We start from the raw sequence: 115343 nt of genomic DNA, 5'->3' as shown, positions 1-115343 counted from the left end.
GGTAGGTTCAACATCTCTGACAAAATCATGTAAGTGCTTAATAAAGGATTTGTAGATTTTTTCTTTACGAGCATCATTTGTCTTTATCTGTGACAATACAGATTCGGTGAGATTCTTTTCAGTCAGTTTTTTCATGGGTTTATCGTATTTATGATTTCTCTTAAAACAAAAGCAAAATCAAATTGTTTGTATATACATATAATATTTATACATGAATTAATTTATAATTGTTTCATGAATTTATCCACCCAAAATTTACCTCAACAATGGAAAATATCCGATACCATACCGATGTGTTGATTGTAGGTAGTGGTCCAGCTGGTTCGACTACCTCTGCCCTACTCAGTTCATATGGAATCCAAAATATGGTCGTAACAAAATACAATTGGTTGGCCAATACTCCACGGGCCCATATCACCAATCAACGTGCCATGGAAGTTTTTAGAGATCTTGGCATAGAGGAAGAAGTGATAGAAAAAGCAGTTCCTCAAGAATTAATGGGTAATAATGTATTTTGCGAAAGTTTGGCAGGGGAAGAATTGGGAAGGCTGTATTCCTGGGGAAATCACCCTCAAAGAATGGCAGATTACACCATGGCCAGCCCTACCAAAATCTGTGACATTCCTCAAGACCTTTTGGAGCCAATTATCATGGCCGACGCTGCCAGGAAAGGCGCGCATTACAAATTCGACACAGAATATATCAGTTTAGAGCAGGATAAAGATGGCATAACTGCTACAGTACAAGATAGACTTTCGGGCGAAACCTACCAAATACGAGCGAAATACCTTATCGGTGCTGATGGCGGCAGAAGTAAGGTCGCAGAAGACATAGGTTTGCCATATGATGGTGAAATGGGCGTAGCAGGTAGTATGAATATTGTCTTCAAAATGGACCTCACCAAATATGTGGCGCACAGGCCATCGGTTCTTTATTGGGTACTTCAACCAGGATCCAATGTAGGAGGAATAGGCATGGGATTGGTGAGAATGGTGCGGCCTTGGAACAGGTGGCTGATTGTATGGGGATATGATATTTCCGAAGGAAAAAGAGAAGTAAGCGATCAAGAAGCCAAAGAAATTGTCCAAAAGCTGGTTGGTGACGACAGCATACCTATAGAAATAGAATCCACATCCACTTGGACAGTTAATAATTGTTGGGCAACAGAGATTTCCAAAGGGAGGGTTTTTTGTATGGGTGATGCCATACACAGACATCCACCTTCCAATGGATTAGGTTCCAACACTTCAGTCCAAGATGCATTTAATATCGCATGGAAACTGGCTATGGTGCTGAAAGGTCAAGCTGGTGAAAAATTACTGGAAAGCTACAGCGAAGAGCGTACACCCATTGCCAAACAAATTGTACAAAGAGCCAATAAGAGTATTGCTGAATTTGGGCCAATATTCGAGTCTTTGGGATTGACTGATACCAATGATCCTGTAGAAATGCTCAATAATATGGCTAAAAGGAAAGAAAACAACCTGACCGCCATCGAGCAAAGGGAAAAACTCCGTAAGGCAATCCAATTCAAATCATATGAATTCAACTGTCATGGTGTGGAGTTGAACCAGCGCTATCAATCCAAGGCTATCAGCAGTGATGGAACACCCGAACCTGAATACAGTCGCTGTAAAGAACTATATTACCAGGCTACCACTTGGCCTGGAGCCAGGCTTCCACATGTTTGGCTGGGAAAAGACGGACACAGAATATCAACTTTGGATATCTGTGGCAAGGGCAAATTCACCTTACTCACAGGAATAGGTGGGGAAAAATGGATTGATGTAGTCAATCAAATCAATGAAAACCTTGGGTTAAATATTGAAATCAAAACGATAGGAACAGGATTGGACTATGAAGACCTCTATGGAGAATGGGCTGATCAAAGGGAAATTTCAGAATCCGGCTGTCTCTTAATTCGGCCTGATTTCCATGTAGCATTCCGGGCCCATGATGCGCATTCAGATCAGTTGGATAAATTACCCAATGCTATCAAATCAATATTGAACTTATAACAAATATCCATTAAAAAAACCACCTCTATACAGGGTGGTTTTTTTAATCAAACAGTTCTATTTTCGGTTATCAGCCTTTATCAAATTTATTTTTACACCTGCAAATACTTAGGGAGAACGATCTCTTCCAATGGCTTCACAATCTCCTCTCTTCTGTGTTCAAATACAGGAGGTAGTAGCAATTGGTGTCCAAGCAAGTTCTCTTCTTCATCTATGGCAAATCCAATATCTGAAGTAGCAAACTCAAACAAAGCTCCGGAAGGAGTCCTATTGTAAATTGAGTGGAAATAATTTCTATCCTTAAGCTCAGTCACATCTGTATAGCCAAATCCCTCAATGTACGCTTTCAACTCAAGGTTGTGCTCGTCCTTGGCAGTAGCAAAGGCAATGTGATGTGGAATCCCAACAGCAAAAGTCCAAGATCCTTGCTCCATATCAGGCACATGGTGTAGTTCTATGGTTTTCTGAGCGCCTCCATCTTTGATGTGGTACCTATGGAAGTCTCCGTCCTGCCCTACTTTGCTGAAATTGAGTACTTTGGTTAGGTAAAAATCCATTTCTATGATATCTCGTGAGCGGATGGTCGCACCAAACAGCCCTCTAATGCCATTTTCTTTGGAAATCTCCTCAGTTTCCCATGCATTCCTATTGTCATTGTCACAACCTACCACAGCCATGCCAATCCCACATCGATCTTCGAAAGTGATCATTTTATCTCCGAATCTTTCGATGATACCAGAGTGAGGGACATTGTGCTTATTGAGGTGCTTTACCCAGAACTCTAGTGAAGCAGTGGGTACAGAGAAGGACGATGTCTCAATTTGGCCAGAACCTTTTCTACCGTAAACGCCGGCTTTTTTGAAAGGAAATGTAGTCCATACGGAGCCTACTTCTGCGTCTGCATTAGCATAGTAAAGGTGATAGATACTAGCTGCTCCGTCAAACAGTACCGTTTGCTTGATCATTCGCATGCCCAATACTTGGGTCACAAAGTCAATATCTTCTTGGGCAGAGCCTACACTCACAGTCAAGTGATGTAGCCCTGTGATGTAATCAGCAGGATTATTCATGGTTTTTTGGGTTTTGTTTTAATTGTAATACTTAAATGTCAAACCCTCCAAATTTTTTCAATGTTTCAAAATCCAGTTGATTTATTGAGTTTAATCGGTTTTTATTAATCTAGATTAATATTTCATTACTTACCTGATAGCTTTTTTCTGAGATTACTCAAAAATACTGGTGTAATTCCAAGATATGAGGCAATGTATTTTTGAGGCACAATCAACTCTAGTCTAGGATAATTTTTGAGAAAGGTGAGGTACTTTTGCTCAGCTGAAAAAGAAATATTTCTTATGATTCTTTTCTGATGGCTTATCAAGGAGTTTTGAAAAAGAATTCGAAAATATTTTTCAAAATTGGGACTAGATGCACAAAGAAGATCAAAATTCACCTTGTTCCAAGTCAATACTTCAACATCTGTCATTGCTTTGATGGAATATATGGATGGTACGTTATTCATAAAACTGTTCAAATCACCCGTCCACCAATTGTCTATTCCAAATTGGATCACATGTCTGAAGTCAACTTCATCAATATATGAAGTCATCAAACAGCCCTTTTTGATCAAAATAAAAGGGCTACTCTCCTTTCCTTTATGCACCAATGTTTGATTCTTTTTGTAAAAAGATGTTTCTCCTAGTTCAAAAAACTTATCTAACTCCTCTTCAGAAAAATCCACATACTTGGTCAAATTGTTGATAATTGAGGTATGCTGAATGCTGTCTTTATTAATCATAGTTTTGAAGATAGAGTATTTGTAGGACTAAAAAAATCGCTATTTTGTTTCTGGAATCACCCAAAGAAAGAGCTTATGGAGCTTCCCATCATCTCCCATTATTTCTACTAGCTCATCTGGCTTCCAGTCTCCCATATCATAATTGTGCGTTATGATTTTTGTGCCTGGAGAAAGTTTTTGAAGCCTTGGTCTCAATTTCAAATTGATATCAGGAAATAGGTAAATTACAAGAACAGTAGCTTCGTGTAGATCCAATTCAAATAGATCTCCTTGAATAAATGTAACCAAATGCGAGACACCTGCTTCTTTTGCAAGTGCTTTTGATTCTTCAACTAGCTCAGCATCTATCTCTACCCCTAGTCCTCTTGCACCAAATCTCCGAGCCGCTTCAATAGGAATCCTCCCATCTCCTGACCCTAAGTCAAAAACTACATCGTCCTGGCTTACATTACCCAATTTCATCATGGCATCAACCACATTTTTGGGAGTGGTCACATAAGGCACCAAATCAAAAAAATCACTTTTATGCTCTTGTCCAAATGTTGGATAAACCAAAAGCACTAGCATTGAATACAATATTATTTGTTTCATATGAATCTAGAAGATTTTACATAACTCCATTAAAATAGATTTTAATTTATACTTATTTGAATATTTTTGCCTAAACATTGATATTCAGATGACTAATTCCATTTTCGTTTACTTCTCTTTTCTACTGATCTCTATCTTCAGTTTTGAAGAAGTTCAAGCCCAAAATTCCAAAACAAAGGAACTCCAGAATATAATAACAAAATTAATAGATAATGGAAAAGCTAATAGTTTAGAGCTAGCCATCCAATATAGAGATTTAGGATTTGAATATTATCAAAATAACGAATACAGTGAAGCACTTTTTAATTATTTAAAAGCGATTGAAATTTTAAAAGATCAAGAAGAACCTAAAGCGCTTTCTGAATGCCTTCATAATGTTGGCAATTTGAGTTTTTTTCTAGGAGAATATTCATCTGCTATTGATTATTACACACAAGCTTTGGAAATCAGGAAAGCCCTGAACGATGAAAAAGGTATCGCATCAGGTTACAATAACATCGCTAATGTTTATAGCAAACTGGGTAATTATACGCAAGCCATTGATTATTATAATTATTCCATTGAAATCAAAGAGCGGTTCAATGATCAAAAAGGGATTACTTCAAGTTTGAAAAATATCGCTACCATCTATTATTTTCAGTCTAATTATATCAATGCTTTAGAGACAAATCTTAAAGCGCTAAAAATCTCGGAATCTATTCAAGATTCCTTGGGAATCGCTTTTGTTTATAACAATATGGCTTTGATCTACGAGAAGCAAGAGAAATATGCTGAAGCCCTTGCGTTTTATCAAAAGTCCCTTGGCATCAAAGAGGCTATGGATGACCTAAGAGGAATTGCAGTTACCCTCCATAACATTGGTAAAATCTATGAAATCAGATCCGCTTATGATTCAGCATTGTTGGTATTGGGTCGTTCATTGGATATATCAAAAAAAATTGAAGATAAGGAAGGTATATCATCCACAATGAATAGTTTGGGCATGATTTATCAAAGCATTGGTGATTCCAAAAATGCAGAAGAAAACTTCCTTGCTTCACTTAAGATTGACGAAGAACTCAACGATAAAAGAGGAATTCTAAGGAGTAAAAATAACCTAGGTCAATTTTATCTAGGCCAAGGAAATCTGCCTCTTGCAAGAAACATGAGTGAGGCAGCTATTATCCTTGGTAAAGAATTAGGAACCAAGGAGGATTTAAAGGATTCCTATTATACATTGAGTAAAATTGACGAGAGGGAAGGGAAGTATCTAAGTGCTCTACAAAACTATCAAGCTTTTACAGCATACCGTGACAGTTTGGATCTTCAAAATCTAGAGAGTAAAACTGCCCAATTACAAGCTGAATACGAGTATGACAAGCAACTTGCAATTATCAAGGCCGAACAAAAAGCTTTAGACTTAGAAAACGAAAAAGAACTTCAAGCTCAAAAATTTCAAAGAAATATTCTGATTGTTTACACACTGTTCATCCTTTTCGTAGCTTTTATTCTATACAAAAATTATCAAAAGGAGAAAAGAGAAAAGGAAAGATCAGAAAAAAGGTCTATTGAGCTAGAAAAAGCCAATCAAGTAAAGGCAAAAATTTTTAGTATCATCGGGCATGATTTGAGAGGCCCTATCAACAGTCTCCATCAATTACTTGAACTCTATCAAAATGACTTGATGGACGAGGAAGAGTTTAGAGAGGTGCTCCCCCAACTCTACAAGAATGTAGGAGGAATTATGCTTGTTTTAGATAATCTTTTGAAATGGTCTTTGGTAGAAATGAAAATGATGCAAACCAATCCAAAGAAAATTTCAATAGCTAAAAGTATCAAAACCCTACAGGATTTCTTTTCTACTTTGACAGATCAAAAAGGGATAATTATCAAAGCCGAAGTTGAAAATGATTCGGAGGTCTTGGCAGACAATGATCAAGTACAAGTCATACTAAGAAACCTAATAGGCAATGCGATTAAATATTCTAAGGAGGGTGGTGAGATTTTGATAAAGTCAAGTTCCTCTGATAAAGAGGTCATCATCAGTGTACAGGACTATGGCACTGGTATGAATCAAGATCTGGTGAAGAAATTATTCAAAAATACCCTGGTAGAAAGTAAAACTGGAACCACAGGAGAAAAAGGAACTGGTTTAGGGCTTAGCCTATGTAAATACTATACTGAGGTCAATGGGGGAAGAATATGGGTTGAAAGTCAGGAGGGTTTTGGGAGTACATTCTATTTTTCACTTCCTAAAGCTGAAGTTAAAGAAGCAATTTTAGAAAAATAAAATTGGTGCTATAAAGTATAAAATCTCATAAATTAGACTGACTTTGATCATGATTTTTTGTAATTGAAATTCCTAGCTTAGCTATAGTAAAAATCAATCACTAGGGAGATGAAAAAGAACGAGAAAATAGCCAACATCATGACTACTCATGTGTATACGATTCAGCAAGATGCTCATTTGGGAGAAGTCATCAATATGTTTAGAAAACATAAAATAAGGCACCTACCTGTATTGAATGAGAAGAAAGTAGTAGGAATGATCAGTAGAACTGATATCAACAGACTTACCTTTGGTGCATTGTTTGACAATCAAGATAATTCGGATGAAGCAATTTTGGAAATCCTCAGCATTCCGCAAGTCATGTCTTCCAACCTCAAATCAGTTACGGATGATATGTCTATCAAAGAAGTAGCTACCATATTTGCAGTCGAAGAATTTCATGCACTTCCAGTTATCAAAGGGGAAGAATTGGTAGGAATTGTCACCACGACAGACATTATCAAATACATGTTAGAACAATATTGAAAAAGAGCTAAACTGTTTACAGCTCTTTCTTGATTGCCGCGAGCGTGCTTTTACGTACTTGACAGCAAGACTTACATTTAATTGACTGAGGGTTCATGGTGAGTGCTTTCCTTAAAGCTTCATCACCATTGTTAAAAGGTCCTAAATAATCTCTATTCACAGGATCAGGAATATGCTCACACCCTCTTTCATGAATTTCGAAAAAACCGTCGTCATTACTTCTAGTACTGAGGTAAAAGAATTTCATTCGCTCAAGTTTAAATTACAGCTAAAATTATAGAGAACATTACTACAAAAAAATACCTACTAGTAGGTATTTTTTCATGTTTATTAAAAATATTTAAATAATTTATAAAAAAAGTTATACTTAATAACCATTAATTTTTCTTCCCTCTGACCTTCTCATAGGCATAGAATCAATGGTTTTAAAAATCAATGGCCAATCTAATCCATTATCTTTCCTAAGCTTTACTCCACCATCAAGTCCAATAAGGAGCCAACAATCATTCTTTGCTCCCATTTTATACCTTGTATGCAATTGTCGAATATAAGCTTCCGAGAAATCCGCTTCAACGTTAGCAACTACATGTTTACCATCAATCAGGAAATATGCAACTTTCCTTTCTTCAATGCTAGTTTGAAGCGAATCTGATACAATATCATTTGAAAGATCCTCATCTTGGAAAGCAAGAACAATTCTATACTTCCACTTTAGGTCTTCTAAAGATTGTATTGAGTCCTGTGAAAAATTCATAAGGATAGAAAAAGCAAGTACCAAAGTTATCATATAGATAAAACCAAGAAGCTTTGAAATTGGTTTCTCAAACTATTTTTTCCTCAATTCTATTACAGTAATTTCTGGCCATATCCCCACCCTACCTGAGAATGCATGAAAACCAAAACCTCTATTCACATACAAAAATTTATCTTCAAATGAAGTCAAACCTGCCCAATTGGGATATCGATACTGTACAGGACTCCATCTGATCAATGGTGTTTCTATTCCAAACTGCATTCCATGCGTATGACCTGAAAGTGTCAGATGGATTTTGTTTGAATGCTTTTTCACTTCTTGATCCCAATGCGATGGATCATGTGAAAGCAAAATCTTAAAATCCGAGGTACTGGTATTTTCCAAAGCTTTCTCCAAATCTCCTTTGGATTGGAAGCCCACTCCCCAGTTCTGCACACCCACGAGAGTGATGAATTGCCCCTCCTTTTCAATCTTGGTATGCTCATCGATGAGTAGCCTATAACCTAGGCGCTCGTGTTGGTTTTTGAATTTCTCAAAATTCTCCTGCTTGGCAGCAGCAGATTCCCAGCTCACATAATCTCCATAGTCATGGTTTCCAATGATTGAAAACTGCCCGTAAGGAGCCTTGATCTGAGCAAAAATTGGAATCATAGGTTCAATCTCTTCAGCATGATGATTGACCAAATCCCCTGTAAAAACAAATAAATCAGAACCTTGCGCCTTGGCTAGATCTACACCTTTCTGCACTGCTTCAAAGTCCTTGAAACTACCCGCATGAATATCTGAAAGCTGTGTGATCGTGAATCCATCAAAAGCCTCTGGCAAATCTTCAAAATAAATGACTTCACGATGAACAGTGAAATTATATTTGCCTTTAGCAATGCCATAAACAAAACTGCTGAAAGGTATCATCGAAACTGTCAATGCCAATACACTTAGCCATTTGACCCTAGTCGGAAACTCAGTGGCTGCTTTCCCATTGAAAACCAAAGAAATGCCTGCTTGGATATTTCTAATGATATCTTCTCCAAAAAGAAATGCTGTACAGACCAATTGAGTGACAGCTACGGTAAGAAATACGTTCAAGACCTGCTGATGGTCTGCGGAAATCTCTCCTGCTTGAAAAATCCGGACAAATGTGTAAATCACCCATAAAGTAATCCCTCCAAAAATCACCCAATAGCTTATAAAGCTTAGCTGTCTCACCTTCTCAGACTCCAAACCTATAAGTATGGTTTTGAATGCTTGGAAAACATACCAATTAAGAAAAGTAGAAAACAAGAAAACTGCTGTGAGAAAAATAATCCCTCCTAATTGATTCATATATTATAATATTTACCTTCTGTTATACTACAACAAGTCGGAAATAGTTCTCTCACTTCAAAAAAATGAAGCCCGACTTGGAGTCAGGCTTTATTTTTATAAACTATGGAATTCAATACGAGTTTCAATTTCGTTTAGTTTAGGATAACTTTTCCAAAGTTCAGATTTGTGAACAATGTTTGTATTTACTTTTAACCCAACTTTGGAAAAGTTTAAATTCAACTTGTAGTCTTATCTAAACGACATTAATACAAGTGTATTCAAATCATTAACTAATACTGCTTCCCTCTGTCGTAGGAGAACCCGGTAGAAGTAATCTTAGACTTCCGTCTCTATCTTCAGCCATCAAGATCATCCCTTCTGAATCTATACCCATCATTTTTCTTGGAGCTAGATTGATCAGCATGGTGACTTGCTTACCTATCAAATCCTCTGGCTTGAAATACTCCGCTACTCCACTAAGTACGGTTTTCTTACCAAGACCAGTATCAACAGTTAGTTTGAGTAGCTTCTTAGATTTGGGCATAGGCTCAGCTGTGAGAACTGTTACCACACGCATATCCAACTTAGCAAAATCATCATATGTAATGATCTCTTTCATAGGCGCTGCCACTGCATTGGCCAATTCGTTTTGCTTCTTAGCTTCTAGGAGTTTATTTACCTGTGCTTCTACTACTTGATCCTCAATTTTATCGAAAAGCAGGGCTGCCGAATTGATGGAATCTCCAGCCTTGAGTGTATTGATATCACCAGCATCTGACCATTTCAAACCTTTCAAATTGAACATATTGAAAATCTTCTCTGAGGTGAAAGGCAAAAAAGGCTCAGCCACCACTGCCAAGTTGGCCGCAATGTTCAAGGCAATATTCAAAATGGTACCTGTTCTAACTTTGTCCTCTTTGATCGTTTTCCACGGCTCTGTGTCCGCAAGGTATTTGTTACCTAATCGAGCAAAATCCATCACAAAAGAAAGTGCCTCTCTGAACCTATAGCGCTCTATGGATGCCGCTATTTTCTCGGGAAACTCCTTCAAGCCAGCCAATACTTCCTGATCATAAGCAGTCAATTCGCTCTTAGCTGGCACCACTCCATCAAAAAACTTGTGCGTAAGTACCACAGCACGATTTACGAAGTTGCCAAATACGGCAACCAATTCAGAGTTATTTCTAGATTGGAAATCCTTCCAAGTGAAGTCATTATCCTTCGTCTCAGGAGCATTGGCTGTCAAAACATAACGCAATACATCCTGCTTCCCGGGAAACTCTTCCAGATATTCATGCAACCATACCGCCCAATTCCTAGAAGTGGAAATCTTATCTCCTTCCAAGTTCAAAAATTCATTGGCAGGTACATTATCAGGTAACACATATCCCCCGTGTGTTTTAAGAATAGCTGGAAAAATGATGCAATGAAAGACAATATTATCTTTGCCAATAAAATGAACCAGTTTGGTGTCTTCGTCCTTCCAATATGGTTCCCAATCTTTTCCTTGCTCGGCTGCCCATTCCTTAGTAGAGGAAATATAACCAATAGGCGCATCAAACCAAACATAGAGCACTTTTCCTGTCGCTCCTTCCACAGGTACCGGTATTCCCCATTCCAGGTCTCTTGTCATAGACCTAGCCTGTAAGCCATCTCCAGCTTCTAACCATGACCTACACTGACCCAGCACATTATTTTTCCAATCTTCCTGATGCTCTTCTAGAATCCAATGCTTCAAAAATTCCGTGTACCTTGCCAAATCCAAAAACCAATGCTTGGTTTCTTTTAGTACAGGCGTATTCCCACTTAGTTTAGACTTGGGATTGATCAACTCAGTTGGGCTGAGGGAACTTCCGCATTTTTCACACTGATCTCCATAAGCACCATCATGACCACATTTTGGACAAGTACCTTCTATGTATCGGTCTGCCAAAAATTGTCCCGCTTCTTCGTCAAAATACTGCTTTGTAGACTGTTCTAAAAACTCTCCTTTTTCATAAAGGTCCTTGAAAAAGTCCGAGGCTGTTTCGTGATGAATTTTCGCAGATGTTCTTGAATAGTGGTCAAAACTAATACCGAATTCCTTAAAACTACTTTTCATCATTTCATGGTAGCGATCCACTACCTCTTGAGGACTGATTCCCTCCTTCTGCGCCTTGATGGTGATAGCTACGCCATGTTCGTCAGAACCACAGACATAAGCTACATCCCTATCTAGGGAACGTAAGTATCTGACATAGATATCTGAAGGAATATAGCAACCCGCCAAATGTCCAATATGTAAAGGGCCATTGGCATAAGGAAGTGCTGAAGTGACTGTATATCTTTTGAAATCTTTCTTGTTCATAGCGTGCAAAGATAGCATATTTGACGAGCAATAAGGGCTCTGAATGGTGTAATTAAACTTTTTGGAACTCTTCTCGTGCTTCATCTGTCAAGATACCCTGATAGATGATCTGAATGGCCTGATCAAAAAGTTCGGAAGTCTTCAGGTTCATATTTTCATGCATTTCTCTTGGAAACTGAGCTAAAAATTTGGGATCGATCAAGTTTTGGATTGCCGATGCATAGACCAATACAATCAGAGTTTTATTCATCCCTGATATCACAAATCCTTTATCAATTCCTTCTTGTATTAATTTCTGAAACCTGAGGTATGCTGAATCTCTAACATAATCTTGAAGCTCCCCCCAAATCTCAGGAGCGTGCTCTCTAAGATCCTCCAATAATTCAGGATTGATCGGTGCTAAATCATTGGCCACAACAGTGAGAAATGACTTTAATTTAGCAGTAAAAGGAATATATTGATTCTCTAACAGCGTTTCGACTTTTGTAGTCAATCTATTTTTCAACAGTTCAAAAGCAGCGGCAAGCAATTCTAACTTTCCCGGAAAATACTTGTAGAGTGTTTTTTTACTCATGCCCAATTCCTGAGCAATATCATCCATGGTGGTGTTTTTATAGCCTTGCTTCACAAAAAGCTTATAGGCTACATCCAAAATTTTGGCTTCTATTTCAGTTTTCTTACTCATTATCTCAGAATTGAGGACAAATATAGACATTCAAATCAAATTACTTATTCTTATCTAGGTTGTTCATCCATCACAAAAGCTTTGTGCTTTCATAGGCAAAGCTTAATTTTGGTTTTGAAGATCATCGCAGACCCAAAGTATTTGAAATATGACGCCAGAACAGGCTAAGGCTAGAATTGAATCCCTCTCCCAGCAGATCAATTACCACAATCACCTCTATTATCAAGAAGATAGAACCGAAATCTCTGATTTTGAATTTGATCAACTGTTGGAAGAGCTGATTCGACTAGAAACAGAATTCCCTCAATTTTTGAAAGAAGACAGTCCTTCTCAGCGTGTTGGCGGTACGATTACCAAGGAATTTGAAACAGCAGTCCACGAATCACGGATGTTGTCTTTGGGTAATACCTATTCAGAGGAAGAACTATTAGCATTTGACGAAAGAGTAGCCAAAGGACTTGGGCATAGAGATTTTGAGTATTTCTGCGAATTGAAGTTTGATGGTGTGGCGATCAGTTTGATATATGAAAAGGGAAAACTTATGCGAGCAGTCACTAGAGGAGATGGTACAAGAGGAGACGTAGTGACTGAGAATATCAAGACCATTAGAAATATTCCTATTGTGATCAAAGGTGATCAGATTCCTGAGAAGTTTGAAGTAAGGGGCGAAATATTTCTACCAAGAAAGGAATTTGATAAAATCAACGCAGAGCGTGAAGCACAAGGTGAAGCACTACTAGCCAATCCAAGGAATGCAGCTTCGGGTACTGTGAAAATGCAAGATAGCAGCATTGTCGCCAAGAGGAGATTGAATTGCTACTTCTACCAACTGATAGCAGACGAGGGGGATATCACACAGCATGATCAGGCCATGCGTTTACTTGAAAATTGGGGTTTCAATGTCTCCCCTACTTATCAAAAATGCAAGGGAATCAAGGAGGTCTTGACCTTTATTGAATCATGGAGAGAAAAAAGACACGAATTACCCTTGGATACTGATGGCGTGGTGCTCAAGGTCAATGACTATGACCAAAGAGAAGAATTAGGCTACACCGCAAAGATTCCAAGATGGGCCATCGCTTACAAATATCAAGCAGAAAGCGCAGAAAGCGAGCTACTTTCTATCACTTATCAAGTTGGGCGTACAGGAGCTATCACTCCAGTAGCCAACCTTTCTCCTGTTCAATTAGCTGGAACTACCGTCAAAAGAGCTTCTCTTCATAATGCGAACGAAATTGAAAGACTTGGACTGTATGAAGGGGATATTGTGCATGTGGAAAAAGGTGGCGAGATCATCCCAAAAATCACGGCTGTTTCAATCGAGAAAAGAAAACCCAATACGAAGCCTATTCAGTACATCACCCACTGTCCGGAATGCAGCACAGCATTGGTGAGAAAAGAGTCAGAGGCCAAGCACTATTGCCCTAATACACATAGCTGCCCTCCACAATTACTTGGGAGGATTGAACATTTTGTGCATAAGCGAGCCATGGACATAGATTCTATGGGAACAGAACGCATCCGAGCATTGATCGATCAAGGTTATATCGCAGACTTTGCAGATATCTATGATTTGGAGCAAAAGACAGAGGAGCTGCTAGGTCTGGAAATGAACCAAGATCAATACCAAAAGACAGATGAAGGAATGTTGTACATTTCATTGAACAAATCTCTATTTGCATTGACAGAGGGGATCTCCTTGAGTGCTATCAATCAATTTTTGGATGCTGAGACAGAAAACACCTTAGGACAAACCCTCAAAAATTTCCAGTACTTTATTCGTGAGAGCAAGAAAAAAGTAGCCCAAAATATAGGCACTATCCAAATGCTTGAAAGTCTACTTGAAGCCTATTCATTTCCTAAACTAGAAGACTTTTTGCCTGTACCCATCGTACTAAACTTGATTGTAGGCAAACAAGTAGGCATAAGTAGACTGAAGGAATTGGCAAGTAAAGAGAATACTATCCATGGAATCATCTTAAAAACTGGTATAACACTGAGCTCCGATCAAGACGATCGTATCAAAAAACTCAAAGCCAACACATTCCAAGAAGGCGTCATCAGCAATATGATGGAGGGTATCAAAGCGTCAAAAGCACAGCCATTTGAAAAGGTGCTTTTTGCACTAGGGATCAGAAATATTGGTGAAAATACAGCTCAGATTCTCGCAAGAGCTTTCAAAAGTCTCGATGCGCTACAAACTGCTAGCGTGGACGCCCTATTAGAAATCAACGGTGTAGGTGAAACTCTGGCCTTGAGTATCCAAGATTATTTCTCAGAAACACAAAATCTTGAAGTCATTGAACGTCTCAAAGCACAAGGGTTAAAATTTGAAATCGAAGAAGTAGAAAAAACCACGCTGGGCAATGCTTTGGCTGGCAAGAAAATACTCGCTTCTGGTAAATTGAACCATTTCAAGAGAGACGAGATTATAGACTTCATAGAAAGTCACGGAGGTCAATATGTCAAATCTGTATCTAAAACGCTAGATTTCATCATTGAAGGCGAAGACATGGGGCCTAGCAAAAAAGAAAAAGCAGAAAAGCTGGGAGTCAAGCTAATTTCAGAAGCTGATTTCCTCAAAATGGTAGAAAGTTAAAATGTAAATGAATTTTATAAAGAAATATTTTATCCAAAGGCAGAACAAAGCAAAACTGAGGGAGACAGTTACAGATAAGCCTTTTCCCAAAAATGTAGCTGCTATCGGAATCCTAGCACAAAATCTAAATGATGTAGAAATCATTGAAGAACAGATCAGAAATTTCTTTGGTAACCAAATTGAAATTTACAGTCTATTTTACAGCAAACTAGAAAACGAAAACGGAATATCTGAAAAGGATTTTGGCCTATTTGGTAAGCCAAATGACAAAATCAACGGATTTTTATCTAAAAATCTCGATTTTATTTTGACTCCCTCTTTAAACCTTGACCCTTATTTACTTTATTTGCTCCTTCATGCTACGGCCCAGTTCAAAATCGGCTTCTTTTCACCCGAAAATAAAGATTTATTGGATTTGATGCTGAGCAAAGACGAAAAGGACTTAAAAGTGAATAGTCAGAAATTACTAGAATACTTTATAAAAATTAAAGCAGCATGTTAAACCTAGTAGGTACAGGTGTGGCGTTGATTACGCCGATGAATGAAGATTATACCATCGACTTTGATGGGTTAGAAAAACTGATCAATCATGTGATCGAGGGTGGAGCAGATTACTTGGTAGTGCAAGGAACTACAGGGGAATCAGCCACCATGACAAAGGATGAAAAAAGAAAAATTCTTTCTGCATCCTTGAAAATCAATGCTGGAAGACTTCCTGTCGTATATGGATTGGGGGGCAACAATACTGCTGCTGTTTTAGAAGAAATCAAGACAACAGATTTCAAAGGTATAGATGCAATTTTATCCGTTTGCCCATATTATAACAAACCTTCACAAAGCGGTATCATAGCACATTATCAAGCGATAGCAGATGCATGTCCAGTACCAGTGATTCTCTATAATGTACCAGGAAGAACAGTAACCAATATGACGGCTGCTACGACTTTGGAATTGGCGAAGCATCCCAATATCATTGCTATGAAGGAAGCGAGTGGCAACTTAGAGCAATGCATGGCAATCGCATCATCAAAGCCAAGTGATTTCTTGTTGATTTCTGGAGATGATATGTTGACCTTGGCCATGCGATCCATTGGAGGATCTGGAGTAATTTCAGTTTTGGCAAATGCCTATCCGGCTACTTTTAAAAGCATTTGTCACGGAGATTTTGAGACTGCAAGAAAAGCTACTTTTAGCTTATTGGATATCAATCCATTGATGTATGAAGAAAGCAATCCTGTAGGTCTGAAATTTCTAATGAATGAACTTGGTATATGTGGAGACGCCGTCAGATTACCCTTGGTAAAGGCCTCAGCATCTCTTCAATCAAAGATAAAAGGGGCAATGATCGGAATTTAATCTTTAAAAGTAAAAGGCCAGGCTTATCTTAAATATTGAAGTTAAACTCCATTTCATTGATGGAGTTTTTCTTTTTTTAGCTAATTTTCCATCATGCAACAAGCCATATCACTTTTAGAACTTAATCAAATCATAAAGGGTACCTTAGAACAACAATTAGCACCCAACTACTGGATTGTGGCCGAAATAGGTGAGCTTAAAATGGCAGCACAAGGTCATGCCTATTTGGAACTGGTGGAGAAAAGTGGCAATCAAGTACGTGCAAAAGTAAGGGCTAATATTTGGCAATATTCCTTTAGAACAATTGCTGGCAGGTTCCAAGCAACCACTGGGCAAGCACTAAAAGTAGGTATGAAAATACTTGCTTTGGCCACTGTAACTTTCCACGAACTCTATGGATTAAGTCTCAACATCAAAGATATTGATCCTAACTTCACTTTAGGAGAGAGAGCCAGAATAAGGCAAGAGATCATCGACAGACTCACGCATCAAGGCATGATGGAAATGAATAAGCGCTTTGAACTGCCACTGGTCCCTCAAAAAGTAGCAGTCATAAGTAGCCAATCAGCTGCTGGTTATGGAGACTTTATTCAGCAGCTACAAACCAACAGGTATGGTTACAGCGTGCATCACCGACTCTTTCAGGCTACACTTCAAGGGGAAGGTGCAGCCAAGACAATCATTTATGCCTTGGATCAAATTGAAGAACTTAGTCAGGAGCTAGGCTTCAATTTGGTAGTGATCATACGTGGTGGAGGTGCGCAAATGGACTTAGATTGTTTTGATGATTACGATTTAGCCATGGCTATTGCCAAATTCCCCATACCAATCATTACAGGGATAGGACATGAAAGAGATGAAACCATCGCTGATTTGGTGGCACATACCAAAGTCAAGACCCCAACTGCAGCAGCTGAATTCATTCTTTCAGGATTCATGGATTTTGAAGAGCAGGTTCTTTCTTCAATGAAGCAAATAGAGCGATATACCAAACAAATCCTTCAGTGGGAAGATCGAAAACTCATTGACTCAGAGTCCAAATTGAAAAATATCAGTCGACAACAATTGCTCAGGGCTAGTGAAACGCTCTCAATGAAAATTGCTCAAATCAAAAGCATTGCATCCAATCAACTGAATTTCAATAGTTATCAAATAGAAAAACTAGCACTTAACCTCAAAAAGGAAAGCATAAGTGTCATCAATTCACAGCTAAAAAACATTGATAACCTTGAGCGAAGTATCAATAACTTAGATCCAGCATCCTTTTTCAAAAAAGGCTATACTCGCTCTGAAGTGCTTGGGAAGCCTATTCACCTACAAGAAATTCAAGCAGGTGATGAAATGATCACCTATACAAATAAGCAACAAATCAAAAGTACCATCAATCAAATATCATCACATGGAAAATAATCAAATCAGCTATGACAAAGCAGTCAAGCGCATCGAAGAAATTGTTGGCATTCTAGAATCAGGAGAAGAAGGCATTGACCAATTATCTGTACTTGTCAAAGAAGCTGCCGACTTAGTCAAGCAGTGTAAAAGCAAACTTAGAATGACTGAGGAAGAAATCAATAAAGCTTTTGAAGAATAATAAAGTCTCAAAATTGAACTAAATCACTTCCAAAAACTTCCTTGGAATATTTACGACTAAGTTTTGATTGATGCCGGGAACACGGATAATAAAATAATCTTTATTCCCCTTGTTGATGCATTCTCCAGACATGCCTTCGAGTGCTCCGCCGATGATTTTCACTTGTTCACCAGGCGCTATCTCAGAGTTATCCGTTTCTACGGCTACACCAGTTTCCAAAATACGCTTGATCATTTTGATCTCTTCTTCACGAACTGTGGCATGTTCTCCGTTGAAATGGACAAACTTTACAGCTCCGGGAGTTTGTAAACACTGCCAAAGATTGGGTTTGGAAGTTTTCACAAAAAGGTAACCATTAAAGAGTGCCTTTTGTACTTTCTTTTTGCGATCAGACCATTGTCTCAATTCCTCTACCATGGGCAAAAAAACCTCTAATCCCTTATCCTGTAATCTTTGCGCTACTTTCTTCTCAGCTCTTGAGGTCGTATAAAGTACAAACCAGTTTAAATCCATGTGCTTTTATTTAAAAATTTATAGAATACAAAATTAAAAACCCTTGAGATAATATCCCAAGGGTTTAATCATTTAAAACCACCAACCTTTATTAAATCATGCTATTTGAATCTACGAATCAACATGTTTAATTTATCTGCCAATAAATACATGACAGGTACGATGACTAACGTCAAAAAGGTAGCAAAGGTTAACCCAAAAATCACAGTCCAAGCCATCGGACCCCAAAAACTTGCATTATCACCACCAATGTAGAATTGCGGGTCAAATTGGGATAGCATAGTTGCAAAATTGATGTTCATACCTATAGCCAATGGAATCAATCCCAATACGGTAGTGATAGCAGTCAGCAATACTGGTCGTAATCTGGTTTTTCCTCCCTGAATGATGCTACTCAATAGTTCATCATATGGCAGAAACTCCCCATCTTCTAGTCCTAATTCCTCTCTCCTTCTAGATCTCACCAAGTTGGTATAATCAATCAAAACGATGGCATTATTCACAACTACCCCAGCAAGTGAGATAATCCCAATTCCGGTCATGATGACAACGAAATCCATATTAAAAATTACCAAACCCAAAAACACACCAATAGTACTCAAAATCACGGATGCCATGATGATAAATGGCGTAGTTACAGAATTGAATTGTGCAACAATAATGAAGAAAATCACTGACACAGCAATAAATAAAGCGCGCATCAAGAAAGCTTGAGACTTTGCTTGCTCTTCCTGCTCTCCTGTAAATTTTACTGTAATTCCCTCTGGTCTCGTATGACGTGATGCCAGATCTTTCAACTGATTATTGATTTCTGTAGGGTTAAATCCATCAGTTACATTAGAGAAAATGGAGATTACTTTCTCTAAATCCTTTCTCTTCACTGAACCATAAGTAGAGCCATATTCTAAGGTTGCTACCGCTGAGATTGGCACTTCTTTTTGATTACCGAACTTATCTCTAAAGTTGATTTTCTTATTGATCAATGAATTCAAATCATACCTGTATTCGTCTTTCAACCTCAATTGAATTGGATAGTCATCTTCTCCATCTTTGAACTTGGATACTTCTAGACCAAATAGCGCAGTTCTCAGTTCATTGGCTATAGTAGAGGTAGATAAGCCAAACCTTCTAGCTTTTTCTCTATCGATATTAAGAACTACTTCTGGGCTTCCCAACTCGAGGTCAGTTTTAAGCTCTTCTATACCTGCAATATTAGCAGACACCAGATACTCTCTAAACTCCCCAACATAAGCGATCAATTCTTCAAAATTCTCTCCAGCTACTTCTATATTGATTGCTTTCCCAACTGGTGGGCCATCTCTCTGTTTATCCACAGTAAATAAGACACCAGGGTATTTCTCAACCAAATCGCGAATTTCCTCCATTACCAGATTTGTATTCACACCTTTTCTAAATTGAGTTTCCACAAAGCTGATTGTGATTTTTGCTTTATGAGGCGTGTTAGCAATACTTGGTCCCTCAGACTGATCACCTGTACCCTCGCCAACTTGTGTGATCACTGATTCTATGATGTCTGAATAAGGTGCCAGTACTTCCATCAATTCGTCTTCCATAGAGAGTACAAAATTATTTGTAGCTTCTGTGTCAGTACCTATTGGCTTTTCAATAAAGACATTGACAAGAGCAGGTTCATTGTCAGGGAAAAACAAGACCTTTGGTGATCTCACAATGAGCAAGCCTACTGATAATATTAAGAGCAAATTGATCCCTGCAAAGAATACGTAAGGTTTCTTACCTTCAAGTGCAAAAAACAAGGTTGCTTCATAGATGTTCTCTAATTTCACCAAAAACACATTCTGAAACCACCTGATCGCTTTTCTAAGTAACAATACATTGAAAACAGTGAGCAATGCACCAATCATCGCAAGATTACCCATTGATATCCATCCAAAGATGTAGAAAACTATCCCAAAAATGGATAAAACCAAAGCAACTACCAATGGCTTTTTCTTTGGCTTAATCATGTCTACATCTTGTACTTTCATTAACAATGAAGTCAATACTGGATTCACAACTAGAGCAACAAATAATGAAGATGATAAAACTATGATCAGGGTAATCGGGAGGTATTTCATAAACTCTCCAATCAAATCATCCCAAAAAGCCAAAGGCAAGAACGCAGCCAATGTGGTGGCAGTGGATGTGATGATAGGCCAAGCCACTTCCCCTACCCCTTCTTTTGCAGCCTGAATAGCTGGTTTTCCTTCTTGCATCAAACGATAGATATTTTCTACCACTACGATGCCATTATCCACCAACATCCCCAAAGCAAGAATCAAGGCGAATAACACCATTAAGTTCAACGTAATCCCAAAAGCATTGAGAATGAGGAATGAAATAAACATGGAAAGTGGAATCGCTATGCCTACAAAAAGGGCATTTCTGAAACCTAGGAAAAACATCAAGACCAAAATCACCAAAATTACCCCAAAGATGATACTATTCTCTAGGTCATTGACCTGAGAACGTGTTTGCTTGGATTGATCATTGGTAATGCTGATTTCCAAATCATCTGGAAAGCGATTGGCCTGGGCTCGTTCAATGATTTCTTTAATCTTATCAGAAGCGTCCAGTAAGTTTTCGCCACTTCTTTTGATTACATTGACAGTCACTACTGGAAGCTTGTTGCTTCGAGCGTAAGAAGTTCTCTCTTTATAAGTATCACTTACCTCTGCTACATCACGGAGATAGACGATTCTATTATTTTCAGTCTTGACAATGATATCAAGCAATTCCATTGGATCTTGAAACTCACCAGCTATCCTCAATGCTCTTCTAAAATCACCTGCTAGCAAGTTACCGCCTGATATGGTTAGATTCTCTTGACCTACTGCTTCGGATATATCAGAAAAGGCAACACCTAGAGCTTCCATTTTGAAAATATCAGCATCAATTCGGATTTCTCTTTCTATGGTACCCCTTAATTCAGCTTTGGAAATTTCAGGAAGCTTTTCAATTTCATCTTCTAGATATTCTCCGAACTTCTTCAGCTCCTCCTCAGTATAATTTCCCGAAATATTCACATTCATAATCGGGAAATCTGAGGTATTTATCTCAATCACATCAGGATCTTGATCTAGGTCATTTGGTAGCTCACTTTTTGACTTGTCTACTGCATCCTTGACATCCTGTATCGCTTTGGAAATCTCTACACCTGGATTGAATTCAATGACAATTGATGAAAAATCCTGCACAGAGGTGGATTTGATGTCTTTGACATTATTCAATCCTTTCAATTCCTTTTCTATAGGTCTTGTGATCAGATTCTCCATATCCACAGGAGAATTGCCTGGATATGCAGTACCCACATAGACTGTAGGAATAACTATCTCTGGAAAACTCTCCTTGGGCATGGTCTTGTATGCCATGATACCCAGTACGGTAATGATAAATACCAATATGACCACAGAAGTCTGATTGTCCACAGAAAGTGAACTCAAACCAAACTGACGTATGACTCCTTTTTTCTTTTCTTCTTGATTAGACATGAGAAAAATTATTGAGTAATGTTTACACTAAAATTGTCTCCAACTTCTCTAAAACCTTTATCTACCAAAACTTCCGTTCCATTGAGTCCTTCTTTTATTTCGGTGATTTCCTTGTAGGTCATTCCTCTCGTGATGTATCTTTTCTTGGCAACCTCATTTTCTACTACAAATACATAATCTCCTTTGCTATCCTGGAGCACGAGGTAATTAGGAACCGTAATGGCACCTGCGCTTTCATAATCGTTGATTTTCACTACCGAAATCATGTTAGGCTTGACATTGTCCATTCTTGGTAGAAATACTTCTACTTTGAATGTCCTGTTGTTAGGATTGATAATTGCTCCTACTGCAGATACTTTGGTTTTCAAAGTTTGATTGATAGATGGAAAAGCAATCTCTACCGAATCACCCTTACCTACAATACCAACATATCTTTCAGAAATATCAGCTTCTATAAACAGATCACTTTCCCCTACAAACTGGAACATCGGTGTACCTGGTTGCACCAATTCACCCAATCTTACATTCACTGTTTCTACGGTTCCTTTGAATGGTGCCCTTACTTGTGATCTGTTCAATTGTGTTTTGAGCCCAGCTAAACTTTTCTCTAGTGATTCTTTCCTGTTTTTGGCTTCAAGAAACTGAATCTCAGTACCAATCTCTTGATTCCACAACCTCTCCTGCTTTTCAAAAACTACCGTAGCTAGCTCTAGCTGCTTTTCAAGCTCCTCCATATTTCTTACAATCGATTCAGAATCAATAATCGCAAGCACGTCTCCTTTGTTAACGCGCATACCTTCGATGGCTTTGACCTCTTGAATTCTGCCGGCTACCTCCCCAGAAATACTGACATTCTTTTTAGATAACACCGCTCCAGTGACCTCTATGAAGTGTTTGAATTCCTCTTTTGTAGGTCTGATGGTGGTGATCAGGACAGATTTTCTTAAAGTCTTCCCAAAGTCAGGGTCCAGTTTAGCGATCTCCTTTTCTAATTCTTCGATAGCGCTATTCAAAGCAGTGACTTCTTTTCTTTTTTTCTCTAAATCAGCCTTTTTGTTAGCCAATTCATCATTGCTTCCACAAGCCACTACAAGCATGGCTAAGGGCAGTATCAAAAATTTGTATGATAATTTCATGTGTATATATCTTGGTAGTTTTCCTTATAATTATAGTATTCCTAATGCTTTTTCAAGATCCACTTTAGCAATCAAAGCATCATAAAGAGCTGAATAATAATTGGTCTCAGCTTCTTTCAAAGCTGAATCGGCTTCTACAACTTCTAAGTTTGAGCCAACGCCTTCTTGGTACTTGATTTTAGTCATTTCAAAAACCTCCAAAGCAAGTTCCCTATTTTCTTGTTGTACACTAAGCGTTCTGATGGCATTTTTCAAAGTAGTTTTTGCTTGGTACCTCTCCAACTCAATATTCTCCTCAATAAAATATCTTTGATTTTCTAACTGCCTGATTTGAACCCTATTCTGTTGTACTTTATAACTTTTTCTGAGGCCATCAAAGATGGGAATAGACATCCTCAAACCTGCAAAAGAAGAAGAAAACCAACGATCAGAATCCAGTATAGTGTTGAATTGCTGCGCACCAGTTACTCGTTGGAATGTTCCAAAAGCTGAAAGATTTGGCATATATTGAACCTGATTGTTCTTCAAATCCAGCTTTGCCAATTCTAGGTTGGTGTTGATTTGGTCTATCTCTACTCTTCTATATCCATTGTTTGCAAGCAATGATTCTAGCTCTGTTAAAGTATGGATATCAGTAATTTTCTGATTAATTTCTATCGGAACATTAATTGGCATCCCAATTTGTACCTTAAGAAGTTGTTTGCTAATCTCCTCTGCTGCTTCAATTTTATCCAATTCGGTCTTCAAGTTGTTTAATTGAACTTTGACTCTACTGACATCTAATTTTTCTACAAATCCCTCTTGATAAAGTGCTTCTGTTTCTTTTAAAAGAGTCTCTATTCTGCTGAGATTTGCAGCAACTAATTCCTTTCTTTCAGCATTAATCAAAACAGTGAAATAAGCTTTTTTGGTAGACTCAATGATATCTGTTTCTGTCTTTTCTTTATCAAATTCTGTCAAGGACTTCAAGGTCTTTGCAGCTTTCAAGCCAACAAAATAAGACCCATTGAATACCATCTGCTCTACACTGAAAGTCAAAGAAGATTGATAGTTAACAGCAAAAGGAATAACGGTAATATCATCTGGACCTCCTCCAGCTCCAGGGTCTCCATCTCCACCTAGAAGACCACCTGCTTCAGCAGGTAAGATGATTAATGGTGGTTGCAAGTTTTTAGTCATTTCTAACGTCCCATTAACTTGGGGCAGTCCAGTTGCTCTATTCTCGCCAATAATACCTTTAGAAATCAATACCTCTAATTGCGCATTTTTAGCGTCCACATTGTTTTCCAAGGCAAACTTGATGCTTTCTTCCAAGGTGAGCGAAATCACTTGCTGCTGTGCTAGGCTCAGTGCTGGGCTGAAAAACATCAATGCCAAGGCATAAAATCCCAATTGGATTTTCTTAATCATCCTTTTCATTGCTGGTTGGTTTTCTTTTTTTGGTAAGTATCTTTTCCTTTTTCTGTAAAAATGCCATGGAGAAAATGCTCAAAGACTTCTAAGTGTAATTCTCCTAAATTAAATTTTGATGGTGGAAATTTGATTGGATCAAACAAACTCGACATCTGCTCTACCCTCATGGCTGCGATGATTTCAGAATTGATCTCTGATCGAAAATAACCCTCTTCTTTGCCCTTTTGTAGGACTTCCATGATTTCTTGATAGATATATTTCTGTTTGAACTCTTCAAATATCTGCCAACATTGTGGATAATACCTTTGCAATTCATTCATCACAAATGGATTCATCTCAGCAAATCTTTTTCTAACATAGATTGACAGACCCACCAAATGTTCTATGACTCCATTATTCAACTGAGGTAACTCTTTCATTTTACACTCATCCTGTTCTAATGCCTTCTGAAAGGTCTCTAATACCAGCTGATTTTTATCCGAAAATTCTTGATAAATAGTCTTTTTGGATACGCCTGCCAGTCTCGCGATGTCATCCATCGTCACCGCACGAATACCGAACTGCATAAACTGCTCAATTGCCGTGACGATTATTTTTTCTTTTGTGTCCAAATCATTTAAAATTTGATACAAAACTCTGGAAACTTTTACAAAGTTCAAAGTTTCCAACGTTTTTATTTGAAATTTTGTTTGGGGAAAATGATCAATCTAAATAGATCAAAGAATAATATTTTTAAGAAAATATATTTTACTATTTTTAGAGGGACTCTGAAGGAAAAAGAAAAAGGTTGTTTTGCTAGAAAAATCAAATTATGATTTATATATACATCCACTTTTTTAATTTAGAAACCAAATCGAACTATGCATTATGATTGAAAGAGTACTTGAAACTTCCTTTGGTAATCTAGCCTATGAAAAACATGGTGATGGATCAGAGGTCTATTTACTTTTCCATGGCTTTGGTCAAAACAGAAAAGCTTTCAAGGAGTTTTTAAGGGTTAAAAAAAATGAAAATACATTTTATTTGATAGATATATTTTACCATGGCCAAAGCAGTTGGGTGAGTAGCAAATACACCCTTTCCAAAGCCAAATGGTCCGACATCATGCATCAATTTTTAGATCAAGAAAAGATAACATCCTTCCATCTTGTCGGCTACAGTATGGGAGGCAAATTTTCTTTAGTGACCTACGAGCTGTTTCCTTCAAGGATCCTTTCCTTATTATTGATAGCACCTGATGGTATCAAAACTGGATTTTGGTACAGCATGACTACATTCCCTTCAATCCTCAACAAAGTTTTTAAGCACGTGGTCTTTCATCCCGAGCGCTTTTTTAAAACCATGAATATCTTAAATAAATTGGGCGTACTAGAAAAGAGCATCATGAAATTCGTTGAGTCACAAATGAATACCAGAACAAGGCGTGCTCAAGTATACTTTACTTGGATAGTATTCAAGCCAATCAAACCCAATTTAAGAACGATTATCAAAGTAATACGGAGCAAGGAGACGCCTATTACGCTAATCACTGGCACCTATGACATCATGGTCACCGCTGAGAATCTAAATCGCTTCAGATCAAAAATTCCTCACATCATTCAAATCGAACTCCCTTGTGGCCATAATTCCCTGATTGAAGAAACAAGTAAATATATTCTTGATAAAAGAAATGAATGAAAAAACCCTCTGAAATCACATTGAATTTCAGAGGGTATCTATATAAAAGTTTGTTGTTAATAGACTGGGAATTCTTTCCATAGCCCATGAAAATCATCAATCATATTCCATTGATCTTTTTGAGAGGCTGATGCAAGTCTAGCTCCTACATTCCCTGTTCTGATATATTCCAAAGCAGCTCTAAATCGAGCTTCATTAGGATCACCCCAATTTCTAGCCGGATCATCCTGAACTGTAAAATTAGCAGGGAATCCATCAAAATAATCCGCTCTACCATTGGCATTATCTATGGCAAATGTGATGGGTACTACCTCAACATTGTTTTCCACCAGCGTCCTGCTATCAAAAGAAAGTGGAAATGACCCAACAGGTTTACCGTAGGTATTATCACCAATCAAAACAACTTCCATATACGGATCTAAGCAATTGATCACCAATTCTGAAGCAGATGCAGATCCTCTAGAAGTAATAAAAATCACTCTAGAAAGCTCTAAATTCCCTGTCTTACTAAAATTTACCGATCTATTATTGTTAGATCTTGGTTGATTATGTCTATTGGTGTACATGACCCTTCCAGACCCAGCAGCTGGGACCAAATAATTCAATAATTGCGCCGTCACTGCCACAGAGCCTCCCCCATTGTACCTCAAGTCGATGATCAATTCATCTATACCTTGCTCCATAAAGTAATTAAAAGAGTCTTCTACCTCTTGGCTTCTCGTTGGATTTGAAAGGCCTGGTGTTTGACGGAAACTTTGATACACCCAGTATCCTACTTTTTTACCTTGATCTTCGATGACATTTCTATGCAAAACAGAATTGGATTGAAATGAAGCTTTTGTTATGGTTGTAGTCCTTTCAGATCCATCAGGGAGTCTATGCTTGAAAGTATTGTTGATACCAACTTCATTTGGGCCTAATTGAAAATTATAACCTGATGCAGTACGGTAATCAGCAATCGGCTTACCATTGATCTCAAGTACTTCCCATCCTCGCTGCCAACCATCTTGTCCCGCTGGAGCAGCATCATAGACAAACGATATATACATCCGATCATCAACAAGCGAAAAACCAAATCCATGTGCTCCAGTCACTGTTCCTTGAAAAGCAGCAGTGAAAGCCTCTTGCGTGGTGATATAGGACCATCTATCTAAATCTTTGTAAAGAAGGGCATTTAATAATTCCTGATTGGTGCTGTACCTACTCACATCTACATTTGCAGGTAGTCTGTCATTCCAGAAGTACCATCGGTTCATGGTCTCTACTATTGCATTTTTGACTGCGTTTTCTACTCTTGCAGGATCAGGATTTTCATCTTCGGGATTACATCCGAATCCAATGAAGATTACAAGAAGTAAGAATGAAACTTTCAAATATTGAGTCAATCTCATAAGGTGTTCATTTTAATGCTTTATATAAACGAGGTGATTACGTGATTTAGTTCACACGAAGAAGTCGTATATTTTGACATCAGTCCATTTGGCACTATGATCTTCTATGAAATGTAAATGAATGGGGTCTTTCTGATAGCTGTCATGAGCCTCAACCGAATCAAAAATCACCAAACAAGCAACCGAATAGCTATCGTCAATGACTGGTCTCTTTGTAGTATCTGCTGGTGTTCCTACTTTAAAATCTAAAACAGATTTACACCTGGCAAGCATTTTTGATGCTATTACAAACTCCTCAACATTTACTTCTGGCTTGAGCCAAAAAAAGACTTGATGATAAAGTTGTTGACTTTCAATTGACTGAGCTACCAAAGTCCCTGATAGCGTGGCAGTGGCGCTTGCGAAAGCTACCTTCCTGATAAAATTTCTTCTTGATTTCATTTCTGATCTTTTGAAAGTTCTAAATATAAAAATTTAAATTGCTCTTCTAAACGAACCTATTAAATAAAAATAGAAGAGATGAAATATAGAAAACTAGGTAAAACCAACTTTGAGATATCTGAAATCAGCTTAGGAACTTGGCAAGTCGGAGGTGGCTGGGGAGGTACTTTTGATCATGCTGCTGCAAGCCAAATTATTCATACTGCACTGGATCAGGGTATCAATTTCATTGATACAGCTGATGTCTATGACAATGGACTCAGCGAAGCAGCTGTAGGAAAAGCCATCAAAGAAAGAAGCGAACGGATCTACGTCGCCACCAAATGTGGCAAACACATCAATCCGCATATAAACGAAAACTACCATCCCGAAGCACTGCGGAAATACGTAGAGACTTCTTTGAAAAATATGGGGCTAGAGACCTTGGATTTGATTCAATTACATTGCCCACCAACTGAAGTCTACAGAAGAGACGAGATATTTGAATTGTTTGATCGACTCAAGGAAGAGGGGAAAATCCAAAACCTCGGCGTGAGTGTAGAACAAATTTCTGAGGCCATGGACGCGATGCAATATGAAAATGTCACCACTGTTCAAATGATTTTCAATATGTTTCGTTTCAAACCATCAGAGTCATTTTTTCAAGCAGCGGCTAAAAAAAATATAGGAATTATTGTAAGGGTACCCCTCGCCAGTGGACTACTAGCTGGCAAGCTCACGAAAAACTCAAGTTTCGATCCAGAAGACCACAGAACATTCAATAGAGATGGTGCAGCATTTGACAAGGGGGAAACCTTCTCAGGTGTTCCATTTGAGATAGGGTTGGAAGCTGTAGAATTATTGAAGGAAGTCTTTGATGGGTCTGAGAGTCTTGCAGCTTGGGCTTTAAGATGGATTTTGATGTTTCCAGAAGTTAGTACCATCATCCCAGGAGCATCCAAAGTCTCTCAGGTCCTCAGTAATGTAAGTGCATCGAGTCTGCCTGCAATTGCTCCAGAGAAAATGGAAGAGGTCAAAAGAATCTACGATCAATATATTAGACAATACGTCCACCATCAGTGGTAATCACTAAGAAGGTTTCCCATGTCCGACAAATCACCCAAAAGAGTATTGATCATCACTTACTATTGGCCGCCAAGTGCTGGTTCAGGAGTACAGCGCTGGTTGAAATTCGCTAAATACTTACCTGAATTTGGATGGGAACCTGTAATTTTTACTCCCGAAAATCCAGACTTTGAGCTGAAGGACGATGGCCTTCAAAAGGAAATCGACATTAATCTGGAAGTCATCAAGTTTCCCATCTGGGAACCTTATGATATATTTAGAAAACTCAAAAAGGAGTCTATAAAGGATACTTCCAAAGTTTTGGAGAAATCAAAAAAAACGCTATTTGACAAATTGGGAATTTGGATCAGAGCCAATCTGATCATTCCTGATCCAAGAGTTTATTGGGTAAAACCATCTGTTGAATACCTTGAAAGTTTCCTTCATCGCAATCAGATCGATGCCATCATCACTACAGGCCCACCGCATAGCCTTCATTTGATTGGCAAATCCTTGAAGGAAAAAACTGGTATTGCTTGGTTTGCAGATTTTAGAGATCCTTGGTCGCAATGGGAATTTCTAGATACCTTACCAATGACAGGTCTGGCCAAAAAGCGTCATCAACGTTTGGAACATGATGTACTGAGAGCAGCTGACGCGGTAGCTACTATCAGCCCTACATTTCAGAAGGATTTGGAAAAGTTAGCTGGCAGACCAATTCACCTATTGACCAATGGCTTTGATCCTGCTGACCTTCCTGAGTCATTCCAACAAGTGAGTGACGATCAGCATCACTTAGAAATACTTTACACAGGAGTAATAGATGCTATCAGAAACCCAATCCCATTCTTAAACGCATTCCAAGAAGCTTTTGAACATGATTCAAGGAAGGTAAGATTGAGATTTGTGGGCAAAGTCTCCGAAAATGTCGACACTTATATCAATTCAAATATTTGGCTGAAGGAACATGTCATTCTAGAAGGTTATGTTAACCATTCAATAGTATTTTCATTTTATGAAAAAGCGCATCTGCTTTTACTGATACTGACTGACACTAAAAATGCTCAAGGAAATATTCCTGGGAAGCTATTTGAATACATGGCAACTGGAAGAAAAATCATTGCTCTCGGAGATCCTAAGGGTGATTCTGCCCAAATCATCCAAAAGGCTCATGCCGGAAATGTATTTAAACATGAAGATCATGCAGGAATCATCACTTTCCTGGAAAACTTCAAAGTTGACTATAGCACTGATCAGACTAAGAATCTCAAAACCTACTCTCGAAAATCGCTCACCCAACAACTTGCACAAATCCTAGATGCCATCCAACATCCCCTTTCTTGATTTAGCCAGATTTCCTGAAGACCTCAAAAACTCACTTCTGAAAAAATTCTCAGAAATGCTGAATGCAGGTTTGTTTTCTGGAGGAAAAGAAGTTGCTGCTTTTGAGCATAAGCTTTCGCTATACCATGAATCTCCCTTTGCTGTAGCATGTGCCAATGGAACAGATGCGCTAGAGATTGCATTGAGAGCTTTAAAAATTGGACAAGGAGATGAAGTTATCGTACCTGCTATCAGTTGGGTCTCCACAGCAGAGGTTGTTTGTCTAGTCGGAGCGAAGCCAATTTTTATTGATGTAGATCAGACTGGGTTAATCGATACTTCAAAGTTAGATCAAGCCATATCTTCTCGAACAAAAGCCATCATTCCTGTTCACTTATATGGACAAATGGTGGATATGCCTCGTTTGATGAAATATGTAAGGGGTAAATCCATAAAAGTAATAGAAGATACCGCACAAGCTTTTGGCTGTCATCTACATGGAAGAATGGCTGGAACTTATGGAGATATAGGATGTTTGAGTTTCTACCCAAGCAAAAATCTTGGAGCCCTTGGAGAAGCCGGAGCCATTATAAGTCAGCAAGCTGAGTATGAAACTGAAATAAGATCTTTGATCAATCACGGCCAATTACTCAGAGACGAGCACCTAGCCATTGGTAAAAATGCCCGAATCGATACCCTACAAGCTGGTTTTTTAAACATCCTATTTGAAAGTTTTGAAGCTTGGCAGCAAAAGCGAAAGTATTTAGCCAACATATATTGGGAGAGTTTAAAAGATGCAGCATGGCTTACCTTACCACCCAAGGCAATAGATGGATCTTATAATTTCCATCTCTATACCATTCAAACCACTTTCCGAAATAAGCTCAAAGATTTTCTAAAAAATTCGGGAATTCAAACGGTCATCCACTACCCCACTCCCATTCCAAAGATGACGCCTTACAATGATGGTCAAACTTATCCAAATGCGGAAAGGATATGTAATGAAATACTTTCATTGCCACTGAACCCTTGGCTCTCTGAAAATGAAGTACTCTACATTTGTGAGTCCATCAAAAAATTTAACCCTAATTCAGATTTTTGACATTCACGCAACCAAACCCTAGGGAGTTTTGGGCACCAAAACCTGCGTAGTAACCAAACTCTTGAAGCAGAGGGGAAGCTTTGAGTTTGAAGTCATATTTAAACCCTTTGAGATGTACCAATTCTAATTGATACATATTAAATACTATCTCTTCTTCTTCTATTTTAGAAATTGGCTGAAACTCAAATTCAGGGCAGTAATGCTCCAAATTTTTCAGTTCCTTCAATTCAGGTATAACCTTTGAAAATCTTTTCAATAAATCAGCCTTAAACAATTCACAATAACGCCCATCCGAAGGCTCTATAAACTCCGAGCCTCCTGTACTTAGGTTGTCAATCAAAAAAACAGGCGTAATCGTACTGTAGGTCATCACCCCTTTAAAAGTGGGAGGAGGAACAACTTCAACACTTTCAATCCTATATTCAACTATTTGCTGGGCATATGTAAAATTGATACGCTGTCCAAGGATTAATTGCTGGAGATAATAGACATCTCCATGATCAACCAACAACCTCAAATCCAATTGAGCACTTTTACCTAAATGGAAAAATGAACAGCTTTCTTCTAGCGAATCGATTGAGTCAAATTGAATCTGCGAAAAAGTAAAAGGGATGTACCTTACGCCAAGGGATTCATCCCCTAGGAAATTATGAAGAATTGAAAAATCAGCTTGCTCAAAAATCCCTTCTAGGCCAGCGGAAAGCTCATATTGGTAATTGATGGCAAATTGATTTGCCTTACTCACCCTTTCTAATTTGATTAAAAATTGCATAAGTTTTTCTTTAAATAATACCGCAAGTTAGCCATATCAAATTCCTCATGAAATACCATGTTCAGGGTATTTTTAAGTAATAAACACCAATAGACAGTAGTTGTCTTGATTTTTTCATACTTCTTATTTTAATTCCTTTCCCTATATTTATCACCATGAAATTCAACCTCGCATTCACCCTAGCTTGTTGGATCATTTCGCTTTCTCTTTCGGCTCAGCAAAAAGAGCCCATTGGCCTGATCAAAACTTCAGAAGGAGAAATCTACATCCAACTTTTCAAAGAGACACCCAATCATCGCCAAAGCTTTATCAAATTGGCTGATGCCAATTATTGGGATGCCTTCACTTTCAATAGAGTCATCCCTAACTTTGTCGCGCAAGCAGGTTGCCCTGATACGGAAGAAGGTTTCAATGACCCAGAATACTTGCTGGATCCGGAATTTGTCAAGGGCATCACACATGTCTATGGGGCTGTAGGCGCGGGCAGAGATGATAATCCCGAAAAAAGATCAGCTACTTGTCAGTTCTATATCGTTCACAATCAATCTGGACTGCATAGACTGGACAACAATTACACAGTTTTTGGACAAGTGATCAAGGGTATGGACGTAGTAGATCGCATCGTATTCAAAAAACGAGACGAAAAAGACGAACCACTAGAACCTGTCACCATGGATGTAAGCATTGTTTATTTGACTAATTCTGAAATCAAAAAATTAATCGGAGGGTAAATTCGTTTATATTTTATAATTTCAAGGCATGATTTGGGCATATCCTGACGGAAAATTAATCTTTTGGCTGGCAATCATTTTCGCATTGCTTTATGCCATATACTTATACCGATTCTATCTGATCAATAAGAGACTGAAAGTCAAGAATACACGACTTTTTCTTAAAATGACACTTAGAGTCAGCTATTTTATTTTATTTCTAATTGCATTATCGGGTCCATCGGTCGGTACCTCTATGAAAGAGGTCAAAGAAGAAGGTAAGGATATATTTTTTGTAGTAGACCTAAGCCAATCTATGAATGCAACGGATATCGGTCCCACTAGGCTACAAAGGGTTAAGTTTGAGTTGAAAAACATGGCAAAGCAATTTGCAGGAGATCGATTGGGCTTGATCATATTCAGTTCAGAAGCATTTATGCAATGTCCATTGACTTTTGACCAAAATGTCTTCAACCTGCATATCGATGGACTCAATACAAGCCTTGTGCCCAATCAAGGAACTGATTTGCTTGCACCTCTACAACTCGCAAAAGACAAATTCACTTCAGACGAAAGACCAGAAATGAATAGTAAATCAATTGTCCTGATTTCTGATGGTGAGGATTTCGGAGATAATTTTAGAAGTATTATTGGCGAGCTCAATGACAAAGGCATCAAAATCTTTAGCCTTGGTGTAGGTACAACTCAAGGGAGCACTATCCCAAGAGGTAATAGCCTGATTATAGATCCTAAAACCAATCAGCCAGCAATTACCAGACTTGAGGCTTCAAACCTTAAATACCTAGCCGCACAAACAGAAGGCGGATATTTTGAAATCAGTGATGAAAATCAAGAAATCCCTGACCTTATTGCTGCTATTGAAAGACAAGAAGGAGCAATCACTGGAAGTAGGATGGTAGAAGCCTCTGCTAATAAATATTTCTACTTCTTACTCGCTGCTTTGGGATTGGCATTGCTCGATATGATTTTACCATTGCGAACTATTAATTTGTAAGCTGACGTTAAGATAACAATATGCTCACAACCATCAGAACCATATTTCTAATAATGCTTTTCATTCCAAGCTCTTGGTTGCTTATTTCTAAAAAGAACAAGGCAATCAAAGCTGCTGCGGAAAGTTATGCTACTGCTAATTATGAAAAGTCAGTGGCAGACCATTTACTCCTCACTTCAGATTTTGATATCAATGATCCAGGCTTGACCTATAATTTGGGATTGAGCTATCAATACAATGGTCAAAAGGAAGAAGCACAAAGAACCTTCATGTCCCTAATTACTTCATCAAACAAGCAATTGGCCTCATTTGCTTATAATCACAATGGTATCCTACTCGCACAAGATCAGGCTTACGAAGAAGCATTGAATGCATTCAAATATGCCTTGATCAATGATTCTAAAAACGAAGCGGCTAGATACAATTATGAACTCCTAGCTCGATGGATGGAAGAGAATCCCGATCAACAAGATCAAAACCAAGAAGGAGAAGACGATGAAAATAAGGATGATCAAAAAGATCAAGACCAAGAGCAGCAAGAACAAGATAAAAACGACGAAAATAAAAAGGATGGTGAGGGTGATGAAGAGACTGACGATGATGAAGCTTCCAAGTCTGAGCAAAAAGAAGATAAGGATGGACAGAAATCCCAAGAAGAGTCTGAAAACAAAGAAAGTGAATTAGAAAGTGACCTGAGTGATCGAGAAAAAGCGATGAAGCAACTCAAGGAAAGACTCAAAGAGATGAACCTGACTCCAGAGCAAGCCGCACAGATTCTTGACGCCATGAATGCAGCAGAGTTACGCTTTATTCAGCAAAACCGCAAAAAACCAACCAAAAGACCAGATAGAGGCTTACCTGATTGGTAGACTATTGAGTATTGAGACTGGAGATGTAAGATTTGAGACTGGAGGTTTAGGACAAAAGAAATATTTGGATTATCCCATCTAATGAAACTTCTTAAATACCTCAAAAACAAAATGTATTCACTTAATTTGACAACTATAAATTAAACTAAAATCCACACCCAAACCTTACAACTTTCCAACCTTAAACCTAAATTTTAAAATTTGCAATCTTCTAATTTTAAATCATAAAATATAAACCCAATGAAAGAAGTATATATCGTAGCAGCAGTGAGAACACCACTGGGGAGTTTTGGAGGGAAATTATCAGGACTGTCAGCAACGGAACTAGGCAGTATCGCAATCAAGGGTGCTTTGAATAAAGCTGGAGTAGATCCTAAGGAAGTTGAAGAGGTGATGATGGGCAATGTCCTATCAGCTAACTTAGGTCAAGCACCGGCCAGACAGGCAGCAATTGGAGCCGGTATAGGTTATAATGTACCTTGTACCACTATCAATAAAGTTTGTTCATCTGGTATGAAAGCAGTCATGTTTGCAGCACAGTCCATCATGACAGGACAAAATGATGTGGTCGTAGCAGGAGGAATGGAAAGCATGTCAAATGTACCTTACTATGTCCCTAAAGCAAGATTTGGGTATAAGTATGGAAATGCTGAATTTGTCGACGGTCTTGCCAAAGACGGACTTTTTGAAGTTTACTACAAATTCCCAATGGGCAACTGCGCGGACAATACCGCAAAAGAAATGAACATCAGCAGAGAGGATCAAGATAATTATGCCATTCAATCTTATACCCGATCGGCAGAAGCTTGGAAAAATGGTGCTTTCAAGGACGAGGTAATCCCTGTTGAGTTAACTGGTAGAAAAGGAGAGAAAATCATCATCGATGAAGATGAAGAATTCAAAAACGTCATGTTTGATAAAATTCCTTCTTTGAGACCTGTTTTTGATAAAGAAGGAACCGTCACAGCGGCCAATGCTTCTACCATGAATGATGGAGCATCCGCTCTAATTTTGATGTCCAAGGAAAAAGTACAGGAACTAGGTGTGACTCCAATCGCCAAAATTCGAGGATTCGCTGATGCAGCACAGGATCCAATTTGGTTCACTACTGCTCCTGCCCTAGCAATCCCTAAAGCGATCAAAAATGCAGGATTAACAGAAAATGATGTAGACTTCTATGAAATCAATGAAGCATTCTCAGCAGTTGCGATAGCCAATCAAAAGCAACTTAATTTAGATGCTGACAAGCTCAATGTATTCGGTGGTGCTGTGTCTCTTGGACACCCACTTGGAGCCTCTGGAGCTAGAATCATCGCTACCTTGAACTCAGTACTGGGTCAGAAAAAAGGTAAAATCGGCGTGGCAGGAATCTGTAATGGCGGCGGCGGCGCTTCTGCCATTGTGATTGAGAAACTCTGATTTTGAAAATTCAATCCAATAAAATCTAAAAAGACAAAGAGCCTAAATTTCAAACTCTTTGTCTTTTTTTATATTATTACAATTTATAGATCATAAGGAATAAAAATGCGCATTAAACTATTGATATCTACTCTTATTTTTACTTTAGGATATAGCTATTTATTTGCTCAAAATCAAGAAATTAAAACATATTACGACGAGCAAAAATTGAAGATTAAAGAAGTATATCAAAAGGCAAATGGGATTAAGAACGGAACTTACACCTTATACTATGAAAGTGGGAACCTAGCTACTCGGGGGCAATACAATAACGGCAAACGAGAAGGTGTCTTCATTGATTTTTATCCTGATTCGGGAGATACCTTAAGGATAACCACATTCAAAAATGATAAAAAAGAAGGGCTTTCAATTGCCTATTTTGAAAATGGGAATATTTCACAAAAGGTCAATTATGAAGCAGGTCAGATACAGGGAGAGTTGATCAGTTTTTTTGAATCGGGTGAAGTCCGACAGCGCGCTACATTCAATGCGAATAGACCCGAAGGTACTACATTGATTTTTGCAGAAACAGGACAGGTACTAGAAGAAAAGAACTACATCAAAGGAGTACTGGAAGGAGAACAATTAGCCTACTTTGAAGATGGAACTGTACGCGCAAAATCAAATTATAAAAAAGGACAAAATCACGGCGAGCAAATCAGCTATCATGAAGATGGAAGTATACGATCAAAAGCCAATTTCAAAAAAGGCTATCAGCATGGAGAATTTTTACAATTTCATCCTGATGGAAGCCTAGCAAAAAAAGGGAAGTATAAAAATGGAGATCCTGATGGGGAATTTAAAAGCTATCATCCAAACGGACAATTAGAAGAAGTTTCCAAATACAAAAAGGGAATTCCCAGTGGTACTTTTATCTCCTATTACGAAGATGGGGCTATAAGAGAGAAAACATTTCACGATCGTAACTATCAACTTGTACAAATCGTCAGCTATTACGAAACTGGTCAGGTAATGAAAGAAGTTAACTTTGAGGGTGGAAGACAGCATGGCATGACCATAGTTTATCATGCAAACGGAAAGGTAAGAGAAGAACTTCCCTATCGAAGAGGAAGAATTCATGGTATTCAAAAATTATATACAGAATCGGGAGAATTGGTAGCTGAAAGGTTTTTTGAAGATGGGAAATTGACTGGTCAAACAGATCGAAGCAAAAAGTAGCGATAGGTAAATGACCTTAAAACTTGCAATTAATTCTAAAAAACAAGTTTCAATCCCACTAGCTTTTTCTATTTTTGTTCAAAGATTTTCAAAATGACAGGCGCTATTAAAGAAACAAATTTTAATTTCCCAGGACAGGTTGGCTTTTACAAAGGAAAAGTTAGAGATGTCTATATGTTTGACAAAACAATTGCTGTAGTTGCTACAGATAGAATCTCTGCATTTGACGTAGTACTACCCAAACCAATCCCTTTCAAAGGGCAAGTTTTGAACCAAATAGCAGCCAAGTTTTTAAAAGCTACAGCCGATATCGTTCCAAACTGGGTTACTGCCAACCCAGACCCCAATGTGACGATTGGAAAGAAGTGTGAGCCATTCAAAGTGGAGATGGTGATCCGTGGTTACTTAGCAGGCCATGCCGCTAGAGAATATGCCGCCGGAAAGAGAATAATCTGTGGAGTTCCACTTCCTGATGGATTAAGAGAAAACGACAAATTACCACAACCCATCATTACTCCTACCACAAAAGCAGATGAAGGGCATGATGAAGATATTTCAAGAGAAGATATTTTAAGAAAAGGCATCGTTTCTGAAGCAGATTATCTGGTGTTGGAAAAATACACCCACGCACTCTTTGAAAGAGGTTCACAAATGGCAGCTGAAAAAGGACTAATTCTAGTAGATACCAAATACGAATTTGGAAAATACGAAGGGGAAATTTACCTGATCGACGAAATCCATACACCAGATTCCTCTAGATACTTCTATGCTGAAGGGTATGAAGCCAATCAAAAAGCAGGTTTGCCTCAAAAGCAACTATCAAAAGAATTTGTAAGGCAATGGTTGATCAGTCATGGATTTCAAGGAAAAGAGGGTCAAGAAGTCCCTGATATGCCTTTCTCGTTTGTAGAAGAGATATCGGATAGGTATATTGAACTTTACGAGAAAATCACCGGAGAAAAATTCATCAAAGCAAATACCCAAAACCTAGAACAAAGAATTGAAGAGGCAGTTTTAGAAGAATTGAAGGGATAGAGGGAAAGGATAAAGGAGGAGTTTAGAAGGAGGAAAGAGGAGAAAGGAAAAAGGGAAAAGAGGGCTCGTTAAGGGCAGCAGAGCTGCAAATGGCGCTAGGGGAAAGCATGAGGAGTGAAGGAGGAAGGAGGGAAAAGGTCAAAGGAAAAAGAAATAAGGAGCGTTTGATCATAATTTATAACCCCGTAGGGGTTAAACCTTAAGTAGCCCCGCATGAAATGCGGTGGTTGATAATTAAACAGTAATATCCAAACAACTCCGAAGGAGTTGAATTTATACATTTAACAAATCAAAACTCCTCCTCTTCAATAAGTAAAACAAATAAGATCCCATATTTCTTAAAATTGATATCCAATCCCTAATAACTATTAACCAATAACTTAATAACTAATCCCCAATAACCTAATAACTCAATAACTAATCCCTAATAACCGATAACTAAAAACCAGTAACTAATATTAAAATAGAAATATGAAATACTCAGTAGATAAAAAAGAACAATACGTAGTCTTCACACCACAAGAAGAAAAATTAGACTCAGCACTGTCGCCAAAATTGAAATCAGAATTGCTGACAGTACATGCAGAAGGTTATCACAACCTTATCCTAGACATGAGCCATGTGAAATACGCTGATTCAAGTGGATTAAGTGCGCTATTGGTAGGAAATAGAGAATTCAACAGAGAGGGAGGTATTTTTGTGATAGCTACTCCTCAAGAGCATGTGATGAAATTGATAAAAATCTCCATGCTAGATAAAGTTTTCAATATCGTGGATACACTTGAGGAGGCCGCAGAAGCAATATTCATGCACACCATCAAATCTGGCGATACAGAAGAAGAAGAAGAAGAAGGTTAATTTTGGAATTCAACGTTAGCATTTTAGGTTCCAACTCTGCGATTCCTGCTCATGGCAGAAATCAAACAGCGCAGCTGGTCAACATTGGACTTTCCTCCATTCTTTTGGACTGTGGGGAAGGTACACAGATTCAGCTGCGCAAATTTAAACTCAAATATGGTCGGATAGATTATATTTTTATCTCCCACCTTCATGGAGATCATTACTTTGGGCTGATGGGCATGATTGCTACTTTTCATCTTCAAAAAAGAACAAAAGTACTAACCATCTTTGGCCCTAATGGTCTAGACGAAATCATCACTACACAACTTAAATATTCCAATACAAGGTTAAATTTTCCTATCAGGTTTGTGAAAACCAATCCGGAAGAAAAGGAATTGATCTTGGAAGAAAAAAAATACAAAGTTTTTAGCTTTCCATTGAAACATAGGTTGCCTTGCACTGGTTTTTTGATTCAAGAAAAACAAGGCTTGCTCAACATGAATAAAGCCAAGCTCCTAGAACAAAAAATTAGTGTAGAAGCCATCAATACACTGAGAGCTGGAAAAGATTTTCTAAGTGTAGATGGGAAATTACTTAAAGTGGAAGATTTCACCTTACCTCCCAAACCATTGAGATCTTATGCATTCTGCTCGGATACGATTTACGATCCAGTAGATCTAGTCAATCACATCAGCAATGCCACAACAATCTACCATGAAGCTACCTTTGGGGATGATGAAGCACAAAGGGCTACTGAAACATTCCATTCTACAGCTCGTCAGGCTGGAGATATTGCCTCAAAAGTAGGAGCAAAAAAACTGCTGATTGGTCACTACTCTACCAGATACCTAGATACTACACCTCTACTAGAGCAGGCAAAACTCATATTTGAAAACACCTATGCTACCGAGGAAGGAGTAAATTACATCATTGATTAAGCTCCTATAAGCAAAGAAACATGGATATTTCTACAAAGGACAAAGCTTTTCAGTCTAAGAAGACCAACCTATTTATCATTCTCTCGGGCATATTTTTGACCAATGCGATCCTAGCAGAAATCATAGGTGTCAAAATTTTCTCTGGAGAACTCACCTTAGGTTTTGAACCAGTGGGCTGGACATTCTTTGGAGATTATGTGTTGGATTTCAATTTGACAGCAGGGGCTGTGATCTGGCCCATAGTCTTTATTACTACTGACATTATCAATGAATATTATGGCAAAAAAGGTGTTCGTAAAATCAGCTTCATCACCGCTTTTTTCATTGCCTACATTTTCATCATCATATCTATAGTAACCCAACTAGAACCTGCACCTTTTTGGCTAGATGTAAATACCCCTGACCCAGATGGTAACTCCTTCAATATTCACTATGCTTTCAACACCATATTCAGGCAAGGATTAGGAATTATCATAGGCTCTTTGATTGCATTTTTACTTGGTCAGTTGATAGACGTATTTGTTTTTCAGAAACTCAGAGCCATCACTGGAGCCAAAATGATCTGGCTCCGTGCTACTGGGTCTACATTGGTTTCTCAATTTATTGACTCTTTCGTAGTCCTCGGCATTGCTTTTTATATATTCGGAAATTGGAGCTGGGCACAGGTGGTATCCGTGGGAATCATCAATTATATCTATAAATTCTCAGTCGCCATCTTATTGACTCCCCTACTCTACCTTGGACATCACCTGATAGATAATTACCTAGGCAAAGAAGTCGCAGAAAGAATGACAGAAGAAGCCATGGAAGATACTTCCTTTTTGTGATACAGATAGACATACTTGATTATGTATTTTGATTTCTAAACTAACTTTTTATAAAAAAATACCGTAACCTTATACAACCTTTTAAACTGAAAACATGATGAAGAAAAGTCTCATATTAGTCCTCCTTTTTGTCTCGTACCTACAACCCTCTTTTGCACAACAATATAAAGAAGGTATAGTCAATAGAAGATTTGATCTCTTTCAAGTAGGCGATACAGTTAAAGTTGTTGGTGTAAAAACAAATGATGTTTCAGGAAGAATTCAATATGCAATCAAGGTTCCCTACCAGACTGTATTAGTAAATATGGATAGAGTAGATCTTTTACCTGACGATTTCAGCTATTGGGATAATTTATGGTTTGAAAATAGAGCCATAGATGTGGCTGATAAAGGTTGGGAAAGTAAAAACAGGGAACTCTTAAGTATTGAGGCTATGGAATATGCTGATGAAATCAAACAAAACAATTTGCTTTTCGAGGACGAACTTCTATATGATTACCTCTATCAGCTAATTTTTAAAATTCACCCAAATTATTTGATCAAAGACAAGAATAGGGTGTTTCATATAATCATAATCAAGTCGACTGAACCCACCTACTTTTCATTTGAAAATGGCATGATCGTCCTCACCACAGGAGCCATAGCCAGTGCCAATACGGAGCAAGAGCTTGTCAATATGCTTGCTGAATCAGTTGCTAACATCGTCCTCGATCACAACCTTATCAACCTAAACCATGCAATCAGAGCAGAAAATAGAGCTAGAACCTGGGGTAATATAGCAGCATTTGCATCAGCAGCAGTAATGGCCTACAATGGTGAACGCAATGGCGTCTATTACAGCTTTGATGATGCATTGAATATAGGACTGGCTGCTTCCTATTTGACCTATGAAAATCTTCAAAGAATAGGTGCTAATTACAATCAGAAGCAGCTCGAGCTTACACGACAAGCCAGCCAAATATTCTGGGAAAATAATAGTCACTATTTTATGAAGGACAGATCCCAATTCATTGCTTTGACCTCTAATGCAGTGAGCTATACTGCTTGGCAGGAGTTTCATAGTAAAAACTATGAATATGCATTAAAACTTGCAGAAAAATTAGAATCTATGGGCATGGCTATGGCTGAGGAGTACCTTCTTTTGAGCAAATTATATAGAAAATTAGGTAATGACTTAGATTCAAATCTTCAAGCATTGGAATATATCAAGAATGCCAAAACCATGGATGATGGCAGAATTATAGATTTAGACTTAGAAGAAGGACTGATCTATTTTAGGATGGAAGACTACAACAATGCCAGTAAAGCATTTCACCAATACAAAGAACAACTCTTGTCTCTAAATGACTCTGATCCGAGAGTTAAAACCGACTTGAAATTCATCAACCAACTGCTGCATCGCTTCCAAATGAATGATGATAGTACCATTGGATTAACCAAGGACTAAAATGTCCAATGTGTTTCTCTTTGGGGATTACTAATGATATATCTTAACTCTTGATTAAATTCAGTTGAAAGTTGAATTTAAACATTTCCAATGCTTGAAGAAATCTAACAACAAATACAATTGTCTTGTATCAACAATTATCCAACCCGCCTAGGTCGGACAAGTATCAATTAATAACTTGGCTGGGGCGGATCGAAAGTGAGATAAGTCGGAATTTTGTAATGTTATTGGCAAAGTTCAATGTATCCATATTAAACACTTATCTGTTTCAAAAATCAAAAGCCTGATCATTTTGAAGATCAGGCTTTTGATTTTTACACTTAAGCACCAGGAGGCATTGTCGGCCTCACTTCAATTTTACTAGGAAGTGTACGTGGATGCATTTGCATCAGATCTACCACCATCTGTCCTAGATCCTCGATCTGAATTTTCCAAGCATCAGCATCATTAGGCTGATGGTTGTTGAAGTAGGTAGCTACTGACCCAGGCATGATTGTGGTCACTCGAATATTATGCTTTCTCAGATCCAGCATAGCGGCTTGAGAGAAACCTGTCACCCCAAACTTGCTGGCATTATACGCAGATCCGTTAGCAAAGAAGTTGGTACCTGCTAAGCTTGAAATTGTAATAAAATAACCCTTAGATTGCTTCAACCCATCCAATCCAGCCTTGATACTATAAAACACCCCAGTAAGATTGGTATCAATAGTCTCATGCCACTGCTCCATGGTCATGTCTTCCACAGAAGCAAAGTGGCCAATTCCAGCATTTGCCACCAGTAGATCCAATTGACCCCACTTATCAAGCACTTGGTTTACTGCATTTTGCTGAGAGTCAAAGTTCCTCACATCTGCTTCAATACCTATAATTTCTCCTTTTCCTATTTTGGCCAGTTCAGAGGCAGCTTCATCCGCCGCTTTTTGAGATCGACTAGTGATTGCCACCTTCATTCCTTCAGCAAGCAAAGCGGCTGCTATCCCATAGCCTATCCCCTTACTTCCCCCTGTGATTAATGCTGTTTTGTTGGTTAAGTTTTGCATGATTTAGATTTAAAATTGAAAAGAATTAAAGGCACCTATCAATTTGCAATAATTACTTCAACATTGTTTCTTTCAAGCATTTTGACATATTCTTGTTCAATATCATTATCGGTAATTACTTTATGAATTTTATTAAAACCAGCTATAAAAGCAAAACCGATTTTTTTGAACTTTGAAGAATCTGCTACTACAATTACCTCTTCTGCAATGTCAATCATCAATTGGTTAAGATAGGCTTCCTCCATGTGGTAGGTATACACTCCCACATCTGACTTAAAACCATCCACTCCTAAAAAAAGTTTGTTGCAATGTAGTTGTTTGAAGTTTCTTTCCGCCATAGGACCTACAAGTGACATTGAAAATTCCTTCAAAAACCCACCAGGAACCATGACATCAAGATTATCGAAGTTTGCCAAATTATTAATGATATCTAAGGCATTACTGATAACAGAAAGTCTTTCGAATTTCCCAAGATTATTGGAGATTTCGAAAGTTGTGGTACCAGAATCTAAAATAATAGAATCATTCTCTTGGATCATTTTCGCTGCAGCTTTCCCAATAGCTTTCTTTGCATCCAAATTAATCTTCTTCTTTTCTGTGACTGGAATAGCAAGCGTATTTGTCTTGAATGCACCACCATGCGCTCTGATTAGAAGCTTGTTTTTTTCTAAGTTGGCTAGATCATTTCTTATTGTTACTTCACTAACATCAAACTCTTTACTTAATTCACTAACATTAACTTGTCCAAAATTATCAAGTGCTTCCAGTATCCTAGAACGTCTTAAGGCTGTTTTTTTCATATTTTTTCTGTTAATTCTTTAAGTTTAAATCTATTTTCACCTTTCTTCAATTCAATTCTGACAACTACATCTTTTTTGGAAAAGATTTAATTTCAAATTAACCATCATATTCTTTCTTATTAAATCAAATAAATAAGAAATACGCTTGAAATATAAGTAAAAAATCTTTCAGTTTTCATCAAAACGAAAGATTATATAAATAAAAAATATTTCGATCGATCACCCAATCTTCACAGATGTCATGGTCAACGAACCTGCCACAGCTTGGTCGTTGAAAAGAGATAACTCCTCCCCTTTCTCCTGCAAGCCTAAGGTGTAAAGCAACGGTAAATAATGTTCCGGTGTGGGGATGGCTAAATCAAAAGCTTTGCCCTGCGAACGGAAATTGATCATGGCACGGTGATCTCCATTCTGAATAAAGCCTTTCATTGCTTCATTGGCTTCCAATGCCCAATCAAACCCGTAGTTTTCATTCATCTTGCCCCATGCCAACATCCTGAGGTTGTGTACCATATTTCCACTCCCAATGATCAGTACTCCTTTTTCCCTAAGGTACTTCAAGTCCGCCGCAAGTTCATAGTGGTATTGAGGAGTTTGGTAATGATCCAAGCTCATTTGTACCACTGGAATATCCGCATTTGGATACAAATGCTTGATTACAGACCAGGCACCATGGTCAAGGCCCCATTTATCATCCAGTTCTACCTTGGCTTTTGTGATCAATCCCTGTGTTTCCTTAGCAAGATCAGGGCTGCCAGGTGCAGGATATTGAACATCAAAAAGCGCTTGAGGGAAACCGCCAAAATCATGGATGGTGGGCGGATGCTGCATGGCTGTAACCAAGGTTCCCCGTGTTTCCCAGTGGGCAGAAATGCACAAGATGGCATTTGGCATCGGGATTTCTTTAGCAATACTCCTGAACCCGGCCACAAATTCATTTTCCTCAATGGCATTCATAGGACTCCCATGCCCAAGGAATAATACAGGCATTTTTTGGGTCTTGCCCAGAGGGGCTTTCATTATGTTGAGTTCTTTCAATTTCATGGTTGATATGGCTAAAGGTCCCGCAATCATTAGCGGGACCAAGGTCTTAAGAAATTTTTTCCTATCCATTAATATTATTCCTCAGCGCTCTTTAATCCATCTTTCTTCTCCACAGAGACCCGTTTTTAGTAGTTTCTTTTACCAACTTTCCTTGGGTAGTCAGGACATCCAATACTTCCACTGCTTCCGCCCTGCCATTTCCGGATAGCTCCGAGAATTCTTTTGCGGTTAGAGTTGGATATTTGCCAAATAATGCCTCCCAATTTCTCCTGTACTCAGATTTCTTTGCTTCGGGAGCCAATTTGAGCACGGCTATTTCATAAAAGGCATAAGCTCTGGTGCCATACACAAATTCAGTGTTTCCCTGACCATCGGAGAAATAAAGCGAGGGAAAACCTCTTACGCCCAACTTCCTTCCAAGCATCAAATCCTCTTCAAACAACCTTTTCGCTTTTTCTTCAAAGTCAAACCTGAACTGTTCTAGATCCAAGCCGACTTTTTCAGCCGCAGCTTTAAGGTTTTCCCATTTTGAAATATTCTTTTTTTGTAGAAAAACCATTTCTCTAATTACTCTAAGAAAAGCAATTGCAAGGTCCTCATTCTGCATTTGGGCAGCTTTGAAGGCAATGGATGGCGGGTAAGAGGAATCCAATGGATCTTCCAACCATACATCCCCATCAATGGGCATGTCATAATGCAAACTTACCTCGTCCCAATGATGGGCCACATCAGAAGCCTTACTAATTCCTCCACTATTGTAGCTCCAATCGGGCAACAAGCCTCCCATTCTGTATTCGATAGCTATGTAGCTTCCGTATTCCAGTTTCAATTTCCTGAGTTGGGGCTCAATCCCCCAGCAGGACGAACAGATTGGGTCTGTATAGTAGATTACTTTAATAGGTTTGCTAAGGGAATTCACCTTCTTACTCGTCACGCCTTTTGCTGTGGATTCAGGAGTTTCACACATACCTGTCTCCAGATCGCATAATAAGGGATTGCTCTGTTCTATCATCTTGATTAACTTTATTTGAGTTTTTGCTAAACTTTAGCTACAAAATTACCCCATGCCAAAGCCTTTTTCATTGATTTAAATCAAGAAAAAAATCTATAGATTATTTATGTTTGGTCAATTTCTTCCTCACTCGACTGAGGGTTTCGGGTGTAAGGCCCAAGTAGGAAGCAATCATGTGTTGGGGCACCCTTTGAACGATTTCAGGATATTTTTCTACAAAGTCCATGTACCGCTGCTCAACAGGCAGACTTAAGGTAAAAGAATGGCGTCGCTGAAGAGCAATATAGGCCCCTGTGATAAGAAGACGGAAATAGGTTTCATATTTAGGTTGTGTCCTGAGCAACTCATCATGGGCAGCCTTACTCATAAGTACCAATTCACTGTCTTCAAGGGTGTCAATATGGTAAGTGGCAGGCTCCTCGCTAAGAAAACTCAACAAATCTCCGACTGTCCAACCTTCAATGGCAAACTGTATGATGTGCTCATTTCCATTTTCAATAGAATACTTTCTCAAGGAGCCCTTATTCACAAAAGCATAACTTTTGCAAACCTCTCCTTCCTGGAGAAAGTATTGTTTTTTCCCCATTTTTCTTAGTGTAAGATAGGTTTGAATCTGCTCTTGTTCCTCTTTTGTGAGTGGAACCTTCTCATTGAATTGTTGAAAATAGAAATCGTATAAAGCCATTGAGCATAAATTTAGCAAATAGCCAAGATATTAAATACACCTTGTTTTTCTTTATAAACTATCCGGATTATCTGACAAAAATCGTATCTTGCACTGTGCAATTTCCTCTTAACATAAAGCCCAACAGCAACTTTTTCTTTCAGGGGAATTCTATGCAATTTTTGAAATCCGCACAAAGCAAGGCCTTTGTAACTAAGCCCCTGCTATCTCTTTAAACAGTGCTTTAGCAGGGGAACCCTTCCCTTTCACTTCTAGGGTAAATTCTATCAATTTCCGACTGATATAGCCAAGCACCTCTCAGGTCTGCTGTATTTGTTCGGCTATCTATATTTCACAAAAATCAAACGTAATCAATTATGGTACCTATCATTAAAAAATCAGACGAAAAAGCGCTTTCCGAACTTATGGAAAGTATCCCTTCAAGCGGAAGAACCAAAGAACTGGGAATTTTACAATTGGAACTCAGAAGAGCCAAAATAGTGGCTGACAATAAAATTTCCGAGAAAGTCATACAGCTTGGTTCCAGCTTTGAAATTATCGACATCGCAAGTGGGAGAAGACTACAGTTTACGCTTACCTTTCCCAAAAATGCCAATTTAGCAGAGCAGAAGCTTTCTATCCTTTCTCCATTAGGAGTAGCCCTGATAGGATTTCAAGAAGGTAAGGTAATAGAATGGAACTTGCCTGCCGGAACACGTAAATTCAAAATTGAAAAAGTATCTCAATCAGAAAGTATCCTGTCAGCATAAAAAATCCTTCCCCTTGATGTAGGGGAAGGATTTTTTGTTGGCAGAATGCCTGCGCAATTATTTGGGTTCAATTTTTGTGTTATACTCGCTCCTCGGAATTTGAAATTCCGCGGGTCAGATAGAAAGAATTTCCAATTCCAACGCTAAACCTAGATTGGGTAAATAGATAGCAAATCCTTATAATCAGGGTTCGGGAATACAAATCCCAAACAGCTCAACTATCTATTTGGATTCAATTTTTGAGTTATCCCACTTCAAACTTTCCGCCTCTTGACCGTCCTTATCTAGTATCACAAAATTCCACATCCACTTGACCAAGCGTAATTCCTTGGTTTGAAATTGGCCTACTGGCAATTTAAGTAAAATCATGTTCCATCCTTTTTTCAAGGTCAACCTTTGTGCTGGTCTACTTTGCCAGTTTTCATTTTGAAGGGGGATTTCATTAGTTTTGTCTGTATGGCTATTTTCCCAAATTGGCGCCAGGATCGGTTCACCGTTGATCCAAGCTTTACTTCCTTTCCAATCCCATGCGCCCTGAGGGGGCGGAAGATCCTTTTCTGATCGGCTATAATCCTGAAAGACAATCACTGCTTTGACTTCCTTGTCTTCAGTAGCATAAACTTTTCCAATTACAAAAGCGGTATGATTGGGCTTGGGGTCTTTGATGGCAGCAGGGACCAGGTTACCCCAAACGTGCCTCAAGTATGTTCCTCCGCCTTTTACATGAATTGCTTCCGCAAGCATCTCAGTTGGTACCTGACCTTTTTTAAGATCAGCTTCAAAGTCAAATTCCAAGTCCAAATTTCCTTGGTTGGCCAATGGGGGTAAGACCAGCCACTCCATGTCTCTTTGTTTATAGTATGGGAAATCAGAGTTTTCAAATTGATGATCTCTTTGCCACAATAGCCTATCCTCAAAGTCTGCGAAACTCTCCCAAGCAGGTGTGCTCGGTTGAGGTAATAAAACACCTATTTCATCAAAATAGCCCTCTCCTCCGCCTTGCCAAAGTCTTTCGGCAAAAGTCAGCATGGCAGGATAAAAGTTATTTTCTCTGATGATCAGCTTCCAGTCATTCAATTTTCGATCATTCCAAATGGCCAAAATCGAGCCCGCAACTGCTTCCGACCCTATGTCATAGCCCGCCACATTGCTTCTAAATAAGCTTACCAAATCGGCAAAAGCATCAAAATGATTGATATAATGAAATCTGCTGTCGACAAAAGGAATTCCTTCGGGAGCTTTTCCACGGTATGACCAAAGTTGAAGCATATCTATTTCCCCAGCTTTGTAATCCCAGCCAGGGTTCCAGGATACAACCTTAAAACCCATAGCTCTTACAAAAGCTACCATTTCAGGGACAAAGTCCGGGTCTGTAAATCTCACTTCATCAGTTCCAATATGGAAATATGGGAGGCCTGCAAACAAATCCCCAGCCTCTGTCAGTAGTGCTTTCAGAACCTCCTTACCCTCTTTGGATTGCATATCATAGCCGAAAGCCCTTTGGAAAGCCGCGCTGTGCCCAGGCAAATCGATTTCCGGAATGACAGTGACATGGTGTCTTTTGGCAAAATCCAACAGTTTTCTGACATCCTCCTGGGTATAATATTCTCCAGGAAATCTTTCGAAATTTTCATCGGCAGTCAATTCAGGAAAAAGCCTGGATTCCAATCGCCAGGCAAGGTCTTCTGTAAAATGCCAATGAAAAACATTGATCTTATAGGAGGAAAGGATTTCAATCTGCTTCATCAATTCTTCCACAGGGATAAAACTCCTTCCCACGTCATGCATAAATCCCCTTATACGGAAAGCAGGACGGTCAAGTATCCTGGACTCAGGGATTACCAGGTTACCTTCTTTTTCATCTGCCAATTGAAGCAGGGTCTGAAGGGCATAAAAAGCCCCTTGTTCTTTTACTGCTTGAATGGCAATCTGTTCAGCAGTCACTTCTAAAAGATACGATTCATCTTTGTTGAAATCAATGCCGTTAAGTTTCTCCACCCATTGGACGCTGACCTGAACATCTTCAAAATTATAAGACCCATCTCGCGGCACCGAAATCCATTCAGTCAACTTACTTTTAAAATCCTCTTTGTCCCCTTTGATTATCAATTCAGCATTTCCGAATGATGCTTGATATGGTTGAGGAAGGAGTTTTTCTGATTGACCAAACGCCTTAAAGTGAGCAATTAAAAGTAAAATCAGAAATGCCCATATCGGAGATTTTATGCTATCCATTTTTTTATTTTTCAATTTTAGAACCTATTCATTTTACTTTTTTCTTAGATTGAGATCTCCATTCATAGGCTGTTCAACAATTGCATTTGCCTCCTCATCTCCATATTTTTCAATCACTCTCATCAATTTGGCATACATTTCTTTGTGAACCTCTGCATATTCTTCATTTCCAAATAGATTATTGTGCTCTTGTGGGTCATTTTCAAGATCATACAATTCCCACTCTTCTACCCGCTTATAAAAGCGGATAAGTTTATAGCGATCAGTCCGGACACCAAAATGCGGGGACACGGCATGTTCGCCATTTTCATAAAAGTGGTAATAGGCTGCTTCCCTTCCTTCTGCTTCTGGGTCAGTCAGAACCGGCAAAAATGACTTCCCATCCATATCCTTTGGAATCTCCAGACCAGCTGCTTGCAACATGGTAGGGCCTATATCCAGATTCATGACAAAATCCTCAGAAACAGTCCCTGGAGCAATAAGCCCGGGATAACGCATCATCATGGGTGTTCTAAAAGACTCCTCATACATAAAGCGCTTGTCAAACCAACCATGTTCGCCTAAGTAAAAGCCCTGGTCAGACAAGTAAATGACGATGGTGTTTTCACTCAAAGCGTGATTATCCAAATAATCCAATAAACGACCGATATTCCGGTCCATGGAAGCAGCTGTAGCTAAATAGTCCCTCATGTAGCGCTGAAATTTCCACTCTGTCAAAGCATCACCTTCCAGTCCTGCTTCATTAAGTGCTTTCTGAATGGGCTTATAATACCCATCAAATCTTTTTCTTTGGTCAGCTGTCATTCTGGTGACATTACCATCTTTGGTATCTTCAGGATACATTTTGAGGTCATAGGCCATTTGCATAGAGTGCGCAATACTCATATCCTGGACACGGGCTGCTTCCCGGTTTTGGTAATCGTCATAAAAATTGTCAGGAAGGGGAAACTCCACCTCGTCAAACATATCCAGATCATCCAAATCCGGCATCCATGTCCGGTGTGTGGCCTTATGCCCCAAAATCAGAAGGAAAGGTTGATCCTGGTCACGTGAATCCAACCAACTTTCTGCTGCATCTTCTATCAGATTACTGACATACCCTTCTTTCCTGACCCTAGAACCATCCATCTGTATAAAATCCGGGTTGTAATAATGTCCCTGTCCGGGCAAAATCTCCCAATAATCAAATCCTTTAGGGTCTTCCCCCAAATGATATTTCCCAATCCAAGCAGTCTGATATCCGGCTTTTTGCAAATGATTGACAAACTGATCCTGCGAAGAGTCATAGGAGGAGTTCTCATTGTCACGGTAGCCGTTTTTATGGCTGTATTTACCTGTCAATAAAGCAGCCCTACTCGGTCCACAAATGGAATTGTTGACATAGGCCTTGTTGAACAATACTCCTTCATTTGCAATCCTGTCAATATTCGGAGTTTGGGTCAGTTTACTTCCATACGCCGAGATAGCCTGCTGGGTATGGTCATCAGAAATGATGATGATGATATTGGGCTTAGCAATTTCCTGCCTTTCATTTTGACAAGAAACAAGCCCTAAAACCAATAGCAATAACATCCAAGAATTTCTCATATCAATATTCATCATATTTCAATTGAAATTTAAAGGTAAACGGAAAGGCCCTATCGGATTACCAGCGGGACTTAATAAATTGGTTTGTGGAAAAGGTTCAAATCCATACCATACAGCTTCCGGTTTAAAGCTCTTAGGTACTTCAATCAATACAGTATTCTTAGATATCTCAGCTCTCACTTTCTTTCGAAGTCCTTTTGGACCAATCAATTCAAAACCATGAACCAAAGGACCACTTTTCACTTTAAGTGCATCATTCACGTTAAAAACCAAATTCAAGATATCTTTCTCAAAATACACTTCTTTCACCTTAATCTTACTTGGGTCTTCAAATGGCATGTCATAGGAATAGTTCAATGCCAACGCTGCCAACCTTTTGCCTATACTTTCTTTGTCTCTTGGGTGAACATCAAGACTGTCTCCCAAGTCAATTGTAGTAGCCAGATAAACGCTAGGAATCTCTTGGGCCAGTTGTACCTGAATCTCCCTGAAATAGGGCCATTCTACCCTAGACATACCTGGTAATTGTACTGTATAAATCGGTAAACTTTCTCCAAATGCTGCCCGCATATCTTCAGCAAAAAGTCTGAACAACCTGCCATAAAGTACTGGATTAAGTGTATTACTTTCTCCCTGATACCAAATCAAGCCTTTGAATGTTAGTCCTTCCAAATGCTTGACACCTGCTTCATACAAATAGGCAGGCTCGAAAGGATGTCTTTGAAGTGTTTCATAGGAATTCCCTAAATTTTCCTTAATCCGCTGCCTAACCCATGGCATCATAAAATCCGATTGCTTCCAGCCTGATAGTATATCGACTAATAGATTGTCTTCTTCAAGACTTTCTCTAGACACAAAGGATTCGATAGGTGCCCCACCCAAACTTAGTTGTACAATTCCTATGGGAATTTCCAAATGGGAACCCAACTGCTTTGCAAAATAATATGCCAACCCGGAAGCATCCTTCAGCTTCTGCCCTGACAACCATTGTCCCTCAAAAAATCTTAAATCCTGAACTGCTTCTAAGGTCATTTTGTCCCAGGCCTGATCGTTCATTGTACCAACAGGATCATATTTATAGATTCTAGGAAACAGGTTCTCCTGACTAATTTCCTCCAAGGACTTACCCCCGTTACTTAGTGAAAGCGGCCAGTCCATATTGGATTGCCCCATCGCTAGCCAAAGGTCTCCGACCCAGATGGAATCTAATCTAAGAGTTTCATTTATATGATTGGCTTCCAAATTAAATGGCCCTCCTGTTGGTACCTGCCCCAACTCAATAAGCCAATTTCCATCTAAATCAACCTGGTCTTTCCCAATTGAATTTCCCAGCCTGACTACAACCTCTTCTCCAGGAATTCCCCTGCCAAAAACATTAACCATTTCCCCTCTTTGAAGGACGGATCCATTTTGGAAGATTTTGCCAAGTTGAAAAACATGGGCTTCATTACTTAATCTGGAATAAACCAATTTAGCAAAAATCCCTGCTCCTTTAGCAATAGGGTGCAGATTATCGGGAAACAAATCTGGATGCTGATGCAAGGGCTTGAAAAAATCTATTAACTCCACTTCATTGTCTATGGCAACCTTTTGGGTTTTATTCCTGATTTCCCGATGCCAATCACGTGTACCGCTTTTAAACCTTGGATGTCCACTAAAAATCGGGCTTAATTCCGCAATCAGAATCCGGACATCGGGATTTGCCTGCTTCAAATCAGCAATCAAAGATGCATAATCAGTTTCAAACTCACCTTTATAATAGGGCCAGTTTCTTGGGTCAGTGTCATTAAGTCCTAAATGAATGATCGCAATATCAGGCCTGAATGCCAATGCATTTTTAAAAGCAGCTGTTTGGATATAAGGATTATGGCCATTCTGAAGTAAAGTTGCTCCATTGTGCCCGAAATTACCAACTTCATAAGCATCCCCTAACATTCTTTGCAATTGACTTGGGTAGCTTAGGCTGTCCCTCTCTGAAATCCCATATCCAAAAGTAACCGAATCACCGATACAGGCAACTTTCGTTTTTTGGGCAAAAGCAGGATTCATTTTTAATGAAATAACTGCCAGGGACAAAATCAAAAAATATTGAAACTTCATTTTCTCTTCTCTTTATACACTTCCAAAATTTTATTCTGATTCGCTTTGGCATATTTAAGCATACCCCCATCAGTAGGGTGAGTTCCATCAACAAAATCAAACTGATCCAATCCGATAGCTTGCGAAGATAAATGATGGATTCCATGTACTCCTTGTTCCCATAGTTTGTCCAATTCTTCGAGAAGAATAGTGTTCAGTTTGGTTACCAAGTCCCTCCTGCTTTGATCCACATATTGGTCTGAATATCCTGCATGGGCCGTAAACAGCACCGGCACTTTGGGATTACCTGTTCGGAGTTTCCTTGCGGCGTATTGAATCCTTGCCCTGACTTCATCATCTGAAATTCCTTTACCAGGCACAAAATTGGGCAAGCAGTCTAAAATGATTAAAGAAGATTCCTTTTTACTGATCCAATCAATCAGTTCCTTTTCCAACAATCCATTGCCCGAAAATCCAAGATTAACCAAAGGCATACCCACAGCTTGCTGTAAAATAGTCGTCCAGGCCATGGCTGGCCTTGAAGCACAGGCTCCCTGTGCGATAGATGTTCCATAGACCACAATAGGGGCTTTGCTGTTTTTTTCAATAAACTCAAACGTATGTCCTTTCCTCACACCCATGCTCAGGTATTCTACTTCATTGTAAAGGGGTAAATAAAGTTTGAATTCTTTTTCAATAGTAGGATTTGGATCTATTCTGAAAATGTATTGAATGGTATCTCCAAAATTGTACACCCCACGGGCCCAATTCCACTCCTCTTTTGATTCCCTGACAAAAAGATCCACACCGCTTACTCCTGTAGCAGCCATGTGCGGCATTTGGTGATTGCCTTTGACGGTGTATTTGACCTGTATTTCAGTAGCATCTGTAAGAAATCCCAATGAAAGCCCAGCTGAATTTTTTGAAAGTTCCCAAACCTCCTTCCTCACTACAAGCTGCAATTCTGAAGGCAACCTGAAATAATCCTTTTTATCCATGAATCTACCTTCAATGACAGGGAAATCAACTCTTAGGGGATCATACCAATCCGTTTGCCCAGAAGCCGGGTTATTGAGCAGCAACATGGTGAAAAAGAAAAGCATTATCCTTGTTATTGAAGTTATCATGATTGTAATTAATGGACGAAAACACTTACTTGATTTTACAGCAACAATTTGAATACTGGAACTAATATCCACGAATATCAAATATCAATAAGTATCCGAATCTATAAACTTCATTTCTAATTGATACTAGTGGAGATTCGGAATCCATAGTGAAGTTTATTCATTTTCTAATGTCTTCCACACCTGATACATCCCTCTTGGCACATGAAAACATCCTTTCCACTTCCCTCCTTTGAGCGGAAGCAGGGCCTCTCCTCTCCTATTCAGGTAGCCAAACCACTCCCCAAATTCTGGATCAGCAAAATGCTTCCAGCTATAATTGTGAACTTTTTCAAACCAACCCATACAGTCCGTATCCCCCGTCATCTGATACGCTTTGGCTAAAGCAACTAGGGTTTCCAAATGCACCCACCAGAGTTTCTGATCCCATTCCAACTGTTGCGGCGGATGGCCTTTCCTATCAAGGAAATAGAAAATCCCCCCAAACTCTTTGTCCCATCCGTAATCCAATAAATTCAGGGTAACGTCCTTAGCCAAAGTAGCTAAAGCTTTGTCATCACGCCTCTTGGCAATATCCATCATAAACCACATGGCTTCAATCCCATGTCCGGGATTGATCAGCCTGCCTTCGAAACTGTCACTCAGGCTGCCGTCTTCAAGTAAGTTTTCATAGACCATCAGGCTTTCTTTGTCCAAAAACACCTCCATTACTTCCCTGACACAGGCATTTATGGTTTCTTCCACCAAGATTTTATCCAGCAGGGGCTCGAGTTCCAGACAAAGATTGCTCAATATCATCGGAAGGCTAAAGCCTTTCAAAGGACGGTTATCGGGAATGATTTTGGAATACTTACCCTTAGGGTTATGCTGCCTTTCGAGGATATTGTTGAATGTGCTTACTGCCAAATCCAAACTTTCCTGATCTCCGGAAGCTTGACCATATTGGCTGAATGCCATAGCCGCAAAGCAATCCGAGAAAATATTATAAGGCTTTACTAGAGGGGATCCTTTTCTATCCAAAGTGAAATAGAAATTCCCCTCCGCATCCATCCCATGCTTTTTCAGAAAATCTATCCCCAATCGGGACGTTTCCAACCAGGCAGGATTCTTCTCCACTTTGTTGTGCAACATGGCAAAAGTCCAGGCCTGTCTGCCCTGCAACCACACAAACTTATCCGTATCGAAGACTTTCCCTTCCCTATCCAAACAGGTAAAATAGCCTCCATATTCCCTGTCAAGCGAATGCTTTTCCCAAAAAGGCACCACATCATTCAAAAGGGCATCTCTGTATATTCTTGCGTATTGGTTCATTTTTGCTTCAAAATATCCTTCAAATCCACTATCTGAAAAGTAATATTGGCCACACTGCTTTCGTAAAGTATCCCTACTTCTTGTTCATTGATCATGGTCAGGCAGGAATAGCCCCAGCCCTGCCCTTCATCCAAAAGCAGTTGCCTGCCTTCCGGCCAGGTATTGCCGTCATCCTTGCTTGCTTTGATGGTCATATTGACCCTTCTTTTTTCATGTGCCGGATTGGAGAATAGCAGCATTTGGTCTATGTATGGATTATCAATGATGCTGGCCATACATACAGGCTCAATCAAATCTTTTCTGGAAGTCGAATGTTCTGTCCAGGTTTTTCCAAAATCATTGGTAACTGCAACAGCCCGTGAACCTCCACGGTTGTCCCGCATATTGAGCATTAAAGTACCGTCAGCAAGCTCGACCACCTGGGCTTCCGTAGTATTGGATCTAGCTCCCGAACCTACAGACCAGGTTTTTCCTTTGTCTTTGCTGTAAATTATGGTGCTGTGAGGCATTTGGTTTTCATCTTTGTATTGTGCAGGAAAAACCAAGGTACCATCCTGCATCGTAATACCTTTACCAGGACCGTTGAAGAAAAGGTGCCACTTGGGGTCTTTCATCTGTTGGGTGATATTGATGGGTTCAGACCATGTAAGACCATCATCTTCAGACTTGACCAACATAAACTGTCCGGTTTCCTCAGGCTTCATACCCTGTTCGGAAGAATTCCAGGCCATTTTTCCAGGCTTGCCATGCTGCCATAGGGCAGCAACCCAGACATGACCCGTTTCATGGTCTACTAAAATCGCCGGATCACCGATACCATTCTGATCTTCAGGAAGGCCTCCCCATTCGCCCATATCCATGATCACTTTCATGGGTTCCCAGGTTCTTCCGCCATCCGTACTTCTACTCAGGCCTACATCTATATCACCCTGCAAGTCCACAGAGCTATTTCTCCTGATATCATATACTGCCAGCACTGTTCCCTTTGGGGTAGTAATCAGTCCAGGTATCCTGTAAGAATGTACGCCTTCAAAACCATAACTTCTTAAGGCTGTAGCAAGTCTGTAGGCAGGAACTTCTTTGGTGCTGTTTATAGCAATCTTCTTTTTATCCAGCATTATATTTCCTACCGAAATATTGACCTTGTCTTTCAAATCATGGGCATCATTGGCCATGACATGAACTTCCAAGGATTGTACCCCAGAAGGTAAAGCGGCAAGCTCTAAAGTAGTCTTGCCTTTGACCTTAGCCGTTTTGGCCAGCACTTGGGTTTCTTTTTCTCCAATTCTCGCTACAAGCTTTACGCTGTCCATCGCCTGATTCCCATTGATTATCAAAGTCAACTGGCCATTTTCAGCTTGGGTATTCCCATCCAAAAGAATACTTCCCACATGACTAAAACCTCCCTGAGGGAGTGGTACGAAGCGGGGTTCGTAAGAGAGAGCCTTTCCACTTTCCAGTTTCTGAGACTGACAAGAGATACAGAGCATCATGCCTATGATCATCGTCAACAATCCAAATACCTTATACTTTTTCATATTTTCTCTATTTCTATTTTATACAAATTTCATTTTCATTCATCATTGTTACACTCTTTATTACAATTGGCAATTTCATATTAGAATAGACTTATAAATTCAAGTCAATATCTATCAATATCCAATATCAATTAATATCAAATTAACTTTGATCATTTTTAAGTTGGTTAGTGGTCTTATCGTGATTCACACATTATTTATCATTTACCTCTATAAGCCATTACCCCTTCATACTGCATTTCTTCCTTTTCTTTCTTCAAAGAATGTATGGTCAACCCTTCTATACTTTTCGGGCTGGGCTTTTGGAAAAGAAGGCTAAAGAGATAAGTAAAGAGCATTGCACTTACTAGGCCGGTAAAGGCATAGAGGTGAATGCTAAGGTCCGTTTGGTATTTGACTAAGATCTGCACCAGGGCACTTGCCGCTAAACCAAGAACTGCACCTTGGCCGTTGACTGAGCGGGAAAGTATGCCAATCAGGAATATCCCTCCCAAACCACCAGCAAATAATCCGATCAGCATATTGAACTGATCCCATAAGGAAGGTATACCCATGCTCGCCATCATCAAGGCCAACAAGGTACCGCCAACACCAATGGCTACAGTAACCCATCTGGCAAAAGTTAGCTGTTTGCCTTCTTCTTTTTGGGAAGGAAACCAACGTTTATAAAAATCAGTGGTGATCACGGTGGCGACTGAATTCATACTGCTGTCCAAGCTAGACATAGCGGCAGCAAAAACAGCGGCGATCAAGAGCCCCGAAACTCCTTGCGGAAGTTGGGTGACAATATACCAAGGAAAAATACTGTCGGTATTTTGAATGACCGGTGAAAGGTCTTGTGGATGTTGCAGATAGAAAAGATACAAAGCAGTCCCTATGGCAAAAAAGATCAAAGCAGATGGCAAAGCCATCCAGGCCCCAGTCATGATGCCTCTGGCTGCGGTTTTTTCATCTTTGGTTGTGAGGTACCGTTGTATGACGGTCTGATCACTTCCATATTGCACCAGGTTGGAAGCCAGTCCACCTATTAGCACCACCCATATCGCTGTTCCTGTAAAATCAAAAGAAGTATCAAAAATCCTCATTTTTCCGGAATCCAATGCCAGTTCTTTGATGGAACTCCATTCCATATCCATATGGTAAACCATTAGGACAAGCGAAACCAATGCCCCTCCCAAAAGTACCAAAACCTGGATCACATCCGTCCAGATCACAGCTTCTATTCCTCCCAGAACGGTGTAGAGAATACTCAATACTCCCATGATCAAAATGCACAGCTCCACACTCATTCCTGTAACGACAGAGAGTGCCAAGGAAGGCAAAAGCAGTACTATCCCCAACCTCCCAAATTGAAGTGTGACATAAATCAAGCTCCCCAAGTTGCGAACAGTTCGGTTGAAGCGCAGTTCAAGGTATTCGTAGGCTGTAGTCAGGTTAAGCCTGCGGAAGAAGGGCAAAAACAAGGCGATGATGACCGGAGAGATCATGATGATAGTCATCAGCAAGAAAAACAGCGTCCAATCCGTAGAGAAGGTTTTGGCAGGTATGGCCATAAAGGTAATGGCACTCAGCTGCGTCCCAAATACACTTATTCCAGCTGCCCACCAAGGCACCCTGCCTCCAGCTTTGAAAAAGTCTGCTACATTGTGTTGTTTTTTGGAAATAAAGAAGCCCATGACCACCAAAATACCCAGATATCCTCCCAAAACGATGTAATTAAGCGTTCCAAATTGTTGCTTGTTTTTTATAGTCAAGCTTTTGATTTCTGATGTTCGTAAACCTGGAGAAGTTTCCCCTGATGGAATAATAATATGGTTTCCACTTGTTACTGCAATCGTGTTAACAGAACTTGTGAATGGCATATCATCTAATACAGTCCAAGTCTTCGTGATAGCATGAAATGAAAATATTTGATTACTGAATCCGGGGTGTTCTGCTATAAGTTTTTTCCTCTCTTCTTCAAAATATTCTTTTTCTTCATCATTTTCAGTATTACTGATTTTTAAAGCTAGCGCTTCCAGTTTAGAAAAATACCTACCTGTAACTCCCCCAAATAAAAGTATGTGACCAGATCCATAAGGTGCGCCTGCCATCGCAGAAATTGGAACGACAGCTCCATCATTATCTTTAATTGGATCTAATTGATTCCATTTATTCAATCTGGGATCATACTCAAAAACATCTGCATAAAGCTCACTGATAGCATTTGGCACTTTCCTTCTTCCACCAAACAAATAGAGCTTTTCGTAGTCTCCCGACATTTGGTTAACCAAAACGGCATTTGACCTAGGAGCGCCAGGCCATGTTGCAAGGCTTTTCCACTGAGGATTTTCAGCAGCAATGTCTAAAACCAAAAAAGCATCCGATGTTTTGTCTTGCTCTTCCCCACCTGCTACATAGACCTTTCCATGACTGTAGGTTGCTGTTGTATATGATAAATGGATGGGAAGCTTGGGAAGATGGGATACTTTTAACTCTTTCCTTTCCGGAATCCAACTTAACATGGTCACATCATTTTGGGGACCAGATTCATTTTCCCCTCCAATCAAAACCACTCCTTGGGGAGTCGAGACAGCTGCTCCATAGGCCAGATTCTTACTTAGTTTAACATCCAAATTTTTAACCCAAGTAAAGCCATTTGGAGTGACATCTAAGAAAAAAATAGAATTCCACCAAAATTTCTTCCCCCCATCCCAAGGCATTTGTTCTGGGAAATTAGCTCCGCCTGCCATGATTATGGCTCCGCGGTGCTCCCCTACAAACATTCCCGCATATCCTAATTTACCAACTTCGGAATCTACATCTTCCAAATTGGCGATTGAGGACCAATTGAGCTGTGTAATTTCGTCTTGAGAGGCTTCCAACCTTACCCAACACTGGAAAATCAATAAAAGGATGAATAATCTTCTCATATCCTTTTAATTAAATTTGAGGAAGGCTTGAGGCAAAGTCAAAAAAGCCTAATGCTTCAAGAGCAGTGTGTAAAGCTTGAGTTTCTATGCTGTCTAATGTCTTTATTGGTGCCCTAAATGATCCACAATCCAATCCTACCATGCTCATAATAGCCTTACCGGCAGCAGCGCCACCATACTTTGCATAGAGACTGATGAAATCGATGGATAATTCCTGAAGTTTCTTTGCCTTTTCCATATCTCCAGATTGAAAAGCGGCTAATATATCGTTGTATAATGGAGCTGCAAAATTATAAGTACTACCTACTGCCCCTTTAGCGCCCATAGCTAATCCAGCTAAACACGTTTCATCCCAACCCCATAAAATATCATATTTTCCATGTTCAACTCTCAAGCAACGATTGAATTCCATCAGGTCATTGTGAGTGTATTTAATTCCAGCAAAATTTTCTATTTCCTTGCCTGCTATATCTAAAAACTCTAACATATTCAGATGGACATGAGTCAGGACTGGAATATGATAGAAGTAAACGGCTTGATCTGGAGCAGCAGCAGCTATTGGTTTGATAAAATCAACTAACTGCCTAACGGTAGCTGTCTTAAAGTAATAGGGAGCATTGAGAGAAATCCCATAAATTTTAGCCTCAGCACTAGCTTTTGCAAGTGCTATCCCTTCTTTCTGATTGGTACCAGACACCATAGCGATAACCTTAAAATTATCTTCTTGACATTTAGCCCAGGCATCAATGACTTGCTTTTTTTCTTCGAAACTTGTCGAGGAGCTTTCGCCAGTAGTTCCACAAATAAAAGCACCTTTTATATTATTATGGGCCAACAGATTTTTATACTGAGGAATGATCTTCAAATCAACTTGATTATTAGAATCGAAAGGAGTAAAAGTAGCGGCAATTAGCCCTGTGATTTTTTTAAATTTCATTTAATCGAAAGTTAAAGGTTGAGAGGATAAAGAGAAAGGGGGATGGAAATCTCCATCCCTTTTCCCAAACTTAATAACCCTATGAGTTTAATTTCCGTAGCCAGGATTCTGAACTATTCTTGAATTAAGGCTTATTGTTCCTAAGGATATTGGCCAAAGTAATAAATGTCTTTGTGTAGCTCTTGCCTGAAGAGAAGGCACTTTATCAAATGCTTTATCAAACCTTACTAAGTCCCACCATCTTTTTCCTTCAAATGCAAATTCAAATAACCTTTCCTGAAGGATTGCTTCATCATTAGCTTCACGTGATCCATTGACAAACCTAAAATCATCAAAATTAGCCCCATAAGCTCTTTGTCTGATTTCATTCATTTCAGGGCTTGGATCCTGACCTAATGCATTCTTTGCTTCTGCTTTCAAAAGCAAAATATCTGCATACCTGTAAATGATGATATCATCAATAAATCTTCTTCCAGAAGGATCCACGTAACCTCTGTATTTCATTACAGCAGATCCATAGTAATTTTGCCCTCCTTCATTATTTGGAACAAAAATCTCTACAAAAGAAGCATCTCTTCTACTGTCTCTTTCATCAAATTGAGCTCTAATTGCCTGCGATGGAGCCCATCTATTCAGTCCACCACCTTGACCAAGTTTGGCTTTAACCTCATCTGATGCAGATGGTGGAATTTCATCATCTCTAATATACATATTGGCATTATAGTTAGCCCCGGCTTCAAGGTCTAAGTATCTCACACCAAATAAAACTTCAGAATTCCCTTTATTACTATATCTAAAGATATTATCAAAGTTAGGCAATAAGCCAAGTCCACCTGCGCCTTGAGCATCATTTAATGCACTCAATGCAGTTGTAAAATCCGCTTGTCCCCCATTCAAGACCTTCCCTGTCCACAAGAATACCTCTGCTTTCAAGACATTGGCGGATGGTTTTGACCAATATGCCCTTCCTGTCCCTACGTTATTATTTGGATATAATTCCAATGCCCTATCTAAATCAGCTTTGATTTGTGTAAAAATCTCCTCAACTGATGCTCTTGGTCTAAAAGTCATTTCTGCATCATAACCTTCTGTAGGGTCTACAACTAATGGAACACCTCCCCAGGTTTTAGCCATTGTAAAATACAAGAATGCTCTCATAGTATAAGCTTCAGCAAGCATTCTATTTTTATTTGCCACATTATTAAAAGTAATACCAGGGACATACTTGATGATCAAATTAGCATCATGAACTACAGTGTACATCCTCAGCCAATTTGGGCCAGAAAAATTTGGATCTACATCGTTTAGGAAATAACGCTCAAGTCCCTCTGATGCTTGAAGCCCATAACTCAAAGTTTCACTTCTTCCTTCTCCCCAAATAAATAGGTTACTAGAGGCTTGATCTCTAAATCTTACATACATGCCACTTAATGCTCCGTTTGCATTGTCTTCATTGACCCAGAATCCAGCAGCTGTGATCGTACTGATGGGCCCTACTTCTAGCATATCTGTACAGGAATAGCTTGTCATTAATGCTATCCCTAGAATCAGATTGATGATATTGAGTTTTATCTTATTCATAATTAAGTCCTTTAATAGTTTAGAAAGAAACATTTACACCTAGCAAAAAGCTTCTTGGTATTGGATAACTACCTGCATCTGTTCCACCAACTTCTGGATTAAGGCCAGTGTATTGTGTGAAATAATGAAGGTTAGATCCTGTAAAATACATCCTCACGGCTGGTATTTTCAGTGGTCTAAGTAGACTTTGCGGTAAGTTATAGCTTAGCGTAACTTCACGAAGTGCTAGATAATCTCCTCTTTCGTGGAAGAAAGAACTCCCTCTAAATGAGTTATTTTGAGCCAATTGATCTGCCCACATAAATCTTGGGAAATCTGTGATATCTCCTTGGTTTTGCCAAGATCTAGTAGTCTCTTGTAGAATCCCTATATCTCCTTGATATTGACCATTGAACCTAGCTCTTGTTTCATGGTAAATTGTATGACCCAAGGCAAAATCGGTCCTTACAGTTAAGGTCAACCTTTTATAATTGAAGGTATTGGTAAATCCACCAGTCCACTTTGGAAAAATATTCCCAACTCTCACCCTATCTCTACTATCAATGGTATCATTCTGATCCAAATCAGCCCACATCACATCTCCACCAAATTTGGTTTTATCAGCGCCAGGAACTAACAAATCCAAAGGCCCATTTGCTGCAGCTTCGTCAGTTGGATAAACACCTAAGTGTTGGTAAGCAAACATTTCACCTAGTCGACCTCCTTCTTGAAGACCGCCCATCCATTCATATTGGCCAGTTCTTGGATTAAAGACAAAAACACCACCTATTCTATTATTTTCATTATCATTCTCTGGAAGCCTTACAATAGTATTCATATTGTAAGCTGCATTAACACTTGCATTCCATGTAAAATTATTTTTTTGCATCATCGTCGCACCTACTTCGACTTCAAATCCTTCATTTCTTAGAGCACCAAGATTGGTGAGAATTGAAGAAAAGCCAGTAGACTGAGGCAATTGGAGATCAGTCAAAAGGTCATCTGTAACTCTATTGTAGTATTCAGCGGTTAGATTGATTCTATTTTGAAATAAACCCATGTCAACACCTAAATTGACTGTTTTTGATCTCTCCCATCTCAAATCTTGATTAGCCATTCTATTATTTAGAATTGCCGCCATATCGTTGTATCTCGATCCCACGGAGTAAAGACCCTGAGCATGGAAATCTGAAAGGTTCCCAATATTACCATTGACACCATAACTTGCTCTAAGCTTAAATGATGAAATTTGAGTTGGTGCATTTACCCAGAAATCTTCCTTGTGCATATTCCAGCCTGCCGAAACGCCAGGGAATACCCCCCAATAATTATTTCTACCTAGGTTTGATGCTCCATCCACTCTTGCAGAAGCTGAGAACAAATATTTTTGATTGAAATCATAATTAAATCGACCAAAATATCCAAGTATCCTCAATTGCGTATGTGAGGAAGATACAGCAGTAGGCTCTGCAGAAGCATTGAGTGTAGGTATCAGGTCTGAAGCAGCTCCCCTTCCAGAAGCAGAAGCACTATAGCTGATTCTGTCAAAGTATGAACCACCTACTTTCCCTTGAAAATTATGGAAGCCCAATGACTTTTTATAAGTAAATACTCCATCAAACTGCTTTTGCCAAAACAATGAATTGAAAGCTGAGGCTGATCTGTTATCAACAAATTGGGTAGGTGTATTAAAAAATGATTTTTGAAATGAATTACTAGTTGATTGTACCATATACAATGAACCAATCGGTTCAAATGTCAATCCTGGCAATATTTCATAATTTGCTCCCGCTGAGAGGGTCAGTCTATTTGTCGCATTCAATGCATCAGTCCTACCCAAATGATACACTGGATTACCCATTGATCTATTTTGACCAGGAGCTAATGTACCATCCTCATATCTAAACTTTGCAGTTGGTGGCAATCCAAGTGCTCTTTGAAAGATTTCATTTTCACTGAATACCTGAGTATTTGAAGAATTTGTAAAGTTTAACCTTCCATACACAGATAGTTTTTTATTGACTTCAACATCCCCATTCATCCTTACGGTAAATCGTTTGAAGTCTGTATTGATAGCAACACCTTCGTTATGCAAATAACCTATTCCCATATCGAATCTTGCCTTTTCTGAGCCACCAGAAACTTGTACATTATGATTATGAGTAATAGCTTGTCTAAATAAGATGGATTGCCAATCAACTTCATCAAAAATAATCGTCTTTGTCGGATCTGCTGGATCAATCATAGACTGCCAACCCTCATTCAGTTTATGCTCATTTTCAGGAGTTAGATATTGTGGAGTAAATGCTGTATTATTCGATAAGTTATTTCCTATTCCAAAACCATTTGCTTGATTCAATCTAAATAATTGACCCGGACTCTTCTCGGCAAGACGAAGAATTCCCATTCTGTTGAAATATATGTAATCTCTTGCAGAGGCCATCTCATACTGATTCCATTGCTCAGACATACCCAAAGTATACCTGTATTGAACAGATGTCTTGCCCGCTTTTCCAGTTTTGGTAGTAATGATGACTACCCCATTGGAACCCCTTGCACCATAAATAGCTGTAGCTGCAGCATCCTTCAGCACTTGAAATGTCTCAATATCATCTGGATTCAGGTCATTCATATTATTTCTGATTACACCGTCTATAATATATAATGGCTGTGCACCGTCAGGATTATTAATAGATGTACCACCACGAACAATTACTCTTGGTGCTGCACCAGGCTGACCTGTTGTCGTCTGTACTCTTACGCCTGAAACAGTTCCTTGTAAAGCAGAAGCTGCATTTGCAAATGGAATATTTTCAAGTACTCTTTGATCTACCTTGGACACTGCTGAGGTTAAGGTTTCTCTAGACTGCTCCCCAAATCCAATGACAACAACTTCATCCAAACTTTGAGATTCAAGTTTAAGTGCAACATCCAATTGTGACTGATTACCAATCACGACCTCTGATGCAGCATATCCGATAAAGGTAAACCTCATCCTGTCTCCTTGCTTGACAGTGAGTGTGTAGTTACCATCAATGTCTGTCGCAGTTCCATTGGTAGTCCCCATCACGAGCACATTTACACCAGGGATTGTTTCTCCTGTATTCTCATCTGTAACTCTTCCTGTGATCTGCCTTGATTCTTGTGCGAACCCCAGATAGGTGATGCCCATGAGCAAGGAAAAGATCAACCAGGCTTTAAGGTCGAATTTCTTCATGTTTTTTTTGGTTTTTGTTAATTGATTCATTTTTACCTACTAGAAGCCCATTCAGAATCTTATCCTGAAAAACAGCTCCATGTCGATAGGTCAAAATTCTCCAAAACAGCTTTAACGGACGGTAATCAAAAATCCAAATAGAGGTATACAATTATCCGAAAGGTGTAAGATAGTCCGTAAATTGGGCTAAATACATCCAAATTTTTGTTTGGACGATATTTTATTTATGCCAATGATGAGGATATGTTAATTTTGAACACTTGGAAATCGGTAGCGAAAAAATTTGAAATGATTCACAAACTCAAAACACTATTTAACCCAACAATTTTCAGTTTGATATGTATAGTTGCGTACATAAGTACTCAATATCATACCTATGCCCAAGAAATCAACGAGGAGATAGTTTTTAATTTTGATCATTACAGCTCAATTGATGGCTTACCTCAAAATTCAGTCCTTGCCATAGCTCAGGATGATTTGGGTTTTCTATGGATGGGAACAGATGATGGCTTAAGTAGATTTGACGGCTATAATTTTAAAACCTTTAAACATTCTTCAGACAATCCTTATAGTATCAGCAATAATGTAATTAGAGCAATCTCCAAAGATACCAATGGATATCTCTGGATAGGTACAGAAGGAGGAGGCATCAATGTGTTTGACCCAAAGACCGAGCATTTTGTTGAGTTTTCCTTACAAGCAAACGAGAGTTCAAGAAGATTTGCCAACAAAATTTCTTCCTCCTACTTAGATACCCAGAATAGACTTTGGATTGGCACTCAAAGTGATGGAGTAATCATGGTTTCTGGATTTGAAACTGGCTATGAAATTGACTTGAACCTTTATATCTCAAAATTAAATATAAGGTTCTTTAACAAGGGAAATTCTTCACTTCTGGATAACAAAATATGGAGCATAGCCGAAGACAAAAATGGACATATTTACATTGGCACTCTAGAAGAGGGAGCATTCTTAATCCCAAATAGTACAGAAAAAATTGAGCAACTACCCTTTTTCAAAGATCAAAATTTGAATGCTGTTAAAGTGTTTTTTGAATGCTCTAACGGGGACTTCTGGGTTGGGACTGAAAAAAATGGGGTCTGGAGAAAGCCAGCAGGTCAATCTCAATTCAAAGCATTTGATTTTTCTACGTTGCCAAGTATCTCAAGAAGCCAAGATCTTAACATCACTTCAATCGAAGAAGATAATTTAGGCAACATACTTATTGGCACACTAGGACATGGCTTAGTTAGCTATAATCAACAAAAAGGGGCACTCACTCACTATCAGGATGACCCTATGGAGTCCAAAAGTTTGAAAGGAAACTCTGTATACACAATATTCAAAGATAATAATCAGCAGATATGGCTTGGCATGTATTCAGGAGAAGGACTCAATAAAATCAACTCCAACCAGCAATCTTTCACTCATTACAAATTTGATCCAAGAGAAAACCGTGGACTCTCAGGAAGAATGGTCAAGTCAATTTTTATGGATCAAGAAGATAACCTATGGGTCGGGTTATTCAATGGTGGACTTAATGTTTTGCCTGCTAATGAAAAAACATTTCTTTATTTTAATTCCAAAAACAGTTTTCTAGCACATGATAACGTTCAAGTAATCTACCAATCAAAAAATGGAGAAATTTGGATTGGAACTGATGGTGGAGGAATCACAGTATACAATCAAAAATCGAAGAAATCCAAATACCTCAAACACATTTCAGGTCAAAAAAATAGTTTGAGCAAAAATGAAGTCTGGGCCATTACAGAAGACAATGATGGGATTTTTTGGATTGGAACAGCCAACGGTGGCGGCCTGAATAAATACAACCCTCATACTGGACATTTTGAAACGTTCATTGCTGGAAATGAAACGTATAAAACTCCAAGCTTCAACGATATTAGATCACTTTTAGTGGATAGCAAAAATAATCTATGGATAGGAACCTATGGAGGTGGCTTAAATAAGCTGAACTTATCCACAGGCAGTTTTGAATATTTTCAAAGTCAAAAAGAACAAAATACCATTAGCCATGATATCATTACATCAATTTTAGAAGATAGAAACGGCTTCATTTGGGTCGGAACGTTTGGAGGCGGATTGAATAAAATCAACCCATTATCTAACGAGATCATCATTTACAGAGAGAAAGATGGACTTCCTAGTGATGTAATAAAAGCTATATTGGAAGACGATGCTGGCCAATTATGGATCAGTACCTTGAATGGCTTATCCGCATTTGATCAAAAATCTGGTGTTTTTAATAATTACAAAGAAGCAGACGGGCTTCAATCCGATGAATTCAACCTTGGAACCGCTTTTAAAGACAGACTTGGCCGCTTATACTTTGGTGGTACAAATGGTTTCAATTCCTTTTTACCAGAACTTATCAGTGAATACCCTATACCAACAACACCAATCTTAACAAAACTAAAAGTTCTCAACGAAGAAGTAAGTGTTGGAGCAGCAATCCTAGGAAAAATAATCCTAAAAAAACAGATCAGTTTCAAAGATCAAATTTCCCTTTCTTATCTACATAATAGTTTTGAGTTAGAATTTGCTTCATTGGATTTCAATATGCAAAGCAAAACCCAATATCAATACTATCTCGAAGGCTATGATCAAAACTGGATAAATACGGATAATCAAAGAAGGTTTGCAACTTATGCTAACCTGAGACCTGGTAAATATCTTTTTCATGTACGGGCTTTTATAGCTAATGATCAGACCACAAGCCAAACTAGAACCATCACAATCCATGTTTCACCACCTTGGTATAAAAGCTCAGTGGCTTATATGATTTATGGAATTTTAGTGTTATTTCTTGCTTTTGGTATCAAAAAAATAATCACTTGGAGAATCAAACTTAAAAACGACTTGCGTTTTGAGCGATTAGAAAAAGAAAAACAGGAAGAGATCAACCAATTAAAACTGAGATTTTTCACAAATATCTCCCATGAACTCCGAACGCCACTGATGCTTATCAAAGCACCTCTAGAGGAACTTGAAAAAGAAAAGTACCTCTCCCCTATAGTCTCAAAGCAACTCGAATCCATTCATTCAAATACCAATCGACTATTGAGACTGATAAACCAACTCTTAGACTTCAGGAAACAAGAGACAGGTAATTTACACTTAACAGTAAGACAGATCCCTATCAGAACTTTTATCAAAGAAATATTTGATTCATTTCACATTTTAGCCGAACAAAAAGAAATAGATTTTAAGCTAAAAATTGAGGACAACATCCCATATGCCTTATGGTTTGACCCTGAGCAAATGGAGAAAGTATTCTTTAATTTGATTTACAATGCCATCAAATTTACACCCAATGGAGGGCAAATAAGCATAGAAATTCAAAATGAAAGTAGCCTTGAATCAGTGAGTTTTCAAGTGATTGATAATGGAAGAGGCATAGAAGCAGAAAACATCGATTTGATATTTGATAGGTTTTTCCAAGTTCATCACAAAGCAGATATCCATCAGGCAGGTACTGGAATTGGCTTGGCTCTTTCCAAAAATATAATGGAAATCCATAAAGGAAAAATTGAGGTGAAAAGTAAACCTGGTGTAGAAACAATCTTTACTATTTTATTGAGAACAGGCTTTGAGCATTATGATAAATCTCAGCTTGCTCAAGGAATCACATTCAGTGAAGAAAATTACCTCCCAACTTTAACCGATTCAAAGGATATATATATCGAAGATTTCCCAGTTTTTTCAGAAAGTGAAGAAAATAAGATCCCAACTACTGGCAAAAAACTTCTCGTAGTTGAAGACAATATAGATTTGCTTATACTTCTCAAAAGAACTCTACGAGCTCACTTTGAAATCATAGAAGCTAAAGATGGTGAAGAAGGGCACAAGTTAGCAATTGAATATAAGCCTGATTTTATAATATCAGATGTCATGATGCCGAAGATCGATGGGATTACACTCTGTAAAATGTTAAAAGAGAATATTGAAACCAGTCATATTCCTGTCATTTTATTAACAGCCAAAAGCTCCCATATTAATCAATTAGATGGATACGAGTCTGGTGCTGATGATTACATCACCAAACCTTTCCCAATTGATCTCTTGGTTTTGAAAATCAAGAATATTCTTGATGGTAGAGAAAGATTCCAAAAACAATTCCAGCTGATTCCAAATCTCGATTCTTCAAAAATCAAGATTACATCCGAAGACGAGAAATTCTTAAACCTAGCTATTTCTAGTGTTGAGCAATACATTGATAATCCCGATTTCCAAGTCCATGATTTGGTTAGAGATCTAGGGATGAGTAGGACCCTAGTTTTTGAAAAATTCAAAGCTCTAATAGGGCAAACACCAAATGATTTCATTCAAACCATTCGCTTAAAAAGAGCTGCTCAATTACTCCTAGAAACAGATTATAAAATTTCAGAAATCGGTTACATGGTAGGCTTTAATAATCCCAAATACTTCAGCAAATGTTTTCTAAAACATTTTGGAGATTCTCCCTCTAAATACCGATCTACTCGAAATCAAACCTAATCAGAAATATCAAATGAAACCTTATCTATTAAATGAAGTAAACTGGCTAATGCTCAAGGATTTTCGCTATGAATTAGCCATATTACCTTGGGGAGCAACAGAAGCTCATAATTTCCATTTACCTTATGGAACGGATAATTATGAGGCAAGCGCTATTGCTGAAAGATCAGGAGCCATTGCATGGGATAATGGTGCTAAAGTGGTAATTCTTCCCACAGTACCTTATGGAGTCAACACTGGACAATCCGATATCTATTTGGATATGAACATCAATCCAAGTACACAACTTTGTATCATAAGAGACCTACTGACAGTGCTTAACCGCCAAGGAATTAAAAAATTCCTAATCCTTAACAGTCATGGAGGTAATGATTTCAAAACTATTTTAAGAGAACTGGGACTAGAGTTTCCAGATATGCTTTTGATGTGCTGCGATTGGTTCAAGGCAATCCCCAAATCAAAGTATTTTGAGCATGCTGGAGATCATGCCGATGAGCTTGAAACTAGCCTGATAATGCATCTCAAGCCTGACCTTGTATTGCCATTGGACAAAGCTGGACAAGGAAAAGAAAAATTTTCCAAAATAAAAGGAATTAGAGAAGGATGGGCATGGTCCGAAAGGAAATGGTCTAAAGTCACAGAGGACACTGGTATAGGTGACCCAACAAAAGCCACAGTTGAAAAAGGTCATAACTATTTTGAAGAAATCACCAATAAAGTCGCCCATCTCTATCTTGATATTTGCAAGGTAGAGGGGATAGATCATTATGAGAAATAAATGAGGAAATACAGCCTTCCTAAAAAAATATCACAAACCAAAAATAAAACCTATAATGAATCACAATCAAACATTTTCTCCTGTAGAAATGGCTTTTCATAAGGAGTCAAATCAAATTCAAACAAACACTTTGATACCTTATATCACTGTTGACAATTTTCCGAAATTGGGTTTGATTACAGCTTGTAGATTTCTAGAATGGGTATCTGAAAACCCAAATGGAGTAATCAGCCTTCCAACAGGAAAAACACCAGAGTATTTCATCAAGTGGACGAAATTTTTATTGGATAACTGGGATAACAAGAAAGGAAAAGAGGTCAGACAGAAATATGGACTTGAAAAATGTAATAAGCCTGACTTGAGTAACCTCACATTTGTACAGATTGACGAATTTTACCCTATTTCATCCAAACAAGCAAACAGCTTCTACCATTACGTCCAGAAATTCTATATAGAAGGCTTTGGTTTGAGTTCCGAAAATGCCATTTTAATCAATTCTGATGAAATACCACTATCGGGCGGAAAACATTTCAAAGATGTTTTTCCAAACTTAAAGGTAGATCTTTCTTTGAGATTTAGAGATCCTATCAACGAATTAGAGAAAATTCAACAAGAGTCCATTTATCTAATAGATGAATGGTGTGGCCAATACGAACAAAAAATAAGAGATAAAGGCGGGATTGGATTCTTTCTTGGAGGAATCGGCCCAGATGGTCACATTGCTTTCAATACTCGTGGTACGCATCTCTTTTCCTCAACTCGGCTCACTGAGACCAACTTTGAAACCCAAGCTGTAGCTGCTGGTGACCTTGGAGGAATAGAAGTTTCCTCCAATAGATTGGTTATCACAATAGGTTTGGACACAATCACATACAAAAAGGACGCCGTAGCTATTATCATTGCAGCAGGTGAAGCCAAAGCGCAAATCATCAAAGACTCATTGGAAAACCCTATAAGTAATGTTTACCCTGCATCAAGCCTTCAAAAGTTAATAAATGGAAGATTTTACCTTACAAAAGGAGCTGCCATCAAATTGACTGATACCATAGATGCTTATTTCAAAGAGGGAGATTGGACTTGGGAAAAAACCGAAAGGGCAGTGATTGAGCTATGTAAAAAGTTAGGAAAATATGGGGATCGGCTAAAGCTAGAAGATTTAAAAAATGACAAATACACATCACTTATTCCTGATTTAGCAGAAGACACAGTAGAAAAAGTAATAGAGAGTACAATTCAAAAACTAAAAAGAGGATCTATCAAGCAAAAAAATGAAGTCATTCTGCATACAGGCCCCCATCATGATGACATCTCATTAGGTATTTTGCCACAGATCACTACACAGCTTCAGGAAAATAGTAATGAAGTTCATTTCTCTGTACTCACATCAGGCTTTACTGCTGTCACCAATACCTTTATTATAGATACGCTCCTTCAGGCTAAAAAATTACTTGACAACAGAGAGATTCAAATGGTAAAATACGAGGATTTTTTTGAGGTAGGATATAAGCTCAAGACAGATAAAGATGTTTACCACTTCCTTACGAATGTGGCTTCAGAAAATGAATACCAAAGAGTTAGAGGACTTTGCCATAGGCTTGTAAGGGCTATCGTAGGCATTTATGAAATAAAAGATGAAATCGAACTAAGGGAAACCATCAATGACCTAATCAGCATCCTTAGAAACTCCTATGATGGCGAAAAAAATCCATCCAAAATCCAAAAACTTAAAGGAATGATAAGGGAGTTTGAGGAAGAATTGGTTTGGGCACATTTCGGTGTTCAAGTCAAAAATGTTCACCACTTGAGACTTGGCTTCTATACCGGAGATATATTCACAGAACAACCAGACAAAAAGAGGGATGTAGAGCCAATTTTAAATCTCTTAAGGAAGATTAAACCTACCGTACTTAGCCTCACTTTAGATCCCGAGGGTTCCGGTCCAGATACGCATTATAAAGTGCTTCAGGCCACAGCAGAGGCTGTAAGACAATGGAGTGAAGAAGAAGACTTAGAAAACTTCAGAATAGTAGGCTACAGGAATGTCTGGTTTAAGTTTGAACCATTTGAAGCCAATGTAATCACACCTGTTTCTCTTGGAGATATGTCAGTAATGGAAGATTCTTTTGCCAATTGCTACTTGAGTCAAGTAAATGCATCCTTTCCAAGTTACTCTCATAATGGGAAATTTAGCACAGTGGCTAAAAGAATCTGGGTAAATCAACTCCAAGATATTCAGTTGCTTTTAGGTAAAAACTATTTTTATCTACACGAAACAGCCAAAGTTAGGTCAAGTCATGGTTTGATTTTCACGAAAGACATGAATGTGCAAGAGTTTCTTTCACATGCTAGGGAATTAGAGAAATCTATTGAAGGATTTATCTAAACCCTATATGTCCGCTTTTTCAAAAGAAATTGAGAAAGCGGACTTCATTCGTAAAAGTCAAAATGAAATTGAAATTTAAAATGAAAAAAAACCAAGGCATATTAGGTATCGATATCGGTGGTACAAATATCAAATCTGGAATCCTTACAGAAAACAAACTAAAGGACATAAAAAGCTTTCCAACCCCAGCATTTCAAAGTAAAGAGATTATCTTTCAAAGTATTTTAGATTTAATCTCAAGTTATAATCACGAGGAGTTTCATGGGATAGGAATTGGCGTCCCTGGATTAATCGAATTATCAACTGGCACTATTCTAAGCATCAATAATATTCCAATGCTAGAAAATTCCAACTTAAAAAATTACCTAGAAACACACACCAAGTTATCAGTTAAAATTGATAATGATGCCAATTGTTTTGTTTTAGGAGCCTATAAGTTTGGTGCCTTTTGCGACATGAAGCACATAGTAGGAATCTCTTTAGGAACAGGATTAGGATCAGGAATCATCATCAACAAAACCCTGTATCAGGGTGTCAATGCAGCTGCTGGCGAATGGAGTGCGATTCCCTACAATGGGAAAACTTTTGAAGATTATTGTAGCAGTAAATTTTTCGTCAGAGAATATAGGCAATCTGCGGATTACCTAGCTACTTTGGCTATTAATGGAGAAAAACATGCATTAGAAGCATTTCAACAGTTTGGTGTTCATTTAGCGGAATTGATCAAATACGTTTCGTATACACTTTCGCCAGAAGGAATTATTCTAGGAGGATCTATTAGCCAGTCTCATCAGCTATTCATGGGAAGCTTGATTGACCAGCTTAAAATCAGTCAATATCCATCTTTAATGGAAAAATTAAAAATAAATATATCAGATGTTCAAGAGCCAGGTATACTAGGAGCAGCAGCATTACATTTTGAAAAATAAATATTTATTTTCATTTACTTTCTTTTAATAAGATTTTTATTTTCATTATATTTGTTTTGTAAATAAATGTTTACGTCCTCATAATTTGATTATTGGGTTATTGATTCGAAAAACCGATTGGAATTATTCCTCTCGGTTTTTTTATTGAACGATAACTTATATTAAAAATACATTTGCTCACATTTAATGTTTCGTATTATTCTTTTTCCAAATAGAATTAATTCCTGCGAAATATAACTTATAGCAATATAATATCCTATCTCAATTTTTTCTTAAAAACTTTCATATTCTTTTTATTTTATTTTTGTTTTCTGATTCAAATTAATATATTTAAAAAATTATTTCCACTTCCTTATATTTCATGCATTTATAGAATGGTCAATTTTAAAACAAAACCTTAATAACTATGAGAAAATGTTTATTATGTTTAATGGCTTTTATTCTCTCAAGCATTCCTTGGGGAGTAATGGCACAAACACAAGATTTGAAAGGAATTGTAAAAGATTCGAAAACATCTGAAACAATCCCAGGAGTCAATGTTCTTGTAAAGGGAACACGCAATGGTACTATTACAGATTTTGATGGTGAGTTTACAATTCCTGTTGAAAGAGGCAACACATTAGTATTTTCCTTTATTGGATTCACTACGCAAGAAATTGTGTATACAGGACAATCTTCACTCGAGGTCTCCTTGAATGCCGATACAAAAGACCTTCAAGAAGTTATTGTAACAGGATATGGAACCCAAAAAAGAGAGAATCTAACAGGATCAATTGCTACAGTTAGTGGAGATAAATTGACTGATATCACTTCACCAAATATTGGAAATATGCTACAAGGCAAAGTAGCTGGTGTGGATGTAATCGCATCTACAGGTGCACCAGGTGCTATGCCTACCATAAGAATTAGAGGAAGAAGCTCCATTAGATCTTCTGTAACACCAATTTGGGTGGTAGATGGAGTAATATGGCATGACACACCAATTTTGAATCCAAATGATGTAGAATCTATTTCTGTACTGAAAGATGCTGCTGCAGCAGCTTTGTATGGATCAAGAGGTGCCAATGGGGTGATAGTAGTGACCACCAAAGGTGCAAAAGCGGGAGTAAATAAACTTTCTTTAAATGTAAAAACAGGCGTCAGTGTCTTTAATCGAAGAGATTTCCAGGTAATGAATTCAGAAGAATTACATGACCTTTGGACGCAATTCCCAAATACCAATAGTATCCCTGGGTGGTTTGATGAATCTTTGAAGCAAAGAGACACAGATTGGCTAGATATAGGAACCCAAACAGGACAAGTAAGAGATTACAACTTATCATATACAGGAACTTCAGAAAGAGCTAGGGTATTCACTGCGTTCAACTACTTCAATGAAACAGGAACTGTTAGAGGTGATTCTTATGAAAGACTATCCGCCAGAATAAATTATGACTATGACATCAACTCTAAGTTGACTTTCAAGCCCAAATTAGCAGCTACATACACATCGAATGAAAATGCAAGACACAGCATTTACGACATGTATAGAAATCTGCCTTGGGACAATCCATTTGCTGCCGATGGATCGCCAATCAACACGTTGACTCCAGGAGCAAATTGGAGAGGTCGTGACAATAGAAACTACTTGTATGATTTACAGTGGAATTTTGGAAATTCATCTGTATTCAATGTACTAAGTAATATTGATTTCCAATATGACTTTAACGAGTATTTGTCTTTTATATCCACTAATAGCTTGACATTTTATACTGGGGATTCATTTAACTATACTGACCCAAGATCAAATTCTGGCTTGGCAGACAACGGAAGAATCTCTGCTGGACAAAACAAGCGGATTACAAGATTTACCAATCAAATGCTTTCTTATACAAGAACATTTGACAAGCATTTTGTCAACATCTTAGCTGGCTACGAATTCAATGATTATGTATTTAGCAATGTATCAGCACAAGGAAAGGGTATACCTGCAGGAGCTCAGGTGATCAGCAATGCCTCCGAGCCACAAGCTATAGGCGGTACCAAAAATGACTATGCATTTCAATCTTACCTGTTGAATGCTAATTACAGTTATGAAAACAGATATAGTGCCCAAGCTTCTTTTAGAAGAGATGGTGCGTCAAGATTCGGTGCAAACAATAAGTATGGAAACTTCTTCTCTTTAAGTGGTGCATGGAACATTCACAATGAATCTTTCTTTAACGTATCCTCTATTGATTACTTAAGAACAAAAGTAGCTTACGGACAAGTAGGAAATACACCTTCAAGCTTATATCCACATCTTGAATTGTTTTCGCTAAATGCGCAATACGATGGTAATCCTGCCGCAGTCGCAGCCTCTCTAGGCAACCCTAACCTTACTTGGGAAAAAACGGCCGCAAGCAACTTTGGAATAGAAATCGGTCTTTTCAATCGAATTGACTTAGCCGCTGAGTTTTATATTAAAAACACGACCGATTTACTGCACTTTGTTCCATTACCAAATATCTCAGGTTTTGATGGATATTTTGATAATATAGGAAGTGTATTGAACAAAGGGGTAGAAGTAACATTAGGCTTAGATGTGTTAAAAACCAATGACTTAAACTGGAGATTGGACTTTAATATTGGATTGAACAGAAATGAAATCACTGAGCTATACGAAAATAGAAGACAAATCTCTGGTAACAGAATTGTTGAAGTAGGTGAAGATATTGATACTTGGTTCATGCGTAAATGGGCAGGTGTAAATCCGGAAGATGGAACTCCCCTCTGGGAAAGAGTAGATCCAAATACAGGTGAAATAACACTAACAGGAAGTTATGCTCAAGCAACCTTACAAAAAGTTGGTACTTCTACACCTCAATTCTTTGGAGGTCTTACTTCTTCCTTTGATTTCAAAGGGTTTTACTTAAATGCAAATATGGCATTTTCTAAAGGTGCTTTGGTCTACCATAGCGCAAGAGAAACTTTTGATAGTGATGGCGCTTATCCTACTTATAACTACATGAGGCTGAGACCTGAATGGTCTAGATGGAGTCCAGAAAACCCAAATGCAACACATCCGCAACCATTCTTTGGAGGAAATAATGATGCGCATAGACCTTCCTCAAGATTCCTTGAAGATGTAAGCTTCCTTAGAATAAGAAACATTACAGCTGGATATAGACTACCGGTAACTTTTATACAAAAACTAAAGCTAACTGGCCTTGACGTTTTCGTATCAGCAGATAATTTGATCACTTTCACTTCATTTTCAGGACTTGATCCAGAAGCTGCTATTTTCGGAGATACCGGATCCCAGTACCCACTTCCTAAAAGAATTAGCTTTGGTCTAAATGTGAACTTCTAACTTGACTCTATCATGAAAAAACTAATATTCATATTTACGCTATCATTGGGAGTTTTGACATTCTACTCCTGTGATATAGACAGGACTCCTTTTGATTCTATTACATCAGAGGATTTAGCAAATTCCGAAACAAGTGCTTTCAATGTGACACTTGGAACATATAGCAGAATGCGTGCTTGGACTGAAAATTGGCATAGACTATTTGAATATCCTGGTGATAATGTCGCTTTAAGTGGTACTACTTCTGACCCTTTATTCTTCTCTTACAATTTCAACCGAATTCCGAATTCAAGTAGAACAGCAGGGTTCTGGAGAAGTAGTTACCAAATTGTAGTAGCTACCAATCAAGTGATTGGAAATGTTCCTGAAGGAAGCTCTCCAAGCAACAACCAAATTTTAGCAGAAAACTACTACATCAGAGCCTTGATGCACTTCAGTCTTGTTAACATTTTTGGCAAGCCTTACAACCAAGGTGTTAATAACCCTGGTGTTCCGCTTAAACTAGATGCCGAGCCACTCAACCATCCAATAAGATCTTCTGTAGGAGATGTATACGATCAAGTTGAAGCAGATCTATTGAAAGCTGTTTCATTGTTCTCTGAAAATAAGACGAATGTATATGCTTCTAAAGAAGCAGCTTGGGCATTGCTTTCGAGACTCTACTTGTACAAAGTAGATAATCAAAAGGCAGCTGAATATGCTGACCTTGTGATCAATTCAGGAAGATTCTCGCTTTTACAGACAAATAGACTTGCTGATTATCCTAAATTGGCTCCAGAAAGTAATTCAGAGACTATTTTTGCTGTCAAATTTGTAAAAGATGTAGACTATGAATCAAATGGTTGGTTTACCATTGGATCCTTATATGCTAATGTCCAAGGCGCAGGTTGGGGAGAAATGTATGCCTCTAGGCCATATCTGGAACTAGTTAGAGAGTTCCCCGAAGATCAAAGAAATAAATTCATTCAACCTGTAGTTGTTGACCAAAATGTGACTTGGGGTTTATTCGTAAGAAATAACCTAACTTATGGTTGGACTGAATTGACGCCTCAAGGAGAAGACTTTGTATATACTCACGGTGGAACCACAAAATTGGTAGAAAAGGAATTTAATGAAAGAGGTGGTATAAGTTACCATATAGACACAGACGAAGGTAAAAAGCAAATCTTAATCGATAAGAGACTTGATTTGAGAAACAACTTCCCTAAATACTTCATTTTGAAATGTTCTGGACAGGAAGATCAAGCTCACTTATGGTCTCCTGTGGTATCGAGGCTAGCAGAAATGTACCTTAACAAAGCAGAAGCACTTGCTAAACAAGGACAAAATGCAGAAGCGCTAGAACTCGTCAATGTGATTAGAACTAGAGCAGGTATTCCTCAAACTGGTCTTTACAACCTGGGTAATCTAGGTGGCAAAACAGTTCTTGACGTCGTATTGGAAGAAAGACAACTAGAGCTTTCTTGGGAAGGGCATAGAAAAATGGATGTGTTCAGAAATGGCAGAATGATGGATAGACGATATCCTGGAACCCATTTGGCTGGAAACAACCCACGACAAACTATTCTTGCCAATGAGAATGCTATCATAGAGTTTATACCAGAAGATCAACTCCTTGTCCATGAAGGATTGACTCAAAATCCTGGGTAACTCATTATCAAAACAATGCCTGATAACTTCAGGCATTGTTTTTTTAATCTTTAAATAATCCATCAAATGAAACAAATGCTAAAACTATTGATTTTAGGATTACTATCCTTTATTGGGTGCGCTGAACCAGAGACACCTATTGATAATGATCAAACATCTTATGCTGACGCTTTCACAATTCCACTGGGTGGAAACACTTATCAATTAGCTGGGGAAGAGAATACAGAAATAACTCAAGATGGAATTAAGTCTTGGTCCTCCCCTGCTACTGTATTTGGTGTGTTTTTCAAATCATCTGGCGCTCCTAAAGTAAAACTCAATATTGACATAGAAGCACAAGAGGATGATTCAGAGATTGAATTCAAAATCAATGAGACTTCAAAAAAAATAACCCTTCAAAAAGGCATAACGGGTATAGTTCAAGTTGGTGAATTCAAATTGGAAGCTGGATACACTAAGATTGAAATCCAAGGTATTTCAAAAGGCGGAAGTAACTTCTCAAAAATTAAAACAATCAAAATTGAGCATAATAACGAGCTCTCCCCTTCCTATGTAAAAGATAATCAAGACAATAATTTTTACTGGGGAAGACGAGGGCCTTCTGTTCATTTAGGATATCAGGTCCCTGATGACAGCGATTACAAATGGTTTTATAATGAAATGACCATCCCTGAAGGGCAAGACCCAATTGGTTCATATTTCATGGCCAATGGATTTGCAGAAGGTTACTTTGGAATCCAAGTTAATTCTACCAACGAAAGAAGAGTACTCTTTTCGGTATGGAGTCCATTTGTCACAGACAATCCCAACGATATACCTGATGACGAAAAGATTGTAGTATTGAAAAAAGGTGAAAATGTCTATACAGGTGAGTTTGGAAATGAAGGTTCAGGAGGTCAAAGCTACCTTGTCTATAATTGGAAAGCTGGCACTACCTATAGATTCCTTAACGCTGTAGAACCTGATGGAAATGGAAATACCATTTATACTGGATACTTTTTTGCACCTGAGATAGGGGAATGGCAAATCATAGCTCAATTTAAAAGGCCAAAAACAGATACTTGGTACAAAAGACCACATTCCTTTCTAGAAAATTTCAACACAAGAACAGGGCACATTGGAAGGCATGTTTTTTATGACAATCAATGGGTACGTTCTACTAATGGTACCTGGACAGAACTTACAACAGCTAGATTTACAGGCGATGCGATAGCCAATGCTGGTTTTAGAATGGATTATGCCGGAGGTAGTCGCGATGGTAAATTTTATTTACAAAACTGTGGTTTTTTCACCCCACACACCGAACTCAACAGTATGCATCATAGAAGCCCAAACAATATGACTCCTGTGATTGATTTCGAACATTTAGAAACATTAGGAATAGCACTCACTGCACCTGAACAAATTCAAGAAATGGATAAATCTGATTGGGAAATCATTGCTTTCAGTTCAGAAGAGACTTCTGGTGAAGGCGCTACTGGACGTGCAAAAGATGTGATTGATGGTGATGTGAATACCTATTGGCATAGCCAATGGACAGGTACCAGTGCAAGCTACCCTCATTACTTTGTAATTGACACGAAAGCTAACACTGAAATCACTAGCTTTATCCTTTTCCAAAGAAATGGAATGCGTAAAATCAAAGATTATAAAATCTATACCAGCGTTGACAATCAAAATTGGAGCTTGGTGAGCTCAGGTATACTCCTCAATAATGCTAGCCAGCAAAATATCAAATTGAGCAATAAAATTGAAGCAAGGTATATAAAATTCGAAGGTCTAAACTCCCATGATAGTGATCAGTTTGCAGCTCTTGCAGAATTTGGAGCTTTTTAGAACTTTAAAAACTTGACTTTGCTTTCATAAAGGGCTGTTAAGTAAAACTCGACAACCCATTTTAAATAGGGCTAGCTGAAAAATCTCAAGTATGCTAGCCCTTCCTATCGGTAGGCAAATTCAAAACGGGGGCATGAAGATGCACGCTTATACTTCGAATGACTCAATGAAGAAACTGTCAATTCTCCAGGCAGGAATTCCTCTCTCATCTTTCATATGCACCTTTGCCGATCTTAGCGAGAATCCGGATTTCCTTTCCTCTTTAACCTTATTACTTTCATCCTATATCTTCCCTCCACATCCCTTACCACCAAAGCTACATCAAAGTAGTATCAAAGTAGTATCAAAGCTGGGGATAGTCTGACCCCGTAAGCTGACCCCATAACAAAAAAGAGGCTCCTGTTTATATGAATTCTTAAAATAATACAAATGCTAAATTCTTTGGTATTTTCTCTAAGCCATGCAACTATCAAAGCCATACCAAAGTAACATTAAAGCTCCACCAAAGTAATACCAAAGTAAGGGATACTGGGACCTTTGCCCTCAGCGCTCACTGCGAGAATCGGGGCAAGTTCTACGATAAATCTTTCCCTTTAATCATTTTCCCTTCCCCTCATTCTTCCTCCTTATAGTCGCGAACTCAATAATAAAAAAACACCAGAGATACCCCTGGTGCCTTTACACTTTTAAACTAAATTATCCCTATGCAAAATTTATACAATTACTTTTGTTGTTCCACCACCATTTAAAGAGATGTCTACTGGCTTATTGGTTTTCCAAGAGCCACCAGTGAAGTCAGGCACATCAATAGAGTTAGACCTATGAGCTACCGACCATTCACTAAGTGGTGAAATAGCCGACCAAAGTGCCGCATCATAGACGTCCTGATCCAAAGGAAGACCATTTCTTAGGCAATCTACCAATCTCCACTCCATCATAAAATCCATTCCGCCATGACCTCCAATTGTCTTGGCCAATTCACCTACTTTTTTCACGATTTCTGGCGTGTATTTTTCCTGAAGAACTTTCATTTCATCATCCTTGATCCATCCATGACCACTAGATACACGCTGCACTGGATACTTTTGAGCAAATGCTTTAGTTCCACTCAGGGCATGTAGCCTAGAATACGGTCTTGGAGATGTCACGTCATGCTGAACCATCATCGACTTGCCACGCTTAGTCCTGATAATCGTTGTGTTCATATTACCTCCGTACTGCTTTTCCACAAATGATGCGTAAAAATTATCCTGCTCTGCCAATTCTCTAGCCTTGTCCGCCATATGGAAATCTGCAGAAGATAAAGAAGTCAAGTAATCCATCTGATCTCCCCTATTGATATCCATCAACTGGGCAATAGGCCCTAATCCATGTGTGGCGTAAAGGTTGCCATCTCGGTAGTTTTCTTTCAGTCTCCACATATCTTCATAGGCATTCTTGGCAAAATTAAGATCCAAAAGATCATGAATATAAGCCCCTTCGGCATGTAGAATATCTCCAAAAAAACCATCTCTTGCCATATTGAGCGTCATCAATTCAAAAAAGTCATAACAACAGTTCTCAAGCATCATGCAATGCTTCTGAGTACGCTCAGAGGTCTCTACTAGTTGCCAGCACTCTTCAAGGGTTTTGGCCGCTGGTACCTCTACCGCTGCATGTTTTCCTGCTTCCATAGCATATACAGCCATCGGCACATGCCAATCCCATGGAGTAGCAATATAGATCAGGTCAATGTCGTCTCTTTCCACCATCTTTTTCCATGCATAAGCGTTGCCAGAATATTTTGCAGGTTTATGCTTTGTCTTTTCTAGAGATTTGGTGACTTTATCAACTTTCTCCGGGATTAGGTCACATAGTGCCACAATCTCTACCCCTTCTATTTTACTCATTCTACTCACAGCACCTGGCCCCCTCATACCCAACCCTATAAAGCCAACTCTTACCTTATCTAACTTTGGGGCAGCAAAACCAGACATGTTAAAATGTTGAACTCTTTTCCTCTTAATCAATTCAGGTAAACGTTCCATCTCTTCAGCAGAACTAAAATTACTCATACCTGTACCAAATAGGCCAAGTCCTGCCAGACCCGAAATCTTTAGAAATTCTCTTCTTTTGTTGCTCATGGTTATTATGTTAATTATTAATTTTTAAATCCGTAAATCTTTGCTGCATTAATCACAAATAGCTTTTCTAATACTTCAGTTGGAAGTCCTAGACCTTGAAACTCTCCCTCAAACTCCTCAGCTTCCATGATATCTTCTGATGAAAAATACTGCCAATGATAGGACCACAACGCATCAAATCTAGCCGCTGCTTGATCCTCATGATCAAAAAATGAATCGATCACATCAGAGCCATAAATGATCCGATCTTGATATCTGATAAAAAAGTCTCGTACCATTTCCCTATGCTCCATCCCTTGCAATTGAACATGACAGATTCTCTCTGCCATATCCACATAGAAATTAGGATAAAGTTCAAGACGCTTCCCAACTTCTGTAAGATCCCATTCCATACTCCCAAAATGCGCCCCAATAAATACTAAATCTGGATGCTTCTCAAGCACTTGGTCTCTTGCTCCTATTTGAGCCAAATAATCTGGAAACTCCTTATGCAAATACATGTGATATTCTGGATGTTTGGTAAAGTAGTTTCTATCTGAATCTACTGTCATTTGCTCCAATGGAAGCCAACAATTCCTAGGTTCACCAATATGCGCTATCAATGGAATTTTGTTCATAGAAAGAAAGTCAAATACAGGATCCAACCTTTCGTCACTGACCATTACAAATTGCCCCGACTTATCTCGTAATTCCATTCCGAAATTTTTCCAAATCTTGATCCCAGTAGCACCATTATCTACGGTCTTTTTGATTTGATCAATAGTGTTGGCTAACCAAGAGTTGTTTCCAAAACCTGCTGATGAAAATGTCCCCATATACCTTACCTGTTCTGGAAAATCCCGCTTCAAGTCTAAAACCACTGCCTCTTGTTCTCCAATAGGGTCAAAAAATGGAATATCTGTATTGATTGACAAAAATGAAGCACCACGCTCCAAAGCAAGTATCATCTTTGCTTTGGAACGGGTATTTAAATGGCAATGAGCATCGATCAAATTCATACTATCTATTGTTTACAATATCTAACTTTCCTTTGACCAGCTCAGTGACTGCATTCGTAGCTTTGGGAAATACTTTTCTTAAATCTATTTCCTCGTTTTGGGTCAATATATCCTGAAGGGTCTTCATAAAGATATTCTTAATCTCCGTAGCCAAATTGACTTTGCAGATTCCATTTTGAATTGCAGCACGAAGCTGAGATTCAGGCACACCCGAACTGCCATGCAATACAAATGTGGCATCCTGTACCTCTGCTACAATCGATTGAAGTAAATCTATCTGTAATTTTGGTTCTTCTTTGTAAAACCCATGTGCAGTACCAATGGATATGGCCAATGCATCTACTCCTGTCTCCTCTACAAACTGTCTAGCTTCATGGGGCTGGGTAAATCCACTATGTGCATGAGATTGACCCAATTTCGCAACAAAACCTAGCTCCGCCTCTACATGCGCACCATAAGATGCTGCCCTTTTGACTACTTCTTGAGTGAGTTTCACATTCTCCCCAAATGGTAACTCAGAGCCATCTATCATCACAGAATCAAAGCCAGCATCTAAACAGCGTTGAGCTAATTCTACCGAGCCTCCATGATCTAAATGTATCCATCCTTCCACACCAAATTGCTTGAGCCCTTCCCTACCCAATGCAACAGCAGAATCCAACCCCATATAGTCAATTGAGCTTTGTGTCAATTGCAAAATAATTGAATCTCCCGTTTGCTGCGCCGCACCAAGCACACCATGTAGGGTTTCTAAGTTATAGTAATTCGTAGCCAATAATCCGACTTTCTTATCTGTAAGGCTGCTTAATTTTTCTTTTAACTTCATAAGTTGGCTGTATTTACATTGAATAGCTTTTTTGTTGTTTCCTGAAAAGCCGCTAGACTTTCAAATGCTGTCGTCCCTCCAGCTGCTGTAGTATTGACAGCACCTGTAAGGTTTGCAAATCGTAAACAAGTGCTCCAAGGTTTGCCTGCAAGGAAATGGTGAATAAAACCTGCATTGAAACTATCACCAGCACCAATGGCATCTACAAAATGATCATGAACAAATCCTTCCTCTTGAATTATTGTTCCTTGATGGAATAGCATACTTCCTTTTTGCCCCATCTTTACTGCGACTACATTAGCAAAAGGTCTCAATTCCTCTAGCGCATCCTCCACACTGCTCTTTCCTGTAAGCCCTTTAATTTCTGCTTCATTTGGCAAAAAAACATCAACATAAGGCAGGCAGGCACGATAATCAAAGTCAAAATCACTATCAGGATCTGTTTGCAAATCCAATGAAGTCGTCAGACCTGCTGCTTTAGATTTTTGGAATAGTTGCTTAATTTCTTTTCTGATTTTTGGCTGAAGAAATAGGTTGGAAAAATGTAGATGATCAAACTGATCTAAATTTTCCCATGGGATATCTTCTATTCCAAGATGCTCCATCGCACCACAATAGGTCACATTTGCTCTATCTTGATCGTAATTGAGCACAATGGTCAATCCTGTTTGGTAGCTCTCATCTTGAATCAAAAAATCAGAGAACACACCCCTCTCCTTAAACTTCTCCTTAACGAAATCACCAAAATCATCCTTCCCAATTCTACCACAGAAACTTGTGGGCACTCCCAATGCTGCTATATTACAAGCAAAGATCGCAGAACTACTACCTAACGTGAGGTTCATCTGAGAAGCTATGATTTCAGTACCAACCTTTGGAAATCCTTTGATACCGTTTAGAATCAAGTCTACATTCAACTCCCCAACTACAAGCAATTTTTTATCGTGCATACTTCTTCTCTTTGATTTCGATAATATGAAGCAATTTTTTTACATCCTCCTTGTAGAGCATCCCAAGCTCTGCTCTAAGGCAATTTGCAGCTCCAAAAGCAACCGCAAATCTTGCATGATCTTGTATGTCTTTATTATTGATTAGACTAAATCCTAACCCTGCTGTCAGACAGTCCCCACTTCCCACTGTACTGATTACTTTGCTTAGTGTAACTCTACCCTCTATTATACCTTCGCTGGAAATCAACTCCAAACCATCTTTGCCCTTGGTCAAGGCTAGCATTGACACAGACTTCAGTTCATTAGGCATCATATTATTTGTCTCATTATATTCATTTTCATTAAGATGCAATGCTGTGATGTTCTCTTGTATAGCTTTCTGGAGCTGAACTCCAGTACAGTCCAAGATTACATCAATTTGATTTTGATTACATAGCTTGACCAACTCTTGGCAGGAATTCTCTGCACTTTCCAGAGGCCAAGAACCTGAGATGATCACAAGCTGTGCCTGCTTAATTTTTTCAGCAAATAGCTCCTTAAAGGCCTCAAAACTTTGAATATCCATCTTTGGACCTGGCTCTAAAAATTCAGTATGATCCAATTGCTTATCAGTTGATCGAATAGTATAGCATTTCCTAGTATTTCCTGATAAGCTGATTCCTCCAACATCTATCCCATGATTCTTACACTGAGATTTGACCCACTCCCCATTTGGTCCTGCCCAAAAGCCTAATAAAGACACCTTAGAGCCCATCTCTTGTAGGGCCAATGCCACATGAACGCCTTTGCCACCTGGAAACTCTTGGATATTGATAAATCTATTAGGCTCACCAAATTTCATACACTCCATTTGAGCATAAGTATCGATAGAAGGGTTGGGACAGACTACAAGTATCATTTTTCTTTGCGATAAATATTTACACCTTGTACAACCCTAGATATTGCACCACTTATAGAAGGATTGTCAGGTTTCAATCCCAAATTGAGACATTTATAAAAACCTAACAACTGTCCGATGAGCGTAGCTGATAGAATCCTAAACTCTCCTGCTGAGCAACTACTTGTCCTTGGCGCTAAATTTATGATTGACCTGAAGTCATCTGAATACCAAGCACCATAGGTGATGATTGGTAGGCTTCTTGAGTCTTGAGCTAAACTAGCCGCCAGGTCTCTTTCGTATTGATAAACATGTGGATCATTTGAAAAAAGAAAAACAAGCAAGGATTTTTCATTGACAACAGCCCTAGGGCCATGTCTAAACCCAAGGAATGAATCATGCTTACATACCACCTGACCGTCTGTCAATTCTTGAAGTTTCAAATGACACTCTCTTGCCACTCCCAACATTGGGCCAGACCCTAAAAATATCACTCTGTCAAATTGACTGCCGGCGATTTCCATAAAGTCCCCTAAATGTTTTGCAAAAAATTCATCCGCATGCTCAGATACAGCTATCACTTTTTCACCGACATTGCCTAGATTTTTTAATTGTGCAATCACCAAGATTGACAGCAACATAGATGTAAAGCTACCTGTCATTGCTAAACTTTTATCATTAGCTTCCTCAGGAAGTAATAAGCAATAACTATTGCCCTTATGGTTCTTGACATATTCAGCCAGCTCACCATCACGATTACAGGTGATTACTAAATGATAAATATCATCCACATATTCGTCTGCCAAATGTACTGTCTCAACACTTTCTGGACTATTACCAGATCGAGCAAAAGAAACCAAAAGTGTTGGTATTGCCTTGTTAAATGCCAATTCGGGGTGCGTGACAATATCTGTAGTCGGTATAGCTTGAGTAATCACTCCTGTACTGGATTGAACCAAACCAGCCGCTGCCTCTCCAATGAAAGCTGAAGATCCGGCACCAGTAAGTATGATCCTCAAATTAGGAAGGCTGTAAAGTGGATTCAAAAACGATTCTAATTCGATTTTTTGAGAAGCAATCAGTGCCAATACATCCAGCCACAACTGAGGTTGCTGCATGATTTCTCTAGCAGTATGCTCTGCGCCGACATTGACAGCAGACTGCTTCTCTAGGTTCAAATAGGTTGTTGATATCATATTATTTATCCTTTTTTATCTATCAATCTATATACAAGTGCAAACGCAACAATAGCTACCATAAATAGACCTGCGCCAGACGTATAACTTTTCAATACTACTTTCCCAATGGCTAAGAGTAATGCATAAATAGCAATTACTCCGACTGCAAAGGAGAACAGGGCTTTTTGAAATCCAAATAAAGTTGGATCAGCATCAGCGGCTTCCTGTGAGGTCATTTGAGACCTAATCTTCGCCCACCCCCTGCCAGGCACTTTAGTGATTTTCAAAAAATTAATCAATACAGACTTATTCGTAGGAGAACTCAAGTAAGCCACCGTTACCCATGAAAATGTCGTAATTGCCACCCCAACTATCAACTCAATATGGGTTTCTACGGGCTCAAAATACTGCTTATGAACAAATGCAAAATATAAAGCTACCATAAATGACACTACCATAGCTGTCAGCTCACTAGCAGCGTTGATTCTCCACCAATACCACCTTAGAATATATAGCAATCCCGTCCCTGCTCCGATCTGCAGGAGAATACTGAAGCTTTGAAGTGCATTCTCCAACTGCAAAGCCATATACCCTCCAAATAACATGATCAAAACTGTTGCAACTCTTCCTACATTAACCAATGCCTTTTGCGAACTTTTAGGATTAATAAACCTTTTGTAGAAATCATTTACCACATAGGAAGCTCCCCAATTCAGATGCGTAGAAAGTGTAGACATGTATGCAGCTACCAATGAAGTAACTACCAAACCCATCAAACCCACAGGCAAAAAGGATAACATGGCTGGATAAGCGATATCGTCTTTGATGATTTGAGCAGAAGCGTTTGGAAATGCCGTCTGAATATCATCCAAAGAAGGGAAAACGATGATGGAAGCTAATGCCACAATGATCCATGGCCAAGGTCTAATAGCGTAATGAACAATATTGAAAAGCAAAACAGAGGAAAAGGCATGCTTTTCATTTTTGGCGGCTAGCATCCTTTGGACAACGTAGCCCCCTCCTCCAGGCTCTGCACCTGGGTACCATACAGACCACCATTGGACAAAAAGTGGAATAAAAAATATCACAACCGCAATTTCCATATTTCCAAAATCAGGAAGTATATGAAGCTTACTACTTACATCTGGGTGATTGATCAAATTATCCATACCACCTACCGCTGGATGGGAAACTGCAATGTAAGCAGCAGCTATTGCTCCGCCTAAAGAGAGCCCAAATTGCAAGAAATCTGTCAAGACCACACCTCGCAATCCTCCAAGGGAACTATAGATCACGGTGACGATGCCAGCTATCAACAATGTCTGCAACGGACTAATCCCTAGCAAAATCCCTCCAATTTTGATAGCTGCAAGTGAGACGGAGGCTATAATTACCACATTAAAAAAAACACCTAAATAAATGGCCCTAAACCCTCTCAAAAATGCGGCAAGCTTACCGCTATACCTCAATTCATAGAATTCTATATCTGTCAATACTCCCGATCGCTTCCAAAGCTTCGCAAAGAAAAAGACAGTCAGCATACCAGTAAGTAAAAAACTCCACCATACCCAATTACCAGCCGCTCCATTTGTCCTGACAATATCTGTCACTAAGTTGGGTGTATCTGTCGAGAAAGTCGTAGCGACCATGGATATCCCAAGTAACCACCAGGACATGTTACCTCCAGCATTAAAATATTCTTCTTGACTTTTAGATGCCTTTTTGGCTGTATATAACCCTATCCCGAGTGATACTGCAAAAAAGCCAATAAGAATGATCCAGTCAATCCCTTGTAACAGCATGCTATATAGAAAATTTTACTTCAAATACTTTTTTCATAATTTCTCAAACTCAATTGATAGATCATTAAAATCTAATTTTTCGTTTTCTTGACTTCCTAATCACTATCTTAAATCACCTTAATCCAAATCTTAAATTAATAAGCTATCGGAATATTTCGAAATATAAAAACTTTCATTATTATATAAAACGAAAATAAATTAATTTTCATTTTATTTTCACATTTCAAATGAAATCAAAATGTTATCTTTCGAGTTACCAGATAAAAAAATACCATGAAAAACATTGGTCTTCCATGGTATTCATAGTCAATACCTATTCATACTACTCAATCTCTACAGTGTATATACCACTTTCTCTGTTAGATGGTGTTACAATGATATATTTCAATTTCAATGGCTCCTGCCCTTCCCCATGAACAGGCATCAAGAAAGGCCCTCTATATAGATGAGCTGTTCTATCTGCCTTGTGACCATCAAACGAGTAATATATTTTGCTACCAGCTACACTACTCGTCAATTTCACTTCCTTTTTACCATCTTTTAGATTAACTTCTACTATCGCTTCTGGAATTCTGAAATTGATGTTTTGTTGATCAAGTTCAGCCAGGTGTTTAGGCATTCGAACCTTGGCAAAAGAGTTATAATCCTTTTTATCTTTCGCCATCCAAGCCACTTCTGACAAAGCCAGCAGTCTCGGAAACACCATATATTGCATCTTTTCAAATGATGGAACATACTCTGTCCACATATTTGCTTGTACTCCTAAAATATGCTTTTGCTGATCTTGAGTCAGATCCATTGGTCTTGGATGATAGCTATAGACCTTTTCCAATGGCAAATAGCAACAAATAAACAAAGGTTCATCGGCTTGCTTTCCCTGACCATGGTCAATGTACATATGACTATTTGGTGTCATGATGACATCATGTCCCATCTTGGCAGCTGCAATTCCTCCAGCCTCACCTCTCCAACTCATCACTGTAGCATTGGGAGCCAAGCCTCCTTCGAGGATTTCATCCCAACCAATCAAGTTTCTACCGTTTTTATTGAGGAACTTCTCGATCCTCTTGATGAAATAACTTTGAAGTTCATGTTCATCTTTGAGTTTATTTTTTTTGATAACCTTTTGAGCAATCTCAGAAGTTTTCCAATGATCCTTAGGCACCTCATCACCTCCTATATGGATATATTCACTTGGAAAAATAGCCATCACCTCTGTCAAGACATCTTCTAGGAACTTAAAGGTCTCTTCTTTTGGACCGAATATATTATAATGAATCCCCCAATATCCTGGCACATAGGGTAAAATTTCATTGTTATAAGACTGACCATTCTCTCGTTTAGCAGCAATACTCCCTTTTGAAACTACACCATTGACCACATCAAAACTTCCAAATTCAGGGTAAGCAGCAAGTACAGCAGAACTATGTCCTGGAAGTTCGATCTCAGGAATCACAGTTATTTTTCTTTCAGCAGCATAGCGTACCAATTCTCTTGCTTCATCTTGGGTATAAAAGCCACCATGTCTTACCCCATCATATATAAATGGCTTGAAATTGCCGTATTGCCCAATAATCGTTGAGTCTCTCCATGCGGCTACCTCAGTAAGCTTAGGATATTTTTTGATTTCCAACCTCCAGCCTTGATCATCTGTCAAGTGCCAATGCAGTCTATTCAATTTAAAATGAGCCATCAAATCCACAATTTGTTTCATCTCATCTAGGGTTCTAAAATGACGACTCACATCGATCATCAATCCCCTATAACCAAACTCCGGCTGATCCTTGATCTGGACTACTGGAATATGTAATTCATTGCCTCTTTGTTCGATCAATTGAATGAGCGTTTGAAATGCATAAAAAATACCAGCATCACCTCCTTTAACCTCTATCTCATTAGCATTAACAGAGAGGCTGTAAGCTTCATTCTCCATGTTTGAATCATGACTCACTTTGATTTTAGTGTGAACCTGTGCTTGAGAAGATATACTCGTACTTACCCCAAATCTTTTATTGATATAAGTATTGAATAGCATCGCTGAACCTCGCTGAGCATCATTCTCGGCATACAATTGAGTTTTGTCTTTTAATACAAATGTCCCTTCTCCAATGGATACCTCCGAAGGATAAGGAACCAAAGCAAGTTCATACTTACCTTGAGCATATATCAATTGACTGATAATAAGACTAATAGTAAGAATATATAGTTTTTTAAGGTTTATTAGATTCATAGTTTTTTGGGATTATTAATTAAATTTATCAGAGTTAAGATACGCTTGAATAAGCTTTTTCTCTCCTGCTTCTCCTCCTTCTGAAAGTCCATGCTCCATACCGATAATTCCTCGGTAGTCTTTATTATATAGATGTTTGAACAAATTTAGGTAATTGATTTCTCCAGTGCCTGGCTCTTTTCTGCCCGGGTTATCACCTACTTGTATATAAGCAATTTCAGACCAGCATTTATCTATGTTTGCCAATAAATCACCCTCATTTCTTTGCATGTGATAGGCATCATAAAGGATTTTACAAGCAGGACTTCCTACTGCCTTACATATCGAATACGTCTGATCCGAATATCTTAAAAACAATTCTGGTGTATCACTCAATGGTTCTAATACCATAGTAAGACCATGGGGCTCAAATATGTCAGAAGCCTTTTTGAGAACTTCGATCACATGGGCAGTTTGAATTCCAATTGGAAGATTCCTTTCGTAAAACCCAGGAACCACCGTCATCCATTTAGCTCCAGTTCTTTTGGCTACCTCTACAGCTTTTTTACAAGTATCTAAAAAATTATCCGAAAACTCCTGCTTCCCTGTTGTCAATGATTTCTTCCAATTGTCCCCTCCATCGATCACAAAAACCCCCATCTTCATATCTCGTCGCTCTAAGGCTTTGGCAATTTTGTTTTGATCTTCTATTGATCTTCCCATCATGCCATTATCTTCTAGAGCCCTAAAACCATGCTCAGCCATGAAATCAATCTGAGCTATCAGATCACCGCCCGCAGTATGACGGAACATCCCAAAATGTGGCGCATAAATATGATTAAATTTATGCTTTGAATTAGCTCCATACACATTGCTTCCAAAAGGATATATGGCTGTGAGAGCAGTCGCTAAACTCGCCCTTTCAATAAACTTTCTTCTTTCCATAGTTTATATCACTTTGGTTTTCCCTGGTAAAGCAATTGGATAATATCCTGCATCATCTGGCAGAACTTGAGGATTGGAATTCCAATCAAGCCTTGCTGGCATAAGGCTTATCTCTGACTGCAAAGCCTCATCCCATTGTACTACCTTACCAGAATATGTAGCATTCCTCCCCAATATTGCTGTCATAGTACTCTTAGCTGCATGTTCCGCATCTTGGTATTTAAACTCCCCATCCACAATGGCTTTGAATAACATATCATGCTCTTTTTGGTAAGGATTTTTATTACCTTTCCCGTCATGATTGTAAAGCACATTTCCATTTCTATCCCATAGCTGACCCTTATTTCCAGCATTTAAATAAGCCCTACCATTAGTTCCTTGAAAAGTTTCGTCTACTCTATTGTGGGCACCTGGAAAATGCCTGCACTCACCCAAAATCACGGTTCCGTCCTCGTAAGTATAAGTCACTGAATGGTGATCAAATATTTCCCCATGCTCCTTCCCATTCCTAATAAATCGACCTCCAGTCCCTTCAGCTTTGATGGGATAAGCACCTTTTATCCAGTTGACCACATCCAGATTATGGACATGTTGCTCTACAATATGATCTCCACAAAGCCAATTGAAATAGTACCAATTTCTCATTTGGTACTCCATTTCTGTCATCCCAGCTTCTCTTTGCTTGACCCAAACACCAGCATCATTCCAATAAACTTGCCCTGATACGATATCACCAATGGCTCCATCGTGAATTCGCTTGATGGTTTCTACATAGCTATCTTGATATCTTCTTTGGAACCCTACGACTACATTCAGCTTTTTCTCACTTGCTTCTTTTGCTGCATCTAGGACTTTCCTGATTCCCACTGCATCAGTGGCCACAGGCTTTTCCATGAATACTTGCTTGTTTTGCCGAATAGCTTCCTGAAAATGATCAGGTCTAAATCCTGGAGGCGCTGCCAAGATGACCACATCTGCTTCTTTGATGGCATCCTTGTAAGCATCGAAGCCTACGAATTTTTTTTCCTCAGAAACCTCAACTTTTTCCTTCCCATATTTATCAAATATAGGTTTGTAGCTTCCTTCCAACCTGTCACGAAAAGCATCTGCCATTGCTACTAATTTGATATTGTAGCCAGTCTCGAATGCTTGAAAAACAGCTCCTGTTCCCCTGCCCCCGCAACCTATCAATGCTATTTTAATCGCATCATCTCCTGTTGCAAAAGCTTTTGGTAAGGCAAAAGGACTAATCATGGCGCCTCCTGCAATCAATGCTGAGGTCTTGATAAAGTTTCTTCTATGGTTCATTGTTAGTGTATTATTGGCTTTTAAATATTTTTTAATAATCTGCAATTGGCTCTTGGTTGTAATAAGCATGTATTTCTTCTTCGGTGGGAGATATTAGCGGTCTTACTACTCGCATCCCTACAAATGGAGCTTCTGGAAACCACCATTGACTTTTAGGAATTTGAGGATCTAATTGCTTCCATACAGGATCTGAAGCAAAACGCTTTCCTGATCTCAATTCACTGGCATCACTTTCATAATGACCACCCCTCAATACTTGTGGGTATAGTTCCTGCGACCTTTCAACTGGATTTTTTAATATTCTTTGAGATTCCTTATAGGGGGCATAATGATCATATGTCCACTCCATGACATTTCCAAGCATGTCATAAAGACCCCATGGGTTTGGTTTTTTTGAGCCAACTGGCTTTGTTTCTTCTTGGCTATTTGATTCATACACTGCATACTCGGTAAGCTCTTCTGGGTCATTTCCGAAAAAGTAAGCACTTTGCGAGCCAGCACGTGCCGCATATTCCCACTCTGCTTCAGTAGGAAGTCTGTAGAAAATCCCTGTTTTCAGATATAGCCATTTACAAAACTGAATCGCTCCATATTGGGTCATAGCCAAAGCAGGCTTATTTTCTTTTCCCATCCCAAATGTCATGTCCAAGTATGGCATACTTGGTCTACTGAGTCCATCTACCTGTTGAGCAATGGCTTTGGTACTGACAGCTTTTTCATAATCCTTATCTAAAAAAAGCTCAAAAAGATCCCAGGTCACTTCATGCGCACCCATCCAAAAAGCATCTATTGAAACCAATCTTTGTGGAGATTCATCTGCTTCATGACCAAATTCATCTGCTGATGTCCCCATCAAAAATTCTCCCGCAGGAATCGTCACCATTTCAAAAGACAAGCTTGTGTGCGGTATTTCTTGTTTATAGGGTTCAAAAGATTGATTTTGAGTTTTTGAATCAATTTGAATGATCAAAAAAAGAACAAGTACGGTTAATGCAATCTTATATTTATTCGATAATTCCATAATTTCTCAAGTTCGAGATTTATAATTTGAGCTTAATTTATAAATCAATTATCCCTTAGCCCAATTTTTTGTAAACTTCCCCAATAAATCATGATTTACGGTAGTTTATAGTCCATAAAAAGGGGTAAAATCATCCGTAATAATGAAAATATATCTCTTTTAGCTATTTAACCGGTTTACTTCAAGTAGCTTTTAGAAATTAACCCTTCTTCGATTCAAGATCTAATTTGCACTATGGCACATTGACTTTTATTTACCCCAACTAAGATTAGAATTTTTGCAATATTTATTTTGTCAAATTGGTATAAAGTCTCACTAGCACCTAATCTTATTAAATTTATTCTTTCACGTTTTCTAAAACCATAATCACTCAATCGGCACTGTCTTTGAGTAAATCATCTAAAAAACTACCATGCAGAAATTTTTCATTTCAACGCTTTTTGCCTTAACAATTTTCACCGTGAGCTGTAGCCCAAAAGTCACCCAGACTGGCAAAGCCTCCTACTACCATGACAAATTTCATGGCAGGACTACAGCAAATGGGGAAACTTACAGAAAAGGCAAACTGACAGCAGCACATAGAACACTGCCATTTGGCACCAAAGTAAAAGTGATCAATCAAACTAATGGAAAAAGGGTAAAGGTTAGAATCAATGATCGAGGACCATTCGTGGGAGGAAGAATCATCGACCTATCCAAAAAGGCCGCTAGAAGGATAGATATGATGGATGCAGGAGTCACAGATGTGAAAATCAAATACAAAAAATAAAGCTGAAAGAATCCATTAACTTTGTAGGATGAACGACAGCAAAAAAATCATCAAAACTGTTTTAGATACATTGGGATTTGAATCTCTCAAGGAAATCCAGGAGCAAACCATCCACACTTTTCAAAAACACAAAGACCTCTTGCTACTCGCCCCTACAGGTTCGGGCAAAACACTCGCATTTTTGATCCCATTACTTCAGGTACTCGACTCAAAAAAGGAAGGAATTCAAGGTCTTATCATCGTCCCAACTAGAGAACTAGCCTTGCAAATCGAGCAAGTCTTCAAGTCTCTCAAGAGTACATTCAAAGTGACTACTTGCTACGGCGGCCACGAAATGCGCATCGAACGTAATTCCTTCAAAACTACGCCTAGCTTGGTGATTGGGACACCTGGAAGATTGATAGATCATATCGCACAGGGAAATATGGATTTGAGTGGATGTGAATTAGTCATTTTAGACGAGTTTGATAAATCCCTAGAGCTTGGGTTCGAAGATCAAATCAGGGAAGTTTTCTATGCCTTATCCAAGCGTCAAAGACATATCTTGACCTCTGCAACTAATTTGGATAGACTTCCTGACTTTCTCCCTTTTGAGAAGCCCATATCGTTAAATTATATAGGCGAAACTGAAAAGAACCTCCTAAAACAAAAGGTAGTCAAAACAACCACTAAAGAAAAAACAGAAACACTTCTAAGGTTGGTGTCTACATTTGAAGGGGAGCCTTGTATTGTTTTTTGTAATCACCGAGAGGCTGTCAATAGGCTAAGCATTTTTTTCAATGATTATGATTTCCCACATGCCATCCTTCATGGCGGCTTAGAGCAAATCGACAGAGAGATCAATCTGATCAAATTCAGAACAGGTTCTGCTAATATTCTACTTGCCACAGATCTCGCTTCAAGAGGACTAGACATACCTGAGATCAAACATGTCATCCATTACCAATTGCCCCAACAAGAGGATGCCTTCATTCATAGAAATGGTAGAACAGCTCGAATGAATGCTGCTGGAGCAAGCTACCTGATGCTGACGGAAGATGAATACCTCCCAAAATACATCTCTGAAAAGGTAGAAGAGGTCATTCCCCCATTGGAAGCTATGCCTCCTGTTCACCCTATTTATGAATGCCTTTTCATCAGTGCAGGGAAAAGAGAGAAAATCAGCAAGGGGGATATCGTAGGGCTCTTGACCAAAAAAGGTGGAATTAAAGGTGAGGACATCGGTCAAATATTCGTACTCGACAAAGCCTCCTATGTGGCCGTCAAAAGACCCTGCATCAAATCCTTACTAGCTAAAATAAGCCAAGAAAAGCTCAAAAAAGCTAAAGTTCGCATAGCCATAGCAAATTAAAGCGGTTTTATGTAACTTTTCTCACATGCTATTGACTGATGATTATGTAAATTAATGGTATTGAAATAAACCATGAAACTATGAAATATTATAATTAAAAATCAGTCAATGCAACCAATATTTTAGATGTAAGATCTCAAGTGGAGGCTGCTTTAAAAGAGGAAGGTTTCGGTATTCTTACCGAAATTGACATTCAAGCCACCATGAAGAAAAAGCTAGATAAAGCCTATCCTCCTTATTTAATTCTTGGCGCCTGCAACCATGTTTTTGCAGACAAAGTTCTTCAAGCTGAGCCACATATTGGGGTTTTGTTACCATGCAATGTAATCATTCGGGAAATTGGCAATCAAAAATTCGAAGTATCAGCCATGGACCCTGCTGCTGCTATGGCAGCTGTTGAAAATGCAGCCATCGAACCATTGGCAACCGAGGTTAAGCAGAAATTAGAAAATGTCTTGAATAATCTCTAGGGTAAAGCATAAATTGCTGAGGTAAAAAAATAAAAGCTAGATGAAAAGTCATCTAGCTTTTTATATTATATGTATATCCACTTTCTTACCAGTAGAACCTATAAAGTGTTATAAGCCTATGATTTCAAGCCAATCACGATAAACCGAGGCAAATTATTCATTGATATCCTAATATTCACAGGCTAAGCTTGAAAATTATCAGATTCAATTTGCTGGCAATACTTTCGAACTGACCTCACCAAATCCTACACGAATACCATCTTTCTCACTGTAACCCTTCATGATGACAGTATCGCCGTCTTCGATAAACTTCCGCTCCTCTCCGCCTGCAAGCTGAACAGGTTTGGTACCTTTCCAGGCAAGTTCCAACATAGAGCCATAGCTATCTTCTGTAGGACCTGAGATAGTTCCAGAAGCATACATATCGCCCACATTGATATTACATCCATTCACTGTATGATGTGCCAATTGCTGAGCAATATTCCAATACATGTGTTTGTAATTGGAAGTACATACCTTCGTGGCCTCTTTTTCTTCCGGCTGTATATATACCTCCAAGTTGATATCAAAAGCATGCTCCTTTTCACATTTTAGGTAAGGTAGCACTTCAGGATCTTGCGTTGGACCTGCTAGTCTTACAAACTCCAAAGCCTCCAACGTTACAATCCATGGAGAGATACTGGACGCAAAGTTTTTGCCCAAAAATGGCCCCAAAGGGACGTATTCCCAAGCTTGAATATCGCGGGCTGACCAATCATTGAATAAAACAAATCCAAAAATATAGTCTTCGGCGTCTTCTGTACTGATACTTTCTCCCATTTTGGTTGGCTTACCTGTGATGAAGGCCAATTCCAATTCAAAGTCTAGTCTCCTTGATGGACCAAATGCTGGACTTTCCATATCAGGATCTTTGAATTGACCTTTGGGTCTAGTAATAGGGATTCCAGATGGAATGATCGAAGAAGCTCTCCCATGATAGCCTACAGGCAAATGTTTCCAGTTTGGAAGCAGCGCATTATTTGGATCTCTAAACATGGTACCTACATTGGTTGCATGCTCCATGCTACTATAGAAATCTGTATAATCACCAATTTTAACTGGAAGTAGCATGATAGCCTCTTTTCTGCTGACCATGGCCTTACCTCGACATTGATGCTCTCGCAAATCTTCTCTTTCCTCTAGCAACAACTCTTGTACACGCTCTCTGACTTTTCTGGTAACTGGCTTTCCCAATGCAATGAAATCATTCAAAGAATTTCTAAGAAAGATATCATTTGGCAATTGGGTGATATCAGAGAAAAAACCTTCATCATGCAAAACTGAAAGATCCACGATCTTATCGCCAATTGCAATACCAGCTCTAGCCGAAATTCTTTTGGTTTCAAAAACTCCAAAAGGAAGGTTATAAATTGTAAAATCTGAATTTTTGGGCACTTGAACCCAGCTAGTCATGGGTTTATGATTCTGATTACTCATCTTCAAAAGTTTATTGATGCGCAAAGTTAAGATTTAATACCATAAGTTAAAAAGCTGTTTCCTTTCTTATTCCTTATTGTCAGAAAATGACTCAAAAAAGCCTTTCTAAACAAAAAAACGCAAGATAAATTAACTAATTTTTGACTTATTTCCTTGACAGCGCTTTGAACAATACTTGACTTCTTCCCAATTCTTTTCCCACTTTTTCCTCCAAGTAAATGGTCTTTGACAGACTGGACAGACTTTAGTAGGTAAATGACTTTTTTTCATGTGATCCTAACCCTGCTAATGAAAAAGAGTTATGTGTATTTACTTAAGTTTCTCGTTATTTTTGTGTCGATCTTTATCTCTAATATTCTTTTTTTCAAAGTTCTTTTCCAAAGCCTTGGTCAAATCTACCCCTGTCTGATTAGCTAAACAGATCAAAACCCAAAGCACATCAGCCATCTCATCAGCCAAATCCTTTCCTTCATCAGAGACTTTAAATGATTGTTCTCCATATTTTCTAGCCATTATCCTTGCTAACTCCCCCACTTCTTCCATCAATATGGCAGTATTAGTCAGTTCATTGAAATATCTTACGCCAACAGTTTTGATCCACTGATCCACAGCTGCTTGGGCCTCAGAAATAGTCATTTGTTTTTCCATCATACTCTGTTTTTCGTATCTATATGTATGGTCACAGGTCCATCATTGGTCAATGACACTTTCATATCTGCTCCAAATTCTCCAGTCTGAATAGGCCTTCCCAATAGAGACTCCAAAGTTGCTATTACCTTTTCATATAGCGGGATTGCAATATCAGGCTTTGCTGCTTTGATATAGGAAGGTCTATTCCCCTTTTTTGTACTCGCATGAAGTGTAAATTGAGAAATCAATAAAATATCTCCCTCACAATCTAGAAGACTTTTATTCATCACCCCACCTTCATCTGGAAAGATTCTGAGATTGACAATTTTATTACTCAACCATTCGACGTCCTCTTGTCCATCAGCGTCTTCTATTCCCAACAAAACCATCAGGCCTAGCTCTATTTGACCCTTTACCTGACCATCAACCTTTACTGATGATTCAGATACCCTTTGTATGACTGCAATCATATGCTAAATCTTAAAAGTCTTGGATCATTGCAGATGAAATCACTTCTACCTTGACCTGTTTTGGTTCATTAGCATGATGAATCATCGCTTTGGCTACTTGATAATCATGTATGGGACGATACTTCTTGAGTAACTTAAACCAAACCAATGGCTTCATTAGTATTTTTGCCACCTCTTCACCTAGCCTAAATTCATTCCTTGAACCTAAGAGTATAGAGGGCTGCATAATACCCAAATAGTCGAATGAAAATACTTTCAAATCCTCCTCTGTCTCTCCTTTGACCTTGCTATAAAAAACACTAGACATTGGATCTGCACCCATTGAACTGACATACATCAATTTTGTAGCTCCTTGCTTTTTGACCCAAGAAGCAAAATTGATCACCAAATCATGGTCTACTTGATAGAACTTCTCTTTAGAACCCGCAGCTTTGATAGTGGTTCCCAAAGAACAATAGGCGTGTATTACTACCATTTGATCTTTGATCGCTTGAACCAAAGGAAAATAGATCCCTCCTATATCTTCTGATCTTAATTTTTCTTCAAGGTTCCAACTTTTCAAGCCAGCAAGATCTCCAGTGATTTGAACTAGCTTATCATGCTTCAAAGCAAGCTTTCGCCTACCCACTGAAATTATACTATCATATTCATTCCCTTTGATCAATTGATGCAAAAGCTGCATCCCTATCAAGCCTGATGTACCTGAAATAAAAGCTATTTTTTTCATTTATTCTCAATTCAAATTGATCCCTTCTGGGAATTTTCCCAAGCTAAAAACACTTCAATTTCCATTTTGAGTGTTTTATATATCGCAATGACAACGGAGATATCGTCAGCAAACCCTATTATTGGAAGAAAATCTGGAATTATATCTAAGGGGGTAACAAAATAAAGAATCCCTAATACCAGTAACCCAAGCGTTTTCATGGATAATTTATGTGCTCCAGACTTATGGGCATATATCATCCTTTTGAAAATCATGATAGGTTCTATCGCATGCTTGACTCTTGGATGTGATTTGAAATTTTGGATTCTTTCATTTGCTTTGTGTAGCAATTTTTTGATACTTCCATTATCTCCAGCTATAGTAGTAGCTTTTTCTAAATAAAGCTGCTTGGCTCTTTCAAAATAAAATTTTGACCTATCTAGCAAAACTCCCATATTTTAGAAATAAATTCTGATTTCAGACTTTACTTGTGTTAACGCATGCTGAATGCTATCGTTTTTTTGATCTAGAGATTTCTGAAAGATCCGCTTAGCTAAATCTATCCCTCTAGCTTCTTCATTCATGTCCTGTAGTGCAGAATTGACCATGGTCACTACAGCTTCTACGGCTCTTTTGACGGCCTCCCAAGTTTCATCTGAGAAGTAGACTTGCTGTGAAAGGTTATGATTGAACTCTTCTCTTACTTCGTAAAGAAGCTGAGCATGAAGATCTTTGGCAGAATACTCCGGTTGATTGACTCTTCTTACTAGATTGTTTGGTGTGATTCTCTCCAATAGAAGACAAAGTCGCTCCCCAGCTTGTAACCTAATAGGTAAGATCGTCTGATTGTTTTGAGTTTTAATTTCCACCAATAATTTTTCCCTTTCTTTATTGAGAAAGGAAACAACAGTCAAGTACATACCATATATGACTAAACCAGCAGGTAGGGTTATCTTTAAGATATCAGCAATAAAATCCATGAGTTAAAATCTATTTGAAATGTGAATATGCTAAATATTTGGTGATTAAAAATAAAAAAAGACCATGAATAGAAACATGGTCTTTTGAATTAAAATATGAGGGTAGCGCTTAAGCGAAAATTCTATCTGATGATAAATCTATCTCTGAGAGATATTTATCGAAATCAGCATAATTGATTTCTTTGATTAGCATGATCATGGTGTGAGCAAACTCTTGCTTACACATTTTAACATGAAACTCAAATCCATCAGCACTGCTTTTGAGAATTCTCTTTTCATCGAAAATTCGCATGAGCTCTTCTTTTTTCTTTGCTCTGACCAAGAGTTGATCTTGGTCTTTTTCATTGGTCACGATAGAAAAAATACCGTGGAGTGAAGTGATTACCATAAGTGTAAAGTTGTTCCAGTCAGATTCCCTAGTTTTTTTGTTGTCAATTGTCTTTACTTTCTTTCACTTGGGAACAGCCTTTGACGACTAGCAACTCCCATGTGCACCCTATAACCTGCATTACTTGTGGTAAAAGTAAGAAGCATATTATCCATATGAAATACCCTGTTCAGGGTATTTTTAGATAAATATAAATCTTAAAAACTACCTGCCGTAATGACTCAAAAGGAATCAAATATAAAAACATCTTATTAAAAACCAGCTTATTAAAAAAATATTTCATCAGTAATTAATACTATTTTAAGGTTTTAATGACCCGAAATTTCGATAATTGGGAAGGATAAATTTAGAAAATTGTAACTCGTCACATAGTCAGAGAGGTTCATAACAAAATCAAAAATTTTAAAAATATTCATTTTTTTTTCCTTTGATAAACAGTCAATTACTCCTTAACCTTTAAAATTTAGATTTTTGAATTGTTTTAATCCCTCTTTGATTTTGCTTATATGGATATTATTCTTTTATATTTGCATCGCTTTAGAAATCAAGTTTTCCGAAGCTTCTAGAGAGTTGGGTGAGTGGCTTAAACCATTCGCCGCGGCGAATAAACTGTCGTACGGGCAGAGAATAAATATAGAGAGTTGGGTGAGTGGCTTAAACCATTCGCCGCGGCGAATAAACTGTCGTACGGGCAGAGAATAAATATAGAGAGTTGGGTGAGTGGCTTAAACCAGCAGTTTGCTAAACTGTCGTACGGGTAATTCCGTACCGGGGGTTCGAATCCCCCACTCTCTGCAAAAATTGTTCGGGGTGTAGCGTAGCCCGGTATCGCGCCACATTTGGGATGTGGAGGTCGTAGGTTCGAATCCTGCCACCCCGACTTTAGAGCTTCTTCTTTATTGAAGAAGCTTTTTTTGTTTTGTAGCCCGCGAGATAGAATTGAAAGGTTTTAGACCACTTTTTGAATAGAGCGTTTCATATCATCACACCTCAATTTTAGAGTTAATTCTTTATTGAAAGAGCTTTTTTATAAAAAAAAGACCAGCCAAAATTGACTGGTCTTTTCAAAAATTAATCCCAAGAAATATTAGAACCCTAACCCAACTGCCATTGCAGTAGCATTAATATTAAAATCTGCAACTTTGGTGGCAGCACCACTCTCAAGATTGATACTATACACACCAGTCATTCCTGCTACTTCTAGTAGTGCAAATGCCATATTGGATTTTCCTCCAATATCAAAGCCATTATCAGAAGTGAAATCCACTCCTAAACTTCCGATCGCTACCAGACCTCCATCATTTGGCGGATCCTGTCTGTAAAGCATGTTTGTTTCGCTATCTATTACAAAAAGCACAGTACTCGTGGCTGTTGCGGTATTATTAGTATAGGCAGCTCCATTGATGAAAGGAGTACCTGGATTCAATTCACCATCTACTGCCACTACTGTTCCAAGATCTGGATGAAGCCTTAGATTTTGACCTAGATTACTTACCAGCCTAATTCTATCCACAGTAGGATTAAAATCAAAACCAAAACTACCGCCAAGCAAAAGGGGATTCAAAGGAGAACCTACCACTGTCAATTGACCATTTGCAGTATTTACTCTCATAATTCTACTCAAGTTTGTAATAGCATACAGCTGACCATTAGCAGGTCTAAAATCCAAACCAACTACAGTCTCTGTAGCCAACAAACCTTGGAATGCAACGCCATTCATTTCGGGGTTCATAGGATTGAATCTGTATAGCATATTATCCTCTGATGCAGCATAAGCAACTGCCTCTGTCTTGAAAGAAATGCCAATCACTGGTAAGTTGAAAGTGCCTACCCATTGGGCACGTCCGTTAGTAAGGTTTATCGTGAAAAGTCTAGATTCATTTTCGCTTCTGGTCACTGCCAATGCAATACTATTGTCTGGTGTAATGTCGAAATTACCCATACCCATGAAATCCACACCTAAGTCACCTATTTCTCTCAATCCTCCATCATTTGGTGGATCTTGTACATACAGTTTATTTGCTTCAAAATCAACATCAAAAAGCTCCGTAGTGCTGGCTCCAGCCCTACTATTGGTATAAGCTATAGCACCAATTCTAGGATTCATACCTCCAGATATATTTCCATCAGTTGCCACCACTGTACCTAATTCAGGATGTAACCTCAAGTTCTGTCCTGATTCTGTAACCAGCCTAATTCTATCCACTGTAGGGTTGAAATCTATAGAAGCATTGGCACCTGAAATTGCTGGCGAGAAGGATGCTTCGCCAAGTGCTGTAGCTTCTCCTGTATTTTCATTGATGATGTAAAGTCTACTACTAGTACCCAAGGCATACAATTGACCTGTTGCTGGTCTGTAGTCTATACTGATCAAATTATCACCAGAAACAAGGCCTGTGATGTCCTTGATTTCCATTCCCGCATTCAATTCTCTAGCTTCAAATTGGGCAATCCTATTTCCTTCAATCAAAGCAGTAAAGGAAACCTCAGGGGCAAGACCTGGTAGATCTACACCTGGTAATTGCTCCTCATCATTACAGCTAAATACAAATAAGGCTGCTGTCAAAATCATCAGGGTCCGTAACCCATAGGTAAAACTGTTTTTGTTCATGATACGATATAAGTTGGTTTAATGGCAGCATTTACGAAGTAGAAAAAGGGATTGGTTTTATAGGGAAAGAAAAAAAATCATCAAACAAAACCTCTAAGCTTTAATACCTCAAAAGAATCTTTCCTACTAAAATCCCTTAACTTTGCTGAACCATTCGCAACATGGGTCATGTTGTGCATGCAAATAAATCCTCATGGACCTTGAACCCATGAAAATTTAGAAAAATGAACCAAAGAAAAAGAGTAGTAGTCGGTCTATCCGGCGGAGTAGATAGCTCAGTAGCGGCTTATTTACTCAAAGAGCAAGGTTACGAAGTGATCGGCATGTTTATGAAAAACTGGCATGATGAATCTGTAACCATCTCCAACGAGTGCCCCTGGATGGAAGACAGTACCGATGCCATGCTGGTTGCAGAAAAATTGGGCATCCCTTTTCAAGCTATTGACTTAAGTGAAGAATATAGAGAACGAATTGTAGACTACATGTTTGCAGAATATGAAGCTGGAAGAACACCAAATCCAGATATTCTTTGCAATAGAGAAATTAAGTTTGACATATTTCTTAAAGCAGCTCAGAAGCTAAAAGCAGATTATGTTGCAACTGGACATTATTGTCAGAAGGCTGAGGTTGAAATCGATGGCAAGCCAGTTTACCAACTATTAGCAGGGGCTGATCCAAACAAAGATCAAAGTTACTTTCTATGTCAGTTGAATCAGGATCAGTTATCAAAAGCCTTGTTCCCGATCGGGCACCTTCAAAAGCCAGAAGTAAGAAAAATAGCCAAAGAACAGGATCTGATCACCGCAGATAAAAAAGATAGCCAAGGACTTTGTTTCATAGGTAAAGTACGCCTGCCTGATTTCCTCCAGCAACAGCTAAAACCCAAAAAAGGTGATATTCTAGTAATTCCTGATGATTTGGCAATTTATGATAAAAAGAAAATTCCAGCAGGAATACCTTTGGAAGATTTAGAAGAAAACGTTTTGGATGGAATTTGTCTACCTGAGCAGTATGTTGCTACTCAAGGACAAAAACTAGGCGAGCACAATGGCGCCCATTATTTTACTGTGGGACAAAGAAAAGGTTTACAGGTTGGTGGCACAGGCAAACCGCTTTTTGTCATTGCTACAGATACAAAGGAAAACATTATTTATACAGGACTAGGCGAGACCCATCCAGGATTATTGAGAAATGGGCTTTTCGTACCTAAGAAAGACATCCATTGGATTCGAGAAGATCTTATGCTAAATAAGGGAGAGTCTGCCAGGTATCTAGCTAGAATCAGGTACAGACAAGCATTGAGTCCTGCTACTTTGATCATGAAAGCACATGGACTCTATGTCATATTTGACACCCCTCAAAAAGGCGTTGCATCGGGTCAATTTGTAGCCTGGTATGATGGAAATGAAAGCATAGGCTCAGGAACAATTTTCTGATATGCTATTAGAAATAATCTTTGAAGATGCTGACTACATAGCTATCAATAAACCTGCAGGTCTCTTGGTTCATAAAACCAAGCTAGCAAAAGATGAAGAACCAATCTTTGCCATGCAGCTTTTGCGTGATCAGATTGGTCAATGGGTCTATCCATTACATAGAATAGATAGACCCACTTCAGGCGTCTTACTTTTTGCCAAATCGCCAGAAGCAGCGGCACTTTTACAACCCAAATTCGCAACAACTGAAATCAGGAAGGCATACCTGACCATAGTACGTGGTATTCCTAAAGAAGATCATTTTCTAATTGATCATCCATTAAAAAAGGAATTGGATGGTGAGTTGCAGGAGTGTAAGACTGAGTTTTGGAAATTGTCGGAAACTGAAATCCCATTTGCATCTACGCCACGCTATCCTACAAGTCGCTATGCTTTGCTCAAAGCCTACCCACATACTGGTCGGATGCATCAGATCAGGCGACACCTAGCACATGCTAGACACTACATCATTGGAGACAGCACGCATGGAGAAAATAAGCAGAACAGATTTTTTAGAGAAACTTTCGGGTCATACAATCTGCTACTTCATGCAGCAAGTTTAGAGTTTGATCATCCAATTACCAACGAAGTGGTTACTATCAAAGCAGAATTGCCAGAACATTTTAAGAAAATTATTGAATATCTGAAGTTAGATTATTTTAATTGATATTGATCCCAATCACTAAACCTAGCCAAGGTTTTCTTTGGTAAATCCAAACACTAGAATTTTTATCAAGTAGTCTATCCCATCCTACAGCAAGGCCAAGGTTGAGGTAATCTATGCCCAAACTTACAGCTAAACCATTTGACCAGACCAATCCGTCATACTCCTCGGTAATTTGATCATTTGTAAACCATGGCGTCACAGGTGAAGATCCAAAACCTGAAAATGCCCCAAAAGAAAGTCCATAATGTTTAGATTGTCTAATGTATTGTCCAAGTTTATTCCTTTTGTATTTGAGACTATAAAAATCAGTCCTGTAACCAGTATACAAGGATGCGTTGAGGTTAGTAGAAAGTTGTTGCGGTTGTCCAAACACTGGGAATCTGTACTTAAATGGAATTGTAATTACATCAACATCAAAACCATGCGTGGTAAAAGTCACTGGGTCTAAAGGGTAGTATGAAAGCTGTTGAGGAAATACAAATGTTTCTCTTCTCAATGTATCTACTTCATATAAATCCCCAACTTTCTTCAATGGAAACACATATAAATAGTCTAATTCATTATCTAAATAAATGGTCTCTTTTTCTCCCGAAATTTTTGATTGATAGAAACCATCTTCCAATTCAAACTTGATCGACTGTTTTGAAGAAAGGCATGAACTTAAAACCAATAAAAAAAACAAAAGTGGATATAACTTGAACATTGAATTTATTTTTTCTTTAAAGTTATCAATAAAAATTTATCCGAATTCGTACAATTTTAGTAGATCAAGTAAAAGTTCTTGGTGTCCCTAGGCTAAATTTCTATCTTCAAAGCAGAAACAATAATACTTATGAAGAGAACATATTTAGCACTTAGCTTAGGCTTGATTTTGTCATCAAGTAGCTTATTTGCCCAAGGTGGAAAGTCTGCCATAGAAGCAAATTTCCACGAAAGGGAATCCATATCACATTTCCGCTATTTGGCATCTGATGAATTGATGGGAAGAGATCCTATCAGACCAGAAATTGACGCAGCTGCCAGATACATAGCCGAACAATTTTGGAAATATGGCGCTCAAGAAATATTAGGAGCCAATGGCTATTATCAAAATATCCCATTCAGGCTATCTGTCCCTCCTACCAAAGGCGAAGTTAGGTTGGGTGGCAACAAGTTTTCCCAAGGAGACAACTTGTTAGTCTTAGATGGCCCTTCGATTAATGGAGAATATGAATTGATCGTAATGGGATATGGCCTAGAAGCAGATTATGTAGGAAAAGACGTCAAAGGTAAAATCGTAGTGACAAATGTAGGCGCACCTGACAGATTAACTCCAAGTGATCTTTTTGCAGCTGGTAGGGAAAAATTGAGTCTAGCGCAATCCAATGGTGCTGTGGCATTGATAGAAATGTATAATATTCCTTCGCCATGGAATTTTGCAGCCAGAACATTAAATAGGACGCAGCTTACAGTAGACAATACTGGAGGAAAAGCTAGCATACCATATATCTGGCTGAGTGATACAAAAAATGAATCCATCAATGCAATAGGAAAAGGCGAGATAAAATCTGCCAACGTAGAAGTGATCGGCAAAATCAATAGAGATATCGTCGGCAAAAATGTCGTTGCTGTAATCGAAGGAACAGATCCGAAATTGAAAAATGAATTCATCATGTTGTCAGCCCACTATGATCACATTGGTGTAGGTAGACCAGATGCCAATGGTGACTCTATCTACAATGGTGCTAGAGACAATGCGGTAGGAACTGTGGCAGTTATCAATGCCGCAAGATATTTTGCGGAGAATCCACCCAAAAGATCCATTTTGCTGTGTGCATGGACTGCAGAAGAAAAAGGTTTATTGGGAAGTAGGTATTTCGCAGACAATCCCTTGATACCATTAGATCAAATCATTTATAATCTCAATATAGACAATGGAGGTTACAATGACACCTCGATCATTACTGTGATTGGATTTGGAAGAACTTCTGTTGATCCGCTGATTGCGGAAGCCACTGCTCAGTTTGGCTTGGAAACTATCGCTGATCCTTCACCAGAGCAAGGTCTCTATGATCGATCTGACAATGTCAACTTCGCTAGAAAAGGCATCCCCTCTCCTACCTTTTCATTGGGATTCAGAGCATTTGATGACGAGATCAATAAATACTACCATCAACCTGGTGATCAAGTAGACAACTTCGATTTAGACTATGCAGTCAAATATTGGAAGTCCTACATCTTGACAGCCGAAAAGATTGCCAACAATCCTGCTCGTCCTGTATGGCAAGCTGGTGACAAATATGAAGAAGCTGCTAAGGCTTTATATGGCAATTAAGCAATACCCATTGATTTCTTTTTAAATCAGCTGGTATTCAAATAGATTAAACTTTGTGCCTTAGCGCCTTTGTGGTATTGACAATTTATTGATCCTCACAAAGACACTAGGGCACAAAGAATTTTAACTTAAAAAAAGACCTTTTTAGCTTAGGAATAAACCACAGCTCAGGTATCTGCTTTTTGCTTTTTATTGGCCATAAAAATAATAAAGCCAGCAGTAAAAAACATAATCAAACTATAAATCGCAATGGGAACGGTCATTTCAGAGTTCCTCAACAAAGTAGCGGCAATCATAATACCCAAAGTTCCATTTTGAATTCCTGATTCTATGGCAATGGTCATTTGTTGATTTTTTGGTAATAGACTTATTTTCGCAAGCATATATCCTATGAGCAAAGTTCCCAAATTCAAGAGCAGGGTCACTGGACCTGCTGCAATAAAGAATTCCACCAAAGAAGCTCTTTCCTTTAAAATAGCTGCCAGAATTATCAATACGAAGAAAACCGCGGATGCTATTCTCACCGGCCTATCTGCTTTTAATGATAGTTTAGGGGATTTTTTCTTCAAAAACATCCCAATGGAGACCGGAATAATTGTTACTCCCATGATCTGTATGATCGTCTCCCCTAAGGGTAAAGTCACACTTCCTTCCTCCCCAAAATAAGCAATGGCAAAATTCACAATCAAAGGAATGGTAGCTACTGTCAGAAATGATGTCACTGCTGTCAGACTAATAGAAAGTGCTGTATCGCCTCTTGATAAGTGCGTAATTAGATTAGAAGTAGCGCCCCCGGGACACGCAGCCAAAATCATAATACCCACAGCCATGGTTCCACTCAAGCCAAAGGCGGAAATCAGCCCAAATGCAATCAATGGCAAAAGGATCATCTGATTCAACAATCCTAAGAATACTGCCTTTGGGTAGATTAAGATATTCCTAAAATCCTTCACTGAAAGAGATAGCCCCATCCCTAACATAATGAATGCCAAGGCTAATGGAAGAAATACAGCAGTTAAAATACTTTCTTGCATATTTTGATTAATTTGGGTGATAATATAAAACCAATCGATAAAGTCTACATTTTTTGAATAAAAACAAAGTTTTAAAGATGGATACAGCAGAATTTGAAAAACGAATCTTAAGCTATAGACAGCTTATTGAAGAAAAGGAAAAAAGATATAGAGAGAATCAAATTCGTCAGTATGAATTAGGAATACTTAAAAGACTTCCTGACAAATTTGGCAAGATTATACCTTCTCACGAGCAGGATTACTGGATGGGAAAGTTTGAAGAAATAGTCAAAAAACTGCCGGAACCTAGTCAGAATGGATCTCTTTTCGTGAAAGCTAAAAACCAGTTGCTCAGAGACCTCAATAAAAAATATAAACTACAACGCAAGGGTCAATGGGTTGCGATATTTATACCTGTATTCATGGTCGCTATCGGTGTTTCCATAGGTACTGCTACTGACAATCTCGCATTGTGGATACCTTTGGGTATGGCTTTAGGATTTGGAGTAGGTTATCTTATGGAAAATCAAGCTAAAAAGAAAGAACTTATTCTCTGATTATTATCTTTTATCTATCCCTCCTAAGGGCAATTTTGTAATCATCAGGAGTCCCTTTCATGTTGATATTGACAAAGCGTACTCTACGGTCCTGATCTCTATAGACAATAGCATCCTCTTGATCAGGATCCACTTCATTCTTATTTTTCCCTCCAAACAAAGCTCTAAAGCCTACTTGCGTTACCATCGCTAAAGGTACCCGGATGAAATAATCCATATTCAAATCCAAACTTTGCCTACCTGAAAGCTCAATGAAACCAAGGCTTGAATTGATATTCATCTTTGGGATATTGAGAACACCACCTTTCAACTCAAAAGTATTGCTCAGTGTATCAAAACGTACATTTCTGAGATTTCTGTCGCCAAAATAAGATGCCATGGCATCCAAAGGAGCAAAATTCACCAAACTCCCTTGATAAACAGTCAAGTCCATCAAAGCTTCAGATTTGTCAATAATCGGCGTCAAATCTGGATAGACAAGAAATTTACTTTTTATCGTGCCACTCACTAGTCCATGAAGATTTTCATTGATCAAATAATCCTGGCCAAAATTCTCAAACTTAAATAGCAACTTATCTAGGTCAAGCTTATCCGCTTTCATTTCGCTATGAAAGTAAATCTCCTCAGGATTGGAACCATTGAAATACCCTTTGATACCTAAGGTTCCATCTGCTGCTCTCAAGCCAAGCGTATCTACATACAAAAAATGATTTTCAGTTGTCCTTGCTTTCGCTTTTACATCTTCAAGCCAGAAAGTATGGTAATTGACCCTTCCTAATTCCGCGCTAAAATCCATTTCTGAAAATGGCAATTGGAAAACATTAAAGGAATCTTGATGGTTGGTCTCTTTATCCAAGCCTTCAAAACCCATCAATGCATCTAAATCCAAGACTTTACTTCTCATGCGGAAATAATTCCTTTTTTTACTTGCTAAGGCTAAAGAATCCTTTGTTCCAATGTAGTAACCAAGATCAATAACAAAATCAGAAACCCCCATCTTTCCACCAAAATTATCCATGGCCAGATAGTTGTCTTCATAATGTACTCTCCCTTTGAAATCCTGCAGCTTAAGTGGATGGATTTTCATTTTTCCATCCAAATCTTCAAGATAAAAATCTGCTGACTGAAACACTCCTTGATAATGCAAATCCAATCTCCCTTTTAAGTTCAAGTCAGTAATTACCTCGTTGCTATAATCTTCTGGAAGGTAGTTCACACCCTGATAAGTCAAAAGGTCGCTCAATTGTAATCTCTTGGACACCAAGTCAAATTCAAAGCTAGAATCCCCTTGTTTCACTTCCTCAAACCATTTCCTATAGTTCTGAACTTTGCCAGTAAATAAAAAGTCGGAATCATCAATTTCCCCTTTAAAATCAATAATTTCTAAGTGATTATCTTGGATAAGAATATCCGCATGAAAATCATGGAAACTATGAGGGTAATGCTTTAGCTTGGCATAAAAATCATCTATAAAAAATTCACCTTTTGGTAGATACTCAAAGTTCATTAAATCTTTTCCTGTAGTTTCAAAAGCCATTTTTATCTGAAAATCAGTGATTTGCTCATTATTAATAAGACTATCACTTGAGCTTGGAATCATCTCAGCTAGTAAGATTTGTTTCGACTTAGATTCGAAGTTTACTTTAAGTGGTGAATTTGTCTGGTGAAGAATGGTACTAATATCATTCAGATCACCCGCAAAAAAGAAATCAGATCCCCCAATCTTGAAAGATAAATTATCTAATACAACCTTACCCTTTCGCATGTAGGCATAAGCATTCGCATTCTTGACTGGTAAATCATATCCTGGAATATCTAAAGATAGATTTTTCAAGAAAAGCTCGCTTTGTAAAGTACTCTCTACGCCTGAAATAGAAGTAGGTGGCAAGTCCAAATCAATCAATTCATCAAAATCCATATCCAAGACTACTTGACCTTGAATACCCCTAAGCCCTTCAATTTCAAAAAAATCTCCCAAAAACTCTAGATCCAGATCAGCATTGAGGTTGATTTTGATATAAGGATCCTCAAAATTTCTAATAGTCATCCTTCCCTGAAAAATCCCCTCATCAGGTCTAGCATGGAAATGTTGCAATTGTATTTCTGAAGTTTTCAGACTTCTTTCTTTACCATTGGTGAAAAACCCAGAAAATCTCAGCTCATCCACTTTCTTTTGAATACTTGGATTCAAAAAATAAGCATTATCAGCTCCAAATTCCACTGCAATAGCTGGGGTTTCTCCAGTTCCTGCTATTCCTTTGATAGAACCAATAAAAAACACCTCCCCTTCATTTTTATATCTTTTCAGAGCCTCCCCAGTCTCATTTGGTAAAAAAGCCGCAAAAATATTGAAATCAGGTTTTTCTCCATTGAACTTGATGTCCATATCCAAACCCTCTTCCAAAAGGAAGATATCGCCCGACACAGCCAGCAATGCCTCCTCTAGCCTAACTTTGGATGGAGATATTTTAAGGTTTTGCTGCTTTTTCTCGAAGTCTAAGTTCAGGTCTAATGCAAGATGCTTATTGACAAAAAATGTATTCTCACCATCTTGATCCAAATCAAATACCAAATCTGAAATCAAATTTAGTAAGATATGATCATCATCTATCTTAAGTGATGTATTGAGATTAGCGATGTTAAAAACCAAATCCTGGCCATTACTCAAATTTGAAAACTTGATATCGAAGTCAATCAGCTCGACGCCAGCCAATTCAAAAGCAAAGCTATCATCCTCCTCAGTTTCTTTTTCTTCATTACCGATTCCCTTGGCCAACAATAAATTGATTTGTCCATCTTGATACTGAACTACATCAAGGTGGCCATTTGATATCTTGAGCTTCTTGACGGAATACCTTCCATTCAATATATCCCAAAGATTGAAGCCCAAATAAAAATCATTGGCCTCATAAATGGGCTTTGTATCCATTGCTTTGGTTTCGAAAAACTTGACTCCCTGCAAATCAATAGAGATATAAGGAAAATTAGCAAATGGAGAAATATGGGAGTCTTCAATGGTCAATACCCCCAAAAATTCCTCATTAATTTTTGCTATTGCACTTTGAGTCAGGTCTTTTTGCTTGCTGTAAACTACCCAAACAGAACTCGCGAAAATTAAAACAGGGATTAATAAAAACAGGGATATATACAGTAATCTTTTATGCTTCATCGATAACAGCTTTAAAGCTTTGATCTACAAATTTAATTTATTTGAAAAACTTATGTCAATGATTATGCCTCAATATTCATGTCTTTCATCTTATGTCTTGACTCTTGGATCTTTTGTCTTACTAGTATATCAAATCTTATTTCCAACACACCACTCAATCGCCAAAGGACATCCCCATAGCTTTTGCTGCTTTGACCAAGAAGCCATTTGGGTCTACAAAATTATAATCCTTTACAGCTTCCTCTAAGCTGACAGCTGTATAGTCATTGTTTTTAAATGAAACCATTTGACCAAACCTCTGCTCTTGAACTAATTCAAAAGCCTTCAC

General features: G+C 38.5%; 93 protein-coding genes and 2 tRNA genes (2 of these 95 cut by a window edge). 39 read left to right on the top strand and 56 right to left on the bottom strand.

The window, feature by feature from the left end; all coding sequences use genetic code 11:
* Positions 1-135: the beginning of an intradiol ring-cleavage dioxygenase gene (locus BW935_RS11655; RefSeq protein ID WP_076501678.1), read on the bottom strand. It extends 732 nt beyond the left edge of the window; the window shows 135 of its 867 coding nt (coding positions 1-135); it begins with the start codon at positions 133-135; its stop codon lies off the left edge, out of view.
* A 131-nt stretch (positions 136-266) separates the two neighbouring features.
* Here BW935_RS11655 and BW935_RS11650 point away from each other — a divergent pair, with 131 nt between their 5' ends.
* Entirely contained in the window at positions 267-2018 is a 1752-nt protein-coding gene (locus BW935_RS11650) for an FAD-dependent monooxygenase (protein ID WP_076501677.1), read from the top strand.
* Between the two features lie 92 nt (positions 2019-2110).
* Here BW935_RS11650 and BW935_RS11645 read toward each other — a convergent pair whose 3' ends face one another.
* The 3 genes from BW935_RS11645 to BW935_RS11635 all read right to left on the bottom strand — a co-directional run bounded on the left by BW935_RS11645 (position 2111) and on the right by BW935_RS11635 (position 4404).
* Complete coding sequence (locus tag BW935_RS11645) at positions 2111-3088, bottom strand: VOC family protein (protein ID WP_076501675.1); 978 nt, start codon at positions 3086-3088, stop codon at positions 2111-2113.
* Between the two features lie 125 nt (positions 3089-3213).
* The gene (locus BW935_RS11640) at positions 3214-3813 is read right to left on the bottom strand and encodes a Crp/Fnr family transcriptional regulator (RefSeq protein WP_076501673.1); all 600 of its coding nucleotides are present in this window, start codon (positions 3811-3813) and stop codon (positions 3214-3216) included.
* Positions 3814-3852: 39 nt separating this feature from the next.
* A complete protein-coding gene (locus tag BW935_RS11635; RefSeq protein ID WP_245802690.1) occupies positions 3853-4404 on the bottom strand; it encodes an SAM-dependent methyltransferase in 552 nt (183 codons plus the stop codon).
* A gap of 88 nt (positions 4405-4492) precedes the next feature.
* Between BW935_RS11635 and BW935_RS11630 the strand changes: the two genes are divergently transcribed.
* Both BW935_RS11630 and BW935_RS11625 read left to right on the top strand, forming a co-directional pair.
* Positions 4493-6673, top strand: a complete 2181-nt coding sequence (locus BW935_RS11630; protein ID WP_076501669.1) for a tetratricopeptide repeat-containing sensor histidine kinase — start codon at positions 4493-4495, stop codon at positions 6671-6673.
* Between the two features lie 108 nt (positions 6674-6781).
* Entirely contained in the window at positions 6782-7198 is a 417-nt protein-coding gene (locus tag BW935_RS11625; protein ID WP_076501667.1) for a CBS domain-containing protein, read from the top strand.
* A 16-nt stretch (positions 7199-7214) separates the two neighbouring features.
* Here the strand turns inward: BW935_RS11625 and BW935_RS11620 are convergent, their stop codons facing one another.
* The 5 genes from BW935_RS11620 to BW935_RS11600 form a co-directional block, all read right to left on the bottom strand.
* Positions 7215-7445: a hypothetical protein gene (locus tag BW935_RS11620; protein ID WP_076501665.1), complete on the bottom strand. Its 231-nt coding sequence runs from the start codon at positions 7443-7445 to the stop codon at positions 7215-7217.
* A gap of 120 nt (positions 7446-7565) precedes the next feature.
* Positions 7566-7985, bottom strand: coding sequence for a DUF4174 domain-containing protein (locus tag BW935_RS11615; protein ID WP_076501663.1), 420 nt, complete (start codon positions 7983-7985; stop codon positions 7566-7568).
* 39 nt (positions 7986-8024) lie between these two features.
* Positions 8025-9275, bottom strand: coding sequence for a metallophosphoesterase (locus tag BW935_RS11610; RefSeq protein WP_076501661.1), 1251 nt, complete (start codon positions 9273-9275; stop codon positions 8025-8027).
* A gap of 268 nt (positions 9276-9543) precedes the next feature.
* Entirely contained in the window at positions 9544-11604 is a 2061-nt protein-coding gene (gene metG / locus BW935_RS11605) for a methionine--tRNA ligase (protein ID WP_076501659.1), read from the bottom strand.
* 52 nt (positions 11605-11656) lie between these two features.
* The gene (locus tag BW935_RS11600; RefSeq protein ID WP_076501657.1) at positions 11657-12289 is read right to left on the bottom strand and encodes a TetR/AcrR family transcriptional regulator; all 633 of its coding nucleotides are present in this window, start codon (positions 12287-12289) and stop codon (positions 11657-11659) included.
* A 148-nt stretch (positions 12290-12437) separates the two neighbouring features.
* Between BW935_RS11600 and ligA the strand changes: the two genes are divergently transcribed.
* From ligA to xseB, 5 genes are all read left to right on the top strand, one after another.
* The gene (ligA, locus tag BW935_RS11595) at positions 12438-14888 is read left to right on the top strand and encodes an NAD-dependent DNA ligase LigA (protein ID WP_076501655.1); all 2451 of its coding nucleotides are present in this window, start codon (positions 12438-12440) and stop codon (positions 14886-14888) included.
* 7 nt (positions 14889-14895) lie between these two features.
* Positions 14896-15390, top strand: a complete 495-nt coding sequence (locus BW935_RS11590) for a DUF6913 domain-containing protein (RefSeq protein WP_076501653.1) — start codon at positions 14896-14898, stop codon at positions 15388-15390.
* Entirely contained in the window at positions 15384-16244 is an 861-nt protein-coding gene (dapA, locus tag BW935_RS11585) for a 4-hydroxy-tetrahydrodipicolinate synthase (protein WP_076501651.1), read from the top strand. The genes BW935_RS11590 and dapA overlap by 7 nt, the downstream gene beginning before the upstream one ends.
* A gap of 93 nt (positions 16245-16337) precedes the next feature.
* Positions 16338-17654: an exodeoxyribonuclease VII large subunit gene (xseA, locus tag BW935_RS11580; protein ID WP_076501649.1), complete on the top strand. Its 1317-nt coding sequence runs from the start codon at positions 16338-16340 to the stop codon at positions 17652-17654.
* Complete coding sequence (xseB, locus tag BW935_RS11575; RefSeq protein ID WP_076501647.1) at positions 17644-17835, top strand: exodeoxyribonuclease VII small subunit; 192 nt, start codon at positions 17644-17646, stop codon at positions 17833-17835. Before xseA ends, xseB begins: the two co-directional genes overlap by 11 nt.
* 18 nt (positions 17836-17853) lie before the next feature.
* Here the strand turns inward: xseB and BW935_RS11570 are convergent, their stop codons facing one another.
* From BW935_RS11570 to BW935_RS11550, 5 genes are all read right to left on the bottom strand, one after another.
* The gene (locus BW935_RS11570; RefSeq protein ID WP_076501645.1) at positions 17854-18348 is read right to left on the bottom strand and encodes a UpxY family transcription antiterminator; all 495 of its coding nucleotides are present in this window, start codon (positions 18346-18348) and stop codon (positions 17854-17856) included.
* 101 nt (positions 18349-18449) lie between these two features.
* Positions 18450-21857: an efflux RND transporter permease subunit gene (locus BW935_RS11565; protein ID WP_076501643.1), complete on the bottom strand. Its 3408-nt coding sequence runs from the start codon at positions 21855-21857 to the stop codon at positions 18450-18452.
* A gap of 8 nt (positions 21858-21865) precedes the next feature.
* Positions 21866-22993 (bottom strand): efflux RND transporter periplasmic adaptor subunit, encoded by a 1128-nt coding sequence (locus BW935_RS11560; protein WP_076501641.1) that lies wholly within the window; start codon positions 22991-22993, stop codon positions 21866-21868.
* Positions 22994-23023: 30 nt separating this feature from the next.
* Entirely contained in the window at positions 23024-24412 is a 1389-nt protein-coding gene (locus BW935_RS11555) for a TolC family protein (RefSeq protein ID WP_076501639.1), read from the bottom strand.
* Positions 24409-25017: a TetR/AcrR family transcriptional regulator gene (locus tag BW935_RS11550; RefSeq protein ID WP_076501697.1), complete on the bottom strand. Its 609-nt coding sequence runs from the start codon at positions 25015-25017 to the stop codon at positions 24409-24411. Before BW935_RS11550 ends, BW935_RS11555 begins: the two co-directional genes overlap by 4 nt.
* Before the next feature lie 256 nt (positions 25018-25273).
* On the opposite strand from BW935_RS11550, the gene BW935_RS11545 reads away from it, so the two are divergent.
* A complete protein-coding gene (locus BW935_RS11545) occupies positions 25274-26083 on the top strand; it encodes an alpha/beta fold hydrolase (protein WP_076501637.1) in 810 nt (269 codons plus the stop codon).
* 56 nt (positions 26084-26139) lie between these two features.
* Here BW935_RS11545 and BW935_RS11540 read toward each other — a convergent pair whose 3' ends face one another.
* Together BW935_RS11540 and BW935_RS11535 are read right to left on the bottom strand one after the other, a co-directional pair.
* Positions 26140-27474, bottom strand: a complete 1335-nt coding sequence (locus tag BW935_RS11540; RefSeq protein WP_076501635.1) for a S41 family peptidase — start codon at positions 27472-27474, stop codon at positions 26140-26142.
* Positions 27475-27525: 51 nt separating this feature from the next.
* A complete protein-coding gene (locus BW935_RS11535; protein WP_076501633.1) occupies positions 27526-27915 on the bottom strand; it encodes a Dabb family protein in 390 nt (129 codons plus the stop codon).
* A gap of 78 nt (positions 27916-27993) precedes the next feature.
* On the opposite strand from BW935_RS11535, the gene BW935_RS11530 reads away from it, so the two are divergent.
* Genes BW935_RS11530 through BW935_RS11520 form a run of 3 tightly spaced genes read left to right on the top strand, consistent with a single transcriptional unit; the run spans position 27994 to position 31384 of the window.
* Positions 27994-28980: an aldo/keto reductase gene (locus BW935_RS11530; protein ID WP_076501631.1), complete on the top strand. Its 987-nt coding sequence runs from the start codon at positions 27994-27996 to the stop codon at positions 28978-28980.
* A gap of 18 nt (positions 28981-28998) precedes the next feature.
* Positions 28999-30303 carry a glycosyltransferase family 4 protein gene (locus BW935_RS11525; protein WP_076501629.1) on the top strand — a complete coding sequence of 435 codons (1305 nt, stop codon included), beginning with the start codon at positions 28999-29001 and terminating at the stop codon, positions 30301-30303.
* Positions 30278-31384 (top strand): DegT/DnrJ/EryC1/StrS family aminotransferase, encoded by a 1107-nt coding sequence (locus tag BW935_RS11520; RefSeq protein WP_076501628.1) that lies wholly within the window; start codon positions 30278-30280, stop codon positions 31382-31384. The genes BW935_RS11525 and BW935_RS11520 overlap by 26 nt, the downstream gene beginning before the upstream one ends.
* On the opposite strand, the gene BW935_RS11515 is transcribed toward BW935_RS11520, so the two are convergent.
* The gene (locus BW935_RS11515) at positions 31368-32156 is read right to left on the bottom strand and encodes a CRISPR-associated endoribonuclease Cas6 (RefSeq protein WP_076501626.1); all 789 of its coding nucleotides are present in this window, start codon (positions 32154-32156) and stop codon (positions 31368-31370) included. The two genes, BW935_RS11520 and BW935_RS11515, sit on opposite strands and share 17 nt — an antisense overlap.
* A 155-nt stretch (positions 32157-32311) precedes the next feature.
* Here BW935_RS11515 and BW935_RS11510 point away from each other — a divergent pair, with 155 nt between their 5' ends.
* The 10 genes from BW935_RS11510 (at position 32312) to BW935_RS11465 (ending at position 42474) form a co-directional block, all read left to right on the top strand.
* Positions 32312-32887, top strand: coding sequence for a peptidylprolyl isomerase (locus BW935_RS11510; RefSeq protein ID WP_076501624.1), 576 nt, complete (start codon positions 32312-32314; stop codon positions 32885-32887).
* 28 nt (positions 32888-32915) lie between these two features.
* The gene (locus BW935_RS11505) at positions 32916-33881 is read left to right on the top strand and encodes a vWA domain-containing protein (protein WP_076501622.1); all 966 of its coding nucleotides are present in this window, start codon (positions 32916-32918) and stop codon (positions 33879-33881) included.
* Positions 33882-33901: 20 nt separating this feature from the next.
* Positions 33902-34750, top strand: coding sequence for a hypothetical protein (locus BW935_RS11500; RefSeq protein WP_076501620.1), 849 nt, complete (start codon positions 33902-33904; stop codon positions 34748-34750).
* 240 nt (positions 34751-34990) lie between these two features.
* Positions 34991-36169: an acetyl-CoA C-acyltransferase gene (locus BW935_RS11495; RefSeq protein ID WP_076501619.1), complete on the top strand. Its 1179-nt coding sequence runs from the start codon at positions 34991-34993 to the stop codon at positions 36167-36169.
* Between the two features lie 105 nt (positions 36170-36274).
* Positions 36275-37387 (top strand): toxin-antitoxin system YwqK family antitoxin, encoded by a 1113-nt coding sequence (locus BW935_RS11490; RefSeq protein WP_076501617.1) that lies wholly within the window; start codon positions 36275-36277, stop codon positions 37385-37387.
* A 93-nt stretch (positions 37388-37480) separates the two neighbouring features.
* Complete coding sequence (locus BW935_RS11485; protein WP_076501616.1) at positions 37481-38422, top strand: phosphoribosylaminoimidazolesuccinocarboxamide synthase; 942 nt, start codon at positions 37481-37483, stop codon at positions 38420-38422.
* 471 nt (positions 38423-38893) lie between these two features.
* Positions 38894-39280 carry an STAS domain-containing protein gene (locus tag BW935_RS11480; protein ID WP_076501614.1) on the top strand — a complete coding sequence of 129 codons (387 nt, stop codon included), beginning with the start codon at positions 38894-38896 and terminating at the stop codon, positions 39278-39280.
* Positions 39281-39282: 2 nt separating this feature from the next.
* A complete protein-coding gene (locus BW935_RS11475) occupies positions 39283-40200 on the top strand; it encodes a ribonuclease Z (protein WP_076501612.1) in 918 nt (305 codons plus the stop codon).
* Between the two features lie 20 nt (positions 40201-40220).
* Positions 40221-41027 carry a queuosine precursor transporter gene (locus tag BW935_RS11470; protein WP_076501611.1) on the top strand — a complete coding sequence of 269 codons (807 nt, stop codon included), beginning with the start codon at positions 40221-40223 and terminating at the stop codon, positions 41025-41027.
* 94 nt (positions 41028-41121) lie between these two features.
* Positions 41122-42474: a hypothetical protein gene (locus BW935_RS11465; protein WP_076501609.1), complete on the top strand. Its 1353-nt coding sequence runs from the start codon at positions 41122-41124 to the stop codon at positions 42472-42474.
* A 320-nt stretch (positions 42475-42794) separates the two neighbouring features.
* Here the strand turns inward: BW935_RS11465 and BW935_RS11460 are convergent, their stop codons facing one another.
* The 5 genes from BW935_RS11460 to BW935_RS11440 form a co-directional block, all read right to left on the bottom strand.
* The gene (locus tag BW935_RS11460) at positions 42795-43514 is read right to left on the bottom strand and encodes an SDR family oxidoreductase (RefSeq protein WP_076501608.1); all 720 of its coding nucleotides are present in this window, start codon (positions 43512-43514) and stop codon (positions 42795-42797) included.
* A gap of 38 nt (positions 43515-43552) precedes the next feature.
* Positions 43553-44314: a transcriptional repressor AgaR gene (agaR, locus tag BW935_RS11455; RefSeq protein ID WP_076501606.1), complete on the bottom strand. Its 762-nt coding sequence runs from the start codon at positions 44312-44314 to the stop codon at positions 43553-43555.
* Positions 44315-44533: 219 nt separating this feature from the next.
* Positions 44534-45358, bottom strand: coding sequence for a 4,5-DOPA-extradiol-dioxygenase (gene ygiD, locus BW935_RS11450; RefSeq protein ID WP_076501695.1), 825 nt, complete (start codon positions 45356-45358; stop codon positions 44534-44536).
* Between the two features lie 91 nt (positions 45359-45449).
* Complete coding sequence (locus tag BW935_RS11445) at positions 45450-46370, bottom strand: DsbA family protein (protein ID WP_076501605.1); 921 nt, start codon at positions 46368-46370, stop codon at positions 45450-45452.
* A gap of 100 nt (positions 46371-46470) precedes the next feature.
* The gene (locus BW935_RS11440; RefSeq protein WP_076501603.1) at positions 46471-47055 is read right to left on the bottom strand and encodes a Crp/Fnr family transcriptional regulator; all 585 of its coding nucleotides are present in this window, start codon (positions 47053-47055) and stop codon (positions 46471-46473) included.
* A gap of 356 nt (positions 47056-47411) precedes the next feature.
* Between BW935_RS11440 and BW935_RS11435 the strand changes: the two genes are divergently transcribed.
* Positions 47412-47804: a GreA/GreB family elongation factor gene (locus tag BW935_RS11435; RefSeq protein ID WP_076501601.1), complete on the top strand. Its 393-nt coding sequence runs from the start codon at positions 47412-47414 to the stop codon at positions 47802-47804.
* A 222-nt stretch (positions 47805-48026) separates the two neighbouring features.
* Here BW935_RS11435 and BW935_RS11430 read toward each other — a convergent pair whose 3' ends face one another.
* The 10 genes from BW935_RS11430 to BW935_RS11385 all read right to left on the bottom strand — a co-directional run bounded on the left by BW935_RS11430 (position 48027) and on the right by BW935_RS11385 (position 66307).
* Positions 48027-50039 (bottom strand): family 20 glycosylhydrolase, encoded by a 2013-nt coding sequence (locus BW935_RS11430; RefSeq protein WP_076501600.1) that lies wholly within the window; start codon positions 50037-50039, stop codon positions 48027-48029.
* Between the two features lie 33 nt (positions 50040-50072).
* Entirely contained in the window at positions 50073-51641 is a 1569-nt protein-coding gene (locus BW935_RS11425; protein WP_139325541.1) for a sulfatase family protein, read from the bottom strand.
* 3 nt (positions 51642-51644) lie between these two features.
* Entirely contained in the window at positions 51645-53726 is a 2082-nt protein-coding gene (locus BW935_RS11420) for a GDSL-type esterase/lipase family protein (protein ID WP_076501598.1), read from the bottom strand.
* A complete protein-coding gene (locus tag BW935_RS11415) occupies positions 53723-54832 on the bottom strand; it encodes an SGNH/GDSL hydrolase family protein (protein ID WP_076501596.1) in 1110 nt (369 codons plus the stop codon). The genes BW935_RS11420 and BW935_RS11415 overlap by 4 nt, the downstream gene beginning before the upstream one ends.
* 156 nt (positions 54833-54988) lie before the next feature.
* Positions 54989-56143, bottom strand: a complete 1155-nt coding sequence (locus tag BW935_RS11410) for a n-acyl-d-glucosamine 2-epimerase (RefSeq protein WP_076501594.1) — start codon at positions 56141-56143, stop codon at positions 54989-54991.
* Entirely contained in the window at positions 56140-57681 is a 1542-nt protein-coding gene (locus BW935_RS11405) for a sialidase family protein (RefSeq protein WP_076501592.1), read from the bottom strand. The genes BW935_RS11410 and BW935_RS11405 overlap by 4 nt, the downstream gene beginning before the upstream one ends.
* 200 nt (positions 57682-57881) lie before the next feature.
* On the bottom strand, positions 57882-60593 hold the full coding sequence (locus BW935_RS11400) for a sodium:solute symporter family protein (RefSeq protein ID WP_076501590.1): 2712 nt from the start codon (positions 60591-60593) through the stop codon (positions 57882-57884).
* 10 nt (positions 60594-60603) lie between these two features.
* Positions 60604-61530: a dihydrodipicolinate synthase family protein gene (locus BW935_RS11395; RefSeq protein ID WP_076501588.1), complete on the bottom strand. Its 927-nt coding sequence runs from the start codon at positions 61528-61530 to the stop codon at positions 60604-60606.
* Between the two features lie 87 nt (positions 61531-61617).
* Positions 61618-63111, bottom strand: a complete 1494-nt coding sequence (locus BW935_RS11390) for a RagB/SusD family nutrient uptake outer membrane protein (RefSeq protein ID WP_076501692.1) — start codon at positions 63109-63111, stop codon at positions 61618-61620.
* A 19-nt stretch (positions 63112-63130) separates the two neighbouring features.
* A complete protein-coding gene (locus BW935_RS11385; protein WP_076501691.1) occupies positions 63131-66307 on the bottom strand; it encodes a SusC/RagA family TonB-linked outer membrane protein in 3177 nt (1058 codons plus the stop codon).
* Positions 66308-66595: 288 nt separating this feature from the next.
* Here BW935_RS11385 and BW935_RS11380 point away from each other — a divergent pair, with 288 nt between their 5' ends.
* The 7 genes from BW935_RS11380 to BW935_RS11350 all read left to right on the top strand — a co-directional run bounded on the left by BW935_RS11380 (position 66596) and on the right by BW935_RS11350 (position 81732).
* Positions 66596-70825, top strand: coding sequence for a hybrid sensor histidine kinase/response regulator transcription factor (locus BW935_RS11380; RefSeq protein WP_245802689.1), 4230 nt, complete (start codon positions 66596-66598; stop codon positions 70823-70825).
* Positions 70826-70838: 13 nt separating this feature from the next.
* Positions 70839-71603 carry a creatininase family protein gene (locus tag BW935_RS11375; protein WP_076501689.1) on the top strand — a complete coding sequence of 255 codons (765 nt, stop codon included), beginning with the start codon at positions 70839-70841 and terminating at the stop codon, positions 71601-71603.
* A gap of 55 nt (positions 71604-71658) precedes the next feature.
* Positions 71659-73986, top strand: a complete 2328-nt coding sequence (locus tag BW935_RS11370; protein ID WP_076501583.1) for a PIG-L family deacetylase — start codon at positions 71659-71661, stop codon at positions 73984-73986.
* Positions 73987-74066: 80 nt separating this feature from the next.
* Positions 74067-74915 (top strand): ROK family protein, encoded by an 849-nt coding sequence (locus BW935_RS11365; protein ID WP_076501687.1) that lies wholly within the window; start codon positions 74067-74069, stop codon positions 74913-74915.
* 430 nt (positions 74916-75345) lie between these two features.
* Entirely contained in the window at positions 75346-78246 is a 2901-nt protein-coding gene (locus BW935_RS11360) for a SusC/RagA family TonB-linked outer membrane protein (protein WP_245802688.1), read from the top strand.
* A 12-nt stretch (positions 78247-78258) separates the two neighbouring features.
* The gene (locus BW935_RS11355; RefSeq protein WP_076501577.1) at positions 78259-79896 is read left to right on the top strand and encodes a RagB/SusD family nutrient uptake outer membrane protein; all 1638 of its coding nucleotides are present in this window, start codon (positions 78259-78261) and stop codon (positions 79894-79896) included.
* Between the two features lie 66 nt (positions 79897-79962).
* Positions 79963-81732: a DUF3472 domain-containing protein gene (locus BW935_RS11350; protein WP_076501574.1), complete on the top strand. Its 1770-nt coding sequence runs from the start codon at positions 79963-79965 to the stop codon at positions 81730-81732.
* Positions 81733-82445: 713 nt separating this feature from the next.
* Here BW935_RS11350 and BW935_RS11340 read toward each other — a convergent pair.
* The 11 genes from BW935_RS11340 to BW935_RS11290 form a co-directional block, all read right to left on the bottom strand.
* Positions 82446-83855: a Gfo/Idh/MocA family protein gene (locus BW935_RS11340; protein WP_076501569.1), complete on the bottom strand. Its 1410-nt coding sequence runs from the start codon at positions 83853-83855 to the stop codon at positions 82446-82448.
* A 17-nt stretch (positions 83856-83872) separates the two neighbouring features.
* Entirely contained in the window at positions 83873-84853 is a 981-nt protein-coding gene (locus BW935_RS11335; protein ID WP_076501566.1) for an amidohydrolase family protein, read from the bottom strand.
* Position 84854: 1 nt separating this feature from the next.
* On the bottom strand, positions 84855-85679 hold the full coding sequence (locus BW935_RS11330) for a class II fructose-bisphosphate aldolase (RefSeq protein ID WP_076501564.1): 825 nt from the start codon (positions 85677-85679) through the stop codon (positions 84855-84857).
* Positions 85676-86629, bottom strand: a complete 954-nt coding sequence (locus BW935_RS11325) for a carbohydrate kinase family protein (protein WP_076501562.1) — start codon at positions 86627-86629, stop codon at positions 85676-85678. Before BW935_RS11325 ends, BW935_RS11330 begins: the two co-directional genes overlap by 4 nt.
* Positions 86619-87470 carry a 1-phosphofructokinase family hexose kinase gene (locus tag BW935_RS11320; protein WP_175606667.1) on the bottom strand — a complete coding sequence of 284 codons (852 nt, stop codon included), beginning with the start codon at positions 87468-87470 and terminating at the stop codon, positions 86619-86621. The genes BW935_RS11325 and BW935_RS11320 overlap by 11 nt, the downstream gene beginning before the upstream one ends.
* 53 nt (positions 87471-87523) lie before the next feature.
* Positions 87524-88702, bottom strand: coding sequence for an SIS domain-containing protein (locus BW935_RS11315; protein WP_076501559.1), 1179 nt, complete (start codon positions 88700-88702; stop codon positions 87524-87526).
* A 5-nt stretch (positions 88703-88707) separates the two neighbouring features.
* The gene (locus tag BW935_RS11310) at positions 88708-90486 is read right to left on the bottom strand and encodes a sodium:solute symporter family protein (protein ID WP_076501557.1); all 1779 of its coding nucleotides are present in this window, start codon (positions 90484-90486) and stop codon (positions 88708-88710) included.
* Positions 90487-90808: 322 nt separating this feature from the next.
* On the bottom strand, positions 90809-92716 hold the full coding sequence (locus BW935_RS11305) for a beta-N-acetylhexosaminidase (protein ID WP_076501556.1): 1908 nt from the start codon (positions 92714-92716) through the stop codon (positions 90809-90811).
* A 15-nt stretch (positions 92717-92731) separates the two neighbouring features.
* Positions 92732-93640, bottom strand: a complete 909-nt coding sequence (locus BW935_RS11300; RefSeq protein ID WP_076501554.1) for a hydroxypyruvate isomerase family protein — start codon at positions 93638-93640, stop codon at positions 92732-92734.
* Between the two features lie 3 nt (positions 93641-93643).
* Positions 93644-94948 carry a Gfo/Idh/MocA family protein gene (locus BW935_RS11295; RefSeq protein ID WP_076501552.1) on the bottom strand — a complete coding sequence of 435 codons (1305 nt, stop codon included), beginning with the start codon at positions 94946-94948 and terminating at the stop codon, positions 93644-93646.
* Positions 94949-94979: 31 nt separating this feature from the next.
* Entirely contained in the window at positions 94980-95969 is a 990-nt protein-coding gene (locus tag BW935_RS11290) for a formylglycine-generating enzyme family protein (protein WP_076501551.1), read from the bottom strand.
* Positions 95970-96381: 412 nt separating this feature from the next.
* Here BW935_RS11290 and BW935_RS11285 point away from each other — a divergent pair, with 412 nt between their 5' ends.
* From BW935_RS11285 to BW935_RS11275, 3 genes are all read left to right on the top strand, one after another.
* Positions 96382-96738: a septal ring lytic transglycosylase RlpA family protein gene (locus tag BW935_RS11285; RefSeq protein WP_076501549.1), complete on the top strand. Its 357-nt coding sequence runs from the start codon at positions 96382-96384 to the stop codon at positions 96736-96738.
* 28 nt (positions 96739-96766) lie between these two features.
* Positions 96767-98089 carry a DEAD/DEAH box helicase gene (locus BW935_RS11280; RefSeq protein WP_076501548.1) on the top strand — a complete coding sequence of 441 codons (1323 nt, stop codon included), beginning with the start codon at positions 96767-96769 and terminating at the stop codon, positions 98087-98089.
* Between the two features lie 140 nt (positions 98090-98229).
* The gene (locus BW935_RS11275) at positions 98230-98559 is read left to right on the top strand and encodes a DUF302 domain-containing protein (protein ID WP_317044803.1); all 330 of its coding nucleotides are present in this window, start codon (positions 98230-98232) and stop codon (positions 98557-98559) included.
* A 204-nt stretch (positions 98560-98763) separates the two neighbouring features.
* On the opposite strand, the gene fahA is transcribed toward BW935_RS11275, so the two are convergent.
* The 8 genes from fahA to BW935_RS11235 form a co-directional block, all read right to left on the bottom strand.
* Positions 98764-100011 (bottom strand): fumarylacetoacetase, encoded by a 1248-nt coding sequence (gene fahA / locus BW935_RS11270; protein ID WP_076501545.1) that lies wholly within the window; start codon positions 100009-100011, stop codon positions 98764-98766.
* A gap of 153 nt (positions 100012-100164) precedes the next feature.
* Complete coding sequence (locus tag BW935_RS11265; protein ID WP_076501543.1) at positions 100165-100305, bottom strand: DUF2256 domain-containing protein; 141 nt, start codon at positions 100303-100305, stop codon at positions 100165-100167.
* Between the two features lie 39 nt (positions 100306-100344).
* The gene (locus tag BW935_RS11260) at positions 100345-100671 is read right to left on the bottom strand and encodes a nucleotide pyrophosphohydrolase (RefSeq protein WP_076501686.1); all 327 of its coding nucleotides are present in this window, start codon (positions 100669-100671) and stop codon (positions 100345-100347) included.
* A gap of 11 nt (positions 100672-100682) precedes the next feature.
* Positions 100683-101135, bottom strand: coding sequence for a D-aminoacyl-tRNA deacylase (dtd, locus tag BW935_RS11255; protein WP_076501542.1), 453 nt, complete (start codon positions 101133-101135; stop codon positions 100683-100685).
* Between the two features lie 10 nt (positions 101136-101145).
* A complete protein-coding gene (locus tag BW935_RS11250) occupies positions 101146-101862 on the bottom strand; it encodes an NAD-dependent epimerase/dehydratase family protein (protein ID WP_076501540.1) in 717 nt (238 codons plus the stop codon).
* Between the two features lie 11 nt (positions 101863-101873).
* Positions 101874-102296, bottom strand: coding sequence for a YkvA family protein (locus BW935_RS11245; RefSeq protein WP_076501539.1), 423 nt, complete (start codon positions 102294-102296; stop codon positions 101874-101876).
* Positions 102297-102299: 3 nt separating this feature from the next.
* Positions 102300-102821, bottom strand: a complete 522-nt coding sequence (locus tag BW935_RS11240) for a DUF7935 family protein (RefSeq protein ID WP_076501537.1) — start codon at positions 102819-102821, stop codon at positions 102300-102302.
* Between the two features lie 109 nt (positions 102822-102930).
* Entirely contained in the window at positions 102931-103209 is a 279-nt protein-coding gene (locus BW935_RS11235; protein ID WP_076501536.1) for a hypothetical protein, read from the bottom strand.
* Positions 103210-103915: 706 nt separating this feature from the next.
* Between BW935_RS11235 and BW935_RS11230 the strand changes: the two genes are divergently transcribed.
* Positions 103916-104004 (top strand) — tRNA-Ser (locus BW935_RS11230).
* 11 nt (positions 104005-104015) lie between these two features.
* Positions 104016-104089: transfer RNA gene (locus BW935_RS11225), tRNA-Pro, on the top strand.
* Positions 104090-104296: 207 nt separating this feature from the next.
* Here the strand turns inward: BW935_RS11225 and BW935_RS11220 are convergent.
* Complete coding sequence (locus BW935_RS11220; RefSeq protein WP_076501534.1) at positions 104297-105820, bottom strand: DUF4394 domain-containing protein; 1524 nt, start codon at positions 105818-105820, stop codon at positions 104297-104299.
* Between the two features lie 224 nt (positions 105821-106044).
* Between BW935_RS11220 and mnmA the strand changes: the two genes are divergently transcribed.
* Together mnmA and BW935_RS11210 are read left to right on the top strand one after the other, a co-directional pair.
* Positions 106045-107256 carry a tRNA 2-thiouridine(34) synthase MnmA gene (mnmA, locus tag BW935_RS11215; RefSeq protein ID WP_076501532.1) on the top strand — a complete coding sequence of 404 codons (1212 nt, stop codon included), beginning with the start codon at positions 106045-106047 and terminating at the stop codon, positions 107254-107256.
* A gap of 1 nt (position 107257) precedes the next feature.
* Positions 107258-107962 carry a pseudouridine synthase gene (locus tag BW935_RS11210; protein ID WP_076501531.1) on the top strand — a complete coding sequence of 235 codons (705 nt, stop codon included), beginning with the start codon at positions 107258-107260 and terminating at the stop codon, positions 107960-107962.
* Here BW935_RS11210 and BW935_RS11205 read toward each other — a convergent pair.
* Entirely contained in the window at positions 107955-108665 is a 711-nt protein-coding gene (locus BW935_RS11205) for a hypothetical protein (protein ID WP_076501529.1), read from the bottom strand. The genes BW935_RS11210 and BW935_RS11205 overlap by 8 nt on opposite strands.
* A 129-nt stretch (positions 108666-108794) precedes the next feature.
* Between BW935_RS11205 and BW935_RS11200 the strand changes: the two genes are divergently transcribed.
* On the top strand, positions 108795-110276 hold the full coding sequence (locus BW935_RS11200) for a M28 family peptidase (RefSeq protein ID WP_076501528.1): 1482 nt from the start codon (positions 108795-108797) through the stop codon (positions 110274-110276).
* A gap of 167 nt (positions 110277-110443) precedes the next feature.
* Here BW935_RS11200 and BW935_RS11195 read toward each other — a convergent pair whose 3' ends face one another.
* Entirely contained in the window at positions 110444-111310 is an 867-nt protein-coding gene (locus BW935_RS11195; RefSeq protein ID WP_076501526.1) for a bile acid:sodium symporter family protein, read from the bottom strand.
* A gap of 77 nt (positions 111311-111387) precedes the next feature.
* Between BW935_RS11195 and BW935_RS11190 the strand changes: the two genes are divergently transcribed.
* Positions 111388-111846: a glycine zipper domain-containing protein gene (locus BW935_RS11190; protein WP_076501525.1), complete on the top strand. Its 459-nt coding sequence runs from the start codon at positions 111388-111390 to the stop codon at positions 111844-111846.
* Positions 111847-111856: 10 nt separating this feature from the next.
* Here the strand turns inward: BW935_RS11190 and BW935_RS11185 are convergent, their stop codons facing one another.
* Together BW935_RS11185 and BW935_RS11180 are read right to left on the bottom strand one after the other, a co-directional pair.
* Entirely contained in the window at positions 111857-115015 is a 3159-nt protein-coding gene (locus tag BW935_RS11185; protein ID WP_076501523.1) for an AsmA-like C-terminal region-containing protein, read from the bottom strand.
* Between the two features lie 154 nt (positions 115016-115169).
* Positions 115170-115343 carry the 3' portion of a 6-phosphofructokinase gene (locus BW935_RS11180; RefSeq protein ID WP_076501522.1) on the bottom strand. Its footprint extends 918 nt past the window's final position, so 174 of the gene's 1092 nt are visible here — the last part of the coding sequence; the start codon falls outside the window, past its right edge; it ends in the stop codon at positions 115170-115172.

Origin of the sequence: Belliella pelovolcani (assembly GCF_900156785.1) — a bacterium.
In the GTDB taxonomy this organism is placed as follows: Bacteria; Bacteroidota; Bacteroidia; order Cytophagales; family Cyclobacteriaceae; genus Belliella; species Belliella pelovolcani.
Note: the sequence above shows the minus strand (reverse complement) of the source record. Positions and strands in the feature narration are given on the sequence as shown.

Excerpts from the sequence above, each read along its gene's own strand:
- BW935_RS11300 (WP_076501554.1), bottom strand. The coding sequence starts at position 93,640 with ATGGAAAGAAGAAAGTTTATTGAAAGGGCGAGTTTAGCGACTGCTCTC.
- BW935_RS11635 (WP_245802690.1), bottom strand. The coding sequence starts at position 4,404 with ATGAAACAAATAATATTGTATTCAATGCTAGTGCTTTTGGTTTATCCA.
- ygiD (WP_076501695.1), bottom strand. The coding sequence starts at position 45,358 with ATGAAATTGAAAGAACTCAACATAATGAAAGCCCCTCTGGGCAAGACC.
- BW935_RS11210 (WP_076501531.1), top strand. The coding sequence starts at position 107,258 with ATGCTATTAGAAATAATCTTTGAAGATGCTGACTACATAGCTATCAAT.
- BW935_RS11500 (WP_076501620.1), top strand. The coding sequence starts at position 33,902 with ATGCTCACAACCATCAGAACCATATTTCTAATAATGCTTTTCATTCCA.
- BW935_RS11555 (WP_076501639.1), bottom strand. The coding sequence starts at position 24,412 with ATGAAAAGGATGATTAAGAAAATCCAATTGGGATTTTATGCCTTGGCA.
- BW935_RS11340 (WP_076501569.1), bottom strand. The coding sequence starts at position 83,855 with ATGAGCAACAAAAGAAGAGAATTTCTAAAGATTTCGGGTCTGGCAGGA.
- BW935_RS11335 (WP_076501566.1), bottom strand. The coding sequence starts at position 84,853 with ATGAATTTGATCGATGCTCATTGCCATTTAAATACCCGTTCCAAAGCA.
- BW935_RS11310 (WP_076501557.1), bottom strand. The coding sequence starts at position 90,486 with ATGCTGTTACAAGGGATTGACTGGATCATTCTTATTGGCTTTTTTGCA.
- BW935_RS11530 (WP_076501631.1), top strand. The coding sequence starts at position 27,994 with ATGAAATATAGAAAACTAGGTAAAACCAACTTTGAGATATCTGAAATC.
- BW935_RS11190 (WP_076501525.1), top strand. The coding sequence starts at position 111,388 with ATGGATACAGCAGAATTTGAAAAACGAATCTTAAGCTATAGACAGCTT.
- BW935_RS11205 (WP_076501529.1), bottom strand. The coding sequence starts at position 108,665 with ATGTTCAAGTTATATCCACTTTTGTTTTTTTTATTGGTTTTAAGTTCA.
- BW935_RS11510 (WP_076501624.1), top strand. The coding sequence starts at position 32,312 with ATGAAATTCAACCTCGCATTCACCCTAGCTTGTTGGATCATTTCGCTT.
- BW935_RS11195 (WP_076501526.1), bottom strand. The coding sequence starts at position 111,310 with ATGCAAGAAAGTATTTTAACTGCTGTATTTCTTCCATTAGCCTTGGCA.
- BW935_RS11560 (WP_076501641.1), bottom strand. The coding sequence starts at position 22,993 with ATGAAATTATCATACAAATTTTTGATACTGCCCTTAGCCATGCTTGTA.
- fahA (WP_076501545.1), bottom strand. The coding sequence starts at position 100,011 with ATGACTAGCTGGGTTCAAGTGCCCAAAAATTCAGATTTTACAATTTAT.
- BW935_RS11515 (WP_076501626.1), bottom strand. The coding sequence starts at position 32,156 with ATGCAATTTTTAATCAAATTAGAAAGGGTGAGTAAGGCAAATCAATTT.
- BW935_RS11280 (WP_076501548.1), top strand. The coding sequence starts at position 96,767 with ATGAACGACAGCAAAAAAATCATCAAAACTGTTTTAGATACATTGGGA.
- ligA (WP_076501655.1), top strand. The coding sequence starts at position 12,438 with ATGACGCCAGAACAGGCTAAGGCTAGAATTGAATCCCTCTCCCAGCAG.
- BW935_RS11480 (WP_076501614.1), top strand. The coding sequence starts at position 38,894 with ATGAAATACTCAGTAGATAAAAAAGAACAATACGTAGTCTTCACACCA.
- xseB (WP_076501647.1), top strand. The coding sequence starts at position 17,644 with ATGGAAAATAATCAAATCAGCTATGACAAAGCAGTCAAGCGCATCGAA.
- BW935_RS11460 (WP_076501608.1), bottom strand. The coding sequence starts at position 43,514 with ATGCAAAACTTAACCAACAAAACAGCATTAATCACAGGGGGAAGTAAG.
- BW935_RS11640 (WP_076501673.1), bottom strand. The coding sequence starts at position 3,813 with ATGATTAATAAAGACAGCATTCAGCATACCTCAATTATCAACAATTTG.
- BW935_RS11590 (WP_076501653.1), top strand. The coding sequence starts at position 14,896 with ATGAATTTTATAAAGAAATATTTTATCCAAAGGCAGAACAAAGCAAAA.
- BW935_RS11435 (WP_076501601.1), top strand. The coding sequence starts at position 47,412 with ATGGTACCTATCATTAAAAAATCAGACGAAAAAGCGCTTTCCGAACTT.
- BW935_RS11375 (WP_076501689.1), top strand. The coding sequence starts at position 70,839 with ATGAAACCTTATCTATTAAATGAAGTAAACTGGCTAATGCTCAAGGAT.
- BW935_RS11400 (WP_076501590.1), bottom strand. The coding sequence starts at position 60,593 with ATGAGAAGATTATTCATCCTTTTATTGATTTTCCAGTGTTGGGTAAGG.
- BW935_RS11565 (WP_076501643.1), bottom strand. The coding sequence starts at position 21,857 with ATGTCTAATCAAGAAGAAAAGAAAAAAGGAGTCATACGTCAGTTTGGT.
- BW935_RS11315 (WP_076501559.1), bottom strand. The coding sequence starts at position 88,702 with ATGATATCAACAACCTATTTGAACCTAGAGAAGCAGTCTGCTGTCAAT.
- BW935_RS11365 (WP_076501687.1), top strand. The coding sequence starts at position 74,067 with ATGAAAAAAAACCAAGGCATATTAGGTATCGATATCGGTGGTACAAAT.
- BW935_RS11650 (WP_076501677.1), top strand. The coding sequence starts at position 267 with ATGGAAAATATCCGATACCATACCGATGTGTTGATTGTAGGTAGTGGT.
- BW935_RS11390 (WP_076501692.1), bottom strand. The coding sequence starts at position 63,111 with ATGAATAAGATAAAACTCAATATCATCAATCTGATTCTAGGGATAGCA.
- BW935_RS11440 (WP_076501603.1), bottom strand. The coding sequence starts at position 47,055 with ATGGCTTTATACGATTTCTATTTTCAACAATTCAATGAGAAGGTTCCA.
- BW935_RS11535 (WP_076501633.1), bottom strand. The coding sequence starts at position 27,915 with ATGAAATCAAGAAGAAATTTTATCAGGAAGGTAGCTTTCGCAAGCGCC.
- BW935_RS11285 (WP_076501549.1), top strand. The coding sequence starts at position 96,382 with ATGCAGAAATTTTTCATTTCAACGCTTTTTGCCTTAACAATTTTCACC.
- BW935_RS11360 (WP_245802688.1), top strand. The coding sequence starts at position 75,346 with ATGGCTTTTATTCTCTCAAGCATTCCTTGGGGAGTAATGGCACAAACA.
- BW935_RS11615 (WP_076501663.1), bottom strand. The coding sequence starts at position 7,985 with ATGATAACTTTGGTACTTGCTTTTTCTATCCTTATGAATTTTTCACAG.
- BW935_RS11465 (WP_076501609.1), top strand. The coding sequence starts at position 41,122 with ATGATGAAGAAAAGTCTCATATTAGTCCTCCTTTTTGTCTCGTACCTA.
- BW935_RS11495 (WP_076501619.1), top strand. The coding sequence starts at position 34,991 with ATGAAAGAAGTATATATCGTAGCAGCAGTGAGAACACCACTGGGGAGT.
- BW935_RS11430 (WP_076501600.1), bottom strand. The coding sequence starts at position 50,039 with ATGGATAGCATAAAATCTCCGATATGGGCATTTCTGATTTTACTTTTA.
- BW935_RS11410 (WP_076501594.1), bottom strand. The coding sequence starts at position 56,143 with ATGAACCAATACGCAAGAATATACAGAGATGCCCTTTTGAATGATGTG.
- BW935_RS11545 (WP_076501637.1), top strand. The coding sequence starts at position 25,274 with ATGATTGAAAGAGTACTTGAAACTTCCTTTGGTAATCTAGCCTATGAA.
- BW935_RS11370 (WP_076501583.1), top strand. The coding sequence starts at position 71,659 with ATGAATCACAATCAAACATTTTCTCCTGTAGAAATGGCTTTTCATAAG.
- BW935_RS11445 (WP_076501605.1), bottom strand. The coding sequence starts at position 46,370 with ATGATAGAACAGAGCAATCCCTTATTATGCGATCTGGAGACAGGTATG.
- BW935_RS11630 (WP_076501669.1), top strand. The coding sequence starts at position 4,493 with ATGACTAATTCCATTTTCGTTTACTTCTCTTTTCTACTGATCTCTATC.
- BW935_RS11350 (WP_076501574.1), top strand. The coding sequence starts at position 79,963 with ATGAAACAAATGCTAAAACTATTGATTTTAGGATTACTATCCTTTATT.
- BW935_RS11385 (WP_076501691.1), bottom strand. The coding sequence starts at position 66,307 with ATGAAGAAATTCGACCTTAAAGCCTGGTTGATCTTTTCCTTGCTCATG.
- BW935_RS11645 (WP_076501675.1), bottom strand. The coding sequence starts at position 3,088 with ATGAATAATCCTGCTGATTACATCACAGGGCTACATCACTTGACTGTG.
- BW935_RS11520 (WP_076501628.1), top strand. The coding sequence starts at position 30,278 with ATGCCATCCAACATCCCCTTTCTTGATTTAGCCAGATTTCCTGAAGAC.
- BW935_RS11250 (WP_076501540.1), bottom strand. The coding sequence starts at position 101,862 with ATGAAAAAAATAGCTTTTATTTCAGGTACATCAGGCTTGATAGGGATG.
- BW935_RS11245 (WP_076501539.1), bottom strand. The coding sequence starts at position 102,296 with ATGGGAGTTTTGCTAGATAGGTCAAAATTTTATTTTGAAAGAGCCAAG.
- BW935_RS11470 (WP_076501611.1), top strand. The coding sequence starts at position 40,221 with ATGGATATTTCTACAAAGGACAAAGCTTTTCAGTCTAAGAAGACCAAC.
- BW935_RS11355 (WP_076501577.1), top strand. The coding sequence starts at position 78,259 with ATGAAAAAACTAATATTCATATTTACGCTATCATTGGGAGTTTTGACA.
- BW935_RS11325 (WP_076501562.1), bottom strand. The coding sequence starts at position 86,629 with ATGCACGATAAAAAATTGCTTGTAGTTGGGGAGTTGAATGTAGACTTG.
- BW935_RS11320 (WP_175606667.1), bottom strand. The coding sequence starts at position 87,470 with ATGAAATTTGGTGAGCCTAATAGATTTATCAATATCCAAGAGTTTCCA.
- xseA (WP_076501649.1), top strand. The coding sequence starts at position 16,338 with ATGCAACAAGCCATATCACTTTTAGAACTTAATCAAATCATAAAGGGT.
- BW935_RS11600 (WP_076501657.1), bottom strand. The coding sequence starts at position 12,289 with ATGAGTAAGAAAACTGAAATAGAAGCCAAAATTTTGGATGTAGCCTAT.
- dtd (WP_076501542.1), bottom strand. The coding sequence starts at position 101,135 with ATGATTGCAGTCATACAAAGGGTATCTGAATCATCAGTAAAGGTTGAT.
- BW935_RS11200 (WP_076501528.1), top strand. The coding sequence starts at position 108,795 with ATGAAGAGAACATATTTAGCACTTAGCTTAGGCTTGATTTTGTCATCA.
- BW935_RS11420 (WP_076501598.1), bottom strand. The coding sequence starts at position 53,726 with ATGAAGTTTCAATATTTTTTGATTTTGTCCCTGGCAGTTATTTCATTA.
- BW935_RS11540 (WP_076501635.1), bottom strand. The coding sequence starts at position 27,474 with ATGAGATTGACTCAATATTTGAAAGTTTCATTCTTACTTCTTGTAATC.
- BW935_RS11260 (WP_076501686.1), bottom strand. The coding sequence starts at position 100,671 with ATGACTATTTCTGAGGCCCAAGCAGCTGTGGATCAGTGGATCAAAACT.
- BW935_RS11220 (WP_076501534.1), bottom strand. The coding sequence starts at position 105,820 with ATGAACAAAAACAGTTTTACCTATGGGTTACGGACCCTGATGATTTTG.
- BW935_RS11330 (WP_076501564.1), bottom strand. The coding sequence starts at position 85,679 with ATGAAGTTAAAAGAAAAATTAAGCAGCCTTACAGATAAGAAAGTCGGA.
- BW935_RS11380 (WP_245802689.1), top strand. The coding sequence starts at position 66,596 with ATGATTCACAAACTCAAAACACTATTTAACCCAACAATTTTCAGTTTG.
- BW935_RS11620 (WP_076501665.1), bottom strand. The coding sequence starts at position 7,445 with ATGAAATTCTTTTACCTCAGTACTAGAAGTAATGACGACGGTTTTTTC.
- BW935_RS11265 (WP_076501543.1), bottom strand. The coding sequence starts at position 100,305 with ATGAAAAAAAGTCATTTACCTACTAAAGTCTGTCCAGTCTGTCAAAGA.
- BW935_RS11485 (WP_076501616.1), top strand. The coding sequence starts at position 37,481 with ATGACAGGCGCTATTAAAGAAACAAATTTTAATTTCCCAGGACAGGTT.
- BW935_RS11570 (WP_076501645.1), bottom strand. The coding sequence starts at position 18,348 with ATGGATTTAAACTGGTTTGTACTTTATACGACCTCAAGAGCTGAGAAG.
- BW935_RS11305 (WP_076501556.1), bottom strand. The coding sequence starts at position 92,716 with ATGAATCTAATAAACCTTAAAAAACTATATATTCTTACTATTAGTCTT.
- BW935_RS11295 (WP_076501552.1), bottom strand. The coding sequence starts at position 94,948 with ATGAACCATAGAAGAAACTTTATCAAGACCTCAGCATTGATTGCAGGA.
- BW935_RS11395 (WP_076501588.1), bottom strand. The coding sequence starts at position 61,530 with ATGAAATTTAAAAAAATCACAGGGCTAATTGCCGCTACTTTTACTCCT.
- dapA (WP_076501651.1), top strand. The coding sequence starts at position 15,384 with ATGTTAAACCTAGTAGGTACAGGTGTGGCGTTGATTACGCCGATGAAT.
- BW935_RS11405 (WP_076501592.1), bottom strand. The coding sequence starts at position 57,681 with ATGAAAAAGTATAAGGTATTTGGATTGTTGACGATGATCATAGGCATG.
- BW935_RS11290 (WP_076501551.1), bottom strand. The coding sequence starts at position 95,969 with ATGGAATTATCGAATAAATATAAGATTGCATTAACCGTACTTGTTCTT.
- BW935_RS11490 (WP_076501617.1), top strand. The coding sequence starts at position 36,275 with ATGCGCATTAAACTATTGATATCTACTCTTATTTTTACTTTAGGATAT.
- BW935_RS11625 (WP_076501667.1), top strand. The coding sequence starts at position 6,782 with ATGAAAAAGAACGAGAAAATAGCCAACATCATGACTACTCATGTGTAT.
- metG (WP_076501659.1), bottom strand. The coding sequence starts at position 11,604 with ATGAACAAGAAAGATTTCAAAAGATATACAGTCACTTCAGCACTTCCT.
- BW935_RS11235 (WP_076501536.1), bottom strand. The coding sequence starts at position 103,209 with ATGGTAATCACTTCACTCCACGGTATTTTTTCTATCGTGACCAATGAA.
- BW935_RS11425 (WP_139325541.1), bottom strand. The coding sequence starts at position 51,641 with ATGATGAATATTGATATGAGAAATTCTTGGATGTTATTGCTATTGGTT.
- BW935_RS11610 (WP_076501661.1), bottom strand. The coding sequence starts at position 9,275 with ATGAATCAATTAGGAGGGATTATTTTTCTCACAGCAGTTTTCTTGTTT.
- BW935_RS11505 (WP_076501622.1), top strand. The coding sequence starts at position 32,916 with ATGATTTGGGCATATCCTGACGGAAAATTAATCTTTTGGCTGGCAATC.
- BW935_RS11525 (WP_076501629.1), top strand. The coding sequence starts at position 28,999 with ATGTCCGACAAATCACCCAAAAGAGTATTGATCATCACTTACTATTGG.
- BW935_RS11415 (WP_076501596.1), bottom strand. The coding sequence starts at position 54,832 with ATGATAACTTCAATAACAAGGATAATGCTTTTCTTTTTCACCATGTTG.
- BW935_RS11240 (WP_076501537.1), bottom strand. The coding sequence starts at position 102,821 with ATGGATTTTATTGCTGATATCTTAAAGATAACCCTACCTGCTGGTTTA.
- agaR (WP_076501606.1), bottom strand. The coding sequence starts at position 44,314 with ATGAAAAAAACAGCCTTAAGACGTTCTAGGATACTGGAAGCACTTGAT.
- mnmA (WP_076501532.1), top strand. The coding sequence starts at position 106,045 with ATGAACCAAAGAAAAAGAGTAGTAGTCGGTCTATCCGGCGGAGTAGAT.
- BW935_RS11185 (WP_076501523.1), bottom strand. The coding sequence starts at position 115,015 with ATGAAGCATAAAAGATTACTGTATATATCCCTGTTTTTATTAATCCCT.